The 108,992-nt window shown below is 60.2% G+C and carries 109 protein-coding genes and 1 tRNA gene; 76 read left to right on the top strand and 34 right to left on the bottom strand.

The window, feature by feature from the left end; translation table 11 throughout:
• Positions 1 to 143: 143 nt before the first annotated feature.
• Positions 144 to 596, bottom strand: coding sequence for a helix-turn-helix domain-containing protein (locus JQM66_RS06950; protein WP_235229160.1), 453 nt, complete (start codon positions 594 to 596; stop codon positions 144 to 146).
• Positions 597 to 614: 18 nt separating this feature from the next.
• Entirely contained in the window at positions 615 to 1,148 is a 534-nt protein-coding gene (gene nrdG / locus JQM66_RS06945) for an anaerobic ribonucleoside-triphosphate reductase activating protein (protein ID WP_235229159.1), read from the bottom strand.
• Between the two features lie 286 nt (positions 1,149 to 1,434).
• Here nrdG and JQM66_RS06940 point away from each other — a divergent pair, with 286 nt between their 5' ends.
• The 4 genes from JQM66_RS06940 (at position 1,435) to JQM66_RS06925 (ending at position 6,281) form a co-directional block, all read left to right on the top strand.
• On the top strand, positions 1,435 to 1,917 hold the full coding sequence (locus tag JQM66_RS06940) for an NADH-quinone oxidoreductase subunit NuoE family protein (RefSeq protein WP_235229158.1): 483 nt from the start codon (positions 1,435 to 1,437) through the stop codon (positions 1,915 to 1,917).
• A 14-nt stretch (positions 1,918 to 1,931) separates the two neighbouring features.
• Complete coding sequence (locus JQM66_RS06935; RefSeq protein WP_235229164.1) at positions 1,932 to 3,821, top strand: (2Fe-2S) ferredoxin domain-containing protein; 1,890 nt, start codon at positions 1,932 to 1,934, stop codon at positions 3,819 to 3,821.
• A 3-nt stretch (positions 3,822 to 3,824) separates the two neighbouring features.
• A complete protein-coding gene (locus JQM66_RS06930; protein WP_235229157.1) occupies positions 3,825 to 5,522 on the top strand; it encodes a [FeFe] hydrogenase, group A in 1,698 nt (565 codons plus the stop codon).
• Positions 5,523 to 5,654: 132 nt separating this feature from the next.
• Positions 5,655 to 6,281 carry a peptidylprolyl isomerase gene (locus JQM66_RS06925; RefSeq protein ID WP_235229156.1) on the top strand — a complete coding sequence of 209 codons (627 nt, stop codon included), beginning with the start codon at positions 5,655 to 5,657 and terminating at the stop codon, positions 6,279 to 6,281.
• Between the two features lie 46 nt (positions 6,282 to 6,327).
• On the opposite strand, the gene nrdD is transcribed toward JQM66_RS06925, so the two are convergent.
• The 5 genes from nrdD to JQM66_RS06900 form a co-directional block, all read right to left on the bottom strand.
• The gene (gene nrdD, locus JQM66_RS06920; protein ID WP_235229155.1) at positions 6,328 to 8,526 is read right to left on the bottom strand and encodes an anaerobic ribonucleoside-triphosphate reductase; all 2,199 of its coding nucleotides are present in this window, start codon (positions 8,524 to 8,526) and stop codon (positions 6,328 to 6,330) included.
• A 221-nt stretch (positions 8,527 to 8,747) separates the two neighbouring features.
• The gene (locus tag JQM66_RS06915; protein ID WP_235229154.1) at positions 8,748 to 9,953 is read right to left on the bottom strand and encodes an FprA family A-type flavoprotein; all 1,206 of its coding nucleotides are present in this window, start codon (positions 9,951 to 9,953) and stop codon (positions 8,748 to 8,750) included.
• Positions 9,954 to 9,986: 33 nt separating this feature from the next.
• A complete protein-coding gene (locus tag JQM66_RS06910; protein ID WP_235229153.1) occupies positions 9,987 to 11,894 on the bottom strand; it encodes an acyl-CoA dehydrogenase family protein in 1,908 nt (635 codons plus the stop codon).
• Positions 11,895 to 12,084: 190 nt separating this feature from the next.
• Positions 12,085 to 12,912, bottom strand: coding sequence for an HAD-IIB family hydrolase (locus JQM66_RS06905; protein ID WP_235229152.1), 828 nt, complete (start codon positions 12,910 to 12,912; stop codon positions 12,085 to 12,087).
• Positions 12,913 to 12,924: 12 nt separating this feature from the next.
• On the bottom strand, positions 12,925 to 13,869 hold the full coding sequence (locus JQM66_RS06900; protein ID WP_235229151.1) for a 3'-5' exonuclease: 945 nt from the start codon (positions 13,867 to 13,869) through the stop codon (positions 12,925 to 12,927).
• A gap of 122 nt (positions 13,870 to 13,991) precedes the next feature.
• On the opposite strand from JQM66_RS06900, the gene JQM66_RS06895 reads away from it, so the two are divergent.
• The 3 genes from JQM66_RS06895 (at position 13,992) to JQM66_RS06885 (ending at position 16,088) form a co-directional block, all read left to right on the top strand.
• Positions 13,992 to 15,299 (top strand): M18 family aminopeptidase, encoded by a 1,308-nt coding sequence (locus tag JQM66_RS06895; RefSeq protein WP_235229150.1) that lies wholly within the window; start codon positions 13,992 to 13,994, stop codon positions 15,297 to 15,299.
• 106 nt (positions 15,300 to 15,405) lie between these two features.
• Entirely contained in the window at positions 15,406 to 15,555 is a 150-nt protein-coding gene (locus tag JQM66_RS06890) for a hypothetical protein (protein ID WP_235229149.1), read from the top strand.
• Between the two features lie 62 nt (positions 15,556 to 15,617).
• Positions 15,618 to 16,088 carry an LURP-one-related/scramblase family protein gene (locus JQM66_RS06885; RefSeq protein WP_235229148.1) on the top strand — a complete coding sequence of 157 codons (471 nt, stop codon included), beginning with the start codon at positions 15,618 to 15,620 and terminating at the stop codon, positions 16,086 to 16,088.
• Positions 16,089 to 16,119: 31 nt separating this feature from the next.
• Here JQM66_RS06885 and JQM66_RS06880 read toward each other — a convergent pair whose 3' ends face one another.
• The 7 genes from JQM66_RS06880 to ylxM all read right to left on the bottom strand — a co-directional run bounded on the left by JQM66_RS06880 (position 16,120) and on the right by ylxM (position 20,336).
• Positions 16,120 to 16,671 (bottom strand): hypothetical protein, encoded by a 552-nt coding sequence (locus tag JQM66_RS06880; RefSeq protein ID WP_235229147.1) that lies wholly within the window; start codon positions 16,669 to 16,671, stop codon positions 16,120 to 16,122.
• Position 16,672: 1 nt separating this feature from the next.
• Positions 16,673 to 17,449 carry a tRNA (guanosine(37)-N1)-methyltransferase TrmD gene (gene trmD, locus JQM66_RS06875; RefSeq protein WP_235229146.1) on the bottom strand — a complete coding sequence of 259 codons (777 nt, stop codon included), beginning with the start codon at positions 17,447 to 17,449 and terminating at the stop codon, positions 16,673 to 16,675.
• On the bottom strand, positions 17,439 to 17,945 hold the full coding sequence (gene rimM, locus JQM66_RS06870) for a ribosome maturation factor RimM (RefSeq protein ID WP_235229145.1): 507 nt from the start codon (positions 17,943 to 17,945) through the stop codon (positions 17,439 to 17,441). Before rimM ends, trmD begins: the two co-directional genes overlap by 11 nt.
• Before the next feature lie 108 nt (positions 17,946 to 18,053).
• On the bottom strand, positions 18,054 to 18,284 hold the full coding sequence (locus tag JQM66_RS06865) for a KH domain-containing protein (protein WP_235229144.1): 231 nt from the start codon (positions 18,282 to 18,284) through the stop codon (positions 18,054 to 18,056).
• A 15-nt stretch (positions 18,285 to 18,299) separates the two neighbouring features.
• Complete coding sequence (rpsP, locus tag JQM66_RS06860; protein ID WP_235221068.1) at positions 18,300 to 18,542, bottom strand: 30S ribosomal protein S16; 243 nt, start codon at positions 18,540 to 18,542, stop codon at positions 18,300 to 18,302.
• Between the two features lie 63 nt (positions 18,543 to 18,605).
• A complete protein-coding gene (gene ffh / locus JQM66_RS06855; RefSeq protein WP_235229143.1) occupies positions 18,606 to 19,967 on the bottom strand; it encodes a signal recognition particle protein in 1,362 nt (453 codons plus the stop codon).
• Between the two features lie 3 nt (positions 19,968 to 19,970).
• A complete protein-coding gene (gene ylxM, locus JQM66_RS06850; protein WP_235229142.1) occupies positions 19,971 to 20,336 on the bottom strand; it encodes a YlxM family DNA-binding protein in 366 nt (121 codons plus the stop codon).
• Positions 20,337 to 20,599: 263 nt separating this feature from the next.
• On the opposite strand from ylxM, the gene JQM66_RS06845 reads away from it, so the two are divergent.
• From JQM66_RS06845 to folD, 6 genes are all read left to right on the top strand, one after another.
• Entirely contained in the window at positions 20,600 to 21,841 is a 1,242-nt protein-coding gene (locus JQM66_RS06845; protein WP_235229141.1) for a DUF819 family protein, read from the top strand.
• A 19-nt stretch (positions 21,842 to 21,860) separates the two neighbouring features.
• The gene (locus tag JQM66_RS06840) at positions 21,861 to 22,814 is read left to right on the top strand and encodes a dipeptidase (RefSeq protein ID WP_235229140.1); all 954 of its coding nucleotides are present in this window, start codon (positions 21,861 to 21,863) and stop codon (positions 22,812 to 22,814) included.
• Positions 22,815 to 23,219: 405 nt separating this feature from the next.
• Positions 23,220 to 24,482, top strand: coding sequence for an EF-P 5-aminopentanol modification-associated protein YfmF (yfmF, locus tag JQM66_RS06835; protein WP_235229163.1), 1,263 nt, complete (start codon positions 23,220 to 23,222; stop codon positions 24,480 to 24,482).
• A complete protein-coding gene (gene yfmH, locus JQM66_RS06830; protein WP_235229139.1) occupies positions 24,479 to 25,750 on the top strand; it encodes an EF-P 5-aminopentanol modification-associated protein YfmH in 1,272 nt (423 codons plus the stop codon). The genes yfmF and yfmH overlap by 4 nt, the downstream gene beginning before the upstream one ends.
• Positions 25,751 to 25,775: 25 nt before the next feature.
• Complete coding sequence (gene lgt, locus JQM66_RS06825) at positions 25,776 to 26,798, top strand: prolipoprotein diacylglyceryl transferase (protein ID WP_235229138.1); 1,023 nt, start codon at positions 25,776 to 25,778, stop codon at positions 26,796 to 26,798.
• Entirely contained in the window at positions 26,782 to 27,621 is an 840-nt protein-coding gene (gene folD / locus JQM66_RS06820; protein WP_235229137.1) for a bifunctional methylenetetrahydrofolate dehydrogenase/methenyltetrahydrofolate cyclohydrolase FolD, read from the top strand. The genes lgt and folD overlap by 17 nt, the downstream gene beginning before the upstream one ends.
• 63 nt (positions 27,622 to 27,684) lie before the next feature.
• Here the strand turns inward: folD and JQM66_RS06815 are convergent, their stop codons facing one another.
• The 8 genes from JQM66_RS06815 to JQM66_RS06780 all read right to left on the bottom strand — a co-directional run bounded on the left by JQM66_RS06815 (position 27,685) and on the right by JQM66_RS06780 (position 37,852).
• Positions 27,685 to 28,344, bottom strand: a complete 660-nt coding sequence (locus JQM66_RS06815) for a phosphatase PAP2 family protein (RefSeq protein WP_235229136.1) — start codon at positions 28,342 to 28,344, stop codon at positions 27,685 to 27,687.
• 162 nt (positions 28,345 to 28,506) lie between these two features.
• On the bottom strand, positions 28,507 to 29,496 hold the full coding sequence (locus tag JQM66_RS06810) for an ABC transporter permease (protein ID WP_235229135.1): 990 nt from the start codon (positions 29,494 to 29,496) through the stop codon (positions 28,507 to 28,509).
• Entirely contained in the window at positions 29,493 to 30,602 is a 1,110-nt protein-coding gene (locus tag JQM66_RS06805) for an ABC transporter permease (RefSeq protein ID WP_235229134.1), read from the bottom strand. The genes JQM66_RS06810 and JQM66_RS06805 overlap by 4 nt, the downstream gene beginning before the upstream one ends.
• Positions 30,599 to 32,149, bottom strand: coding sequence for an ABC transporter ATP-binding protein (locus JQM66_RS06800; protein WP_407946009.1), 1,551 nt, complete (start codon positions 32,147 to 32,149; stop codon positions 30,599 to 30,601). The genes JQM66_RS06805 and JQM66_RS06800 overlap by 4 nt, the downstream gene beginning before the upstream one ends.
• A gap of 285 nt (positions 32,150 to 32,434) precedes the next feature.
• Positions 32,435 to 33,691: a BMP family ABC transporter substrate-binding protein gene (locus JQM66_RS06795; RefSeq protein ID WP_268824352.1), complete on the bottom strand. Its 1,257-nt coding sequence runs from the start codon at positions 33,689 to 33,691 to the stop codon at positions 32,435 to 32,437.
• Between the two features lie 243 nt (positions 33,692 to 33,934).
• Complete coding sequence (arcC, locus tag JQM66_RS06790; RefSeq protein ID WP_235229132.1) at positions 33,935 to 34,876, bottom strand: carbamate kinase; 942 nt, start codon at positions 34,874 to 34,876, stop codon at positions 33,935 to 33,937.
• 319 nt (positions 34,877 to 35,195) lie between these two features.
• Positions 35,196 to 36,395, bottom strand: a complete 1,200-nt coding sequence (gene ygeW, locus JQM66_RS06785) for a knotted carbamoyltransferase YgeW (protein WP_235229131.1) — start codon at positions 36,393 to 36,395, stop codon at positions 35,196 to 35,198.
• Between the two features lie 44 nt (positions 36,396 to 36,439).
• Positions 36,440 to 37,852, bottom strand: a complete 1,413-nt coding sequence (locus tag JQM66_RS06780) for a YgeY family selenium metabolism-linked hydrolase (RefSeq protein ID WP_235229130.1) — start codon at positions 37,850 to 37,852, stop codon at positions 36,440 to 36,442.
• Positions 37,853 to 38,073: 221 nt separating this feature from the next.
• Here JQM66_RS06780 and JQM66_RS06775 point away from each other — a divergent pair, with 221 nt between their 5' ends.
• The 5 genes from JQM66_RS06775 to JQM66_RS06755 all read left to right on the top strand — a co-directional run bounded on the left by JQM66_RS06775 (position 38,074) and on the right by JQM66_RS06755 (position 44,325).
• Positions 38,074 to 38,706 carry a helix-turn-helix transcriptional regulator gene (locus JQM66_RS06775; protein WP_235229129.1) on the top strand — a complete coding sequence of 211 codons (633 nt, stop codon included), beginning with the start codon at positions 38,074 to 38,076 and terminating at the stop codon, positions 38,704 to 38,706.
• Complete coding sequence (locus JQM66_RS06770; RefSeq protein ID WP_235229128.1) at positions 38,699 to 40,174, top strand: pyridoxal-phosphate dependent enzyme; 1,476 nt, start codon at positions 38,699 to 38,701, stop codon at positions 40,172 to 40,174. Before JQM66_RS06775 ends, JQM66_RS06770 begins: the two co-directional genes overlap by 8 nt.
• A gap of 70 nt (positions 40,175 to 40,244) precedes the next feature.
• Positions 40,245 to 41,486, top strand: a complete 1,242-nt coding sequence (locus JQM66_RS06765) for a threonine synthase (RefSeq protein WP_235229127.1) — start codon at positions 40,245 to 40,247, stop codon at positions 41,484 to 41,486.
• A 64-nt stretch (positions 41,487 to 41,550) separates the two neighbouring features.
• Positions 41,551 to 43,548, top strand: a complete 1,998-nt coding sequence (locus JQM66_RS06760) for a bifunctional metallophosphatase/5'-nucleotidase (RefSeq protein ID WP_235229126.1) — start codon at positions 41,551 to 41,553, stop codon at positions 43,546 to 43,548.
• A gap of 87 nt (positions 43,549 to 43,635) precedes the next feature.
• Positions 43,636 to 44,325, top strand: a complete 690-nt coding sequence (locus JQM66_RS06755) for a hypothetical protein (RefSeq protein WP_235229125.1) — start codon at positions 43,636 to 43,638, stop codon at positions 44,323 to 44,325.
• A 268-nt stretch (positions 44,326 to 44,593) separates the two neighbouring features.
• Here JQM66_RS06755 and JQM66_RS06750 read toward each other — a convergent pair.
• Positions 44,594 to 44,669, bottom strand: a tRNA-Pro gene (locus JQM66_RS06750).
• 174 nt (positions 44,670 to 44,843) lie between these two features.
• On the opposite strand from JQM66_RS06750, the gene JQM66_RS06745 reads away from it, so the two are divergent.
• From JQM66_RS06745 to yihA, 18 genes are all read left to right on the top strand, one after another.
• The gene (locus JQM66_RS06745; protein ID WP_235229161.1) at positions 44,844 to 45,764 is read left to right on the top strand and encodes a M23 family metallopeptidase; all 921 of its coding nucleotides are present in this window, start codon (positions 44,844 to 44,846) and stop codon (positions 45,762 to 45,764) included.
• Complete coding sequence (locus JQM66_RS06740) at positions 45,748 to 46,329, top strand: zinc metalloprotease (RefSeq protein WP_235229124.1); 582 nt, start codon at positions 45,748 to 45,750, stop codon at positions 46,327 to 46,329. Before JQM66_RS06745 ends, JQM66_RS06740 begins: the two co-directional genes overlap by 17 nt.
• A 150-nt stretch (positions 46,330 to 46,479) precedes the next feature.
• Entirely contained in the window at positions 46,480 to 46,821 is a 342-nt protein-coding gene (gene rplS, locus JQM66_RS06735) for a 50S ribosomal protein L19 (protein WP_235229123.1), read from the top strand.
• Positions 46,822 to 46,955: 134 nt separating this feature from the next.
• Positions 46,956 to 47,540, top strand: a complete 585-nt coding sequence (gene lepB / locus JQM66_RS06730; RefSeq protein WP_235229122.1) for a signal peptidase I — start codon at positions 46,956 to 46,958, stop codon at positions 47,538 to 47,540.
• Between the two features lie 11 nt (positions 47,541 to 47,551).
• On the top strand, positions 47,552 to 48,136 hold the full coding sequence (gene lepB / locus JQM66_RS06725) for a signal peptidase I (protein ID WP_235229121.1): 585 nt from the start codon (positions 47,552 to 47,554) through the stop codon (positions 48,134 to 48,136).
• 137 nt (positions 48,137 to 48,273) lie between these two features.
• Positions 48,274 to 49,146 (top strand): ribosome biogenesis GTPase YlqF, encoded by an 873-nt coding sequence (gene ylqF, locus JQM66_RS06720; protein ID WP_235229120.1) that lies wholly within the window; start codon positions 48,274 to 48,276, stop codon positions 49,144 to 49,146.
• Positions 49,147 to 49,158: 12 nt separating this feature from the next.
• On the top strand, positions 49,159 to 49,401 hold the full coding sequence (locus JQM66_RS06715) for a PF20097 family protein (protein ID WP_235229119.1): 243 nt from the start codon (positions 49,159 to 49,161) through the stop codon (positions 49,399 to 49,401).
• Positions 49,402 to 49,413: 12 nt separating this feature from the next.
• The gene (locus JQM66_RS06710; RefSeq protein WP_235229118.1) at positions 49,414 to 49,953 is read left to right on the top strand and encodes a hypothetical protein; all 540 of its coding nucleotides are present in this window, start codon (positions 49,414 to 49,416) and stop codon (positions 49,951 to 49,953) included.
• The gene (locus tag JQM66_RS06705; RefSeq protein WP_235229117.1) at positions 49,954 to 50,577 is read left to right on the top strand and encodes a ribonuclease HII; all 624 of its coding nucleotides are present in this window, start codon (positions 49,954 to 49,956) and stop codon (positions 50,575 to 50,577) included.
• Positions 50,574 to 50,933: a YraN family protein gene (locus JQM66_RS06700; protein ID WP_235229116.1), complete on the top strand. Its 360-nt coding sequence runs from the start codon at positions 50,574 to 50,576 to the stop codon at positions 50,931 to 50,933. The genes JQM66_RS06705 and JQM66_RS06700 overlap by 4 nt, the downstream gene beginning before the upstream one ends.
• A 58-nt stretch (positions 50,934 to 50,991) precedes the next feature.
• Positions 50,992 to 52,482, top strand: a complete 1,491-nt coding sequence (gene thrC, locus JQM66_RS06695) for a threonine synthase (protein ID WP_235229115.1) — start codon at positions 50,992 to 50,994, stop codon at positions 52,480 to 52,482.
• Positions 52,483 to 52,487: 5 nt separating this feature from the next.
• Positions 52,488 to 52,805: a hypothetical protein gene (locus JQM66_RS06690; RefSeq protein ID WP_235229114.1), complete on the top strand. Its 318-nt coding sequence runs from the start codon at positions 52,488 to 52,490 to the stop codon at positions 52,803 to 52,805.
• 19 nt (positions 52,806 to 52,824) lie between these two features.
• Entirely contained in the window at positions 52,825 to 53,511 is a 687-nt protein-coding gene (locus JQM66_RS06685; protein WP_235229113.1) for a metallophosphoesterase, read from the top strand.
• 90 nt (positions 53,512 to 53,601) lie between these two features.
• Positions 53,602 to 54,981, top strand: a complete 1,380-nt coding sequence (tig, locus tag JQM66_RS06680; RefSeq protein WP_235229112.1) for a trigger factor — start codon at positions 53,602 to 53,604, stop codon at positions 54,979 to 54,981.
• Between the two features lie 132 nt (positions 54,982 to 55,113).
• A complete protein-coding gene (locus tag JQM66_RS06675; RefSeq protein ID WP_235229111.1) occupies positions 55,114 to 55,698 on the top strand; it encodes an ATP-dependent Clp protease proteolytic subunit in 585 nt (194 codons plus the stop codon).
• A gap of 14 nt (positions 55,699 to 55,712) precedes the next feature.
• The gene (clpX, locus tag JQM66_RS06670; protein ID WP_235229110.1) at positions 55,713 to 57,029 is read left to right on the top strand and encodes an ATP-dependent Clp protease ATP-binding subunit ClpX; all 1,317 of its coding nucleotides are present in this window, start codon (positions 55,713 to 55,715) and stop codon (positions 57,027 to 57,029) included.
• A gap of 69 nt (positions 57,030 to 57,098) precedes the next feature.
• On the top strand, positions 57,099 to 59,513 hold the full coding sequence (gene lon / locus JQM66_RS06665; protein WP_235229109.1) for an endopeptidase La: 2,415 nt from the start codon (positions 57,099 to 57,101) through the stop codon (positions 59,511 to 59,513).
• A 13-nt stretch (positions 59,514 to 59,526) separates the two neighbouring features.
• On the top strand, positions 59,527 to 60,123 hold the full coding sequence (gene yihA, locus JQM66_RS06660; protein WP_235229108.1) for a ribosome biogenesis GTP-binding protein YihA/YsxC: 597 nt from the start codon (positions 59,527 to 59,529) through the stop codon (positions 60,121 to 60,123).
• A gap of 47 nt (positions 60,124 to 60,170) precedes the next feature.
• On the opposite strand, the gene JQM66_RS06655 is transcribed toward yihA, so the two are convergent.
• Positions 60,171 to 61,691 (bottom strand): helix-turn-helix domain-containing protein, encoded by a 1,521-nt coding sequence (locus JQM66_RS06655; protein ID WP_235229107.1) that lies wholly within the window; start codon positions 61,689 to 61,691, stop codon positions 60,171 to 60,173.
• Positions 61,692 to 61,937: 246 nt separating this feature from the next.
• Between JQM66_RS06655 and pyrH the strand changes: the two genes are divergently transcribed.
• The 9 genes from pyrH (at position 61,938) to JQM66_RS06610 (ending at position 72,789) form a co-directional block, all read left to right on the top strand.
• Positions 61,938 to 62,657, top strand: coding sequence for a UMP kinase (pyrH, locus tag JQM66_RS06650; RefSeq protein WP_235229106.1), 720 nt, complete (start codon positions 61,938 to 61,940; stop codon positions 62,655 to 62,657).
• Positions 62,658 to 62,715: 58 nt separating this feature from the next.
• Positions 62,716 to 63,273 carry a ribosome recycling factor gene (gene frr / locus JQM66_RS06645; RefSeq protein ID WP_235229105.1) on the top strand — a complete coding sequence of 186 codons (558 nt, stop codon included), beginning with the start codon at positions 62,716 to 62,718 and terminating at the stop codon, positions 63,271 to 63,273.
• Positions 63,273 to 64,025, top strand: coding sequence for an isoprenyl transferase (locus JQM66_RS06640; protein ID WP_235229104.1), 753 nt, complete (start codon positions 63,273 to 63,275; stop codon positions 64,023 to 64,025). The genes frr and JQM66_RS06640 overlap by 1 nt, the downstream gene beginning before the upstream one ends.
• Positions 64,022 to 64,831, top strand: a complete 810-nt coding sequence (locus JQM66_RS06635; RefSeq protein WP_235229103.1) for a phosphatidate cytidylyltransferase — start codon at positions 64,022 to 64,024, stop codon at positions 64,829 to 64,831. The genes JQM66_RS06640 and JQM66_RS06635 overlap by 4 nt, the downstream gene beginning before the upstream one ends.
• A 6-nt stretch (positions 64,832 to 64,837) precedes the next feature.
• Positions 64,838 to 65,977 carry a 1-deoxy-D-xylulose-5-phosphate reductoisomerase gene (locus JQM66_RS06630; protein ID WP_235229102.1) on the top strand — a complete coding sequence of 380 codons (1,140 nt, stop codon included), beginning with the start codon at positions 64,838 to 64,840 and terminating at the stop codon, positions 65,975 to 65,977.
• A 21-nt stretch (positions 65,978 to 65,998) separates the two neighbouring features.
• Positions 65,999 to 67,063, top strand: coding sequence for a M50 family metallopeptidase (locus tag JQM66_RS06625; RefSeq protein WP_235229101.1), 1,065 nt, complete (start codon positions 65,999 to 66,001; stop codon positions 67,061 to 67,063).
• A gap of 10 nt (positions 67,064 to 67,073) precedes the next feature.
• Entirely contained in the window at positions 67,074 to 68,111 is a 1,038-nt protein-coding gene (ispG, locus tag JQM66_RS06620) for a flavodoxin-dependent (E)-4-hydroxy-3-methylbut-2-enyl-diphosphate synthase (RefSeq protein ID WP_235229100.1), read from the top strand.
• A 79-nt stretch (positions 68,112 to 68,190) separates the two neighbouring features.
• Complete coding sequence (locus tag JQM66_RS06615; protein ID WP_235229099.1) at positions 68,191 to 72,174, top strand: PolC-type DNA polymerase III; 3,984 nt, start codon at positions 68,191 to 68,193, stop codon at positions 72,172 to 72,174.
• Between the two features lie 102 nt (positions 72,175 to 72,276).
• Entirely contained in the window at positions 72,277 to 72,789 is a 513-nt protein-coding gene (locus tag JQM66_RS06610) for a ferritin (protein ID WP_235229098.1), read from the top strand.
• 43 nt (positions 72,790 to 72,832) lie between these two features.
• Here the strand turns inward: JQM66_RS06610 and JQM66_RS06605 are convergent, their stop codons facing one another.
• A complete protein-coding gene (locus JQM66_RS06605) occupies positions 72,833 to 73,054 on the bottom strand; it encodes a DUF378 domain-containing protein (RefSeq protein WP_235229097.1) in 222 nt (73 codons plus the stop codon).
• Positions 73,055 to 73,232: 178 nt separating this feature from the next.
• Between JQM66_RS06605 and thrH the strand changes: the two genes are divergently transcribed.
• The 12 genes from thrH (at position 73,233) to JQM66_RS06545 (ending at position 83,855) form a co-directional block, all read left to right on the top strand.
• Positions 73,233 to 73,832, top strand: a complete 600-nt coding sequence (thrH, locus tag JQM66_RS06600) for a bifunctional phosphoserine phosphatase/homoserine phosphotransferase ThrH (protein WP_235229096.1) — start codon at positions 73,233 to 73,235, stop codon at positions 73,830 to 73,832.
• Positions 73,833 to 73,847: 15 nt separating this feature from the next.
• On the top strand, positions 73,848 to 74,006 hold the full coding sequence (locus JQM66_RS06595; RefSeq protein WP_235229095.1) for a hypothetical protein: 159 nt from the start codon (positions 73,848 to 73,850) through the stop codon (positions 74,004 to 74,006).
• A 23-nt stretch (positions 74,007 to 74,029) separates the two neighbouring features.
• Positions 74,030 to 75,310 (top strand): DUF1015 domain-containing protein, encoded by a 1,281-nt coding sequence (locus JQM66_RS06590; protein WP_235229094.1) that lies wholly within the window; start codon positions 74,030 to 74,032, stop codon positions 75,308 to 75,310.
• A 78-nt stretch (positions 75,311 to 75,388) separates the two neighbouring features.
• Entirely contained in the window at positions 75,389 to 76,258 is an 870-nt protein-coding gene (gene ispE / locus JQM66_RS06585; protein WP_235229093.1) for a 4-(cytidine 5'-diphospho)-2-C-methyl-D-erythritol kinase, read from the top strand.
• A 71-nt stretch (positions 76,259 to 76,329) separates the two neighbouring features.
• Entirely contained in the window at positions 76,330 to 76,962 is a 633-nt protein-coding gene (gene spoIIR / locus JQM66_RS06580) for a stage II sporulation protein R (protein WP_235229092.1), read from the top strand.
• Between the two features lie 13 nt (positions 76,963 to 76,975).
• Positions 76,976 to 77,449: a VOC family protein gene (locus JQM66_RS06575; RefSeq protein WP_235229091.1), complete on the top strand. Its 474-nt coding sequence runs from the start codon at positions 76,976 to 76,978 to the stop codon at positions 77,447 to 77,449.
• Between the two features lie 165 nt (positions 77,450 to 77,614).
• Entirely contained in the window at positions 77,615 to 78,022 is a 408-nt protein-coding gene (locus JQM66_RS06570; RefSeq protein WP_235229090.1) for a Mini-ribonuclease 3, read from the top strand.
• Positions 78,022 to 79,773, top strand: coding sequence for an Rqc2 family fibronectin-binding protein (locus tag JQM66_RS06565; protein ID WP_235229089.1), 1,752 nt, complete (start codon positions 78,022 to 78,024; stop codon positions 79,771 to 79,773). The genes JQM66_RS06570 and JQM66_RS06565 overlap by 1 nt, the downstream gene beginning before the upstream one ends.
• A gap of 188 nt (positions 79,774 to 79,961) precedes the next feature.
• A complete protein-coding gene (locus JQM66_RS06560) occupies positions 79,962 to 81,845 on the top strand; it encodes a thiamine pyrophosphate-dependent enzyme (protein WP_235229088.1) in 1,884 nt (627 codons plus the stop codon).
• Positions 81,842 to 82,465: an indolepyruvate oxidoreductase subunit beta gene (locus JQM66_RS06555; RefSeq protein WP_235229087.1), complete on the top strand. Its 624-nt coding sequence runs from the start codon at positions 81,842 to 81,844 to the stop codon at positions 82,463 to 82,465. Before JQM66_RS06560 ends, JQM66_RS06555 begins: the two co-directional genes overlap by 4 nt.
• Positions 82,466 to 82,469: 4 nt before the next feature.
• The gene (locus JQM66_RS06550) at positions 82,470 to 82,724 is read left to right on the top strand and encodes a hypothetical protein (protein WP_235229086.1); all 255 of its coding nucleotides are present in this window, start codon (positions 82,470 to 82,472) and stop codon (positions 82,722 to 82,724) included.
• Between the two features lie 12 nt (positions 82,725 to 82,736).
• A complete protein-coding gene (locus JQM66_RS06545) occupies positions 82,737 to 83,855 on the top strand; it encodes a Coenzyme F420 hydrogenase/dehydrogenase, beta subunit C-terminal domain (RefSeq protein WP_235229085.1) in 1,119 nt (372 codons plus the stop codon).
• Between the two features lie 49 nt (positions 83,856 to 83,904).
• Here the strand turns inward: JQM66_RS06545 and JQM66_RS06540 are convergent, their stop codons facing one another.
• From JQM66_RS06540 to JQM66_RS06510, 7 genes are all read right to left on the bottom strand, one after another.
• Entirely contained in the window at positions 83,905 to 84,300 is a 396-nt protein-coding gene (locus JQM66_RS06540; protein ID WP_235229084.1) for a thioesterase family protein, read from the bottom strand.
• A 92-nt stretch (positions 84,301 to 84,392) separates the two neighbouring features.
• Complete coding sequence (locus JQM66_RS06535) at positions 84,393 to 85,046, bottom strand: hypothetical protein (RefSeq protein WP_235229083.1); 654 nt, start codon at positions 85,044 to 85,046, stop codon at positions 84,393 to 84,395.
• A 141-nt stretch (positions 85,047 to 85,187) separates the two neighbouring features.
• The gene (locus tag JQM66_RS06530; protein ID WP_235229082.1) at positions 85,188 to 86,276 is read right to left on the bottom strand and encodes an ABC transporter substrate-binding protein; all 1,089 of its coding nucleotides are present in this window, start codon (positions 86,274 to 86,276) and stop codon (positions 85,188 to 85,190) included.
• Between the two features lie 63 nt (positions 86,277 to 86,339).
• Complete coding sequence (locus JQM66_RS06525) at positions 86,340 to 87,209, bottom strand: ABC transporter permease (RefSeq protein WP_235229081.1); 870 nt, start codon at positions 87,207 to 87,209, stop codon at positions 86,340 to 86,342.
• Positions 87,206 to 88,060 carry an ABC transporter permease gene (locus JQM66_RS06520; protein ID WP_235229080.1) on the bottom strand — a complete coding sequence of 285 codons (855 nt, stop codon included), beginning with the start codon at positions 88,058 to 88,060 and terminating at the stop codon, positions 87,206 to 87,208. Before JQM66_RS06520 ends, JQM66_RS06525 begins: the two co-directional genes overlap by 4 nt.
• Positions 88,050 to 89,234, bottom strand: coding sequence for an ABC transporter ATP-binding protein (locus JQM66_RS06515; protein ID WP_235229079.1), 1,185 nt, complete (start codon positions 89,232 to 89,234; stop codon positions 88,050 to 88,052). The genes JQM66_RS06520 and JQM66_RS06515 overlap by 11 nt, the downstream gene beginning before the upstream one ends.
• A gap of 128 nt (positions 89,235 to 89,362) precedes the next feature.
• Positions 89,363 to 90,334, bottom strand: a complete 972-nt coding sequence (locus JQM66_RS06510) for an RluA family pseudouridine synthase (protein ID WP_235229078.1) — start codon at positions 90,332 to 90,334, stop codon at positions 89,363 to 89,365.
• 105 nt (positions 90,335 to 90,439) lie between these two features.
• On the opposite strand from JQM66_RS06510, the gene JQM66_RS06505 reads away from it, so the two are divergent.
• The 8 genes from JQM66_RS06505 to JQM66_RS06470 all read left to right on the top strand — a co-directional run bounded on the left by JQM66_RS06505 (position 90,440) and on the right by JQM66_RS06470 (position 96,085).
• Positions 90,440 to 90,727, top strand: a complete 288-nt coding sequence (locus JQM66_RS06505) for a hypothetical protein (RefSeq protein WP_235229077.1) — start codon at positions 90,440 to 90,442, stop codon at positions 90,725 to 90,727.
• Positions 90,714 to 91,184, top strand: a complete 471-nt coding sequence (locus JQM66_RS06500) for a hypothetical protein (RefSeq protein WP_235229076.1) — start codon at positions 90,714 to 90,716, stop codon at positions 91,182 to 91,184. Before JQM66_RS06505 ends, JQM66_RS06500 begins: the two co-directional genes overlap by 14 nt.
• A gap of 85 nt (positions 91,185 to 91,269) precedes the next feature.
• Positions 91,270 to 91,767 (top strand): YceD family protein, encoded by a 498-nt coding sequence (locus tag JQM66_RS06495; RefSeq protein ID WP_235229075.1) that lies wholly within the window; start codon positions 91,270 to 91,272, stop codon positions 91,765 to 91,767.
• A 57-nt stretch (positions 91,768 to 91,824) separates the two neighbouring features.
• On the top strand, positions 91,825 to 92,019 hold the full coding sequence (rpmF, locus tag JQM66_RS06490) for a 50S ribosomal protein L32 (RefSeq protein ID WP_235229074.1): 195 nt from the start codon (positions 91,825 to 91,827) through the stop codon (positions 92,017 to 92,019).
• A gap of 129 nt (positions 92,020 to 92,148) precedes the next feature.
• A complete protein-coding gene (gene der, locus JQM66_RS06485) occupies positions 92,149 to 93,474 on the top strand; it encodes a ribosome biogenesis GTPase Der (protein ID WP_235229073.1) in 1,326 nt (441 codons plus the stop codon).
• 3 nt (positions 93,475 to 93,477) lie between these two features.
• On the top strand, positions 93,478 to 94,179 hold the full coding sequence (locus tag JQM66_RS06480) for a glycerol-3-phosphate acyltransferase (RefSeq protein WP_235229072.1): 702 nt from the start codon (positions 93,478 to 93,480) through the stop codon (positions 94,177 to 94,179).
• A gap of 15 nt (positions 94,180 to 94,194) precedes the next feature.
• Positions 94,195 to 95,199, top strand: coding sequence for an NAD(P)H-dependent glycerol-3-phosphate dehydrogenase (locus JQM66_RS06475; protein WP_235229071.1), 1,005 nt, complete (start codon positions 94,195 to 94,197; stop codon positions 95,197 to 95,199).
• A gap of 16 nt (positions 95,200 to 95,215) precedes the next feature.
• A complete protein-coding gene (locus tag JQM66_RS06470) occupies positions 95,216 to 96,085 on the top strand; it encodes a hypothetical protein (RefSeq protein ID WP_235229070.1) in 870 nt (289 codons plus the stop codon).
• A gap of 108 nt (positions 96,086 to 96,193) precedes the next feature.
• On the opposite strand, the gene rpmB is transcribed toward JQM66_RS06470, so the two are convergent.
• Positions 96,194 to 96,382 (bottom strand): 50S ribosomal protein L28, encoded by a 189-nt coding sequence (gene rpmB / locus JQM66_RS06465; protein WP_091130221.1) that lies wholly within the window; start codon positions 96,380 to 96,382, stop codon positions 96,194 to 96,196.
• 300 nt (positions 96,383 to 96,682) lie between these two features.
• On the opposite strand from rpmB, the gene hprK reads away from it, so the two are divergent.
• The 8 genes from hprK to JQM66_RS06425 are packed head-to-tail and all read left to right on the top strand — an operon-like array spanning position 96,683 to position 106,407.
• Positions 96,683 to 97,624: an HPr(Ser) kinase/phosphatase gene (gene hprK, locus JQM66_RS06460; protein WP_235229069.1), complete on the top strand. Its 942-nt coding sequence runs from the start codon at positions 96,683 to 96,685 to the stop codon at positions 97,622 to 97,624.
• A gap of 33 nt (positions 97,625 to 97,657) precedes the next feature.
• Positions 97,658 to 98,596: an ROK family protein gene (locus tag JQM66_RS06455; RefSeq protein ID WP_235229068.1), complete on the top strand. Its 939-nt coding sequence runs from the start codon at positions 97,658 to 97,660 to the stop codon at positions 98,594 to 98,596.
• 16 nt (positions 98,597 to 98,612) lie between these two features.
• The gene (gene murB / locus JQM66_RS06450) at positions 98,613 to 99,533 is read left to right on the top strand and encodes a UDP-N-acetylmuramate dehydrogenase (RefSeq protein ID WP_235229067.1); all 921 of its coding nucleotides are present in this window, start codon (positions 98,613 to 98,615) and stop codon (positions 99,531 to 99,533) included.
• 16 nt (positions 99,534 to 99,549) lie between these two features.
• Entirely contained in the window at positions 99,550 to 100,410 is an 861-nt protein-coding gene (rapZ, locus tag JQM66_RS06445; RefSeq protein WP_235229066.1) for an RNase adapter RapZ, read from the top strand.
• 16 nt (positions 100,411 to 100,426) lie between these two features.
• On the top strand, positions 100,427 to 101,482 hold the full coding sequence (locus JQM66_RS06440; RefSeq protein ID WP_235229065.1) for a gluconeogenesis factor YvcK family protein: 1,056 nt from the start codon (positions 100,427 to 100,429) through the stop codon (positions 101,480 to 101,482).
• Between the two features lie 9 nt (positions 101,483 to 101,491).
• Complete coding sequence (whiA, locus tag JQM66_RS06435) at positions 101,492 to 102,391, top strand: DNA-binding protein WhiA (RefSeq protein WP_235229064.1); 900 nt, start codon at positions 101,492 to 101,494, stop codon at positions 102,389 to 102,391.
• A gap of 30 nt (positions 102,392 to 102,421) precedes the next feature.
• Positions 102,422 to 102,862 (top strand): C-GCAxxG-C-C family protein, encoded by a 441-nt coding sequence (locus JQM66_RS06430; RefSeq protein ID WP_235229063.1) that lies wholly within the window; start codon positions 102,422 to 102,424, stop codon positions 102,860 to 102,862.
• Between the two features lie 50 nt (positions 102,863 to 102,912).
• Positions 102,913 to 106,407 (top strand): DNA polymerase III subunit alpha, encoded by a 3,495-nt coding sequence (locus JQM66_RS06425; RefSeq protein WP_235229062.1) that lies wholly within the window; start codon positions 102,913 to 102,915, stop codon positions 106,405 to 106,407.
• 95 nt (positions 106,408 to 106,502) lie between these two features.
• Here JQM66_RS06425 and JQM66_RS06420 read toward each other — a convergent pair whose 3' ends face one another.
• A complete protein-coding gene (locus JQM66_RS06420; protein ID WP_235229061.1) occupies positions 106,503 to 107,051 on the bottom strand; it encodes a DUF4364 family protein in 549 nt (182 codons plus the stop codon).
• A 160-nt stretch (positions 107,052 to 107,211) separates the two neighbouring features.
• On the opposite strand from JQM66_RS06420, the gene JQM66_RS06415 reads away from it, so the two are divergent.
• From JQM66_RS06415 to JQM66_RS12790, 3 genes are all read left to right on the top strand, one after another.
• On the top strand, positions 107,212 to 108,315 hold the full coding sequence (locus tag JQM66_RS06415) for a DUF3048 domain-containing protein (protein WP_235229060.1): 1,104 nt from the start codon (positions 107,212 to 107,214) through the stop codon (positions 108,313 to 108,315).
• 93 nt (positions 108,316 to 108,408) lie between these two features.
• Positions 108,409 to 108,759, top strand: coding sequence for a helix-turn-helix domain-containing protein (locus JQM66_RS06410; RefSeq protein ID WP_235229059.1), 351 nt, complete (start codon positions 108,409 to 108,411; stop codon positions 108,757 to 108,759).
• A gap of 89 nt (positions 108,760 to 108,848) precedes the next feature.
• Positions 108,849 to 108,992, top strand: a 144-nt coding sequence (locus JQM66_RS12790) for an IS3 family transposase (RefSeq protein ID WP_407946010.1), incomplete at its 3' end; no start/stop codon positions are given.

Below are 108,992 nucleotides of genomic sequence, written 5' to 3'. Positions count from 1 at the left end.
TTCTCCATGGGCCAGGACATCGCCTTTACCTTCGGCGGCAACGTGGTCCATGTGTTCAGCAAGGAAAACGGCAAGAATCTGGAAGCCTGAATTGGATAATAAGAAGAACCACCCGCGACGCTGCGGGTGGTTCTTTTCGTGTATCAGCGGTTCAGCTCCTTGTGAATGGCCTTTGCCAGCAGCTCCTGGCCCTCCTTGGAGCGGAGGACTTCCAGCACCGTATCCCGGACCATGGTCTGGAAGGATTTGCTTTTCAGCAGGGCGCTGAATACAGCACCGTCCTCGCTGCCGCCGGAGGACTGGACTACTACGGGCCGTGTCACAGGCCGGGGCGGGGGAGGGGGATCGTCGTCGGGGACCGCACCGTTGAGCCAGGAATCCATGGTGGTGGGGTCATCGGTCTCACCCTTCAGATAGGCCAGGGAGACGCCGAAGTAGGTGGCCAGCTTTTGCTGCTGGTCCTGGGTGGGTGTCTGGCGGCCGGTTTCGAATTTTTCAACCGCCATCCGGGGAAGCCCAAGAGTGGCGGAGAGAGCGGGGCGACTGAGCCCCTTTTGGGTACGAAGCGCTTCAATGCGCTGGGCAATGGTGACCATGGTTCTATTCCTCCTGTGTCAGGTTTGCTGCCGGTCCGGCAGGAAGCAGAGCTGTCCTGTCTGACGGCTGGCGTTCAGGTCGATCAGACGCTGGTTGCGGCTTCCACGGAACCTCAGGGAGATGTCCTTCAATTCCTCCACAAAGCGGCCGTCCACCAGAACATCCAGCAGGGACAGTATCTCCTCCGTGGCCTCGCATTGGCAGTGGGTGCCGGAGGTGGTCAGCTCCTCGTAGGTGAAGCCGCTGAAAGCCCAGATGTTTTTCTCCGGATAGGATGCCCGGACCCGGCGGAGGAAGGGGAGAAGGGCCTTTTGGTTCTCAGGCTCGAAGGGCTCGCCTCCCAGGAGCGTCAGGCCGTTGATATAGGAAGGGGCCAGCATGTCCAGAATGAGGTCCTCCGTCTCCCGGGTGAAAGGCTGGCCGTAGGTAAAGTCCCAGGTCTGGGGCTGGAAGCAGTTTTTGCAGTGGTTGGTGCAGCCGGAGACGAACAGTGTCACCCGGACGCCCTCGCCGTTGGCAATGTCGCAGTTCTTCAGTTCTCCGTAGTACATGGCAGATTCCTTTCCGCCGGAGGTGCCGGCTGGGTGGGCTTTGTCCACTCTTATTATAGCATGCTGCCGCCCGGATGCAAGAGCCGTTGAAAGAGTGATTGTATGGGCCTATAACGAACGATATAAAAATGGGGGTTTGTGTAAAAAAATTAAAAAAATGGTTGCAATAGCAAACAGTTTGTTCTATTATTAACAATGGAATTGACCTCCACTACGGTGCTTCGCCTGCATCGCAATGGGGGCCTTGTTTGTGGAAGAATTCATACGACAAAAGGGAGAAGTGCCAATGAACAATGATCTGACGCGGGCGGAAGAGATCATCGAAAGCTACGGGTGCGACCAGTCGAATCTCATCGCCATTATGCAGGAGATCCAGGGGGAGTACAAGTATCTCAGTGAAGAGGCGTTGACTCTGGTGGCGGAGAAGCTGGGAATCAGTACGGCCAAGGTGTACAGTGTGGCTACCTTCTATGAGAATTTCTCTTTGGAGGCCAAGGGCAAGTACATCATCAAGGTGTGCGCCGGAACAGCCTGTCATGTGCGGAAATCCGGCCCCATCTATGACGCGATCCGTGATTACCTGGGCCTGACGGGAAAGAAGAAGACCTCCGCCGACGGCCTGTTTACATTGGAGACCGTGGCCTGCCTGGGCGCCTGCGGATTGGCGCCGGTTATGACCATCGACGGTGAGGTCCATGCCAAGATGACCCCTGAGGCGGCCCTGGCACTGCTGGAAGACATCCGGAAAAAGGAGGAGGCTGCCGTATGAGAAACAGAGCAAAAATGACACGTGACAGCTTTCATGTGTTTCAGGCTAATGCCAGGAACGCCCTGAAGCAGAGTGAGCAGGTCACCTCCGTCCTGATCTGCGCCGGTACCGGCTGCATTGCCGGCGGCGCCATGAAGATTTACGATAACATCAAGTCTGAGTGTGAGAAGCGGGGATTGCCGGTATATGTGGGTCTGAAGCATGACACCGACGAGGAGAAGAGCCTCCACGTGAAGATGAGCGGCTGCCACGGCTTCTGCGAGATGGGCCCTCTGGTCCACATCGAGCCCATGGGCGTCATGTACATCCACGTGAAGCCCGAGGACTGCCACGAGATCATTGAAAAGACCGTTCTGGGCGGCGAGATCATCGACCGCCTGGTGTACCACCTGGACGGCGTGGCCTACCCCCGCCAGGAGGATATTCCTTTCTATAAGCGGCAGCACCGGGTGGTGCTGGAGAACTGCGGCCGCAGTGACGCCGAGGATATCGAGGAGTACATCGCCAAGGGCGGCTATTCCGGTTTTGAAAAGGCCCTGTTCGAGATGACCGGCGAGGAGATCTGCAAGACCATCACTGACTCCGGCCTCCGGGGCCGCGGTGGCGGCGGTTTCCCCGCGGGCCGCAAGTGGGAAGGAGCCCGGAAGCAGAAGTCTCCCAAGAAGTACATCGTCTGCAACGGTGACGAGGGCGACCCCGGCGCCTTTATGGACCGCTCCATCATGGAGGGCAACCCCCACAGCGTGCTGGAGGGCATGATGATTGCCGGCCTGGCCGTGGGCAGCGACGAGGGCTATATCTACGTCCGCGCCGAGTATCCCCTGGCCGTCAGCCGCCTGAAGGCTGCCATCGCCAAGGCGGAGGAATACGGCCTGCTGGGCGACCATATCATGGGCAGCGATTTCAGCTTCCGCATTCATGTGAACCGGGGCGCCGGCGCCTTCGTCTGCGGCGAGGGCAGCGCTCTGACCGCCTCCATCGAGGGCAACCGGGGCATGCCCCGTGTCAAGCCGCCCCGCACCATTGAGCACGGCCTCTGGGCGGAGCCCACGGTGCTGAACAACGTGGAGACCTTCGCCAATGTGCCCCTGATCATCCGCAACGGCGTGGACTGGTATCACTCCATCGGCACCAAGACCAGCCCCGGCACCAAGGCGTTTGCCCTGACCGGCAACGTGGTGAACACGGGCCTCATCGAGGTCCCCATGGGCACCACCATCCGGGAAGTGGTGTTTGACATCGGTGGCGGTATCCGCAACGGCAAGAAGTTCAAGGCCGTCCAGATCGGCGGTCCCTCCGGCGGCGCCACCACTGCCAGCAAGGAGCACCTGGACCTGCCCCTGGACTTCGACTCCCTCAAGGGTATCGGCGCCATGATCGGCTCCGGCGGCCTGGTGGTCATGGACGAGGACACCTGCATGGTGGAGACCGCCCGGTTCTTTATGGAGTTCACCCAAAAGGAGTCCTGCGGCAAGTGCGTTCCCTGCCGGGAGGGCACCAAGCGGATGCTGGAGATCCTGAACCGCATCATCGACAACAAGGGCACAATGGAAGACCTGGACCTGCTGGAGGAGTTGGCGGACACCATCAGCTCCACCGCCCTGTGCGGTCTGGGCCAGAGCGCCTGCAAGCCTGTCCAGAGCACCCTGAAATACTTCCGCAATGAGTATCTGGCCCATGTGGTGGACCATCACTGCCCCATCTGCAACAAGGAAAAGCCCCACCCCACCATTGTGGCGGACAAGTGCAAGGGCTGCGGCAAGTGCCGGAAGAACTGCCCCATGGAGGCAATCGATGGCGCTGTGAAGAAGGTCCATACCATCGACCCGGAGAAGTGCATCAACTGCGGCGCCTGTGTGAGCAACTGCCCCTTCGGCGCCATCGAAGCGGCAAAGGAGGGCTGACCTATGGCAAAGGGAATCATGTATATCGACGGCCAGCGGGTGCCTTTCGACGGGGAGAAAAACGTTCTGGCGGTCATTCGCAAAGCGGGCATCGACATGCCCACCTTCTGTTACTATTCGGAGCTGTCCACCTTCGGCGCCTGCCGGATGTGCGTGGTGGAGGACGAAAAGGGCAAGATCGACGCCTCTTGCGCCATGGAGCCCCGGGATGGCATGAAGATCCGCACCAATACGACACGGCTGCTGAAGCACCGGCGGATGATCCTGGAGCTGATGCTGGCTTCCCACTGCCGGGACTGTACCGTCTGCGAGAAGAACGGCGTCTGCCGCCTGCAGGAGCTGGCACTGCGTTTCGGCGTCCGAAAGGTTCGCTTCCCGGATACCCGGCCCCACTACGAGCTGGACGATTCTTCACCCGCCGTGGTCCGGGACCCCAACAAGTGCATCCTCTGCGGCGACTGTATCCGGGTCTGCGACGAGATGCAGGGCATGGGCATCCTGAACTTTGCCCACCGGGGAAGTGACCTGGTGGTGAGTCCTGCCTTTGACCGGAAACTCAGCGACACCAACTGCATCAGCTGTGGCCAGTGTGCGGCCGCCTGTCCCACCGGTGCTATTACGATTTACAACGAGATCGGCCGCGCCTGGCGAGCGCTCCACAACCCGGACAAGCGGGTGGTGGTCCAGATCGCTCCCGCTGTCCGTGTGGCCGTGGGCGAGGCCTTCGGCCTGGCTCCCGGCGTCAACGCCATTGACAAGCTGGTGACGGCGCTGAAGATGATGGGTGCGGAAGAAGTATACGACACCAACTTCGGCGCGGACCTGACGGTCATGGAGGAGTCCGCTGAATTCCTGGAGCGGCTGAAGAAGGGCGGACCTTTCCCCATGTTCACCAGCTGCTGTCCGGCCTGGATCAAGTATCTGGAGAAGGAGAATCCCAAATACCTGAAAAACGTCTCCACCTGCAAGTCTCCCATGCAGATGTTCGCCGCCGTCCTGAAGGATCAATATGCCAAGAAGGACGCAGAGGACGGCATGACCACCTTCCATATCGCTATCATGCCCTGCACCGCAAAGAAGATGGAGGCACAGCGGGAGGAGTTCCAGCGGGACGGCAAGCCTGATGTGGACCTGGTGCTGACCACCCAGGAGATCATCAATATGATCAAGGAGTCCGGCATCCGCTTTGCGGAGCTGGAGGGAGAGGCCCCTGATCTTCCCTTCGGCATGGGTACCGGCGCCGCTACCATCTTTGGTACTACCGGCGGTGTGGCGGAGGCTGTGGCCCGCCGGGTGGTGGAGGACAAGTCCAAGAACACCCTCCAGGCCATCCAGTTCTCCGGCCTCCGGGGCAGCGACGTGATCCGTGAGGTGTCCCTGCCTGTGGGCGACCGGGTCCTGCAGATCGCCGTGGTCCACGGCCTGGTGAATGCCAAGAAGCTGCTCAAGGACATCGAGGAGGGCACCGCCTATTACGACCTGGTGGAGGTCATGACCTGTAAGACCGGCTGTGTGGGCGGCGCAGGTCAGCCCTACGGCCTGATCCCTGTGAAGCAGCAGCGGGCTGAGGGTCTGTACGAAGCCGACCGGGCGGCGCTCATCAAGCGCTCCGAGCGGAACCCCATCGTCACCGAGCTGCTGCATGAAATGGGCGAACAGCGGGCCCACGAGCTGCTGCACGTCCACTACAAGCAGAAATAAACACATCCCCAGCATATTTGCTGAAAAAGCCCCGGGCTATTGCCCGGGGCTTTTTGCTGGCTTTTGGTTGTTTCGGCAGAGCGGGTGTGGTACAATACAGACTTGCAAATCTACAACAGAAGGAGTATCAGCATGAAATTGAAGAAGAGCGCACTGCTGGCAGCTGTCATGGCCCTGTGCCTGCTGTGTGGCTGTGGGCAGAAGCAGGAGGCGGAGGCTACCAAGGAGACGGAACCTGAGACCGCCGACGCAGAGCAGAAGGTGACCGCCTATGCGGATATTGCCGTCCGGGACTATGGGACCATCACCGTGGCACTGTGCGGCGAAGCGGCTCCGGAGACGGTGGAGAATTTTATTACGCTGGCAAAGGACGGTTTTTATGACGGCCTGACCTTCCACCGCATCATGGAAGGCTTCATGATGCAGGGCGGCGATCCCAACGGCAACGGCACCGGCGGCAGTGACCGGACCATTACCGGCGAGTTTTCCGCCAACGGCATCGGGAATCCCCTGTCCCACACCAGGGGCGCCATCTCCATGGCCCGGGCGCAGCCTTTCGACAGCGCCAGCTCCCAGTTCTTCATCGTCCATGAGGACAGCACCTTTCTGGACGGCCAGTATGCCGCCTTTGGCTATGTGACCGAGGGCATGGATGTGGTGGATCAGGTCTGCAAAGAGGCAAAACCTGTGGACAATAACGGCACCATTCCGGCGGAGGCCCAGCCGGTGATCGACTCCATTACCATCCGGGAAGCATAAAATAAAAATGAGGTCATCCCTTGGGATGACCTCATTTTTATACTGTTTACAGGTGCAGGACCCGGTCGCGGATCTCCTGGGTACGGCCCTGGTTCCAGAACTGGGTGCCGATGTAGCCGCAGGTACGGCGGGCCACATTCATCTTGCTCTGATCGGTGTTGCCGCACTTGGGACATTTCCAGACCAGCTTGCCGTTTTCCTCAGAAATCTGGATCTCGCCGTCCCAGCCGCAGACCTGACAGTAATCGCTCTTGGTGTTCAGCTCGGCGTAGATGATGTTGTCGTAGATGAACTTCATCACCTGCAGGACCGCGGGGATGTTGTTCTGCATATCGGGCACTTCCACGTAGCTGATAGCACCGCCGGGGGAGAGGTGCTGGAACTGGGCTTCGAACTTCAGCTTGGTGAAGGCGTCGATCTCCTCCGTGACGTGGACGTGGTAGCTGTTGGTGATATAGCCCTTGTCGGTGATGCCGGGGATGATGCCGAAGCGTTTCTGCAGGCACTTGGCAAACTTGTAGGTGGTGGACTCCAACGGGGTGCCGTACAGGGAGTAGTCGATGTTCTCCGCCGTCTTCCACTCCTTGCACTTGTCGTTCATCTTCTGCATGATGCTCAGGGCGAAGGGAGTGGCCTCCGGGTCGGTGTGGCTCTTGCCGGTCATGTACTTCACGCACTCATAGAGACCGGCGTAGCCCAGGGAGATGGTGGAGTAGCCGTCGTAGAGCAGCTTGTCGATGACCTCACCCTTCTCCAGACGGGCCAGAGCGCCGTACTGCCACAGGATGGGGGCCACGTCGGAGACGGTGCCTTTCAGGCGCTCATGGCGGCAGCGCAGGGCCCGGTGGCACAGCTCCAGCCGTTCTTCAAAGATGCTCCAGAACTTCTCTGTGTTGCCGCCGGAGGAGAGCGCTACATCCGGCAGGTTGATGGTGACCACGCCCTGGTTGAAGCGGCCGTAGTACTTGTGCTTGCCCGGCTCGTAGTTGCCGGCGTTGGCGATGTTGCCGATGCCGGCGTCGGTGAAGCGGTCGGGGGTCAGGAAGGAGCGGCAGCCCATGCAGGTGTACACGTCGCCCTTCAGCTCCAGCATCTTCTTCTCGGAGATGTAGTCAGGCACCATGCGGCGGGCGGTGCACTTGGCGGCCAGCTCCGTCAGATACCAGTAGGGGGCGCCCTCGTGGATGTTGTCCTCCTCCAGCACATAGATGAGCTTGGGGAAGGCGGGAGTGATCCACACGCCGTCCTCGTTCTTGACGCCCTGGTAGCGCTGCTCCAGCGTCTCCTCGATGATGAGGGCCAAGTCCTTCTTCTCCTGCTCGTTCTTGGCCTCGCCCAGATACATGAACACAGTCACGAAGGGGGCCTGTCCGTTGGTGGTCAGCAGGGTCAGCACCTGATACTGGATGGTCTGGACGCCACGGCGGACCTCGTCCCGCAGACGGGCCTCCACCAGCTCGGAGAGCTTCTCCTCGCCGGGGTCGATACCGATGGCAGCCATCTCCTGCTCCACAACTCTCCGCAGCTTCTTCCGGCTCACGTCCACAAAGGGAGCCAGATGGGCCAGAGAGATTGACTGGCCGCCGTACTGGTTGGAGGCCACCTGGGCGATGATCTGGGTGGCGATGTTGCAGGCGGTGGAGAAGCTGTGGGGGCGCTCAATGAGCGTGCCGGTGATGACAGTGCCGTTCTGGAGCATGTCCTCCAGATTCACCAGGTCGCAGTTGTGCATGTGCTGAGCATAGTAGTCGGAGTCGTGGAAATGGATGATACCCTCCCGGTGGGCCTCCACGATGTCGGGAGGCAGCAGCAGGCGCTCACTGAGGTCACGGGAGACCTCACCGGCCATATAGTCCCGCTGGGTGGAGTTGACGATGGGGTTCTTGTTGGAGTTCTCCTGCTTGGCCTCCTCGTTGCAGCACTCAATCAGGCTCAGGATCTTCTCGTCAGTGGTGTTGCTCTTGCGGACCAGGGAGCGGGTATAGCGGTAGGTGACATAATTCTTGGCCACCTCATAGGCACCATGGGCCATGATCTGATACTCCACCAGGTCCTGAATCTCCTCCACAGAGGGAGCGCGGTTCATTTTCAGGCAGCTCAGCTCCACGAATTCCGCGATGCGCTGCAGCTGCAGGGGGGTCATGCGGGCCTTCTCATCCACGCTGGCGTTGGCCTTGCTGATGGCTGCCACGATCTTTTCAATATCAAAAACGACCTCGGTCCCGTTTCTCTTGATGACGTTCATGCTGCTTCCTCCATATCGTGTTCGGGCGGCCGGGCCGCACCATATCTATTGCAGTGAGCTCATTATACTACACAATATATGGATATACGAGTGGCAAATGCGACTAAATATAGAAAAATTTTTGTGGGTTCCATCAATAGACAGATAAAAGGATACCGGCGCGGGAGAGGCTCCCGCGCCGGTATCCTTTGGAAAGGGGATGGAAAAAACAGGGGATGTCATCAGCCGTTGACAGAGGCGGCGATGGCGTCGGCGATGGCGTCCAGATCGGGAAGGTTCTGGCCGTGGAGGGCGGAGGACAGAGTCAGACCTTCGTCCAGGATGGTCATGTTCTTCATACCCTCCAGGCACTCCCGCATGAGACCGCCGGAGCGGGGAGCCCAGGAGCCATTCTCCAGAATGGCACAGGTGCGCTTCTGCAGGTTCAGGGCCTTCATGTCCGCCAGGAAGTTGTGCATGGGCGGAAAGATGCCCAGGTTGTAAGTGACAGAGGCCAGAACCAGATGGCTGTATTTGAAGAGATCGGAGATCAGGTAGCTGACATGGGTGCTGGAAACATCATACAGCCGGGTGTTGGTGACGCCCCGGTCCGCCAGCTTGGAGGCCAGCACTTCGGCGGCGGTCTCCGTGTTGCCGTACATGGAGGCGTAGACGATCATGACGCCCTTTTCCTCCGGCTCGTAGGTGCTCCAGTGGACGTATTTGTCGATGATGTAGCCAAGGTCCTTCCGCCACACGGGACCGTGGAGGGGGCAGATGTACTGAATATCCAGATTGGAGGCCTTCTTCAGCAGGGCCTGCACCTGGGGACCGTATTTGCCCACGATGTTGGTGTAGTAGCGGCGGGCGTCATCCAGCCACTCCCGGTCAAAGTCAAACTCGTCGGCAAAGAGCTTGCCGTCCAGAGCCCGGAAGGAGCCGAAGGCGTCGGCGGAGAAGAGGACGCCGTTGGTGGTGTCGAAGGACACCATGGCCTCGGGCCAGTGGACCATGGGGGCCATGGCGAAGACGACGGTGTGCTTGCCGAAGCAGCGGCTGTCGCCCTCCCGGACTTCCTCCACCTGATCAGCTTCCAGGGGGTAGCCGAACTGGCGCAGCAAAATGACCGCCTTGGGGGTGGTGATGATCTTCACTTGGGGCCAGCGCAGCAGGATCTCCTCAATGGAGGAGGCGTGGTCCGGCTCCACATGGTTGATGACCAGATAGTCCAGGGGACGGCCGTCCAGGACCGCTTTCACGTTTTCAATGAACTGACGGCCCACAGCCCAGTCGGCGGTGTCAAACAGGACGGTTTTTTCGTCCAGAAGCAGATAGGAGTTGTAGCTGACGCCGTGGTAGAGGGGATGGATATTCTCAAACAGGGACAGACGATGGTCATTGGCACCTACCCAATACAGGTCGTCAGTGACTTTACGGACATTGTACATGGTGAAACCTCCTTGTATATTCAGGCGGATGCCTTAAACTTGGATTTCGATGAACTGGCCGGGCTCCTCGCCGCAGTGGGGGCAGACCCAGCCTTCCGGCAGGTCCTTGAAGGAGGTGCCGGGCTTGACGTCGTTTTCGGGATCGCCCTTGAGCACATCGTACTCGTAGCCGCAGCCGTTGCAGACATACAGGGCCCTGGGCTGAGAGACCTTCTTGGGCGTAGCCCGCTTCATCTTCTTCATGGGGGGCGCCGGCTGTTTTTCACCGGTGTCCAGCGCCGCTGTCAGCAGAGGCAGGATTTCATTCACATCACCCACGATGCCGTAGTCGCAGTTCTTGAAAATACGGGCGCCCGGGTCGATGTTGATAGCCACAATGGTGGAGGCATCCTTGATGCCCTTCAAATGCTGACCGGCACCGGAGATGCCGCAGGCAATGTACAGGTTGCCCTTGAACTTCTGGCCAGACATGCCCACATAGCGGTCAAGGGGGACGTAATGAAGGGTCTCGGCCACGGGACGGCTGGAGCCAATGGCGGCGCCGGCGGCCTTGGCCAGGTCTTCAATGAGCTTCATGTTCTCTCTTTCACCGATGCCCTTGCCGGCGCTGACTACCCGCTCCGCCTGAGAGATGGGGGTGTCCATGGGGATGCCCACGGTGAAGTCGTGGCCGTCCTTCTTCAACGCTGCCACCAGAGCATCCACACGCTCCTGGGCGGTGCCGTCCTTCAGGATCTGCTTCTTGCGCTCGCCGGTCTCGGGGCCGCGCTTCTGAGCGGGGGCGGGGTCCGCCTTGCCGGCCTTGCCCAGGATGTGGGAGGCGATGACCACCCGCTGGATCTCATTGGTGCCCTCGTAAATGGTGGTGATCTTGGCGTCGCGGTAGAACCGCTCTACCTCCATGCCCTTCAGATAGCCGGTGCCGCCGAAGATCTGGAGAGCGTCATTGGTGACCTCCAGGGCGATGTCAGAGGCGTACTGCTTGGCCATGGCGGACTCCATGCCGTAGGGAGCATGCTCCTGCTTCAGGTCCGCAGCGCTGTACACCAGCAGGCGGGCGCAGCGGAGCTTGGTGGCCATGTCAGCGATCTTGAAGGCGATGACCTGCTGCTGGCAGATGGGACGGCCAAACTGGACGCGCTCCTTGGAATATTCCACCGCCGCCTCGAAGGCGCCCTGGGCGATGCCCAGCGCCTGAGCCGCGATACCGATGCGGCCGCCGTCCAGCGTACTCATGGCAATCTTGAAGCCCTGGCCCTCCTTGCCCAGCAGGTTCTCCTTGGGAATCTTCACATTGTTGAAGTTCAGCTGGCAGGTGGCGGAGGACCGGATACCCATTTTATCGTAATGGGGCTCAAAGGTGAAGCCCTCCCAGCCCTTTTCCACAATGAAAGCGGAGATACCCCGGGTGCCGATATCGGGCGTGGTGACGGCAAAGACCACATAGGTGTCCGCCTCGCCGCCGTTGGTGATGAAGATTTTCTCACCGTTCAGCAGCCAGTGGTCGCCCATGTCCACGGCGGTGGTCTCGGTGCCGCCGGCATCGGAACCGGCGTTGGGCTCCGTCAGGCCGAAAGCGCCCACCTTGCGGCCGGAGCACAGGTCGGGCAGATACTTCATCTTCTGCTCCTCGGTGCCGAAGGCGTAGATGGGATAGGTGCCCAGGGAGGTGTGGGCAGAGAGAATGACGCCGGTGCCGCCGTCCACCCGGGAGAGTTCCTCCACGGCGATGGCATAGCTGAGGGCGTCCAGTCCGGCGCCGCCGTACTTGGCCTCATAGGGGATGCCCATCAGTCCAAGCTCGCCCATCTTTTTCACAGCTTCTGTGGGGAAGCGGTTCTCCTGGTCCAGCAGGAAGGCGATGGGCTTCACTTCCGCCTCTGCAAAGGCACGTACCTTTGCCCGCAGTTCTTCATGTGCCTGTGTGGTCTGATACATCATCGTAGAGTTCCTCCTTTTCAGATTCCGGGCTGCACTGCGTCCCCCGGGAAGGTATTTACAATTTCAGTATAAAATGGTATGCAGTCATGTAAAGTGATATTTGCAACATACGGATTGCTTTTGGAGAACACCATAATCACACAGGAAAATATTTGGATATTTTGCCGAAAACAAGAAGCGAATTTTGCATTCAAATGTGCAGAATATCATAAATTCCGCGGGCAACACCGTTCTGATCGTGGCGGGCTGTCACGTACCGGGCGGCGGAGCGGCAGGCGGGCGTGGCGTTTTCCACGGCGATGCCGCAGCCCACATAGGTGAGCATGTCCGCATCGTTGTCCCCGTCGCCGAAGGCGGCCACCTGGGCAGGGGAGAGCCCCAGCAGCTCCGCCACAAAGCGGACGCCGCTGTGCTTTCCGGCGTTCCGGTGGGAAATTTCAATGAGCTGGGGCACAGAGGAGGTGACGTAGATGTCCGGTACGGTCCTGCGCAGCAGGTCCTCCGTCCGGGCCTTCAGCTCCGGGGCCCCGGTGATCAGATCCAGGCTGTCCAGCTGGTCGCAGTGGCCCAGGATGAAGCCCCGGATGTCAGCCTCCGGATGCCGGGTGGTCTGGATATAGCGGATGGCCCGGGGAGCGGCCCCGTGGGCCACCGGGTCCTGCACATATCCGGCGTCGGCGTAGGCCACACCGTCGAGAAAGGCCTCGTAGGTCAGGGGCAGGTCCGCCGTGCGGGCCATGATCTCCCGGACAGAATGGGGCTCCAGCATATATCCGATCATGCGGCACCCGGTGGGAATGTGGTAGACAGCGGCGCCGTTGGAGGTGATGGCGTATTCGATACCCGGGACTGCCAGAACATCGGCAGGAAGAGAGTCGAAGGACCGACCACTGGCAATCATGATGTGGACACCTTTGCCAATGGCATACTCCAGGGCCTGTCGGTTTTCCTCTGACAGGCGGCCCTCCCGGTCCAGGGTGGTCATGTCCAGGTCCAGAGCAATACATTTGATGTCCATGGGCGGTCCTCCTTATGCGCCGGGAGTTGTTTTGCGGCGTGTGTACCGCCGGCGGAAGTCCTTGCGGGGCTTGGAAGCCTTGCAGGGAATGGACTTGGCGCGGATGGCGCTGTCGAATTCCCGCAGCAGGGCGGGAGTCACCTCCGGTACCGCCAGACGTCCCTGCCACTGGCCGCTCTCTGTGGGGGACAGGCTCAGGCGGCAGAGAAAGCTGCCGTGGGCCTTGCAGCGAAAGTCCGAAAGGTAGGTGTCCGGCTGTTCCGAGTACCAGCGCCGGACCCACACCGCCTCGCCGCACAGGGGACAGTGGGGCCGGCGGCAGCCCCGGCCGTTGAGAGCAGCCTGGAGAGAGCCGTAGGGCCCTGCCTGCAGATCCGGCTGAGGCGGAAAGGCAGGTGTGTTCTGCAGACGGCGGATCTCCTTGGGCAGGGCCAGCAGCATCATGGCTTCGCTGTCGATCCAGGCGCTGACTATGGCGGTGTAAACGGCGTCGTTTAAGGCGTTGTGGAAGGTGAAGGAATCGGGAATCCCGCAGTATTCCGCCGCCCGGTACAGCGCCAGGCCCTGACTGGTCCCCAGCCGCAGGGAGAAGGCCATTTGCAGGTCGATGAGCTGGGAGGGGGTGGGGGCCGGGACCTTCCAGAAGTCACAGTTCTGCCGCAGGACCTCAAAGTCGTCACCGCCCCAGTCGGCAAACACAGTGTCCTCGTCGCACCAGTCCGTAAAGGCCCGCAGGGCGGTGGGAAAGTCGTAGGGGGAATGCAGAGCGGAGTCCAGCTCCGGCAGGAGCTTGGCCGTCCGGTTCAGCTTTTTATGGACGCAGGGGTGGACAAAGACGCTGAAGGTATCCTGGATCATTCCGCCCAGCCTGTCCAGCCGCACGGCGCCGATCTGCAAAATCTCTTCCAGCGGCGTCTTGTCGTAGCCGCGGTTCCATTCCAGGTCTAATATGATCATGTACGGTACCAAATCTCTTTCTGATCTTAATTTTTACAACAGGGCTATTTTAGCACGGTTGAAGAAGCCTTGCAATGTGTGATACTATATTACATGAAATGGAAAAAGACGAGAGGTGCTTTATGATGGATCAGAATATTTCCCGGCAGCTGCTGACCTTTCTGGACGCCAGCCCCAGCTGCTATCACGCGGCAGCCAATGCGGCGGCGGAACTGCTGGCGGCGGGCTATACCCGACTCTATGAAGGGGAGCCCTGGCATCTGGCGGAGGGCGGCCGGTATTTTACCCTGCGGGGGGATTCCAGCCTGATCGCTTTTCGCATCCCCTGCCGGGACTTCCGGGGCTTTATGATCGCCGCCGGACACAGCGATTCCCCCACCTTCAAGGTGCGGGAGACGGCGGAGGTCTCCTCTGCCGGAAACTGTCTGCGGCTCAGCGTGGAGCCCTACGGCGGCATGGTGATGCGCTCCTGGCTGGACCGGCCCCTGTCGGTGGCGGGCCGGGTCATGGTGCGGGAGAAGGGCAAAGTGGTCTCCCGACTGGTGAATGTGGACCGGGACCTGCTGGTGATCCCCGGCATGGCCATCCACATGGACCGGGAGGTCAACAAGGGCACGGCCCTGAAGGCCAACGTGGATCTGCTGCCTCTGTTCGCCTGTGGAAAGGAGCCGGGGGCCTTCCGCCGCCTGATCGTCGAGGAAGCAGGAGTGGAGGAAGCAGACCTGCTGACCACGGACCTGTTCCTGTATCCCCGGACCAGGGGCACCCTGACAGGAGTCCATGAGGAATTCGTGGCCTCCGCCCGGCTGGATGACCTGCAATGTGTGTTCGGCTGCCTCCGGGGCTTTTTGGCGGCGGAGGACAGCAGCAGCGTGCCGGTGCTGGCAGTCTTCAACAACGAGGAGGTGGGCAGCGGCACCCGGCAGGGGGCTGATTCTACTTTCCTGACGGATGTGCTGCGGCGCGTCAATGGCGCTATGGGCCGGGGAGAGGAGGACTGGATGATAGCAGTGGCCAACAGCTTCCTGGTGTCGGCAGACAATGCCCACGCGGTCCATCCCGCCCATCCGGAGTACGCGGACCCCAGTGAGGCCCCGGTGCTGAACGGCGGCATTGTCCTGAAGTACAACGCCAGCCAGCGCTATACCACGGACGCCCTGTCCGCGGCGGTGTTCAGTCAGATTTGCCATGAGACCGGAGTGCCGGTCCAGCGGTACAGCAACCGTGCGGACCTGCCGGGAGGGTCCACCCTGGGCAACATCAGCACCGCCCATCTGTCCATTCCCAGCGTGGACATCGGCCTGCCCCAGCTGGCCATGCACAGCGCGTACGAGGTGGCGGGCACCAAGGATACGGAGTATCTGGTGCGGGCCATGACGACCTATTTTGGCAGGAGCTTCCGCGTGGGACCGGAGGGCATCCAAATTTAAGATAAGATTTACAAAAGCCGGCAAAACTGCCGGCTTTTGTCATTGATTTGTTACACACTGCAAGAGCGGTGCGTGATATGATGGTGCTAGAAAAAAGGAGGCGCCTATGAGAGACTACCAGCGGGAACTGGATACGCTGCGGGAGCTGGAGTTGGGGACTCTGCGGACAGAGCGTGACGAGCTGGTGCGGAAGGCGCGAGAAGGGAGAGTCCTAGCTGCAAGAACAGCTGGGGCAGCGCTCCTTCAACTGGTATAGCTTTGGTGGATGACGAAGTTGTTCAGGAAAAATATCCATTGTGAATGAGTAGGTGTAAAGGTATGAGACTTTATTTCAAACAACGTTTTTTCAGCTGGTTCGACAGCTATGATATCTACGATGAGGCGGGAAATGTGGTCTACACGGTGGAGGGAAAGCTCTCCTGGGGACACTGTTTGCACATCCTGGATGCCTCCGGAAATCATATCGGCACGGTGCAGGAGCGGGTGCTGACATTCCTGCCCAAGTTTGAGATGTACATGGGGGAGCAGTACGTGGGCTGCATCCAGAAGGCCTTTACCTTCTTCACGCCCCGGTTTGATATCGACTGCAACGGCTGGCAGGTGCAGGGCAGCTTTATGGAGTGGGACTACGAGGTGACGGAGCCCTGCGGCGCCCTGGTGGCCCGTATCACCAAGGAACTATTCAACTGGACGGACACCTATGTCATCGACGTGGCGAACCCCATGGATGCCCTGGCGGTGCTGATGCTGGTGCTGGCCATTGACGCGGAGAAGTGTTCCAGAAATTAAAAAAATCAGGCGCGGTAAGCGCCTGATTTTTTTATCTTGGGAAAAGGGCTTCCAGGGAGGTACCTTTTGCCAGCTCCGATGCCAGAGTCAGAGCGACGGTACGGTCGGGAGGACCGCTGACAAGAAAACGGCCGGTTTCCGGGTCGAAGCTGCCTGTGACGGTGCCGTCGTTGTGCTCAGTGGATTCCAGAATCAGTCCGACGAAGCGGGTCCAGTCCCGGTCTGCCAACATGGAAAAGGTATTCCGGGTGATTGCCTGGCCGCTGGGATCGTTGAAATTCATATTGAAATAACTGTCGGAACGGATGGGGAATTGGACGTAAGCCGACCAGCCTTCCTGGGCGGTCTCCCAGTCGCTGACGGCAAAGGTGCCTTCGAAGGTTCCACGGCCCAGAAGATTGCGGGTATCGTAGCCCCGGATGGTGATGGTATGCTCTACGGCATAGTCCGGCTCATTGAAGCGGTACTCTGTGGCGATCAGAGTCGTGTCGATTTTCCGGCTGCCCGGAAAGCACAGGGTCAGCACGGCCAAAAGCAGCAGAACGGCACAGGTGATCAGGATGACGTGGAATCGCCTTTTCATATCATACCTCGTTTTCTCCGGAATCCTCCTGGGCCAACTCGTCTTTGGCCTGCTGGAGGACCTTTTTCTCCGCCTTTGTCTTTAGCTGAGACTCGTCAAATTTGGCGAACATGTCCGGGCGGCGGCGCATGGTGCGCTTGTAGCTCTCCTTCTTTCGCCAGGCCGCCACCTTGCCGTGGTCGCCGGAGAGGAGAATTTCGGGCACCTGCCGTCCGTGCCACTCGGCGGGGCGGGAGTACTGGGGATACTCCAGTAGGCCGTTCCAGTGGGATTCCTCCTCGAAGCACTCCGCGTCGGGGAGCACGCCGGGCACCATGCGGCACACCGCGTCCGCCACCGCCATAGCGGGGATCTCGCCGCCGGTGAGGACAAAGTCGCCCATGCTGATCTCCTCATCCACGCACTCGTCAATGAACCGCTGGTCGATACCCTCATAGTGGCCGCAGACCAAAATGAGATGGTCGTAGTGCTCCTTCAACTCCCGGGCCACGTCCTGGTTGAAGGTCCGGCCGCAGGGGGACATGAAGATGGTGCGCCCGGGGCCGTAGGTCTCCACGATGTGGGCCCAGCAACGGTACAGAGGGTCCGCCTGCATGACAGCGCCCCGGCCGCCGCCGTAGGGATAGTCGTCCACCTGCATCTGCTTGTTGGTGGTGTACTCCCGGATCTGGTGGCTGCGGATGGCAATATAGCCCCGCTCAATGGCCCGGCCCAAGATGCTGACGTGCAGCATGGCGTCCACGGAGTCGGGGAACAGGGTCATGATGTCAATGTTCATCGGTGGCCAGTCCCTCCCACAGATGGATCTCCATGCGGTTCTTGTCCAGGTCCACGGAGCGGATGAAGGCGTCCTTCACCGCCGGGACCAGGTACTCCTTTTCGCCCTTCACCGTATAGACCTTGCTGGCGGGGTAGGTCTCCACCTGCTTGATCTCCCCCAGCAGGGCGCCGGTGGCCTCGTCGTAGACTTCTACGCCCAGCAGCTCGTCGTCGAAGTACTCGCCCTCGGGCAGATGGGCGTCCTCCCGGCGGATGTAAAGGACTTTATCTTTCAAGGTAAGAGCGGCGTTCATGTCATCCACACCGGGAAATTTCATCAGCACCAGGCTCTTGTGGACATGGTTGGCGGTGGGGGTCACGGGCTTGCCGTCGATATAGAAGGTCTTGAATTCCGTCAGAAAATAGGGGTCGCCGTCCCGGGGCTGGACCCGGACCTCGCCACGGATGCCGTGGGCGTTGACGATGCGGCCCACATTGATGGTTTCCAGTTTCATGGAGAATTCTCCTTTTTGTTGATGGAATTAGTATAGCCTGTTTTGGCGGAAAGAGCAAGGGACAGGAACGAAAAGAGGAGGAGTGAAAACTCCTCCTCTTTAGACGAATTAGTCTACAATATCCACGGAAACCTTCACGCCGGTGCGCTGGGCGTAGGAGCGGATCACCGTCCGGATCTCCTTGGCGATACGGCCCTGACGGCCGATCACTTTGCCCATGTCGTCTGGGGCGACGCGCAGCTCCAACGTCAGTTCCTGATCCCCCTGGATCTCCGTGACGGAGACGGCCTCAGGGTCATCTACAAGGTTTCTGGCGATGTAGAGCAGCAAGTCTTTCATGATCCGCCCTCCGGATCAGAGGACTTCCACTTTTTTCAGCAGAGCTCTGACAGTGTCGGTGGGCTGGGCGCCGGACTTGATCCAGGCCTGAGCGCGCTCAGTGTCGATCTTGATCTCGGCGGGAGCCACGCAGGGATTGTAAGTGCCGATCTCCTCAATGAAGCGGCCGTCGCGGGGGAAACGGGAGTCGGCCACCACAACGCGGTAGAAAGGAGCCTTCTTGGCGCCCATGCGGCGCAGTCTGATCTTAACCATGATTTGTACCTCCAAAAATGTTATATAGTTTGATGATTTATCTATAAATGCGGGTGCATCTATATCTTAGTTAAAACGTTTCTTGCGGCCAAAGCCGTGCATCCGGCCACCTATGCCGCCCATACCGGGCATCCGGCCCTTGCTCATCTGCTTGACCATCTGCTGCATCATGTCGAACTGCTTCAGCAGCCGGTTCACATCCACCACTTCCAGACCGCAGCCCGCGGCAATGCGCTTCTTGCGGCTGGCGTTCAGGATCTGGGGATGCTCCCGCTCCAGGGGGGTCATGGAGAGGATGATGGCCTCGGTGTGGGCCATGACCTTTTCGTCAATGGTGGCGCCCTGCATCTGGCGGCCCAAGTTGCCGGGCATCATGCCCGCCAGCTGGCTCAGGTCGCCCATGCCCCGCAGCTGCTGGAGCTGGTCGTAATAGTCCTGGAGGGTGAAGCGATTTTTTCGCAGCTTTTCCTCCAGCTTGGCGGCCTGCTTTTCGTCGTAGGCCGCCTCGGCCTTTTCGATGAAAGACAGCACGTCGCCCATGCCCAGGATCCGGGACGCCATGCGGTCCGGGTGGAAGGGTTCGATCATATCCAGCTTCTCGCCGGTACCCACGAATTTGATGGGCTTTCCGGTAGTGGCCCGGATGGAGAGGGCGGCACCGCCGCGGGCGTCACCGTCCAGCTTGGTGAGGATGACGCCGTCGATGCCAAGGGCTTCGTCGAATGCACCCGCCGCGTTGACCGCGTCCTGGCCGGTCATAGCGTCCACCACCAGCAGGATCTCGTTGGGGTGGACCGTGGCCTTCATCCGCTTCAGCTCGTCCATGAGGGTTTCGTCCACATGGAGGCGTCCGGCGGTATCCAGGAACACCAGGTCATTGCCGTGGTCCCTGGCGTGGCGAAGGGCGTTCTGCGCGATCTCAACAGGGTCGCCCTGGCCCTGCTCAAACACAGGGATATTCAGCTGTTCGCCCACGACCTTCAACTGCTCGATGGCAGCGGGACGATACACGTCGCAGGCTGCCAGCAGGGGACGGTTGCTGTACTGGCGGCGCATGAGACCGGCCAGCTTGGCGGTGGTGGTGGTCTTACCGGCGCCCTGAAGGCCCACCATCATGACCACCGTGGGGCCGTTATTGGCCCGGGTCAGCTTGGAATTGGTGCCGCCCATCAGATTCGTCAGCTCTTCGTTGACGATCTTGACCACCTGCTGGGCGGGAGTCAGGCTGTCCAGCACATCGGTGCCGATGGCCCGCTCCGTGACGGTGGCCACGAATTCCTTGACCACCTTGTAGCTGACGTCGGCTTCCAAAAGGGCAAGGCGGACCTCCCGCATGGCCTCCCGGACGTCGTTTTCCGTCAGGCGGCCCTTGCCGCGAAGACGCTTGAACGTCGCATTCAGTTTTTCAGAAAGTCCTTCAAATGCCATGATTTAATCCTTCAGAGCCGCCAGCTGGGTGTTGATCTGCTGGACCAGCTCGGCCAGCCGGGGGTTTTCGTACTGCCGGTAGTTGATGGTTTCCACTTCCGCGGCAGCGGCTTCAATGGCGTCCAGGTGAGGCCGCTGGGCCTCGAAACGCTTGATGATGCCGGTCTTGTCCTCAATCTCCTGCATGGCGGCCTCCGCCCGGACGATGACATCCCGGACGCCCTGACGGGAGATGCCCGCGTTTTCCGCGATCTCCGCCAGAGAGAGGTCCTCATTGTAATAGAGGTCAAAGAATTCCTTCTGCCGTTCCGTGAGGAGTTCTCCGTAAAAATCGAAGAGCATGGTCATGCGATACGTCTGATTTTTCATGGGTCGCTCCTTCCTGTAAAGTCCTATACCTTTACAACGACAATTAGTTTACAGGAATTTGGGCAAAAAGTCAAGGGGAAAAACAGAAGAAATCTGCGGAAAACTCAAAAAAATTCAGCCTCTTTACAGCGCAACAGCATCTGGAAGTATTTGGGCAGTTTTTCAACGGATTTGAAGGCCGCTCTTGCGCGAAGGGACGGGGTGGGCTATACTGGAAAAAACGCCGCCGGGGGCGGCATGTGTGAAAACAGGAGGAAACAAGTATGTTTGCCGATTTCTTTTTGGCACGTCTGGGGCGGGAGAGTCTCATCGCTGCCGATGACACCTGGGCGCTGCTGGCACTGCTGATGGTGTCCGTGGCCCTGGCCATCTGGCTGGAGCAGAAGTACATGTGGGCTTCCAAGATCTCCGGCGCCATCATCGCCCTGCTGATCGCCCTGGCGGCTTCCAACTTCAGCATCATCCCCACCAGCTGTGTGCTGTATGACGACATCGTCTGGGGCTATGCGGTGCCTCTGGGTATCCCCCTGCTGCTCCTGCAGTGCAACATGAAGAAGATCTGGAAAGAGACCGGGCGGATGATGGTGATCTTCCTGATCGGCGCCGTGGGCACCGTGGTGGGTGCGTTCGCCGCCTACGGGCTGCTGCATCCCTTTATTCCCGGCCTGGAGGGCGTGGCTGCCATGATGACCGGGTCTTACATCGGCGGCGGCGTTAACTTCGCCGCCCTGGCGGCAGAGTTTGAGGTGGGCGAGATCAAGGCCGCCGCCACTGTGGCGGACAACCTGCTGATGGCCCTGTATTTCTTTGCCCTCATTTTTATTGCGGGCATGAAGTTTTTCCGCAGCCATTTCACCCATCCCCACATCGACGCCGTGGCGGAGAACGGTGCGCTGGAGGAATCCCAGACCCAGGCGGCGGCCTACTGGAGCCGGAAGGATATCTCCCTGAAGGACATCGCCATGAACTTCGCCTATTCCGTGGCGGTGGTGTTCGCGGCCAAGCTGATCGCGGCCTTTATCGGCGGACTGATCCCTGATACCGGCGTGGTTCTCCACATGCTGCATACCTTCTTCGGCAGTGAATATGTATGGATCACCACCGTTTCCATGGCCTGCGCAACCTTCGGCGAAAAGCAGGTGGCGAAGCTCAGCGGCTCCCAGGAGATCGGCACATACCTCATCTACCTGTTCCTGTTCGTCATCGGCGTGCCCGCCTCCATCTCCAAGATTATTCAGGAGACGCCCCTGCTGCTAGTCTTCACCGGCATCATGGTGCTGGTGAACATGCTGTTCTGCTTTGTGGGCGGCAAGCTGCTGCGCTTTGATCTGGAGGACATCATCCTGGCCTCCAACGCCAACATCGGCGGTCCCACCACCGCCGCCGGTATGGCCATCTCCCAGGGCTGGAGCGCCCTGGTGGGGCCTGTCATGCTGGTGGGCACCTTCGGCTATGTGATCGGCACCTACCTGGGCATCCTGGTGGGCGGCATTTTGCTGACGTAAGCGCGAAAGGGAGCTTTCCATGATTTTTGACGGACATTCCGACCTGCTGTACGATGTGACCCGCCGGCGGCTGGCGGGGGAGAAGCATGTGCTGGAGCGGCGCCACCTGAGAAATTTAGAGGCGGGCGGTGTGGAGGGTCTGATGCTGGCCCTGTGGGTCAGCGCGGACAGCTTCTGGAAGAAGGTCCCGGAGGCCACAGACCACCGGGCCCGGACGGAGATCATGCTGCTGTGTATGAAAGCCGAGCTGGCGGAGTGTCCCTGGCTGACCATGGTCCGCACCCCGGCGGAGGCGGAGGATACCAAAGCGGCGGGGAAGAAGTACGCCTTCCTGGCCGTGGAGGGGATGGATGCCATGGGGGATGACCTGGGAGCCATCGACCGCTATGGGGACCTGGGAGTCCGCATCGGGATGCTGACCTGGAACGGGGAGAACCTGCTGGCGACTGGCGCCGGGGGAGACCCCTATTCCGGTCTGACGGAGTTGGGGCGGCGAGCTGTCCGCCGGATGGAGGACCGGAACATTCTGGTGGATGTGTCCCACCTCAACGACGGGGGCTTCCGGGATGTGATGAAGATGGCGGAAGGTCCGGTGATCGCCTCCCACTCCAATTGCCGTGCCTTGTGCGATGTGCGGCGGAACCTGACCGACGACCAGCTCCGGGCCATCCGGGACACCGGCGGCATCGTGGGGCTGAATGTCCACCACGCCTTTGTCCACACGGACCGGGAGCGGCAGACGGCGGAGATGCTGGCCCGTCACGCCGCCCACATGGCGGAGGTCATGGGGGTGGAGCACGTGGCCTGCGGCTTCGACTTCTGCGAATACTTTGGCCCTGGGAACGAGGGGGTCGATGGCCTGGAGAACTGCTCCCAGATCGGGAACCTGTTCTACTGGCTGGAAAAGCTGGGAATGAACGAACAGGAACGGAACATGATCGCAAGAGAGAACTTTTTGCGGGTCCTGGCGTAAACAGACCGGGGCGGGAAAAACCTCCCGCCCCGGTTCTTTGGCTTTCAACGGGACTTGTTCACAAAATAGAATTTGAAATATATGGAGAGATATACTATAATAATGTCTACTGAATAAACCGCTTTGCGGTTTATTCGTGCGGCGCCCGCCGCATAATTCTATCAAAGGGGCAGTTTTCAGCCCGTTTGATAGAATTCAGACATTGTTTCAATGTGTATTTCCGTTGGTGCGGTATACCGCACCAACGGAACGTGCAAGTATTTTGTGCGATCCTGCGCAAAATCCTTGCACTTGAACAAAGCTGATTAGCCTTGTAAGCTTTGGCTTTCAAGGCTTACAGCTTTGTTCGGTACGCATTATAATATATCCTGTATTGTCATACACAAAAGGAGTGAGACCTTGGAAGTGACCAGAAAACAACTGGCGGACGGGGTATATCTCACCTGTTTGCCGGCGAGAAAGTTCAAGACCAGCCTGTTGTCGGCCCAGTTTGTGACGCCGCTCCGGAAGGAGACGGCGGCGGGCTGCGCGCTGCTGCCGGCTGTTTTGCGGCGGGGCACCGTGACGTACCCCGACATGGGGAGCCTGGCCGCCCGACTGGACAGGCTGTACGGCGCCCGCATTGACTATACGGTCCGCAAGAAGGGCGAGAACCAGTGCGTGGGCTTTGTGGCCAGCTTCATCGACGACAGCTTTACCCCCGGCGGGGAAAAGCTGCTGGAGCCGGTGGCAGATCTGCTGGGAGAGCTGGTGTGTGACCCGGCTACCCGCCACGGCCGCTTTGTGCCCGCCTATTTTGAAAGTGAAAAGACCAACCTGATCGACGCCATCCGCAGCCTGATCAACGACAAGCGGGACTACGCCGACAGCCGCCTCCTGCGGGAGATGTGCGCCGGGGAGCCCTACGGCGTGCCCAGACTGGGAGATGAGATGGAGGCGGAGCGGCTGCAGCCCAAGAAGCTGTACGCCCTTTATAAAGAACTGATCTCCACGGCCCGGCTGGAGCTGTTTTACAGCGGCAGTGCCGACAGGCGGCGGGTGGAGCAGGCTTTGCTGTCCGCCTTTTCCGCCCTGCCCCGGGATGTGGTCCGGGACATCGCCGTCCCCCGGGACCATGTGGCCCGGCAGGAGGTGCTGCGGATCGAGGAGGCCATGGATGTGACCCAGGGCAAACTGGGTATGGGCTTCTCCTGCGGCAGTGATGACACTGTTGCCCTGCTGATGGGCAACACCCTCTTCGGCGGCAGCAGCAATTCCAAGCTGTTTTTGAACGTGCGGGAGAAGCTGTCCCTGTGCTATTACGCTTCCTCCCTGTACCACCGGCAGAAGGGGCTTATCACCGTCTCCTCCGGCATCGAGTTCGACAAGTTCCAGCAGGCCTATGATGAGATCCTGGCCCAGCTGGAGGCTGTCCGGAAGGGCGACCTGGAGGACTGGGAGCTGGAGGGCGCCAAGAGCACCCTACTGAACGCCTACGCCTCCATGGGAGACTCCCAGGGCAAGCTGGAGAACTTCTATCTGGGCCAGGCGGCCACCGGCCAGAGCGAGACGCCGGAGATGCTGGCCCAACAGGTGCGGGAGGTCACCCCGGAGCGCATTTTTGAAGCCATGGGCACTGTTACCCTGGACACCGTGTACTTCCTGAAGGGAAAGGAGGCGGCGGAATGAAACAGAGCTTTTACAAGCGCATCGGCGAGTCTGTCTACCGGGAGACGCTGCCCAACGGCCTGCAGGTTTGTGTGGTGCCCAAGCCCGGCTACGCAAAAAAGTACGCCTTCTTCGCCACCCGCTACGGCGGCATGGACACCCGCTTCTGCCTGAACGGCAAGTGGCTGGACACCCCGGCGGGCATTGCCCACTATCTGGAGCACAAGATGTTCGACACCAAGGAGGGAAATGCCCTCCAGGAGCTGGCGAAAAACGGCGCGGAGCCCAACGCCTTCACCTCCAACGCCATGACGGGCTACTATTTCGACTCCACGGACCACTTTGAGGAGAATCTGGAAATCCTGCTGTCCTTTGTGTCCATTCCCTATTTCACGGAGGAGAGCGTGGCCAAGGAGCAGGGCATCATCGGCCAGGAGATCCGCATGATCGAGGACAACCCCGACTGGCAGATCTACACCCGGATGCTGGAATGCCTGTACAGCAGCAGCCCCGCCCGCACCAGCATTGCCGGTACGGTGGAAAGCATCTCCCACATTACGGCGGAGACTCTCTACGACTGCCACAAGGCTTTTTACACCCCGTCCAACATGATCCTGACGGTGGTGGGCGATGTGGACCCGGTCCATGTGGTGGACCTGGCCCGCCGCATCCTGCCCCGGGAGGGCGGCCCCGTCATTCCCCGGGACTACGGCGAGGAACCGGAGACCGTGGCCCAGGCGGAGACCAGCCGCACCATGGAGGTCTCCTGCCCTCAGTTCCTGGCGGGCTTCAAATGCCGCCCTGCCGGAGACGGGGAGGACTATATGCGTCTGGCGGTGATCGGCGATATCGCCTGCGATATCCTGCTGGGGGATTCCAGCCCCTTGTATCTGCGGCTGTACGACCAGGGTCTCATCAACACCAGCTTCGGCGGCAGCTTCGAGATGATGCCCGGTATTGCCTACCTGTACGCCGGCGGCGACAGCAAGGACGCCCGGACTGTGGCGGCGGAAATTCAGAAAGAGGCGGACCGCCTGGTGCGGGAGGGCATCGACGAGGCCTTCTACCAGCAGGTGACCCGGGCCGCCTTCGGTTCCAACCTGCGGGGCCTTAACTCCTTCGAGAACATTGCCGTCTCCCTGACGGAGGGCTATTTCCACGGATACGACCCCTTCCGGTTTCCGGAGGTATTCGATTCCATCACCAAGGAGGATGTGACTGCCTTCCTGCGGGACAACATCCGGGCGGAGCGCATGGTCCTCAGTGAGATCGTGCCGCCCCAGGCATAAGCGTATACAGAAAGGAAGACCTGTTTTGACTGCGTTGAAAAATATGCCCATCAGCTTTCCCGGCCTGTTCGGCGACTGGGCGTTCAATCCCGACCCCATCGCCATCCATGTGGGCCATGGCATCTACTGGTACGGGATCATTCTGGCGGCTGCCATGCTGGCGGGCCTGTTCCTGTGTATGAAGCAAGCGAAGCACTACGGCCTGACTGAGGACAATGTGCTGGATTTCGTCCTGTGGGCAGTGCCCAGCTGCATCATCGGCTCCCGCATCTACTATGTGATTTTCTATCTGGACCTCTACCGGAATGCCGACGGCAGCCTGAACTGGGGTCAGATGATTGCCATTTGGGACGGCGGCCTTGCCATTTATGGCACGGTCATCGCCGGCGTGATCGTGGCGGTGGTGTTTACACGGCAGAAAAAGCTGCCCCTGGCCGCCATGACAGACCTGGCGGTGCTGGGCCTGCTGCTGGGCCAGTTGATCGGCCGCTGGGCCAACTTCATCAACCGGGAGGCCTTTGGCGGCCTGACGGACCTGCCATGGCGGATGCGGCTGTGGGTCAGCAGCTATCAGTATATTGAGGTCCATCCCACTTTCCTGTATGAGAGTCTGTGGAATCTGGTGGGCTTGCTGTTGTTGCTGTTCGTGGTGTCCAAGGGCCGCCGGTTCGACGGCGAGAACACTTGGTTCTATTTCCTGTGGTACGGCCTGGGCCGCTTCTGGATCGAGGGACTGCGGACCGACAGCCTGTATCTCTTCGACTGGACCTTTATGGGCCAGCCCATCCGGGTCTCCCAGGCGCTGAGCCTGGTGATGGTGCTCGTGGCGGTCTTTATGCTATTCTACAATCTGAGAATCAAAAAACGCACGGCGGACGGGCTCTGGGTAAATCGGGTGGCCGCGGCAAAGGCTGCGGAGCGGGCCGCCGAGGAGGAAGCTGCTTTCCAGACGGATCCGACCTTGGAAGAAGCGGTACTGGAGGCGGAAGCAGAGAAGGCGGAGACTGCCGAAGAAACGGAGGAAGAACAGCATGGCGATCAGGATTGACGGTAAGGCCCTGGCGGCCAAGGTGAAGGAACAGGTGCGGGCAGAGGTTGCGAAGCTGCAGCGACAGGCCGGCCTGGCGGTGATCCTGGTAGGGGAGAACCCGGCCTCCAAGGTATATGTGGCGGGAAAAGAGAAGGACTGTGCCGAATGCGGCATCCGCAGCTTTCCCCACAAACTCCCGGAGGAGACCACCCAGGAGGAACTGCTGGACCTGATCCGGGCGCTGAATAACGACCCGGATGTGGACGGCATCCTGTGTCAGCTGCCCCTGCCCAGGCATCTGGACGAGGAGGCGGTCATCAACGCCATCCGGCCGGACAAGGACGTGGATTGCTTCCACCCCTTCAACGTAGGTTGCATGGTCATCGGGGAGCCGGTGTTCCTGCCATGCACGCCTGCCGGCGTCATGGAGATGCTGAAGGAATACGAGATTCCCATTCGGGGAAAGCGGTGCGTGGTGCTGGGCCGCAGCAACATCGTGGGCAAGCCCATGAGCATGCTGCTGACCCAGGCGGACGGCACCGTCACCACCTGCCACTCCCGGACGGAGGACCTGGCGTCCATCACCCGGGAGGCGGACATCCTGGTGTCCGCCATCGGCAAGACCTGCTTCGTCACGGTGGACATGGTGAAGGAGGGGGCCGTGGTCATCGACGTGGCCATGAACCGGGACGAGAACGGCAAGCTCTGCGGCGACGTGGATTTTGCCGCTGTGGAGCCCAAGGCGTCCTACATCACCCCGGTCCCCGGCGGCGTGGGCCCCATGACCCGAGCCATGCTGATGAAGAACATCCTGACGGCGGCTCAAAACCACCAGACATAAAGAAAAGATGAACAGCGCCCCATGGAAACATCCATGGGGCCTGTTTTGATATGTGCCGATGGCTCAATCGGTGGCTGTCAAAGGCCGAAAGGCCCGGGCCAGACTGCGGTGATAGACCAGGAGCCCCACCGCCAGGGAGAGCACCAGGCCACTGAGCACATCCAGGCAGGCGTGCTGCTTGATGAACAAGGTGGACAGGCAGATCAGAACGGCCAGAACCGCCACAGCCCAACGGAGAACGCGATGGGGATGCAGGCAGCGGCAGTCCCAGACCGCCCAGGCGGCACCAATGGAACCCACCACATGGACGGAGGGAAACACATTGGTGTTGGTGTCGATGGCGTACAGCCCTGCTACCCAGCGGGTGAGGAAGTTGTCCCGGGGCATGACCAGCGGGCGGAGGTCCTGGCCATTGGGGATCAGAAACCAGATCACCTCACTGAGGAAGAAGGTCAGAGCCAGAAAGACCATATACCGCCGAAAGCCCTCCCGGTTCCGTGCCAGCAGGAAAAGGCCTACGGCAACCAGCAGTGGATACCACAGGCAGTATGGAATCACAAACCATTCGCAAAAGGGAATGGCCTGGTCCCAGGGAGTCTGGGTGGCCCAGTAGCCGGAGATGGGAAGCCGTTCCAGAATGAAAAAAGACAGCAGATACAGGGGCAGCCAGAGAAGGTACTTCATCTCGGCCTGGATGGGATGCCAAAGGTCGGAAAGCCGCATACGCGATCACCTTTTCTTGAAATGATGCGTATACACTACCACAGGCGTGTTGAAGAATCGTGTCTATTTTAGGAATAAAATATGAAGAAATTAAAAACTTTGGAAAGTGCCTGAGGCACAGAAAAAGCGCCGCTGCAAGAGCAGCGGCGCTTCCTGATTTGATCAGCGTTCTTCGCGGAAATACGGCAGGCCCAAGCTGGCGGGGGGCTGGTTTTCGCGCTTTTTGCGGAGGGAGATGGCGATCAGCACCACGATGGTGACCAGGTAGGGCAGCATCTTGAACAGCTCGATATCCTTGCGGCCCAGGCCGGGGATGATGAGGTACACCCAGAACAGCAGACCGAACAGGTAGGAGCCCCAGATGGCGTTGACAGACCGCCAGGTGGCGAAGATGACCAGTGCCACAGCCAGCCAGCCCAGGGACTCGATGGTGCCGTCGTTGGCCCAGGTGCCCTTGATGTAGTCCATGGTGTAGTACAGGCCGCCCATGCCAGAGATGCCGGCGCCGATACAGGTAGCCAGGTACTTGTAGCGGGTGACGTTGATGCCCGCCGCGTCAGCAGTGGCGGGATTCTCGCCCACGGCCCGGAGGTTCAGGCCCGTGCGGGTCCGGTTCAGGAACCAAGCCATGACAATCGCTACCACTATGGCGAGATACACCATGAAGCCGTAGCTGAGAAAGAGCTTGCCCACAACGCCCAGATCCGTCACATTGTTGATGTTGGCCCGGTAGACGGAGCTGGTGGCAGCCACGGAGATCTGACCAACGCCGCCGGCCATGGTGTTCAGGCCGCCGCCGAAGAAGTTGGCTACGCCGCCGCCGAAGATGGTCAGCGTCAGACCGGTGACGTTCTGGTTGGCCCGAAGGGTGATGGTCAGGAAGCTGTACAGCAGGCCGCCCAGGGCGGAGACCAGGAATGCGGCGAGGAAGCTCAGCAGCAGGCACGCCACCTTGTTGGGCGCGGGATTGTTGAGTTCATAGAAGAAGGAAGCCGCCAAGCCGGCAATGCCGCCCAGGTACATGATGCCGGGGACACCCAGGTTCAGGTTGCCGGATTTCTCCGTCAGGATCTCGCCGATGGCGCCGAACATGATGACGGTGCCGAAGCAGACGGCGGATTGCAGCAGCTGGATTACCTGTGCAGTTGTCATTTGGCCTCGCCCTCCTTTTTGCCCCGCAGGATGACACGGTAATTGATGAAGAACTCGCTGCCCAGGATAAAGAACAGGATGATGCCGGTGATAATGTTGGAGGCATAGTCGTTCAGGTTGAACTGGGAGGCGATCTGGATGGCGCCCTTCTGCAGGAATACCAGCAGCAGGGAGATCAGGATCATCACGAAGGTGTTGAACTGGGCCAGCCAGGCCACGATGATGGCGGTGAAGCCGCGGCCGCCGGCGGTGGAGGTGGAGATGGTGTGGCTGGCACCGGCCACGGCGATGAAGCCCGCCAGGCCGCAGATGGCGCCGGAGATGGCCATGGTGCGGACGGTGACCTTCTTCACGCTGATACCGGCGTACCGGGCGGTGTTCTGGGAGTCGCCCACCACGCTGATCTCATAGCCCTGCTTGGAGTATTTCAGGTAGATGAACATACCCACGGTCAGGGCCAGCACCAGGATCACGTTCAGGCCGTAAGTCTGGCCGAACACGGCGGGGAACCAGCCGGCCTTAGTCTGCTGGTTGATGACACCCACGGTGTTGGAGCCGATGGGATTCTCCCACAGGGCCACGCAGTAGCTGGTGATCTGGATAGCCACATAGTTCATCATCAGGGTGAACAGGGTCTCGTTGGTGCCCCACTTGGCTTTGAAGGCGGCGGGGATGACGCCCCAGACGCAGCCAGCCACCAGGCTGACAACAGCCATGATGACCAGCAGGACCGGCGTGGAGATGGAACCGCCGAAGGCCCGCATAAAGCCTGCGGTGACGACGCCGCCGATCAGAACCTGGCCCTCGGCGCCGATGTTCCAGAATTTCATCTTGAAGGCGGGAGCCAGGCCCACGCCGATGCACAGCAGCATCATGGTGTCACGGATGGTGACCCAGCTGCGGCGGGAGGTGCCGAAAGCACCGTCAAAAATGGCTTTGTACACCTCGACAGGATTCAGCTTGGTGACGGCGAAAATGAAGATACCGCTGACCACCAGGGACAGCACCACCGCCACGATACGGATGGCGTAGGCGCTGGGGCGGGAGATACCATCCCGCTTGGCAATGCGGAGCAGGGGCTCCTGAGTGTGGTTGACAGTGCTCATGCAGGTTCGCCCTCCTTCTTAAAGCGGGTCATCAGCAGGCCCACTTCTTCCTTGGTGGTGGTCCGGGCGTCCACGATGCCGGAGACCTGGCCGCCGCACAGCACCAGGATCCGGTCGCACAGCTCCAGCAGCACGTCCAGATCCTCGCCCACGTAGACCACGGCGACGCCCTTCAGCTTCTGCTCCGTCAGCAGGTTGTAGATGGTGTAGGATGTATTGATATCCAGGCCCCGGACGGCATAGGCCGTCATGAGCACGGAAGGCTCCTGGGCGATCTCACGGCCCACCAGCACCTTCTGCACGTTGCCGCCGGAGAGACGGCGGACGGGGAAGTTGACGCCGGGGGTGACTACGTCCAGTTCTGTCAAAACTTCTTCGGCCAGCTTCTTGGGAGACTTTCGGTCTGTGAAAACGCCGTGGCCCTTTCGGTAGCTGCGCAGCAGCATGTTGCCGGTCATGCCCATGGTGCCCACCAGGCCCATGCCCAGCCGGTCCTCCGGCACGAAGGCCAGGGACACGCCGGACTGCTTGATCTGGAGGGGCGTCTTGCCCACCAGCTCGATGCCGTCCTTTTCCTCCGGGTGGCCGATGGGGCGGTACCGGATGGAGGCGCCGGGGGAGATGGGCTGCAGGCCCGCCACGGACTCCAGCAGCTCCTTCTGGCCGGAGCCGGCGATGCCGGCAATACCCAGGATCTCGCCGCCCATGGCGGTAAAGGTCACGTTGTCCAGACGCTTGACGCCCATGGCGTCATAGACCGTCAGGCCGCTGACCTCCAGACGGGGCGTGGGGTCCTTGGGATCGGGGCGGTTGATGTTCAGGGTGACGGCGTGGCCCACCATCATGTCGGTTAGCGCCTGGGGGGAGGTGTCCTTGGTGGCCACATCACCGATGTACTTGCCCTTGCGGAGCACCGCCACCCGGTCGGACACATCCATGACCTCGTGGAGCTTGTGGGTAATGATGATCATGGCCTTGCCGTCGGTCTTCATGTTCCGCATGACGTCGAAGAGACGGTCCGTCTCCTGGGGCGTCAGGACGGCGGTGGGCTCATCCAGGATCAGAATGTCCGCACCGCGGTAGAGGACCTTGACGATCTCCACTGTCTGCTTCTCGGAGACGGACATGTCATAGATCTTCTTGTTGGGGTCGATCTGGAAGCCGTACTTTTCGCAGATGCCTTTGATCTTGGAGGCAGCGGCTTTCAGGTCCAGCTTGCCCTCGTCCTCCAGACCAAGAACAATGTTCTCAGCGGCGGTGAATACGTCTACCAGCTTGAAGTGCTGATGGATCATGCCGATGCCGTAATTAAAAGCATCTTTGGGGGAGGCGATGGTGACGGGCTGGCCATTTACCAGAATCTCACCCTCGTCGGGGAAGTAGATGCCAGCCAGCATGTTCATTAGTGTGGTCTTGCCGCTGCCGTTTTCTCCCAGCAGAGACAAGATCTCACCACGGTTGATATCCAGAGAAACACTGTTGTTGGCAACGACTTTTCCGAACCGTTTTGTGATGTTCCGCAATTGGACTGCTGCAACAGTTTCCACGAAGACCATCCTTCCTGCCGTATTGGCATAAAATGGGGAAGCGCCGGAGAAACCGAAAGCCCGGCGCTTGGGGCAGGGGAGCGGTCCCCCGATGCCCGATGGGATATCATAGGTTGATATCTAAGTATACCATGCCTTTCGGGCAATGTAAATCATAAATGACATAAGAATTGTGAGGGTTGCACAGAAATGTGAGACTTTCACAAGAAAGGTCAACCTATTTTGACGAGAATGGAAAAAAGGAGGGGACTGCTTCGGCAGTCCCCTCCTTGGAACAAATTGTGATCAGTTGTTATTCAGCTCGGTGATGCCGTCGATGCGCAGAGCGAAGTAAGGAGCGGAGCGCAGGACAGACTCCTGGAAGGCGCCGTCCACGATGGCCTCGCCGGTATCGTTGACCCAGTCGCCGTCGGTATCCAGGCCGAAGGCGGTGGTGACGGTCTCGCCGCCCACGGTGAAGGTGGAGGTATCGAAGACCTTCAGGCTGCCGTCCTTGATGGCGGCCCAGGCAGCGTCAACAGCTTCCTGCGTGCCGGCGGCGCAGCTCTCGCCCAGGGCGGAGATCATGACAGCGCCGTCCTTGGCGCCGGTGGCGAAGTCGGTGGGGATATCCTGGCCGGCAACGAACTTCTCCAGAGTGGCCTTGTACAGGACAGACCAGTTGTTCTGGGCGGAGGTCAGAGCAGCGGTGGGAGCCACAGACAGCATGTCGATGTTGTAGCCGACAGAGTAGACTTCCTTGCCGGAGTCCTTCACAGCCTGAACGGCGGAGGGAGCGCCGGTGGAGTCAGCGTGCTGGCCGATGATGACGCAGCCCTTGCTCATCAGAGCATTGGCGACCTCGCCCTCAGCCACGGGATCATACCAGGAGTTGGTGTACTGAACGTCCATGTGAGCCTCGGGAACGATGGACTGGATACCCAGCAGGAAAGCGGTGTAGCCGCAAACCACCTCGGCATAGGGGAAGGCACCGACATAGCCGACGTAGGGATCGGAGACCTTACCGGCATCCATCAGTTCCTTGAGCTTCATGCCGGCCACGATACCGGAGACATAGCGGGACTCAAACGTATAGGGGAACATGTTCTTGAAGTTGGCCAGGCCGGAGTTGGCGGCGGTATCGCCGGTGCAGGCGACGAAGGTGACATCCTCATACTCGCCGGCGGCTTCCTGCATGTACAGCTGATGGCCGTAGGAGTCAGAGAAGATGATGCCGCAGCCCTGCTCCGCCAGGTCGACGGCGGTATCATAGCAGGTCTCGTCCTCGGGGATGTTGTACTTCATGATGATCTGGGAATCAGCAATGCCCAGATCAGCGCAGGCGGTCTTCAGACCCTCAATATGGGCAGCATCGTAACCGGAGTTCTCGTCATGAACGCAGATCAGGCCGACCTTGATCTCGGCGGCGGGATCGGCTGCGGGCTCCTGGGTCTCAGCGGGCTTCTCGGGCTCGGCGGGCTTTTCTTCCGTTTTGCCGCCGCCGCAGGCGACCAGGCTCAGGGACATGACCAGAGCGAGAAGCAGTGCAAGGAACTTCTTCATTCTAATTTCCTCCTTCAAAAAATAAAATTAGGTCACAAATGACCCTCTTCTATTGTCATCATACAAGGTCGGCCTTAAAAATTCAACTGAATTTTTGCAATTTTAAGAGAAATCCGGCTGGTTTTTTAAAAAAATTTTTTACCGGTTTTATGAAATGATACGAAAATGAAAAAAATCAAACAAAAAAGGGAAGTGGTAATTCCACTTCCCTTTGGTAAAAATATACAGGCCGACCAATTTCCCTTACTGAACGATCACAGTGCCGGTCTTGCCGGCAATGCCGTCCCGCGCCTTTTCCAGCAGGGTGATGAGGGCAGAGCGGCCGGGCTTGCTCTCGGCGAACTGGACGGCGGCCTGGACCTTGGGCAGCATGGAGCCGGGGGCAAACTGGCCCTCGTCCATGTAGACCCGGGCCTGGTCGGGCGTCAGGGAATCCAGCCAGCTCTGGTCGGGCTTGCCGAAGTTGACGGCCACCTTCTCCACGGCAGTGAGGATCACCAGGCAGTCGGCGTCCAGCTGCTGAGCCAGCACGCAGGAGGCGAAGTCCTTGTCTACCACGGCTGCGGCGCCCTTCAGGTGATGGCCCTCGGTGGTGAAGACGGGAATGCCGCCGCCGCCGCAGGCGATGACCACCAGACCGGCGTCCACCATGTCACGGATAGACTCGATCTCCACGATGGACTGGGGACGGGGAGAGGCCACCACACGGCGATAGCCGCGGCCAGCGTCCTCCATGACCTGATAGCCCCGCTCAGCCACCATCTTGTCGGCCTCCTCCTTGGTCATGAAGGAGCCGATGGGCTTGGTGGGATTCTGGAAGGCGGGATCGGCGGGGTCCACCTCCACCTGAGTCAGCACAGTGGAAACGCCCTTGCGGATGCCGCGGTCCAGCAGCTCCTCCCGCAGGGAGTTCTGCAGGTCGTAGCCGATATAGCCCTGGCTCATGGCCACGCAGACGGACAGGGGGCAGGGAATGTACTTTTCGGGATTGGAGCGGGTCAGCTCTGTCATAGCGGCCTGGATCATGCCCACCTGGGGGCCGTTGCCGTGGGCGATGACGACCTCATGGCCCTCTTCGATCAGGTCGGCGATGGCTTTGGCGGTCTGCTTGACGGCCACCATCTGCTCGGGGAGATTGTTGCCCAGGGCATTGCCGCCCAGGGCGATGACGATACGTTTACCCATGATGAAATACCTCACAGATCAGTAATAATCGTGGAAAAAAGTGCGGCAATGCCGTCGCGCCGGATGGCGCGTACAAGCGTTTTGCCGGAAGGCAAAACCTTGGCGAAGGCGGAATTCACTTCCGCCGGAGCAAAATAAAATCAGAGGGGTCCCCATGGGACGCACAGCGTGCCATGGGGAAATTGCCGCCCAGGGCGATGACGATACGTTTACCCATGATAGATACTCCTTTTGGATATAGCAAGCCCGCCTGAGACGCGGAATACACATATCAGGCGGGCCGGCCGTTCAGTTGGTTGATGTCGTCAGGGAGCGCTGATTATTCGGCAAACTCACGCTTGGTGGCGCGCGCCTCCAGAGCCTTCAGAGTGGCCTGGGGATCCTTGCACTTGGCCAGGAAGATCATAGCGGCGATGATATAGGGCTTGAAGGAGGCCTCCTTGTACAGGGGAGTGCGGTAACGGTCGAACACGGAGGCGTCCACCTCACCGGTCTCGCAGGAGACGCCGGTGATGTCGGCGGGCAGGCAGTGCAGGTACAGAGCCTTGCCGTCCTTGGTCTTGGCCATCATTTCCTCGGTGCAGGCCCAGTCCTTGTGCTCGGCGTTCTGAGCCAGCAGCTCCTTCTCCAGAGCCTTGATGCCGTCGGTGTCGCCCTCGGCGTACAGGTTGGTGCGCTTCTCCATGGCGGCGAAGGGAGCCCAGCTCTTGGGATACACGATGTCGGCGTCCTGGAAGGCCTCTTCCATGGAGTGGGTCTTGGTGAAGGAACCGCCGGTAGCGGCAGCGTTCTTGCGGGCGACCTCCTCGACCTCGGGCATAACCTCATAGCCCTCGGGATGGGCCAGGACCACGTCCATGCCGAAGCGGGTCATCAGGCCGATGACGCCCTGGGGAACGGACAGGGGCTTGCCATAGGAGGGAGAATAGGCCCAGGTCATGGCGATCTTCTTGCCCTTCAGGTTCTCCACGCCGCCGAACTCATGGATGATGTGCAGCATATCGGCCATGCACTGGGTGGGATGGTCAATGTCGCACTGCAGGTTCACCAGAGTGGGCTTCTGCTCCAGCACGCCGTCCTTGTTGCCCTCGGTCACGGCGTCCACGACCTCGTGCATGTACTTGTTGCCCTTGCCGATGTACATATCGTCACGGATGCCGATGACGTCGGCCATGAAGGAGATCATGTTGGCAGTCTCGCGGACGGTCTCGCCGTGAGCGATCTGGCTCTTGCCCTCATCCAGGTCCTGAACCTCCAGGCCCAGCAGGTTGCAGGCGGAGGCGAAGGAGAAACGGGTGCGGGTGGAGTTGTCGCGGAACAGGGAGATGCCCAGGCCGGACTCGAAGATCTTGGTGGAGATGTTGTTCTCACGCATGTAGCGCAGAGCGTCGGCCACGGTGAAGACGGCCTCGATCTCGTCGTCGGTCTTCTCCCAGGTCAGGAAGAAGTCGCCGTTGTACATATCCTTGAAGTTCAGGGCATTCAGCTTGTCGATATACATCTGCAAAGTCTTATCCATGTTCAGTTCTCCTTTAATATTCTCTATATAAAAGTTGGGTCAGATTACTGGATGTCGTTGTTGGTCAGGCTCTGACGGAACTCGGTGACGTCGTCGGTCTTGTTCTCGGGTTTGTACAGGCCGGGGACGGCGGCGTACAGAGCGGCGCAGGTGACCAGGTCCTGCTTCCAGGTGATCTCGTTGGGGGCGTGAGCCTGGGACTCGGCACCGGGGCCGAAACCAACGCAGGGGATGCCGTAACGGCCCTGGATGGACACACAGTTGGTGGAGAAGGTCCACTTGTCGGTCAGGGGACGGCCGTCACGCAGGTGCATAGCGTCCTTCTTGGGGTCGGCGTCGGCGTGGCCGATGCGCTTGTCGCCCCACAGAGCGTGGTGGGCATCGATCAGAGCCTGGACATGAGCGGCGCTCTCCTTGTTGATCCAGGTGGGGAAGAAGCACTCGGTCTCATAGACGGTGCCGGTCCAGGCGGGACGGTCATACATGTACATGCTGACCTTCACATCGTCCTTGTACTTCTGGACGGAGGGCAGGTCCTCGATTTCCTTCAGGCAGGAGTCCCAGGTCTCGCCGGCGGTCATGCGGCGGTCAATGGAGATGGAGCAGCTGTCCGCCACAGCGCAGCGGGAGGGAGAGGTGTAGAAGATCTGAGAGGTGGTGCAGGTGCCGCGGCCCAGGAACTGGGCGTCCTCGTAATGCTCGGGGTTGAACTCGGGGTTCAGCATCTTGACCAGGCCCTTGACGGTGTTGGAGGGGCCGTCGCCGTTCTCGTTCAGAGCGCGGACGTCCTGCAGAATGTCGGCCATCTTGTAGATGGCGTTGTCGCCGCGCTCGGGAGCGGAGCCGTGGCAGGAGATGCCCTTCACGTCCACGCGGATCTCCATACGGCCGCGGTGACCGCGGTAGATGCCGCCGTCGGTGGGCTCGGTGGAGATGACGAACTCGATCTTGCTGCGGGCGTCCTCGGGACCGTTGAAGTACTTGTTGACGATGTACTGCCAGCACATGCCGTCGCAGTCCTCTTCCTGGACGGAGCCGACCACCATGATTTTGTAGCCCTCGGGGATCAGGCCCATGTCCTTCATGATCTTGGCACCGTACACGGCGGAAGCCATGCCGCCCTCCTGGTCGGAGCCGCCGCGGCCGAAGATGATGTCCTCGGTCTCATAGCCCTGGTAGGGGTCGGCTTCCCAGTTGTTGATGTTGCCGATGCCCACGGTGTCGATGTGGGAGTCGATGGCAATGATCTTGTCGCCCTCGCCCATCCAGCCGATGACGTTGCCCAGGCCGTCGATCTCAACCTTGTCGTAGCCCAGCTTCTCCATCTCGGCCTTGATGCACATGACGACTTCCTTTTCCTCACAGCTTTCGCTGGGGTGGGAGATCATATCCCGCAGGAACCGGGACATGTCCGCCTTGTAGCCTTCTGCTGCTTTCTTGATCGCTTCGAAATCCATAACGCCGTCCTCCATATTATTTGTATTGATCAGGTCGTTTTTGCTCTATCTGCCCTTATCATAACACAAGAATCCTGTTTGTCAAACAAAAAATTTGAAAACCAAAAAAATTTTTTTGAAAAAAGGTTGATTTCTATAAAAATTGTGATATGATGGTGATGGTAGATTAGAACGTTTCGATAAAAAAGGGGGAGATGTATACGGAAAGCGGAAGATTTGAGATGCTGAAACAGATTGCGTCGGGTATTGCCGCGCAGTTCGGCAGCAATTGCGAAGTGGTGATCCACGATGTCAGCGGAAAAAAAATGGACCACTCCATCGTCTACATTGAAAATGGCCATGTCAGCGGCCGGAAGGTGGGAGACGGCGGTTCCCACGTGGTGGTGGAGCAGATGCTCCAGGAGGACGCCCAGCCCCAGGACTATCTGGGCTATCTGACCAAGAGCGCCAACGGAAAGGTGCTCAAGTCCTCCACCATGTATATCCGCAACAGCCGGGGCAAGGTCGTGGCCCTGCTGTCCATCAACTTTGATATTTCTGCGCTCTCTATGATGGATTCTGCCGTGCGGGATCTGATCATGCCCAGGGATACGGCACAGGCCGAGCCGGAGAAGATCGTCAATGTCAATGACCTGCTGGAGGAGCTGATCCAGCAGTCCGTGGCGCTGGTGGGCAAACCGGTGGCCATGATGAACAAGGATGACAAGGTGAAGGCCATCCAGTTCCTGAACCAGAACGGCGCGTTCCTGGTGACCAAGTCCGGTGACAAGATCGCCAAATATTTCGGGATCTCCAAGTATACCTTATATTCTTATATCGACACAAAACAACAGGAGGGTAAAGCACATGATTGATCTGTCCATCAACAAGCAGGGCCTGGAGCACAATATTAAGAAGGCCAGGGAAAACGGTATCATCATCCCCACCATTGCCCAGATGCAGCATCCGGAGACCATCCCCGGGAAGGTTCAGGACAAGCTGAAGGACGTGGGCCTGTGGGACGTGAATCCCCTGAACCTGTTCCGCATCACCTGGAAGAACCAGCCCAAGGAGTCCGGCGGACTGTTCCAGGAGGTCCCCAACTACATTGAACTGCCCTCTGCGCTCACCGGCGTGCCCTGCCGTATCGTGGCCATGGTGGGCAAGTGGTTCCCCACCGGTTGCCATAAGGTGGGCGCCTCCTTCGGCTGCCTGGCTCCCCGCCTGGTGACCGGCCAGTTCGACGTTGACAAGCACAAGGCCGTGTGGCCCTCCACCGGCAACTACTGCCGCGGCGGCGCCTTCAACTCCCGGCTGCTGGGCGCCCAGGGCGTGGCCATCCTGCCCGCCGAGATGAGCCAGGAGCGGTTCGATTGGCTCCATGAGATCGGTGCGGAAGTGATCGCCACTCCCGGCTGCGAGTCCAATGTCAAGGAGATCTTCGACAAGACCAACGAGCTGAAGCAGAACCCCCTGTACATGATCTTCAACCAGTTTGAGGAGATGGGTAACCCCCTGTGGCACTACAATGTCACCGGCAACGCCCTGGCGGACGTGTTCGAGGCCATCAAGCGCCCCGGCGACCACTTTGCCGGCGCCTGCTTCACCTCCGGCTCCGCCGGCACCATGTCCACCGGCGACCGCCTGAAGGAGCTGTATCCCAAGCTGAAGCTGGGCGTGGGCGAGGCCCTGCAGTGCCCCACCATCCTGAACAACGGCTTCGGCGGCCACCGCATCGAGGGCATCGGCGACAAGCACATCCCCTGGATCCACAACGTCAAGAACACTGACATGGCCATCGCCATCGACGACGAGGACTCCCAGCGGCTGTTGCGGTTGTTCAATACCCCCGAGGGCCAGGATTACCTGCTGAACACCCTGAAGTTGGACCCTGTTCTGGTGGAGAAGCTGACCTGGCTGGGCATCTCCGGCATCGCCAACGTGCTGTGCTGCATCAAGATGGCAAAGTACTACGAGTTCACCGAGCACGATGTGGTGGGCACCGTTCTGACCGACTCTGCCGTGATGTACGGCAGCCGTATCGCCGAGCTGAACGAGATGCACGGCGCTTACAATGCCACCGAGGCTGTTCTGGACCACAACCTGCACATGCTGGGCCTGAAGACCGACAACCTTATCGAACTGACCTATGCCGACCGCAAGCGGGTGCACAACCTGAAGTACTACACCTGGGTGGAGCAGCAGGGCAAGACCAGCGAGGAACTGAACGCCCTGTGGTACGACACCGAGGGCACCTGGGACGCCGTCCACGCCCAGGCCAAGGACCTGGATGAGCTGATCAACGCCTTCAACGAGGAGAGCGGCGTTTTGAAGAACCTGTAAGGGAGAATGACATGACAGATGCAAGGGGCGGGCGGCTCGCCCGCCCCTTGTGCCTTTGGGAGGAAACAGTATGAAAAACGTCTTATACGGCAAGTGCGTCAAGTGCGGAAAGACCTATGAGGCCACCCCGGACCTGACCAACTGCGAATGCGGCGGCATTCTGGAGATCACATATGACTACGACTACATCAAGACCCAGCTGACCAAGGAGAAACTGGCAGCCCGGACGGACCGTACCATGTGGCGCTACCGGGAACTGCTGCCCATCGAGGAGACCACGGAGCCCACGCCCCTGCGGGTGGGCTGGTCCCCCTTGTATGAGGAGCCCCGCCTGGCGGAACAGCTGGGCTTGAAAAAACTGTGGGTGAAAGACGATGGTCAGAACCCCACCGCATCTCTGAAGGACCGCGCTTCCGCTATGGCCGTCGCCAAGGCCCGGGAGGCGGGGGCCAAGGTGATCGCCTGTTCCTCCACCGGCAACGCCGCATCCTCTCTGGCGGGCAACGCCGCTGCGGCGGGCCTCAAGACCTATATCTTCGTCCCCAGCCGCGCACCCAAGGGAAAGGTGGCCCAGCTGATGACCTTCGGCGCCAACGTCATCTCCGTCCAGGGCAGCTATGAGGATACCTTTGAGCTGAGTAAGGCAGCCATCGACAAATGGGGCTGGTACAACCGCAACGCAGCCATCAACCCCTACCTGTCCGAGGGCAAAAAGACCGTCTCCCTGGAGATTATGGAGCAGTTGAACTGGGAGGTTCCCGACTACATCGCCATCTCCGTGGGCGACGGCTGCACCATCGCGGGCCTGTGGAAGGGCCTGAAGGACCTGTACGCCATCGGCTTTATCGACAAGCTGCCCCGGCTGATCTCCGCCCAGGCGGAGGGCTGCTGCCCCCTGAACCGGGCCATCGCCACAGGTGAGGACTGGTATCCCATGGAGGAGAACACCCTGGCGGACTCCATCGCCGTGGGCGTACCACGGAACGCCGACAAGGCGCTGGTGGCTATCCGGGAATCCAACGGCCTGGTGGTCAACGTCTCCGATGAGGAAATCATGGCCGCCCAGAAGCTGCTGGGAATGACCTGCGGCGTGTTCGGTGAGCCTGCCGGCGTCACCGGTACGGCGGGCGTGAAGAAGCTGTGTGAGCAGGGCGTCATCGGCAAAGACGACACCGTGGTTTCCGTGGTGACGGGCAACGGCTTGAAGGATGTTGCCAATGCCATCAAGGCCTGCGGCGAGCCCATCTCCATTCCCAGCGACATGGACCTGCTGGTAAAGGCTTTTGCAGAAAAAGGCATTGTAGTGGATTGACCAAATGTGCTAAAATGGACTGGGTAAACTTTGCCCAGTCCATTTTTTGAAAAGGATGAAGAAGATGAAACGACGTTTTTCCGCGCTGCTTCTGGCGCTGGTGCTGATATGTTCCCTCAGCGTGATCCCGGCGGATGCCGCGCCTCCCGCAAATACAGCCACGATTCTGTTTACCCACGACCTCCACTCCCACTTTCTGCCCCAGCCGACAGAGGACGGCGGAGAGAGCGGCGGCTACGCCCGCCTGAAAACCGCCATTGACCGAGAGAGGGAAAAGAACCCCGACGCCCTGCTGCTGGACGGCGGTGACTTTTCCATCGGGTCGCTGATCCAGACCCTCTACACCACCCAGGCTGCTGAGCTGCGTACCATGGGCGCTCTGGGCTATGATGCCACTACCATCGGCAACCACGAGTTCGACCACACCGGCACGGGCTTTGCGGAGATGCTGAATGCGGCCAAGGAGGCACAGGCGGCATCCATTAACGTACTGGCAAGCTCCCAGTATCCGCCGCCCATGGAGGACTACCGGGAACAATATGGCCCTCTGACAGTTGCCCTGCCCGCTTTGCTGGAGGCCAACTACCGGCCCGCTGACAGCAATCCGGACAAAGACATGATCCAGAAAGCTATGGATCATTATGGTGTACAGGAGACCATGCTCCTGGAGCGGGGCGGTGTCACCTATGGCATCTTCGGCCTCATGGGCGTGGACGCCGACGAGTGCGCACCCACCTCCGGCTTTGTCCGGGAGGACGCGGTCCAGGCGGCCAAGCGGTGCGTGGCATCCCTGAAAGAACAGGGTGCCCAGTTGATCATCTGCCTGTCCCACTCCGGAACAGGGGAGAAGTTGGAGACCTCTGAAGACGAGGAACTGGCCAAGGCTGTGGATGGTATTGATGTCATCCTATCCGGCCACACGCATTCGACCTTGACAGAGCCCCTTGTGGTGAACGATACCTATATCGTCTCCGCCGGTCCTTACTGCGAGAACCTGGGCAGCTTGACCCTTATTTGGGGCGGTAATGACAAAAAACGCTTGCGGGACTACCACCTGGTCCCCATCGACGAGACCCTGGCGGAGGACCCGGATACGGCCGCCATGGTGGAGACCTGGAAAACAAAAGTGGGGGAGACGTATCTTTCGCGCTACGATCTGACCTACGACCAGGTGCTGACAATCACGGATTTTGACCTGAATACTCCGGTTTCCGGCATCCAGGAGGGAAACAACCTGGGCGAGCTGGTGGCGGATGCTTTCCTCTGGGCTACGGAAAACCTGGAAGTGAACGCGCCGGATGTAAACACCGTGTCCGTCACGGCGGACGGCGTTCTGCGGGCGCCCCTGCGGACCGGGGAGCTGACAGCCACCCAGGCCTTTGATGTGCTGTCCATGGGCGTAGGAGCTGACGGCACCTCCGGCTTTCCTCTGGTGGCGGTGTATCTCAGCGGAAAGGAATTGAAAGCTGCGGCGGAGGTGGACGCCTCCGTGACGCCCATCATGCCGGCGGCCCAGCTGTATATGGGCGGCATGGCGTACAGCTTCAATACCAACCGCATGTTCTTCAACCGGGTGACATCCGCCGGGCTGTATGATTGGTCCGATGCAGATGGAGCCTCCACTGCGACGGAACTCAAGGATGACCAGCTCTACCGAGTGGTCACCGGCATGTACTCCGCCCAGATGCTGGGCACGGTGAAGTCGAAGTCCATGGGCCTGCTGTCCCTGGAGCCCAAACTGGCCGACGGCTCTCCCGTGACGGATTTCAACGACTGCATCCTCTATGACAAGGATGGAAACGAGATCAAGGAGTGGTACGCTCTGGCGGCTTATCTGGAGTCCTTTGGGAAGGACGGCATACCGGAGCGGTACACATCGGCCCGGGGAGACGGACGCAAGACCGTCAGCCATAGCTGGAATCCCGCGCAGCTGCTGAGAAACTGGAACTGGATCACCTGGGTGGTGGTGCTGGTGGTTTTTGCTGTTATCCTGCTGGTGGTTCTGTTGGTCCGGCTGGCGTTCCGCAGGGTGCGGCGGCGAAAGAGCCAAAAGCGCAAATAAACGGATTAACGAAAAAAGCAAGCGTCGAAAGACGCTTGCTTTTTTTGCCAGAAAGCGTAAAATGGGGAAAAACAGGGAGGTGAGGATGTGAAGAAGAGAAAAGCGGCTGCTGCGGCAGCGGTCACCGTGGCAGCGGTGGCAGGCGTAGTGACTGGAACCGCCTTTGATTCGCCTGTGGACCTGGTACCGGAGATCGCCGTGACGGCGGAGCAGCAGGCAGATGATGACGGTGCTGCCGTCACCGAACAGCGGAAGGGACCCGCTGCGCGGGTACGCCAGTGGGTGCAGGGACTGCCGGCGGCGGTCCGGATGCTGGTGGCGGTGCCCCTGTGGTGCTTCGGCTGGATTCTGATGTCTGCGGCCTCCCTGCTGTGGGCAGGTGCCACTCCCTGGCTGGCGCGTCTCTTGAGCTGGGGGTGCCTGGCATTACTTTTGATGGCTGTGTTTGCCTGCTCTGTCAAGGCGGCTTTCCCGGAGGTGCCCCTTCGAAAGATCCTGCGGCCGGGAAATGTGCTGTTCCTGCTGCTGGCCAGCGCGGTGCTGTGCGCGGCGGATCTGGCACTGCCCACCATGTGGAAGGATTACAATGCAGTCTCCCGCACCGTCTGGCGGATTGGGGCGGCGGCGCTGCTGGCGTTTCTCTGCTGTACGGAACTGAAGCACCAGGCAAAGCGGACGGTCAGAAAGCAGCAGACGGCGCCGGTATCGAAGCGGTCTGCCGTGGAGCTGGAGGCCATGCGCCTGGCGGATACCGTCTGCGGAACAAGAAATCCATGAAAAAACGCCCGGCATAGCCCTAATCTCATTAAGATAAGCAACAGACCAGACTGTACGCAAGGCAGTCTGGTCTGTGTTTGCAAATAATTGGAAAAAGACACAAAAAACACTTGACAAAACAGAAAAAATCGGCGGCTACGCCTTGAGAGTAATTTCAAGGAGATTAGCATTGAGCTACGCCCCGGCAGAGGTTGCAGTATGAGAGTGGAAATAAAAAAATGCGGAGCGTCCATTACAGGATACTCAGATCCTATAAGGACACTCCGCCTGGTCCGAGTGGCGGGAGTCGAACCCACGGCCTCATGGACCCGAACCATGCGCGCTACCAACTGCGCTACACCCGGATATAGCTTGATTATTATACGGAATTTTTTCGAGCCTGTCAAGGTTATATTATCGGAAATGCTCACATAGATTCCAGAAGAAGAGAAGTGTGGGGAGGGAGCCAGATGACTTCACGGCAAACGGGCAGGCGGATCGCCTCTATTTCCGCGGAGCGGCGGAGACGGAAAAGCGGGATGCGGAGTGTGTCAAGGCCGGCGGCCGGGCGGCGGGAAGATCATCCGCGCCCCGGGGAGCGGCGGCAGCTGCTGCAGCTGGTGATCTGCAGCGGGATCTTTGTGCTGCTGGTGGCGGCCAAGCTGGTGCTGCCGGAGCCCATGGTCCGGGTGAACGCCAGACTGTACCGTGCTATGGAGCAGAACATGGATGTACAGGCCGTATTCTCGGCACTAGGGCGTGCGATTTCCGGAGAGAACGGCCTGGACCAGACCGCGGATGAGGTCTATCAGGCGGTTTTCCATCCTCAGGAGAATGATGAAGCGGTCCAGACCGCTGCACAGATCACCGCCGCCCAGGCGGAAGGAGCCATACAGCTGTTACAGGAATATCGGCGTGACACATCTCTTCCTCAGGAGCAGGCAGGTCAGGAGCAGCAGGCAGCCGATACTGCCGAGCCGCAGGCAACAGAGGTTTCCACGCTGGCTTATGTGCTGTATTCCAACCAGAATCTTCCGGAGGGTGTCAGTCTGGAGCAGGCGATCCTAGACTTTGATTACTGCACACCGGTGTCCGGAGCACTGAGCTCAGGTTTCGGTTACCGGGACCATCCCATCGAGGGGGAAGAGCGGTTCCACTACGGCGTGGACCTGGCGGCCGACACCGGGACAGAGGTGGATTGCTTTGCTGACGGGACTGTCACGGCGGTAGGGGAGAGCAGCAGTTACGGAAGATACTGCATGGTGGCCCATGAGGGCGGATATTCCACCCTGTACGCCCATTGCAGCCGGATCACGGCTTCCTCCGGCAGTGCGGTGCGGCGGGGAGAGAAGATCGCCGAGGTGGGGGAGACGGGCATTGCCACGGGACCTCATCTCCATTTTGAACTGCAGAAGGACGGCGTGTACTTAAACCCCATCTACTATGTCTCTGTGCTGTGAGGAGACGTTCCGGATCTCTCCCGGCTTCTGTCTGCTGACCGCCTGGTTCGCCGCGGTGAACGGCTGGTGTCTGACCGTCGTAGTCCTGGGGGCGGCAGCGGTCCATGAGCTGGGCCACTGGGCTGTTCTGAAAGCGTTGGGAGCAAGGACCCTGGGATTGCGGATCGGCGTTCTGGGGGCGGTGCTGGCGGTGGACAGCCGGGGACTGTCCTATGGACAGGAGCTGGCGGCTGTCCTGGCGGGCCCGGCGGCCAATCTGCTGAGCGCGGCGGTGCTGGCAGGAGTGGGTATGGAGACTGCGGCAGGGGCACATATCGTCCTTGGTATCTTCAACCTGCTGCCCATCCGGCCCTTGGACGGAGGACGGGCACTGTATCTGGGGACATCGTGGCTGCTGGGCCCTGCGGCGGGAGAGGCGACGGCCCGGTGGACCGGGGCGGTGACGGCGGTGGTCCTGGCGGCTGGGTTGGGTTGGCTGATGATCCGAAGCGGCGGCAGTCTGTGGCTTCTTCCGGCGGCGGTGGGTGCACTGGCCGCAGCGGGCCGGGAATGTTTCGAAAAATGAACTTTTTTGCAAAATAATGCTTGCAATGCGGGACGATCTGTGGTATCCTATTCAAGCTAAAAGGGTGGTCCTCTGTCGTGCACCGGCCAAAAGTTGCCGAAAGTGCGTGAATAGCGGCATGAACGCCTATACAATAGGAGGAAAATATCCATGGATCTCATCAAGGAACTCAACAAGGAAACCCTGCAGAACGAGGTAACCAACGTCAAGATCGGTGACACCGTCCGTGTCCACGTGAAGGTCAAGGAAGGCTCCCGTGAGCGTATCCAGGTCTTCGAGGGCACCGTCATTGCCAAGAAGCACGGCGGCATCGAGGAGACCATCACCGTCCGTCGTATCTCCTACGGCGTCGGCGTGGAGAAAGTGTTCCCCGTTCATTCTCCCTCCATCGACCACATTGAGGTCGTCCGCAACGGTAAGGTCCGTCGTGCCAAGCTGTACTATCTGCGCGGCCGCGTCGGCAAGGGCGCCAAGGTCAAGGAGAAGCTCTAAGAGAGACAAAAAGAGAGGCGCAAGCCTCTCTTTTTTGTTGCAGAAAATTCCCCTGTGCCCTTGTGGTCCGGGGATTTTTTTGTTATACTACTTTAGATTATAGTGGAAACCTATTGGCTGTGGAGGGATCGGCGATGACGGCAGAAAAGCGAGCGGAGCAGCGCGGGCGCGGGGCCTATGAATGGGTCCAGACCCTGGTCTGTTCTGTTTTGGCCGTGGTGCTGGTATTTACTTTCGCGGTCCGTGGATTCTGGGTAGACGGCCAGTCCATGCGGGAGACTCTGCAGAACGGCGACTTGCTCCTGATCCTGAATGACCACCTCTGCGGGGGCTATCAGCCGGGGGACATCGTGGTTCTGCGAAAGGCCAGCTTCCGGGACGGCAAGCCCCTTGTGAAGCGGGTCATCGCCCTGGAAGGCCAGACAGTGGACATCGACTTTGATGCCGGCATCGTCTATGTGGACGGAGAAGCGCTGGAGGAGGATTACATCCGGGAGCCCACCTGGACATCCGAGGGTTTGGATTTTCCCATTACCGTCCCGGAGGGACACATTTTTGTGCTGGGTGACAACCGCAACAACAGCAGTGACAGCCGCCATAAGGATCTGGGTCCCATCGACATCCGCATGGTCACGGGAAAGGCCGTTTTTCTGTTGGTTCCCGGTGTGACGGCGGACCAGGTCGCACGGGAGTGGAGCCGCGTGGGCTCTCTGCAATAAAGGAGAACAAGATGGAAGAGAACGAGAAAAAACAGCGGGAAAACGGGAAAGACTTCTATGAGTGGGTCCAGGCACTGGTCTGCTCCGTGCTGGCCGTGGTGGTGTTGTTCACCTTTGTGATCCGCCTCATTGGCGTGGACGGTCACTCCATGGTGCCCACCCTCCAGGATGGGGACCGCCTGCTGGTGCTGAATTCCATGCTGTATGATGATTACAAATACGGCGATATCGTGGTTCTGCGGAAAAATGCCTTTTTGGAGGAGCCCATTGTGAAGCGGGTCATCGCCACCGAGGGGCAGACCGTGGACATCGACTTTTCCTCCGGCAGCGTCTATGTGGATGGCCTGCTGCTGAAGGAGGACTATATCAATGAACTGACCTTGCTGGAGGAGGGGACCGAGTTTCCGCTGACGGTGCCCGAGGGCAGCATCTTTGTCATGGGCGACAACCGGAACCACTCCAGTGACAGCCGGGATTCCCGGCTGGGCACGGTGGACTGCCGCTATGTCATCGGCAAGGCGGTGTTCCTGGCCTTCCCCGGTCCGGACGCCTATACCGGGGAGCGCAGCTTCAAACGGATTGGAGTGATCGTGTGAAGCATCATACGATCATTCAGATCGCCCATCGCCTCGCCCTGACGGGCAACCGGCGATGATGGCGGAATCCCCCATTTCGCCGGGGGAACAATTCATCTTTACATGTGCTGCGCATCGCGGCGCAATGGGGGATTGGTATGAATATTCAATGGTATCCCGGTCATATGACCAAAACCCGGCGGATGATCGCCGATCAAATCAAGAATGTGGACGCCGTGTGTGAGATCCTGGACGCCCGCATCCCGGTGTCCAGCCGGAACCCGGACGTGGACGAGCTGACGGCGGGGAAGCCCCGGCTGGTGGTGCTGAACCGGGTGGACCAGGCGGACCCGGAGGCCACGAAGCAGTGGGCGGCGTATTTCCGGGCCAAGGGCTATGCCGTGCTGGAATCTGACGCCAAGGGCGGACAGGGAACGGCAAAGTTTGCCGGAGCCGTCCGGGAGCTGCTGGCGGACAAGCTGAAGGCCTACGCTGAAAAAGGTATGGCGGGCCGGGTGGTCCGGGTGATGATTTTAGGAATCCCAAATGTGGGCAAGTCCACCTTTATCAATAAGGTGGCGGGCCGCAAGACCGCCAAGACCGAGGACCGCCCCGGCGTCACCCGCTCCAAGCAGTGGGTGCCCATTGACCGCGGCCTGGAACTGCTGGACACCCCTGGCATCCTGTGGCCCAAGTTCGAGGACCAGAGCGTTGGTCTGAACCTGGCCTATACCGGCGCGGTGAAGGACGATATCCTGGACACCGAGACCCTGGGCTGCCACTTGATGGCCTACCTGGGAGAACAGTACCCGGACGCTCTGAAAACAGGCTATAAACTGGCTGCCCTGCCGGAGCGGGAGACGGAAGAAAATGATGTCGCCTACGGTTACCGCCTCTTGGAGGCAGCGGGCTGGAAGCGGGGATTCCTGATTTCCGGCGGGGATGTGGACACGGAGCGCATGGCGAAGATCCTGCTGGACGAGTTTCGGGCTGGCAAGCTGGGACGCTTTACACTGGAGCTGCCGGAGTAAGGAGAGATATTTATGAACTGCCCTGTCTGCGGAAAAGAGATGAAAGCTGGGAAAATCGCATATGCGCCGCAGGCCGGTATTCATTTCCTGCCGCCCGGCGTTCAGCATCTGCCCCGCGTGGTGACAAAACGGGGAATTGAAAAGCAGGGTGGGATCGTTTTGGACGGCCCCAATAACCTGGGCCTTTTGGAAAGTGACGGAACGCTCTCGGCTTATATTTGCAGAGAGTGCCGGAAAATTGTGGTGGAATATTAAAGGAGGCGGCTCATGGGTCCTGGTATCCTGACGCGGTATTCCAAGCAGGTGCTTGGAGGTATCCTGGCTGTCTTTGCCATCATGGCGGCGGTGCTGCTGTATTTCCGGTTCCGCAGTCCGGTAGGCGGTGTATCACCCCATGAGATGGTGAATGATCTTTATGAATGGGAGTATATGACGTTTACAGCGGAGCAGGAGGTGTATTCCACAGATGTGAATACCATTCTCCTGTATTTCCGCAATGACGCGCCGGACGGTGTAGTGTGGCTGTCCTCACGACAGTCAAGTTTTGCTTACGAACTTGAGTATTGGAAGGATGGAGCCTGGCATCGAATGCGCCCTGTGGTGAAAAGCCCCCAGTGGAGCGACACCGGTGGTACTCCGAAAACCGACATCGTGAACTGGAACGGCGGTGAGATCACGCTGCATTGTGACATTGCTCACGATTATCCAACGCCTCTGCGGGCGGGGCGGTATCGGATCGTCATACCGGACTGCGAGCATATGAAGGGTGCTCTTGCGGATCTGACTGTGGAATTTGAGGTAAGATAAATGGACCTTTGGACATACGAGCGGGAACAATGGAACAGCGGCGTTCAGACTATTTGCGGCGTGGACGAGGCGGGGGCGGGGCCCTTGGCGGGGCCGGTGTATGCCGCTGCTGTCATCCTGCCACGGGAACTGGACATCCCCGGCCTCAACGACTCCAAGAAACTGACGGAGAAGAAGCGGGAGGCCCTGTTCGACATCATCACCGCCCAGGCGGTGGCGTACAGCATCGCCCGGGTGGAAGCAACGGAGATCGATGAAATGGATATCCTCAACGCCCGGATGCTGGCCATGCAGCGGGCTATTGACGGCCTGACGGTCAAACCGGACCTGGCTCTCATCGACGGCAACCGGGACCACGGCAGCATCCATGTCGTCACGACGCCCCACGTTACCATCGTGGGCGGCGACGGGAAAAGCGCCTCCATCGCGGCGGCGTCTATTTTGGCGAAGGTCAGCCGGGACCGATATGTGTCCACGGAGCTGGACGCCCTGTATCCTCAGTATCAATTCGCCAAACACAAGGGCTACGGCACCAAATTACATTACGAAATGCTGGACCAATATGGTCCCTGCCCGGCCCACCGGGTCACCTTCCTGAAAAAGTGGGAGGCACGGCGGCCATGAGTACCACCAGAAGTACTGGAAACCGGGGTGAGGCGGAGGTGGCCCGCTATTTGCGGAAGAAGGGCTATACCCTCCTTGCCAGTCAGTGGCGCTGCCGGTTCGGAGAGCTGGACCTGGTGGCACGGGACAGGCGGGGCACCGTCTGCTTTGTGGAGGTCAAGCTGCGGAGCACCGGGGCCATCGGGTTACCCCGGGAGTTCGTGGATGCCCGGAAGCAGGAACGGCTGCGGACTGCCGCCGCCGCTTATCTTAGCTCCCATGACATCGATGCCCCCGCCCGGTTCGATGTGGCGGAGGTCTACGCGGAAAACGACGGCGCCCTCCGGATGGAATACCTGGAGAACGCCTTTGAATAACAGAAGTGGACGGCGTGCCCGGTGGTCACGCCCTACATAGGAAAGCGAGGAAATAACAATGAAGTATTACAGCACACGGGACAAGGCCGTCCGCATGGAATCCGCGGAGGCTATCAAGATGGGTCTGAGCCGGGACGGCGGCCTGCTGACGCCGGAGACCATCCCCCAGATCGACGAGGCCTTTCTGACAGAACTGGTGAACGCCCGCTATCAGGAGCGGGCCGCCAGGGTCATGGGCCTGTACCTGACCGATTACACCTATGAGGAGCTGCTGGGCTTCGCGGAAAACGCCTACGGCCCCGACAAGTTTGATACCGACGCCGTGGCGCCCGTCCGCAAGGTGGATGATGCCACCCACTGCCTGGAGCTGTGGCACGGCCCCACCAGCGCTTTCAAGGATATGGCGCTGCAGATGCTGCCCCAGCTGCTGTCCGCCGCCCTCCGCAAGACCGGGGAGGACAAGACCGTCTGCATCCTGGTGGCCACCTCCGGCGACACCGGCAAGGCCGCCATGGAGGGCTTTGCCGACGTGCCCCAGACCCGTATTATGGTGTTCTATCCCAAGGACGGCGTGTCCAAGGTCCAGGAGACCCAGATGGTCACCCAGGACGGTGCCAACGTGGGTGTCTGTGCCGTGGTGGGCAACTTCGACGACGCCCAGGCCGGCGTGAAGCGCATTTTCTCCGACGAGCAGATGCGGGCCACCCTGGCGGACCGGGGCTTCTTCCTGTCCTCCGCCAACTCCATCAACTGGGGCCGCATTCTGCCTCAGGTGGTGTACTACATCTCCGCCTACTGCGACCTGGTCCGGGACGGCGGGATCAAGATGGGCGACAAGGTGAACTTCTGTGTCCCCACCGGCAACTTCGGCGACATCCTGGCGGCCTATTATGCAAAGCGTATGGGCCTGCCCGTGGGCAAGCTCATCTGCGCCAGCAACCGCAACGACGTGCTGACGGACTTCCTGCGCACCGGCGTCTATGACCGGAACCGGCCCTTCCACACCACCATGAGCCCCTCCATGGACATTTTGGTGTCCAGCAACCTGGAGCGGCTGCTGTTCGACCTCTCCGGCGAGAATGACGAAGAGGTGAAGGGCTACATGGCGGCTCTCAGCAAGGACGGAAAGTATGAGGTCTCCGACGCCATTAAGACGGCGGTGAAGGAGCAGTACTGGGGCGGCTTCTGCGACGAGGCCGGCACCGCCGCCACCATCGCGGACTACTACAAGAACAAGGGCTACCTGATCGACACCCACACCGCTGTGGCGGCCAACGTTATGGAGCAGTACCGCAAGGCCACCGGCGACGAGACCGTGACGGTGTTCGTGTCCACTGCCTCTCCCTATAAGTTCTGCAACCATGTGCTGACTGCCATCGGGGAGACCCCGGTAGGCGACGGCGTGGAGCTGCTGGACCAGCTGAACGCGGTGTCCGGCGTCACCGTGCCCCGCCGTCTGGCCGCTCTGAAGGGCAAGGCGCAGCGGTTCGACATGACCGCCGAGAAGCAGAACATGGACAACGTGGTGCTGGACTTCCTGAAAAAATAGTGGTCATGAAAACGCTGAAGAGGAAATGGGCCAGAGCGGTGACGATCCTGATGGTCATATCTATTGCGTTTGCTGCGCTGCCTGTATTGATGTATGATGTGTTGGATACGGGTTCCCCTGTCTGGGGTATCCTGGGAGTGACTGGCGCAACGGTGGGACTGATTGCTATGCTCGTCGTGCGGTGTGTCTTTTTGAAGTGTCCATGTTGTGGCAAGGGCCTGGCGCGGCCCTACTGGAAAGCCAGTGAGATCCACGAACAATTCTGCGTCAAATGCGGCAAGCCTTTCGTTTTTGATGACGAAGAGGACGCATACAAAGAATAAATAGAAGGGAGGGGCGTTTATGGCCCTCTATGCCATCGGGGACCTGCACCTCTCCCTGTCGGTGAACAAATCCATGGAGGTGTTCGGCCCCGCCTGGGAGAACTACCACGCCCGCATCGAGGAGGCCCTGGAGGTCCTAACGGAGGACGATACCCTGATTCTGGCAGGAGACACCTCCTGGGGCATGAACCTGGCGGAGGCGGAGGCGGACTTCCGCTTCCTAGACCGGTTCCCCGGGAAAAAGTATCTCCTCAAGGGCAACCACGACTACTGGTGGACCACCGCCGCCAAGTTTCGGCGGTTCTGTGAGGAAAAGGACCTCCGCAGCCTGGACCTGCTCCACAACAACTGCGCCTTTTACGGGGACTATGCCCTCTGCGGCACCCGGGGCTGGTTTTTGGAGGAGGAGCAGAAGCCCCACAACGCCAAGGTGTTGGCCCGGGAGATCGGGCGGCTGGAGACCAGCCTGCAGGCGGCGGGGGAGAAGCCCATCCTGTGCTTCCTCCACTATCCGCCTATCTACCAGGGCTATCAGTGCCCGGAGATTTTGACGGTTTTGGCGAAATACCATGTGGAGCAGTGCTGCTACGGCCACCTCCACGGCCCCACCATCCGCCGCAGGCTGGAGGGAAAGCGGGGAGAAACGGAATTTTCCCTGATTTCCGCCGACTATCTGGGATTTGTCCCAAAAAAAATTTGCGAATAACAGAAAAAAGACTGGATTTTTCAAGATTTTTCTGTTAAAATATCTATTCGCATCGGCGTGTAGCCAATGATGAACGGAGGAATAAACAAAATGAGTTTGAAAAGCTGCGAAAAAATTGAAAAGAGCCAGGTCGTTCTGACCATCGAGGTCGGTTCTGCCGAGTTTGAGGCTGCCATCGAAAAGGCATATCAGAAGATGCGCAAGAAGATCAATGTCCCGGGCTTCCGTCCCGGCAAGGCCCCCCGCAAGGTCATCGAGGGCATGTACGGCGCAGAGGTGTTTTTCGAGGAGGCCATCAATATTGCATTCCCCGAGGCCTATGAGGCCGCTGTGAAGGAGAAGGAGCTGCAGGTCGTGGGCTATCCCGCCGTTGAGATGGTGGGCGAGTGCACCAAGGAAGGCTTCACCTTCACCGCCACCACCCCCGTGTATCCCGAGGTCACCCTGGGCGAGTACAAGGGCCTGACTGCTGAGAAGGACGAGGTGAAGGTGGGCGCTGCTGACGTCAACGAGCGTCTGAAACTGCTGCAGGACCGCAACACCCGTCTGGTGTCCGTGGACCGCGAGGCCAAGGAGGGCGACACCGCTGTCATCGATTTCGAGGGCTTCCTGAACGGTGTGCCTTTCGACGGCGGCAAGGGCGAGGGACACAATCTGGAGCTGGGCTCCCACAGCTTCGTTCCCGGCTTTGAGGAGCAGGTGGTCGGCATGAAGGCCGGCGAGGAGAAGGACCTGGACATCACCTTCCCCGAGGATTACCACGCCGACCTGGCCGGCAAGGCTGTCGTGTTCAAGGTCAAGGTCAACGAGGTCAAGGCCAAGGAAGTCCCCGAGCTGGACGATGAGTTCGCCAAGGACGTGTCTGAGTTCGACACCCTGAAGGACCTGAAGGCCGACCTGAAGAAGCAGATCACCGAGGAGCGCCAGAAGGACGCCGACCGCGCCTTCGAGGACGCCGTCATGGAGCAGGCTGCCGCCAACATCACCGCCGAGATTCCCGACGCCATGGTGGAGACCCAGTGCCGTCAGTTCCTGGACAACTTCAAGATGCAGATCGCCCAGCAGGGCATCCCCTATGAGCAGTACATGCAGATCACCGGCATGGACGAGGCCAAGCTGCTGGAGGACGCCAAGGAGCCCGCTCTGCGTCAGGTGAAGATGGACCTGACTGTGGCCGCCATCATCAAGGCTGAGAATCTGGATGCCACCGACGAGGAAGTCGAGGCTGAGTACAAGAAGCTGGCTGAGCAGTACAACATGGACATCGAGATGGTCAAGAAGTATCTGCCCGCCGAGCAGATCAAGGACCAGTTGGTGAGCCAGAAGGCCGTGGCTGTTGTGGTGGACAGCGCCAATGTGGTGGTGAAGAAGGCTCCCGCCAAGAAGACCACCAAGAAGACCACGAAGAAGGCCGACGCCGAGGCCGAGGTGGAGACCACCGAGACTGAGGCAGAGAAGGACGCCGAATAAGCACGAATCTTTCCCGCAGTACATTTTACAGATTCGACACATTCTCTCATGGTGCCTGTGGTATCATGAGAGAATGGTTTATTAGGCATCTCTCGAGGCATCGGAGAGCACAAAAGATCGGAGGTTTTCCAAATGAGTTTAGTCCCTTACGTTGTGGAGCAGACCAGCCGCGGCGAGCGTTCCTATGACATTTTCTCCCGCCTGCTGAATGACCGCATCATCTTCCTGGGCGAGGAGGTCAACGCCACCACCGCCAGCCTGGTGGTGGCCCAGCTGCTGTACCTGGAGGCCCAGGACCCCGACAAGGATATCCAGCTGTATATCAACAGCCCCGGCGGCTCCGTTACCGATGGCATGGCCATCTATGACACCATGCAGTATGTCAAGTGCGACGTGTCCACCATCTGCGTGGGCATGGCTGCCAGCATGGGCGCCTTCCTGCTGTCCGCCGGCGCCAAGGGCAAGCGCATCGCTCTGCCCAACGCCGAGATCATGATCCACCAGCCCTCCGCCGGCACCCAGGGCAAGGTGACGGACATGGAGATCGACGTGGAGCACTTCCTGCGGATCAAGAAGAAGCTGAATGCGATCATGGCGGAGAACACCGGCAAGACCGCCGAGGAGATCAAGGAAGCCTCCGAGCGGGATCACTGGATGACGGCCCAGGAGGCCAAGGACTTCGGCCTGGTGGACCAGATCATCACTGCTAAGAAATAAGAAGAGGTAAGACCATGAGCGACGACAGCAAAAAGTCCCTGCGGTGTTCCTTCTGCGGCAAGCATGAGAACCAGGTGCACCGCATGATCCAGGGACCCGGCGTGCGCATCTGCGACGAGTGTGTCCAGCTGTGCATGAGCATTTTGAGCGACGGCTTTGACGACGAGGACGTGGAGCCTCTGGAGGATATGCCGGACGAGCTGCCCACTCCCCGGGAGATCAAGGACGTGCTGGACCAGTATGTCATCGGTCAGGACGAGGCCAAGGTGGCCCTGTCCGTGGCTGTTTACAACCACTATAAGCGCATTTTCTTCGGCGGAGACGAGGATGTGGAGCTGCAGAAGAGCAACATTCTGATGCTGGGACCCACCGGCTCCGGCAAGACTCTGTTCGCCCAGACCCTGGCCCGTATTCTGAAGGTGCCCTTTGCCATCGCCGACGCCACCACCCTCACCGAGGCTGGCTACGTGGGCGACGATGTGGAGAACATTCTGCTGCGTCTCCTGCAGGCCGCCGACTTCGATGTGGAGCGGGCCGAGCGGGGTATCATCTACGTGGATGAGATCGACAAGATCGCCCGCAAGAGCGAGAACACCTCCATCACCCGGGATGTATCCGGCGAGGGCGTGCAGCAGGCCCTGCTGAAGATCGTGGAGGGCACGGTTGCCAACGTGCCGCCCCAGGGCGGCCGGAAGCACCCCCATCAGGAGTTCATCCAGATCAACACCAAGAACATCCTCTTCATCTGCGGCGGCGCCTTCGACGGTCTGGAAAAGATCATCGAAAAGCGCCTGGACCAGAAGAGCATCGGCTTCGGCGCCAATGTCCAGGGCAAGAAGGACAAGGACATGGATAAGATCCTCCATGAGGTCCAGCCCCACGACATTCTGAAATTTGGCCTGATCCCCGAGCTGGTGGGCCGCCTGCCCATGATTGCCCCCCTGAACGCATTGAAGCGGGAGGACCTGGTGCGCATCCTGCAGGAGCCCAAGAACGCCTTGGTGAAGCAGTACCAGAAGCTGCTGGAATACGATGATGTGGACCTGGAATTTGAGACGGAGGCCCTGAACGCCATCGCCGACAAGGCCATTGCCCGCAACATCGGCGCCCGCGGCCTGCGGGCCGTCATGGAGGGCATCCTGACGCCCCTCATGTACGACATTCCCTCCGACCCCACCATCGTCAAGGTGGTCATCACCCGGGACTGCGTGGAGGGAACGGGTGAGCCCGTGCTGACCCGGGACCCCAACAAGGTCAGCTATTCCGTGAAACTGAACACCGGCAAGGGCGAGAAGCCGGTTCCCGGCTCCAACCCCAGATCGGCGTCTTAAGCGAAACACAAGGACGGGACGCCAATGCGTTCCGTCCTTTTTCTCATTCCAAGAAAGGAAACACCCCCTATGGAAGCAATGAATCTGAATATTCCCGTCCTGGCCCTGCGGGGTCTGACGGTTTTCCCCCATATGACCATGACCTTCGACGTGGAGCGCCGCATCTCCATCCGGGCCTTAGAGCGGGCCATGGAGGAGGACCAGGAAATTTTCCTGGTGACTCAGCGGGAGATCGGCACGGAAACGCCGGGAGAAAAGGACCTGTACGCGGTGGGCACCATTTCCCACATCACCCAGATTCTGCGGCTGTCCAAGAACTCCATCCGGGTGATGGTGGAGGGCCGCCGCCGCGCCCGCCTGCGCCGCCTGTGGCAGACGGAGCCCTTCCTCCAGGCCAACGTGGAGGAGCTGGAGGAGCCCGCCCAGTCCGAGGCCTTCCAGCGCAGCCCCCGGACCGAGGCCCTGCTGCGGCAGACCTGGAACCTGTTCAGCGAGTATGCGGAGCTGGCCGGCAGCATCCCGGAGGAAGTGGTCACCACGGTGATGGATGGCCGGGACGTGGGGTATCTGGCGGACTTCATCGCCCAGAACATTGCCCTGCGGTTTGACGACAAGCAGGAGATTCTGGAAGAGCTGGCGCCCTTCATCCGCCTGCGGAAGCTGAACGGCTTCCTGGCCCGGGAGTGCAACGTGCTGGGCTTTGAGCATGAGATGGAGGGCAAGGTCCGGGACCAGCTGGCCCGCACCCAGCGGGACCAGATCCTGCGGACTCAGATCCGGGTGCTCCAGAACGAGCTGGGGGAAGGTGAGGACGGCGACGATGAGCTGGACACCTACCGCCAGAAGATCCAGGCCCTGGAGCTGGACGAGGACACCACCAAGCACCTGCTGAAGGAGGTCACCAAGCTCTCCAAGCAGCCCTTCGGCAGCGCTGAGGGCGCCGTGATCCGGGGCTATCTGGACGTGTGCCTGGAGATGCCTTGGAACACCTATACGAAAGAACGGGTCAGCGTGGACGCGGCCCGGAAGGTGCTGGAAAAGGACCACTACGGCCTGGAAAAGGTGAAGGAGCGGATTCTGGAGACCATTGCCGTCCGCCAGATGAACCCCGAGGGCAAGGGACAGATCATCTGTCTGGTGGGCCCTCCCGGCGTGGGCAAGACCTCCATCGCCATCTCCGTTGCCAAGGCCCTGAACCGGAAGCTGGCCCGGCTGAGCTTGGGCGGCGTCCGGGACGAGGCGGATATCCGGGGCCACCGCAAGACCTACATAGGCTCCATGCCTGGCCGCATCATTGAGGCCATCAGCCGCAGTGGCTCCATGAATCCGCTGCTGTTGCTGGATGAGATCGACAAAATGGGGAATGACTACCGCGGCGACCCCGCTGCGGCACTGCTGGAGGTGCTGGACAGCGAGCAGAACCACAGCTTCCGGGACCATTTCCTGGAGATTCCCGTGGACCTGAGCAAGGTCATGTTCATCACCACCGCCAACACCATCGAGACCATTCCCCGTCCTCTGTTGGACCGCATGGAGCTGATCCAGCTATCCAGCTACACCGACGAGGAAAAGGTGCAGATCGCCCGCCGCCACCTGCTGCCCAAGCAGATGGAGGAGCACGGCCTGAAGAAGGGAAGCGTCCGCGTCAGCGACGACGTGCTGCGTGCCGTCATTCGGGACTATACCCGGGAGTCCGGCGTCCGCCTGCTGGAGCGGCGGCTGGCCGCCATCTGCCGGAAAGCCGATATGCGCATGCTGTCAGATGGTGTAAAGCGAATTACCGTTACAGAAAACGACCTGCCTAAACTGCTGGACTGCCAGCCTTATCCCCCCGCCCTCCACACGGAGAAGGAGGAGATCGGCGTGGTCAACGGCCTGGCCTGGACGGAAGCCGGCGGCGAGATTCTGGAAGTGGAAGTCAACGTCATGGAGGGCACCGGCAAGCTGGAGCTCACCGGCAATCTGGGTGACGTGATGAAGGAATCTGCCCAGGCGGCTCTTTCCTGCCTGCGTAGCCGGGCGGCGGTGCTGGGCATCCCGGCCGACTTCTATAAGACCAGGGACATCCATGTGCATTTCCCCGAGGGGGCCGTGCCCAAGGACGGGCCCTCCGCCGGTATCGCCATGGCGACCGCCATGCTGTCCGCTCTGACGGACCGGAAAATCAAGGCGGGCGTTGCTATGACAGGTGAAATTACTTTACGGGGAAGAGTGCTGCCCATCGGCGGTTTGAGGGAAAAAACCATGGCTGCCAGACGCAACGGCATCGGCACGGTCCTCATTCCCAAGGACAATGTCCGGGATTTGGAGGACATTGACCAGACCGTCCGGGCTGCCTTGCGGTTCATCCCGGTGGCCACGGTGGACGAGGTGTTTGCCGCCGCCCTGTGCCCGGAGAGCGTGCAGGAGGAGGGCACCGGCTGCGTGGCCGCCTTTGCGCCCCTTCCCCGGGAAAAGAGCGGCGACGCCGCCCTGCGCCAGTGAGAGGAGAGACGACATGGCATTGAATTTCGGAAAGGTGGAGTTTGTCCGCTCCGCGGCCAACCGGTCCGGCTTCCTGCGGGACGGTCTGCCCCAGTTTGCCTTTGCCGGCCGCTCCAATGTGGGCAAATCCTCCGTCATCAACCGTCTGGCCGGGCGAAAGAACCTGGCCTACGTGGGTGCCTCCCCGGGAAAGACCACCCAGATCAACTATTTCATGGTGGATAAGGGCGCCTATCTGGTGGACCTGCCGGGCTACGGCTATGCCAAGGTTTCCAAGGCGGAGAAGGAGCGCTGGGGCAAGCTGATGGAGAACTACTTCCAGGACGAGGGCGGTCTCATCACCGTGGGTGTCCTGATCGTGGATATCCGCCACAAGCCCACGGAGAACGACCTGACCATGCACCGCTGGTTCCGGGAGAGCGGCTGCCCGGAGATCGTGGTGGCAAACAAGCTGGATAAGCTGAAAAAGAGCCAGGTGGAGCCTGCCGTTCAGCTGATCCGGGAGACCCTGGAACTGACGGAGGAGGACATCCTGGTGCCCTTCTCCGCAGAAAAGGGCACCGGCAAGGAGGAACTGATCTCCCTGCTGAACCAGGCCTGCGAGCGATAACGGAAAAGGAACGGCGTGAGCCGTTCCTTTTTTGCGCCTATTGCATGTCAGAGGGGGGTCCGGGGCAGCTCGTTCCGGTCATCAATGGGGGTGACGAGATACAGACGCAGCAGCTTGGCCCAATCTGCTTCTGCCGCGGTGAATCCGCCGCTTTCGATAGCGGCGTCCAGTGTATCCAGTGCGGCTTCCAGCTCCGCCGGGTACAGCTCCGCACTGTAAGCGGTGTGCATCATCACTTCCCGCATGGTGTCCTCCAGACCGGGATACGCCAGCCCCCTGGCAAAGACGGCGGGATTTCCGAAGAAGGCGGTGGAGAGCAGGGAAGAATAGGATTCGCTGAGCCAGCCGTCCAGGTTGGACTGGACACCCAGCTGGAGCCGGAAGGTCTCCGGCTCTGAATAAGGTGCCTGGTCCTGCAGCCAGGATAGGAAAGCCTCGATAGTTTGTTCAGGGTACTCTGTGGTGCCCAATCGGCCGAATTCCTGCCAGTCCAGAAGGGAAAGACCGCTGAAGACGGTCCAGCGATCGGTGTAGGCCTCCTCAGCCGAAAGGCTGCTGTTGGTCACCAGCTCGTTCCAGGCGATATAGACCTTGCGGGTCTCGCTGACGGGCTCTGCATAGAGGTCCTGCCGGTTGGAGTAATCCGGATCACCATTCCTTTGAATGGGGAAGATGGAGATGTTGTTCACGGCATAGGCGTCATTTCCCAGGTCCGCCATATTTTCCACCCGGATGCCCCGGACCATGCCGTCCTTCATCAAGAAGCAGATGCTGTTGGAATAGGCGTCCTTTGGCTGATAGGCGTAAAAATAGTCATGCTCCGTCAGGATATCGCCGCCTCCTTCCTTCATGCAGTAGACCAGGTCGCTGCCGTAGGTGCCGATGACCTCCGCTTTGCTGCTGCCCACGTGGATGCTGCGGGGAGTGGAAACCTCCTTAGTCATCGTGGTCTCCAGAAGGGTGATGATGTTCCGGGGCGGCTGATCTTTCTCTTCGATATGACTGTATCGGAGCCGGATGCCTCCGGATTGCAGGCAGTCGATCGTGTGGACGGTGCTGCCGTCGTCAGCGGTCACTGTGGTTTCCTGGCTGTCCAGCCACAGGGATGTGCCGAATGGATAGGCTCCTTGCTGTTCACCCAACTCCAGGAACTCGCCGGTCTCTGTCCAATCCAGAATCAGGGCGAAGTCCGAGGCAGGAGAGGGGGTGGGGAGTGTGTTCTCCGTGTCGGAGACCGGCGGGCTGGGAGGCGGTGCGGATACGTCATTCCGCTGTTCCCGGCTGTATAGGCAGATTGCCAGGCCCGCCAGTGCTGCCAGCACCAGCGCCAGGGAAATGTATTGCAGCCACTTTGGAGCGGCTTTTTTCGCCTCCGACGTCTCCGTCAGCTCCGCCACCGACACGCCGAACTCTCTGGCAAGAGCCAGTAAATTTTCCATATCCGGCGACGCGGCGTCGGTTTCCCATTTGCTGACCGCCTGCCGGCTGACGCCCAGCCGGGCGCCCAGTTCCTCCTGGGAGATCCCCAGGCGTTTGCGATACATGCTGATGCGCTGCCCCAGGGTCATGGGCGGAACACCTCCTTTTCATGCTCACAGGATACCACAGATGTAAGGAACTGGCTACCACCCGGGTGTCAAATATCGGTTGCGGCGGCAAAAAAGAGAGAAAATCCGCCTGTTTTACCTCTGGCAGACCAGAAATCTGCACTGGCCGAATTTTTGGGAAAATCTCCGTTACCCCCTATGCAAACCCGGAAAAATACGCTACAATATAAACGTTAAAATCTGCGAAAAACAACGGAGGTTTTTGAAATGGCAAAACCTGTTTATAAGCGGGTCCTGCTGAAGATCAGCGGCGAGGCCCTGGCCGGCGGAAAGGGAAGCGGCCTGGATTTTGAAATGATCGGCAGCGTCTGCGATGTCATCAAGGAGTGCCTGGACATGGGGGTCCAGGTGGGCCTGGTGGTGGGCGGCGGCAACTTCTGGCGCGGCGCCAAGAACAGCGGCGGCGGCAAGATGGAGCGCACCCGGGCCGACCACATCGGCATGCTGGCCACCGTCATGAACTGCCTGGCTGTGGCCGATGTGTGCGAGCAGAAGGGCATCCCTGTTCGGATCCAGACCGCTATCGAGATGCGGGCCATCGCCGAACCCTACATCCGGGGCCGGGCCATCCGCCATCTGGAGGAGGGCCGCGTGGTGATCTTCGGCGCCGGTACCGGCAACCCCTTCTTCTCCACGGATACGGCGGCGGTGCTGCGGGCGGCGGAGATCAACGCCGACGTGATCCTGCTGGCCAAGAATGTGGACGGCGTGTACAATGCCGACCCCGCCAAGGACCCCAATGCCGTGAAGTACGACACCATCAGCTACGACGACGTGCTGGCCCAGCACCTGATGGTGATGGACACCACCGCCACATCCCTCTCCATGGACAACCACATCCCCGTGCTGCTGTTTGCCCTGAAGGACCCCCGGAACATCATCCGGGCCCTATGCGGCGAGAACGTGGGCACCATCGTCAAGGAATAAGAACCGCGCGTCAGCGCCTCCCCATAACAGATGAAAATGTGAAAGGAAGGAACAAGTCATGTTGAAGGACGAATACAAAGTTTACGAGGAGAAAATGAAGAAGAGCATCGACTCCGTGGCTGCGGACTTTGCTTCCGTGCGTGCGGGCCGTGCCAACGCCGGCGTGTTGGACCGCATTATGGTGGACTACTACGGCAGCCCCACTCCCATCCAGCAGATCGCCGCCATTTCCTCTCCCGATCCCCGGGCTCTGGTCATTTCCCCCTGGGACAGCAAGGCCCTGAAGAGCATTGAAAAGGCCATCCAGAACTCCGAACTGGGCATCAATCCCCAGAACGACGGCCGCTGCATCCGCCTGACCTTCCCCCAGCTGACGGAGGAACGCCGTAAGGAGCTGGTGAAGCAGATCCACAAGTACGCCGAGGCTGGTAAGGTGGCCGTCCGCAACATCCGCCGTGACGCCATGGAGAACTTCAAGAAGCAGGAGAAGAAGTCCGAGATCACCGAGGACGAGATGAAGCAGGTGGAGAAGGACCTGCAGAAGCTGACCGACGACAGCTGCAAGAAGCTGGACGAGCTGCTGGCCAAGAAGGAAAAGGAATTGATGGCGGTCTGATGGCAAACGTATCAAAAACTACCGATATGGCGGGGCAGACGAAATGTCTGCCTCGTCATATTGCGATTATTATGGACGGCAACGGCCGCTGGGCCACCAGACGGGGCCTGCCCCGGACTGCCGGCCACAAGGCGGGGGCGGAGACCTTCCGCCGCATCGCCACCTATTGCAAGGATATCGGCGTCCAGTACCTGACGGTGTACGCCTTCTCCACGGAGAACTGGAAGCGCTCCGCCGACGAGGTGGGGGCCATCATGGGCCTGCTGAAAAAGTACCTGCTGGAAGCCGTGGATACCATGGAAAAGGACCACATCCGGCTCCACTTCTTCGGGGACATGACGCCCATCGACCCGGAGCTGCGGGCCCTGGCCCGGGAGACGGACGAGATCACGGAGCATCTCAGCAAGGACGATTTCCAGGCCAATGTGTGCCTGAACTACGGTGGCCGGGACGAGATTTTGCGGGCGGTGCGGCAGTTTGCCGCCGACTGTGCGGCGGGGGAGAAGAAGCCGGAGGACCTGGATGATGCCCTGTTCTCCTCCTATCTGGATTCCCGGGGCATCCCGGACCCGGAGCTGATCATCCGGCCCAGCGGAGAGCTGCGGCTGAGCAACTTCCTGCTGTGGCAGTGCGCCTATTCCGAGTTTTATTTTACCGATGTGCTGTGGCCGGACTTTGACGAGGCGGAGCTGGATAAGGCCATCGCGGCTTACCAGCAGAGAGACAGACGGTTTGGGGGCGTGAAGAAATGAGCTCTTTACAGTCCAGAGTGCTGGTGGCTGTTATCGGCGTGCCGGTGCTGGTGTGGGTGGTGCTGTGGGCACCGTCCCTTGTGATGATGGCAGCGCTGGCGCTTCTCGCGGGTATCGGCGCCATGGAGCTGCAAAAGTGCGTCAGCGGCGGTTTGAAGCGCAGCGAACTGGTGGGCTTTAGCGCAATCTGCGCTGTGTTCACCGTGGAGTGGTACTACGACCGTCCGGCGCATATGGCGCTCCTTTTTGTCCTGGAAGCACTGATCTTCTTCGGCTATGCTATTTATAAAGCCGGAGAGGTGAAGTTTGCCCAGGTCATGGCAGGGCTGTTCGGCAGCATCGCCATCGGCTATTCCTTTGCGGCGTTCCTCCGTATGGAAGCCTCCGGCATCCACCGGGCTTATCTGCTGCTGCCCTTCATCCTCAGTTTTGCCTGTGACACCTTTGCCTACTTCGCGGGCATGGCCTTCGGCAAGCACAAGCTGGCCCCCAAGGTCAGCCCGAAAAAGACCATCGAGGGCTCTATCGGCGGCATGGCGGGCAATGTGGTCTGCGGCCTGATCTTCGCTTTCGTCATGGACCGATGGTTCGGCGGCAGCATCGGCTACGGCGCCATGGCGTTGCTGGCCCTGCTGTGCGGCATCGTGGCCCAGGTGGGCGACCTGAGCTTCTCCCTCATCAAGCGGGAGTTCGGCATCAAGGACTACGGCCATCTGTTCCTGGAGCACGGCGGTGTGCTGGACCGGTTTGACAGCGTGCTGTTCGTGACCCCGGTGGTGGAAATCATTTTGAACCTGGTGAAGTAATAGACTATGAGTAAAACAATTTCCATTTTGGGCTCCACCGGCTCCATCGGCCGCCAGACGTTGGACGTGGCGGAGCAGATGGGACTGCGGGTGGCGGCGCTGACCGCCCATGCCAGCGTGGAGCGCATGGAGGAGCAGGTGCGGCAGTTCAAGCCGCGTATTGCCGTACTGACCGACGAGGCGGCGGCAAAGGACCTGGCCGTCCGTCTGGCGGACACGGATACCAAGGTGCTGGGCGGCTTTGACGCTCTTGTGGAGGCTGCCACAGTCCCGGAGGCCGACACCGTGGTCACTGCCGTGGTGGGTATGGTGGGATTAAAGCCCACCCTGGCAGCCATTAAAGAAAAGAAGCGCATCGCCCTGGCCAACAAGGAGACCCTGGTCTGCGCGGGAGAACTGGTGATGGACGCGGCGGACGCTGCCGGGGCGGAGATCGTTCCGGTGGACTCCGAGCACTCCGCCATCTTCCAGTGCGTTCAGGGCTGTGCGGACCGCAGGGAGATCAAACGGCTGATTTTGACCTGCTCCGGCGGGCCGTTCTACGGCATGACTTATGACGAAGTGGGCAAAATGACAAAGGCGGACGCTCTGCGGCATCCCAACTGGAAGATGGGCCCCAAGATCACCGTGGACTGCGCCACGTTGATGAACAAGGGCCTGGAGGTCATTGAGGCCATGCGGCTTTACCGCCTGACCTTGGAGCAGGTGAGTGTGGTCATCCACCGCCAGTCCATCGTCCACTCCCTGGTGGAATACCGGGACGGTGCGGTGCTGGCCCAGCTGGGGACACCGGATATGCGCCTGCCCATCCGGTACGCCATGACATACCCGGAGCGGGGTGTGAACCCGGCGGAGCCCCTGGACCTGTTGACCTGCCCGCCCCTGACCTTTGCGGCCCCGGACCGGGAGGCATTCCCGTGCCTGCGTCTGGCGGAGGAAGCCGCCACCGAGGGCGGCACCGCCTGCGCCATTCTGAACGGCGCCAATGAGGAGGCCGTCCGGCTGTTCCTGGCGGACAAAATCGGCTTCCATGACATTCCCCGCCTGGTGGCCCGGGCCCGGGCAACTGTGCCTGTGGTGCAGAGTCCTGCTCTGGAGGATATTCTGGAGGCGGACCGGGCGGCACGGGAAAGCGTGCTGCGGTAAGCATTTTTTAGGAGTTTTTGCATGAAGATCGTGTATATCCTGGCGGCCATTTTGATTTTCGGCCTGCTGATCGCCGTCCATGAGTTTGGCCATTTTATCACGGCGAAGCTCTGCGGCGTGAAGGTCAACGAATTTTCCATCGGCATGGGTCCTCTGATTTTGCAGAAGCAGAAGGGGGAGACGGAGTATTCCCTGCGGCTGCTGCCCATCGGCGGCTACTGCGCCATGGAGGGGGAGGACGAGGACACTGGCGACAGCAGGTCCTTTGTCCGGCAGCCTTTGTGGAAGAAATTCGTCATCCTGGTGGCGGGGACTGTCATGAATTTCCTGACGGGCCTTGTCATCGTACTAGTGCTGTTTGCGGGCGCCGGCGGCTTTTACGTGGACCAGCTGGCGGGCTTTGCCGAGGGCTTCCCCCTGGAAGGGGAGGACGGCCTGATGGTTGGAGACATCATCTACAAGGTGGACGGGTACCGGACCTATCTCCGGGGTGACACCAGCATGTTCCTGAGCTATAACGACGGCCAGGGCGTTGATCTGGAGGTCATCCGGGACGGAGAACACATCGTTCTGGAGGATTTCCCCATGTACCGCCGGGATTATGACGGCACCGGACAGGAGCGATTCGGCATCAGCATCGGTGCGGCAGTGGTGCCCGGGAATTTTGTAACCCGGCTGCAATACAGCTGGTATCAGGCCCTGGACTATGTCCAGCTGGTGTGGTTCAGCCTGGTGCAGCTGGTGACCGGCAACGTGGGCGTGCAGGAGCTGGGCGGTCCGGTGATGATCATGGATACCATCGCCGAGGTGGGGGCGGCCTCGGAGACCGCCGCTCTGGCGGTGCGGAACATCGCCTCCATCGCGGCGATGATCGCTGTGAACCTGGCGGTGATGAACCTGCTGCCCATCCCCGGCCTGGACGGCGGCCGCATTTTGTTCCTGGCGGTGGACGGGGTGTCCCTGCTGCTGTTCAAGCGGAAGGTGCCGGAAAAGTATCAGGCCGCCATCAATATGGTGGGCATGGTAGTGCTGCTGGGCTTCATGCTGCTGATCACGGTAAAAGACGTATTCCAGGTGTTCCGATAGGGAGGACGTTATGACAAAGCAATTGATGGTGGGGAAGGTCCCCGTGGGCGGCGGCGCCCCGGTGTCCATCCAGTCCATGTGCAATACCAAGACCGACGATGTGGTCGCCACCGTGGCCCAGATCAAGGCCCTGGAGGCCGCCGGATGCGAGATCATCCGGGTGGCCATCCCGGACCAGGCCGCGGCGGAGGCTGTTGATAAGATCAAGGAGCAGATCAACATTCCCCTGATCGCCGACATCCATTTCAACTATAAGTATGCCCTGGAGTGCGCGGAACGGGGCATCGACGCCATTCGCATCAACCCCGGCAACATCGGTGCCGAGGAGAACGTGAAGGCCGTGGCGGATATGTGCAATCGGAAGCACATTCCCATCCGCATCGGCGTCAACGGCGGCTCTCTGGAAAAGGAACTGCGGGCCAAGTACGGCGGCGTCACCGCCGAGGCCCTGGTGGAGAGTGCCATAGGCCATGTGCAGTTGTTGAACAAGTTCGATTTTGACGATATCTGCATTTCTGTCAAATGTTCTGACGTACCTTTGACCATGAAGGCCTATACGCTGTTGAGCCAGCAGACGGACTACCCGCTGCATCTGGGCGTCACCGAGGCGGGCACGCCCTCCATGGGCATGGTGAAATCCGCCATGGGCATCGGCGGATTGCTGTGCATGGGCATCGGCGATACCATCCGGGTGACGCTGACGGCGGACCCGGTGGAGGAGATCTACGCCGCTCACAAGATCCTGAAGGCGGCTGGCCTGCGGAAAGAGGGCGTCAACCTGATCGCCTGCCCCACCTGCGGCCGCACCCGCATCGACCTGATCCCCATTGCCGAGGAAGTGGAGCGGAGATTAGCGAACTGCCATAAAAACATCACCGTGGCGGTGATGGGCTGCGCCGTCAACGGCCCCGGAGAGGCCGCCGCCGCCGATATCGGCATTGCCGGCGGCAAGGGCGAGGGCCTGCTATTCCGGAAAGGGGAAATCCTTTACAAGGTTCCCCAGGAGCAGCTTGTGGACGCCTTGATGGCGGAGATCGAGAAGCTGTAACGAAGAAATAACGCAGGGTGCGCCGGATAGCCGCACCCTGCGTCCTGTACAAAACCAAGCAAGGCGGAGAGAGGAAAGCATGTCCAGAGACATTCCCTTTTTTGAAATGTTCACAGAGCTGCAGCTCTCCGGAGAGCTGCGGCTGAAGCTGGCGGGCGCGGTCCTGACGGGAGCCTGCATTGACCAGGCCACCATGTCCATGACCCTGCGGCTGACGGTGAAGAACCAGCTGTCGGAGGAGGACCTCCAGGGCATCCGGGATTGCCTGATGCGGGTCTACGGCTTTTCCAGCGTGGACATCCAGGTGACCTGCAAGGCTCCGGAGGTGCCCCGGCCTGTGCCCCAGGCGGCTCCCGCGTCCGGCGGAGGCAAGCCGGTGGTGGGCAAGGTCCTGATGGGGAATCCCATCAAGAACAAGCCCATCCCCATGAAGATGCTGGACCTGAAGCTGGGCAACGTCACGGTCAGCGGCAAGGTGTTTGCCTTCGAGTGCAAGGAGACCCGCCGCCCCGGCATGTGGCGGCTGACCATCGACATGACGGACTACACCAACTCCGTCACCGTTCAGAAGAACCTGACCACCAAGGAGGCCCAGCAGTTGGAGAGCGCCGTGAAGCCCGGCATGTGGCTGTGCGTCCAGGGCAAGATGGAGCCTACCTGGGACGGCAAGGACATTCAGCTCAATCCCTACCACATCAACGTGACGGAGCACGAGGAGCGGAAGGACAACGCTCCGGTGAAGCGGGTGGAACTGCATTTACATACCAAGATGAGCAACACGGACGCCCTGACCGATACGAAGGAGGTCATCCAGGAGGCTATCCGCTGGGGGCATCCCGCCATTGCCATCACGGACCACGGCTGCGCCCAGTCCTTCCCGGACGCCTGGCATGCCGCAGGGGATAAGATCAAAGTCCTTTACGGTGTGGAGGGCTATTTCGTCAACAACCTGGATGACCGGGTGGTGGTCCACGGCAAACAGGACCAGTCCCTGGACGACGAGTTCGTCTGCTTCGACATTGAGACCACCGGATTGAAGGTGGACCGGGAGGCCATCACGGAGATCGGTGCCGTGGTGGTGAAGAACGGCGAGATCACGGAGCGGTTCCAGACCTTTGTGAACCCCAACCGCCGTCTGACCCCGGAGATCATCGGACTCACCGGCATTACCGACAGTATGCTGAAGGACGCCCCCCAGCTGAAGGAGGCCCTGACGGAGTTCCTGAAGTTCGTGAACGGCCGCCCTCTGGCGGCCCACAACGCAGAGTTCGACATCGGCTTCATCCGGGCGGGCTGCAAAAAAGTGGGGCTGCCCTTTGAGCCTACTTACGTGGACTCCCTGATCCTGGCCCAGAATCTGCTGCCGGACCTGGGGAAGTACAAGCTGGATATCGTGGCGGAGCACCTGGACCTGCCCGCCTTCAACCACCACCGGGCCAGCGATGACGCGGCTACGGTGGGCTATATGCTGATTCCCTTTTGGAAGATGCTCCACGACCGGGACATCCACACCCTGCAGGCTGTCAACAAGGAGATGGAGAAGCTGCGGCCCCTGGGCAGCAAGACCAACCGGTTCCCCAAGCACATCATCCTGCTGGCAAGGAACAAGGTGGGATTGAAAAACCTCTATCAGATGATCTCGGCCTCCAACCTGAAATACTTCAAGCGGGTGGCCACCATCCCCAAGAGTCTGCTGAACGAGCACCGGGAGGGCATCATCGTGGGCTCCGCCTGTGAGGCGGGCGAGCTGTTCCAGGCGGTGGCGGCCCACAAGGACTGGGACGAGCTGAAGCGCATCGCCGACTACTACGATTTTCTGGAGATCCAGCCCCTGTGCAATAATCAGTTCATGCTCCGCAAGGGCGATGTTCAGTCGGAGGAGGACCTGCGGGAATTCAACCGCACCATCGTCCGCCTGGGTGAGGAGCTGGGCAAGCCCGTCTGCGCCACCGGCGATGTCCACTTCCGGGAGCCGGAGGACGAGATCTACCGCCACATCCTGCTGGCCTCCAAGAAGTTCGCCGACGCCAACGAGCCCCTGCCCATCTATTTCAAGACCACCGAGGAAATGCTGGAGGAATTCAGCTACCTGGGAGAGGAGAAGGCCTATGAGGTGGTGGTGGAGAACACCCGGCTGGTGGCCGACCAGATCGAGACCTTTGAGCTGTTGCCCAGCGAGCTGTTCCCGCCGCGCCTGGAAAATTCCGAGGAGGACCTGAACCGCCTGGTGTGGGAGAAGGTCCACCGGCTCTACGGTGAGGACCCGCCCCAGCTGATCGTGGACCGCCTGAACGTGGAGCTGGGCGGTATCTTAGGCAAGTACGACGTGGTGTACATGTCCGCCCAGAAGCTGGTGCAGCGTTCTCTGGAAAACGGCTATCTGGTTGGCTCCCGTGGTTCCGTGGGTTCGTCCCTGGTGGCCTATATGTCCGGCATCACGGAGGTCAACTCCCTGCCGCCCCATTACCGCTGCCCCAACTGCAAGCACAACGAATTCATCCTGGACGGCTCCTACGGCTGCGGCGCCGACATGCCGGACAAGGTGTGCCCCGTCTGTGGCACCAAGTACGTCAAGGACGGCTTTGACATCCCCTTTGAGACCTTCCTGGGCTTCGGCGGCGGTAAGGTGCCGGATATCGACCTGAACTTCTCCGGCGAGTACCAGGCCCGGGCCCACCGTCACGCCATCGAGATGTTCGGCGAGACCCAGGTGTTCCGTGCCGGTACCATCGGCACTCTGGCGGACAAGACCGCCTTCGGCTTCGTGCTGAAATACCTGGAGGAGAACGGCATGGAGGCCTGCGCCGCGGAGAAGAAGCGGCTGGCCATGGGCTGCGTAGGCGCCCGCCGCACCACCGGCCAGCACCCCGGCGGCCTGGTGGTGGTTCCCGATGACAAGGATGTGGAGGATTTCTGCCCCGTCCAGCACCCGGCGGACGACAGCGACTCCGACACCATCACCACCCATTTTGAATATCATTCCATGGAGGCCAACCTGCTGAAGCTGGACATGCTGGGACACGATGATCCCACCATGGTCCGCATGATGCAGGATCTGACCGGTGTGGACCCCCATGACATCCCCCTGGATGACCCGGACACCATGTCCATCTTCACCTCCAGCAAGGTGCTGGGCTATGAGAACGACGAAATTCTGGGTCCCACCGGTGCTGTGGCCATCCCGGAGTTCAACACCCGCTTCACCCGCCAGATGCTGATCGACACCCAGCCCAAGGATTTTAATACCCTCGTTCGTTTGTCTGGCTTTTCTCACGGCACCGATGTGTGGATCGGCAATGCCCGGGACCTGATCGTCAGCGGCACCGCCTCCGTTCTGGAGACCGTGGGCTGCCGTGACGACATCATGCTGTACCTGATCTCCAAGGGTCTGGACCCCAAAATGAGCTTCAAGATCATGGAGAAGGTCCGAAAGGGCAAGGTGAAGAAGGGAGGCTTCGACGAGGGATGGGTGGAGGCCATGCGGGACCATGAGGTGCCGGAGTGGTACATCGAGTCCCTGGCCAAGATCGGCTACCTGTTCCCCAAGGCCCATGCCGTGGCCTACGTGATGATGGCCTTCCGCATTGCCTGGTACAAGGTCCATGAGCCCCTGGCCTTCTACGCCACCTATTTCTCCGTCCGGGCCAAGGCCTTTGACGCCGAGTTCTGCTGCGCGGGGAAGGAGGCCGTCAAGCGGAAGATCCGGGAGATCGAGAACAACAAGGACGCCACCGCCGTGGAAAAGGACATGCTGACCACTCTGGAGGTCTGCTATGAGTTCTATCTCCGGGGCTTCCACTTCGATACCATCGACATTTACAGGTCCGACGCCACCAAATTCATCGTGACGGAGAACGGTTTGCTGCCCCCCTTCACCACAGTCCACGGCCTGGGTGAATCCGCCGCCATCGACACTGTGGAAAAGCGGAAGGGGAAGCAGTTCATCTCCATTGAGGAATTCTCCATGTGCTGCAACAAGCTGTCCAAGACCCATATCGAGCAGCTGAAGGCCCTGGGCGCCTTTGCCGGCATGGCGGAGACTAGCCAGATGACGCTGTTCTGAAAGAGCGATGTTGTTTTCATTGATTTTTTGAAAAATCATGGTATGATATTGGATGAAAAAACGGTCGAAGAACCACATATTATGAAATGGAGGAACATCAACATGCTGAACGCAAAAGTCAAGGAGCTGCTGAACCAGCAGGTTAACAAGGAGTTCTATTCCGCCTATCTGTATCTGGACTTCTCCAACTACTATGAGGCCCGGGGTCTGGACGGCTTCGCCAACTGGTACAAGATCCAGGCAATGGAGGAGCGGGATCATGCCCTGCTGTTCTATCAGTATCTGCACAACAACAACGAGACCGTGACCCTGGAGGCCATCGACAAGCCCGACAAGGTGTTCACCTGCGATATGGACCCCCTGAAGGCCGGCCTGGAGCATGAGGAGTATGTGACCAGCCTCATCAACGGCATCTATGCCGCCGCCTATGAGGTGAAGGACTTCCGCACCATGCAGTTCCTGGACTGGTTCGTGAAGGAGCAGGGCGAGGAGGAGACCAACGCCAACGACCTGATCTCCAAGATGGAGCTGTTCGGCTCCGATCCCAAGAGCCTGTACATGCTCAACAGCGAGCTGGCTGCCCGGGTGTACAACGCCCCCTCTCTGGTGCTGTAAATGCCATAAAAAAGTACCGTGTCGAAAGGACACGGTACTTTTTTCATGCGGTGTGGGGCGCGTGGCCCGTTTCTTCCTCGCCGCGGAACAGCAGGCTGATGCACCACAGGCCAGCCAGGCCCACCAGGGTGAAAATGATGCGGGCGAGGATGGACAGCTGACCGCCGCAGAAGAACGCTACCAGGTCGAAGCCGAACAGGCCGATGCTGCCCCAGTTCAGGGCGCCGATGATGACCAGGATCAATGCGATCTTGTCAAGGATCATGGTTAGACCTCCGTTCTGATCAAGGTTTCAGAGGTAGAATGCCCGTATGCTGTAAGGATTATGCAAAAAAGCCGGAGCAACCTCGCGGAAAATAGATTGAAAGGAACTGGTATCTATTGTATAATAAATACAATAATGATGTGCGGCTGTGCAAATTACAGTGATAAGGGGAGATACCATGAATATTGTATGTTTGGATATGGAGGGCGTTCTGGTGCCCGAGATCTGGATCGCCTTCGCGGAGGCCAGCGGCATCCCGGAGCTGAAGCGCACCACCCGGGATGAGCCGGATTATGATAAGCTGATGCGCTGGCGGCTGGGTATCCTGAAGGAGCATGGCCTGGGCCTGAAGGAGATCCAGGCCACCATCGCCAGGATCGACCCGCTGCCCGGCGCCAAGGAGTTCCTGGACGAGCTGCGGTCTATGACCCAGGTCATCATCCTCAGCGATACCTTTGAGGAGTTTGCCAAGCCCCTGATGGAGAAGCTGGGCTGGCCCACCATTTTCTGTAACTCCCTGGAGGTGGCGGAGAGCGGCGAGATCACCGGCTTCAACATGCGCTGTGCCCAGTCCAAGCTGACCACGGTGAAGGCCCTCCAGTCCATCGGCTATGAGACCATCGCCAGCGGCGACAGCTATAACGACCTGGGTATGATCCAGGCCAGCAAGGCCGGCTTCCTCTTCAAGAGCACGGAGAAGATCAAGGCCGACCATCCGGAACTGCCTGCCTACGAGGAGTTCAGCGACCTGCTGGCCGCCATAAAAGCGGCGCTGTAACACGGGGAGGGACAAATGGAACAGTTGACGGGCGACCTGAATCTTTTGGCGGGCTTCTTCATGGAGTCCTTGGGTGGTCTGCTCGGCGGAGCGTTCCTTTTGCCCGCTATTGCCGCACTGGCGGCCGGCCTTGTGATCCTGACAGTTATGATCATTCGGGAACTTAAAAAATAGCAAATAAGAAAGGGAGATGCCGTATGAACGAGAAATTCAACAAGCTGGGCTTCTATCCCGCGGACATCCTGCTGCCCAAGGACGCGGACATGACCAAGTGGGCCGTGGTGGCCTGCGACCAGTTCACCTCCCAGCCGGAATACTGGCAGGCGGTGGAGGAGACGGTGGGGGACGCTCCCTCCACGCTGCGTCTGATCCTGCCGGAGGCCAAGCTCAACGGCCCTGACGTGGACAGCGATATCGCCGCCATCAACGCTTCCATGAAGCAATACCTGGACGGGGATGTGTTCAAGACTCTGCCCGGCTCCCTCATTTACATCGAGCGCACCCAGTCCGACGGCAAGGTGCGCCACGGCCTCATCGGCATGGTGGACCTGGACCAGTATGACTTCACCCCCGGCTCCGGCGCCCTGATCCGGGCCACGGAGGGGACGGTCCTCTCCCGCATCCCGCCCCGGGTGAAGGTGCGCCAGGACGCCCCCATTGAGCTGCCCCACGTCATGCTGCTGATCGACGACCCGGACAAGACCGTCATCGAGCCCCTCACCGCCGCCAGCGGCGATATGGAGAAGCTGTATGATTTCGACCTGCAGCAGGGCGGCGGTCATCTGAAGGGCTGGAAGCTGACGGAGGGCCAGATGGACGGCGTGGCGGAGGCTCTGACGGGCCTGTGCGCCGACAGCGAGATGCAGAAAAAGTACGGTATGAGCGGCGTAGCGCCCCTGCTGTTCGCTGTGGGCGACGGCAACCACTCCCTGGCCACCGCCAAGCAGTGCTATGAGAATCTGAAAAAGGTCACGCCGGAGAGCGAGTGGGCCAGCCTGCCTGCTCGGTACGCCCTGGTGGAGGTGGTGAACAACCACGACGATGCCCTGGGCTTTGAGCCCATCCACCGTGTCCTGTTCAATGTGGACCATGAGGACTTCATGGCCGCTTTCAAGGCTGCCTATCCCAATGCCTACGAGGGCAGGGGCGAGGGCCATGTCATCGAGGTGGTGTGGAAAGGCCACGATGAATGTATCACCGTTCCCGACCCCAAGGTCCAGCTTGCTGTTGGTACGCTGCAGGGCGTCATTGACGAATACCTGAAATCTCACAGCGGCGAGGTGGACTATATCCACGGCGACGAGGTGACGAAGGAGCTGGGCAGCAAGCCCGGCAACATGGGCTTCCTGCTGCCTGCCATGGGCAAGGAACAGCTGTTCAAGACCGTCATGGCCGACGGCGTGCTGCCGAGAAAAACCTTCTCCATGGGCCACGCCCAGGATAAGCGCTACTATGTGGAGGCCCGGAAGATCAAATAAGATTGCATGACCTTGCAGAACATGCTAAACTGTCCCCGTGGAAATTCCACGGGGACAGTTTTATGAGGAGAAACAGCGATGAAAACAAGAAATGCACCGGCAAAGGTAAATTTGGCGCTGGATATTCTGGGCACCCGGCCTGACGGATACCATGATATGCGGATGGTCATGCAGACCATTTCGCTCTGCGACACGGTGACGCTTGAAGAAAGGACTGCGGGCTTTGAGCTGCACACCGGAGGGAGTTTCATCCTGGCGGGGAAGAAGACCCTGGAGCAGCAGGCGGCGGAGGCGTTTTTTGAGGCCATTGGTCAACCCATGCCGGGCCTGCGGGTGACGCTGGAAAAGGTGACCCCCGCCTATGCGGGCCTGGGCGGCGGCAGCGCCGACGTGGCGGCCCTGCTGCGCATTCTGCGGGATACCTACGCACTGGACATGCCGACCGCAGAGCTGGAGCGCATCGGCTTTACTGTGGGCAGCGATATGCCCTTCTGCATCCATGGCGGTACCTGCCTAGCGGAGGGCCGGGGCGAGGTGCTGACGGACCTGCCGCCGTTGCCGGACTGCTGGCTGGTGCTCTGCAAACCGGACTTCGGCATCCCCACGCCCGCCCTGTTCGCCCGGGTGGATGGGGGAGAGCTGACCTGCCGTCCGGATATTGACGGGATGATGACGGCGCTGCAAGCCGGGGACCTGGAGGGCGTAGCAAAGCGCCTGGGCAACGTGTTCGAGGAGGTCCTGCCAGAGGAGTACCAGGAGGTGTTCGCCATTAAGGCCCGGCTTCTGGAGCTGGGTGCCCTGAACGCCGCCATGAGCGGAAGCGGCCCCACGGTGTTCGGCCTCTTCCGGGAGGAGGAAACGGCCCGGCAGGCGGCGGAGGTCCTGAAAACCACCTATGCCCAGACCTATCTGGCGCAGCCGGTAAAAAAGTTCGATTTTTCGGAATAAAAACGCAAAAAGCTGTCCATGCTTTCCTGAAAGGCCGCAAGAGGCCTACATAGGAAAGGATGGAGACCTGGATGAAAACGACAGAAAAAGCCGGAAACCGGCTGAAAATATGGGAGATCGCCCTGCTGCTGGGCGTGGCGGTGTGCCTGCTCTCTGGGGCCAAGGCCCTGCATACGCAGGATGAACTGGCCGACAAGGTGGTGCGGCTCCACGTGCTGGCAAATTCGGATTCGGAAGAGGATCAGGCACTGAAGCTGCAGGTGCGGGACGCCGTGCTGGACCGGGCGGAGGATCTGCTGGCCCAGTCTTCCAGCCGGGCGGAGGCAGAGGCAAAGCTCCGGGGCCAGCTGCTGGAGTTCGAGCGGCTGGCGGAAGCAGTGGTCCGGGAGGCGGGATATGACTATGAAGTCACCGCGGAGCTGACCGATACCGAATTCCCCACCCGGGAGTACGAGGGCTTTACCCTGCCCGCCGGGGAGTATCTGGCCCTTCGCATCCTCATCGGTGAGGCGGCGGGGCGGAACTGGTGGTGCGTGGTATTTCCGCCCCTGTGTACCGCCGCAACGGCGGACGTTCCCGCGTCGGCCATGGCGGCGGGCTTCACGGAGGATGAGGTCCGGCTCATCACGGAGGAGGACCGGGGCTATGTGCTGAAGTTCAAGGCCGTGGAGTTTTGGGAGACGCTGAGAGAGAAATGGAATTAAGGGAGAGGGCAATATGGGATTGAAGGCGGGCGGTCCGCTGTTCGCGGTGCGGGATATGAAAGCGTCCCTGCGCTTTTATCAGGATGTACTGGGGCTGGCGGTGGTCCAGGACTTCGGCGCCAATGTGGTGTTGACCGGAGGGCTGTCCCTGCAAACTCTGGAGACCTGGGGGCAGTTTTTGCAGAAGGCTCCCAACGACATCCGCTTCGGGGGAAACGACGCTGAGATGTACTATGTGGCTGAGGATTTCGATGCCTTTCTGACGGATCTGAAAGGCCATCCGGAAGTGGAGCTGGTGCATCCGACCGTGGAGCACCGCTGGGGCCAGCGGGCCGTGCGGCTGTATGACCCGGACCGCCACATCATCGAGGTGGCAGAGAGCCTGTCCAAGGTAGCCAAGCGCTTCCGGGACAGCGGCCTGAACGAGGAGGGCGTGGCCCGGAGAATGGACATCAGCCTGGAATATGCCCGGGAACTGCTGAAATGAGTTTTGGAAATGGACATGCCGGTATGCCTTCTGCGGAAGGGGTACCGGCATGTTTGTCATGTGCCGCGGGAACTTTTTCGGGGGGCTTTTGTTCCTTGGGGTGACAAACGGGGGAATCTATGATATAATCCTCACCGAATCGTGAAAAATCCGAGGGAGGACCCTATGGAAAACTATTTCGACATCACCATGACCGACGATCAGCTGCGTGCCGTCAGCTCCATCGGCCTGGCCCATGTGGGGGACGCGGTCTTCGAGATTCTGGTGCGCACCTGGCTGTGCGCCCACGGCAAGGCCACCGGAAAGGGGCTCCACCAGGCTACGATCCGGTTGGTGTGTGCCGAGAGCCAGTCGGAAAAGGCCAAGCGCATCCTGCCCCTGCTGACGGAAGAGGAGCAGGCGGCCTTTAAGCGAGGCCGCAACGCCCAGGTCCACACGGTCCCTGTCCACGCCAGCCGCGCCCAGTACGGCGAGGCCACGGCTCTGGAGGCATTGCTTGGCTGGCTGTGGCTGAAAGGTCGGAAGGATCGGGTCAATGAGCTGTTCTGTGCCATGATGGAGGAGGCGGTCTGATGCCATTGGATGCCATTTGCCTGCAGGCCGTGGTGGAGGAGCTGCGGCCTCAGCTGCTGAATCTGCGGATCGACAAGGTCCAGCAGCCTGCCCGGGACCAGGTGATCCTGCTGCTGCGGGGCAATAAGCGTCTGCTGCTGAATGCCGGGGCCAACGCCCCCCGCATCCAGCTAACGGAGGTGCCACGGGACAATCCGGCGGAGCCGCCTATGTTCTGCATGCTGTTGCGAAAGCACCTGGTGGGCGCCCGGGTGGCGGATATTATCCAACCGCCCCTGGAGCGGCTGGTTCGGATGGAGCTGGACATCACCGACGACTTCGGCCAGCCGGGAAAGCGGACGCTGGTGCTGGAGGCTATGGGCCGCCGGTCCAACCTGATCCTGCTGGACGGGGAGGGCCGTATCATCGACTGTATGCGCCGGGTGGACGCGGATATGTCCGCTGCCCGGCAAGTGCTGCCGGGGCTGTATTATGAGCCTCCTGCCGCCGTGGGCCGCCTGCCGGTGACGGAGGAGACCGAAGTAGGCTTCGGGGAAAAGCTGGCCGCCGCCAACCCGGAGCGGCAGATCGACGCCTTTCTGCTGGACAACTACTTTGGCATTTCGCCCCTGATGGCCCGGGAGCTGGCCTTCCGGACGACGGGGGAGACAGACAGCCGTCTCTTTGGCCTGGACCGGGCCGGGGAAGACCGGTTGTGGGAGGAATTATCTGGTTTTATCAGTGCTGTACAGGAGAACCGCTTCACACCAATTTGCCTGAAAAAAGAGGGACGGCCCTTTGAATTTTCCTGCCTGCCCATCCGCCAGTACGGCGGCGCGGCGGAGCAGGAGACCTACGAGAGCTTCTCCGCCCTGCTGGACGCCTTTTACGAGGCCCGGGAGCGGCAGGAGCGGGTGCGCCAGCGGGGCGCGGACCTGATCCGCACTGCCGCCACCGCCCGGGACCGGCTGCGGCGGAAGCTGGCCATGCAGGAGAAGGACTACGAAGCCACCCAGGACCGGGACCGGCTCCGGGTCTGCGGGGACCTGATCACCTCCAACCTCTACCGCATGGAGCGTGGCCAGAGCAAGCTGGTCTGCGAGAATTTCTACGACGAGAACTGCGCGGAGACCACCATTCAGCTGGACCCCCTACTGACGCCCCAGCAGAACGCCGCCAAATACTACAAGCGGTACACCAAAGCCAAGACCGCCGAAAAGTACCTGCGGGAGCAGATGGAGATCGCCCGCCGGGACCTGGAGTATCTGGAGAGCGTGCTGGAGGAGATCCAGCACGCCGAGACGGAGCAGGATTTCATGGAGATCCGCAACGAGCTGCGGGACGCAGGGTTCCTGCGGAAGCAGGGGAAGGGCAAAAAGGAGCCCAAGCGGACGGCCAGACCCTGGGAGTTCCGCACCACCAGCGGCTTCCGTGTGCTGGTGGGCCGCAACAACCGCCAGAACGATCAGCTGACCTGCAAGGAGGCGGACCACAGGGATATCTGGCTCCACACCCAGAAGATCCATGGCGCCCACGTGATCCTCTGCACCGGAGGGCAGGCAGTGGACGACGACACCATCGTGGAGGCCGCCAAGCTGGCAGCCTGGTATTCCCAGGCCCGGGAGAGCGGCAACGTGCCGGTGGATTACACCCAGGTGAAAAACGTGAAAAAGCCCGCCGGCGCCCGACCGGGCATGGTGATCTACAACACCTGCCGGACGGTGAACGTGACGCCCAACGAGGACCTGGTGAAGGCCTTGCGGGTGAAATGAACAGTGAGCACGGCCCTCTCCGGCTAACTGCCGGAGAGGGCCGTGCTTTTTTTGCACCATGAGAGAAAAAGCATGACAATTTCTTGCATTTTTCGACGAACGTGCTACAATAAAAAATTAGATTGGTAAGAAAATCACAAGCCGCCTTTGCGGCGGCAAAAATCTGAAAAAGAGGGTGACTCAGAGCAATGGAATGGACGATGACAGCCAACGCGCCCGGTCAGGTCTGTCTGATGCAGGGCAATGAAGCCATCGTGCGCGGCGCATTGGAGGCTGGGATCAACTTCGCGGCTTCCTATCCCGGTTCCCCGTCGTCTCAGGTGCTGGGAATGCTGGGCAAGGTCGCGAGAGAGCGGAATTTCTACGCGGAGTGGTCCACCAACGAGACCTGTGCCATGGAGGCCTGTATCGGCGCCTCTCTGGCTAACGCACGCTCTCTGTGCATCGTGAAGCAGAACGGCCTGCTGTTCGCGGCGGATGCGATCCACTGCGGCGCGCAGCACGGTGTAAAGGGCGGCATGGTGATCGTCACCTCCGACGACCCCAGCGCCCACTCCAGTACCAACGAATTTGACTCCCGGTATCAGGCCATGTCCGCCAACATCCCCATGCTGGAACCCACTAGCATGCAGGAGACCAAGGACATGGTGCCCTATGCCTTCGAGCTGTCCGAACGGACCCACCAGATGGTCATTATCCGCCTCACCACCCGCGTCTGCCACGGCCGCGGCAATGTGGTGCTGGGCGAGCTGCCGGAGAAGCCCCACCAGATGAAGCAGGTGGGGGAGTGGGACCGCATGGTCTGCGTGTCCTACCTGCGCAGCGCCATGCTCCAGAAGATGGACATGCTGCGGCAGGAGTTTGAAAACTGCCCCTATAACCACTATGCGGGTCCCGATCATCCCAAGGAGCTGATCGTGGCGGGCGGCACCGGCCGCCTGTACGGCCAGGAGGCCATCCGCCGCCTGGGCGTGGGAGACCGGGTGGGCCTGTTGAGCCTGGGCACCATCTGGCCCCTGCCGGAAGCGTACATCCTGCGCCACCTGGAGGGCGTGGAGAAGGTGCTGACCCTGGAGGAAGTGGACCCCGTTCTGGAGCGCAACCTGCAGGCCATCGCCGGCAGCCACCAGATGCAGATCACCTTCTCCGGCCGGGAGGACGGCGCTCTGCCCAAGATCGGCGAGCTGGACCCCGATAACGTGGCCCAGGCCATCTCTCTGCTGACCGGCGCCAAGCTGCCTGAGAAGAAGATCGCCTCTCAGGAGCCTCTGATCGAGCGGGAACTGACCTTCTGCGCCGGCTGCCCCCACCGTGCCACCTTCCACATCCTGAAGAAGGTCCTGCGGCAGGAGAAGCACCCCGGCGCCGTCATCGGCGACATCGGCTGCTACATCATGTCCGGTCAGGCCGCCGGCCAGTATGCCTTCCAGGCCTGCAACTGCATGGGCTCCGGCATCAACCTGGCGGAGGCTCTGGGCCAGCTGACCCACTATGGCCTGGACCAGAAGGTGGTCACCGTCTGCGGCGACTCCACCTTCTTCCACACCATCCTGCCCGGCCTGGTGAACGCCACCTATCACAACGCCAACATGCTGCTCATGGTGCTGGACAACTCCGCCACCGCCATGACCGGCTTCCAGCCCCATCCCGCCACCGGCATCACCGCCATGGGCGACCAGGTACCTCCCATGGACATCCAGAAGGTGGTGGAGGGCATCGGCTGCAAGGCCGAGGTGGCCGATCCCTTCGATGTGAAGGAAACGGAAAAGACCATCCGCCGCCTGCTGAACACCCCGGGCATGAACGTGCTGATCATGCGCCAGCCCTGCGCCACGCTGATGACCAAGAAGAAAAAACGCCCGGTGAAGGTGTATGTGGACCAGAACATGTGCCTGGGCGACGGCTGCGGCTGCGACAAGTATTGCAGCCGTGTCTGGGGATGCCCCGGCAACACCTGGGACTTCAAGAACAACAAGGCTTACATCGACCCCGTGACCTGCGTGGGCTGCGGTGTCTGCGCCAAGCTGTGCCCCAGCGGCGCCATCAAGGTGGAAGGCGGTGAGGAAGCATGAAAAAGCTGAAATTCGACCCTCTGAATATCGTCATCTGCGGCATCGGCGGCCAGGGCAACGTGCTGGCCTCCGAGGTCGTGGGCAGCGCCATGACCGACCGGGGCTACCGGGTCGCCATCGGCGAGACTTACGGCGCCTCCCAGCGCGGCGGCTCCGTCATGAGCCACGTCCGCGTGTCCGAGGACCAGGAGCTCAGCGTGCTGATCCCCTCCGGCGAGGCCCATATCATCATCGGCTTCGAGCCTCTGGAGACCCTGCGCATGACCCGCAAGTATGCTGGTCCCAATACCACCATCGTCTATGACCCCCGTCCCGTGTACCCCCTGGGCGTGCTGCAGGGCATCCAGCAGTATCCCGACCAGGAGGCCCTGATGGCGGAGATCGCGGAGCTGTCCGCGGCGGCCTATCCCGTCCCCGCGGCGGATATCGCTATGGAAGTGGGCGATTCCCGCGCCGCCAACATCGCGCTGCTGGGCGCCTTTACCCAGCTGCCCGACGCCCCTCTGAGCCGGGAGGACCTGGAGAAGATTTTAACGCAGCGCTTCAAGGGCGCCGTGCTGGAGCTGAACCAGAAGGCCTTTGCCAAGGGCTGCGCGGCAGTCAGCGAAAAGGAGGGTTAAGGCGATGATCACTGTAACACTGCTCCATCCCACCATGGAGGACCGAAAGCTGACCCTGGAGCTGCCCCGGGAGACCAAGTTCTCCCAGCTGACCGACATGCTGTATGAGCGGGATTTCGTGCAGCCCCAGAAGCCCGGCTACCGCTATCTGTATCAGGACCATCTCTGCGGCATGGCCCACGAGCTGGGCGATTACATCCCGGAGACCGCGTCCGAGATCGAGCTGAAGGTCTTTGACATTCCGGTCATCATGGTGTGAGGAGGAAGAACGATGTTAAGTACGATTGCATTGGATACCCAGGTCATCAAGCCGGGCCTGTGCACCGGCTGCGGTGCCTGCCAGGGTATGTGCCCCTACTGGGATTCCGTGGAGGGCCGTACCCTCTGCTACTTTGACTGCGAGCGGAAGTCCGGCCGCTGCCAGAGTTTTTGCCCCCGGATGCCTATGGACCTGGATGCCCTGCGGAAGAAGTTCTTCCCCGAGGACACCATCATTCCGGAGATCGGCCCCTTCCGCGGCCTGTACCTGACCCGGGCTGCCGATCCCGCCATCCGGGCCAAGGCCCAGCACGGCGGCACCATGACCGCTCTGGTGGAGCTGGCCATCCAGGAGGGATTCATCGACGCCGCCGTCATGACCCGCTCTCAGGGCGGCCTGGAGCCTGAAGGCGTCCTGGCCACCACGGCGGAGGAGGTCCGCGCCTGCTCCGGCAGCAGCTTCCAGGTGCCGCCCACTCTGGCGGTGCTGAACAAGGCGCTGAAGGAGGACCGCTACCACAGCATCGGCGTGGTGGGAACCCCCTGCAAGACCCTGGCGGTCTATAAGATGAAGTCCAAGCCCCTGGCGGAGAACGACAACCACGCCGACAACATCGGCATGGTCTTCGGACTCTTCTGCGGCTGGGGCCTGGACTGGGAGGGCATCCGGGACCTGACGGCCCGGCACGCCGACCCGGAGAAGGTGTCCCACATGGACATTCCCCCCAGCAAGTACCACTCCCTGGAGCTGCGGGAGAACGGCGAGACCGTCTCCGTCAACCTGGACGAGGTGACCCCGCTGGTGCGGTCCGGCTGCCGCTACTGCACCGATATGACTGCCGAGTTTGCCGACCTGTCCGTGGGCGGTGCCCGAAGCGCCGACGGCTGGGACGTGGACAAGGGCTGGAACCAAGTGATCGTCCGCTCCGAGAAGGGCATGCAGCTGCTGGAGCTGGCCCGGGAGAAGGGCATCCTGGAGTTCAAGGATACCCCCGAGACCGGCCTGGACAAGCTGAAGGGCGCCTCCATGGGAAAAAAGCGCACCGGCGTCAAGAACCTGCGCCAGTTGACCGGAAGCGAGGACGATCTGGGCTATCTGAATCCCAGCGCCGAGCTGTTCAAGGACCTGTAAATGTACATAAAAATCCCGGAGTTCTTCGGAACTCCGGGATTTTTGCGTCTTACTTGTCCAGCTTGGCGTTGCACTTGCTGAGGAAGCGCTCGTTGTTGATGATGGCGCGGGTGTGGGTGCCCTGGCCGATGGGGCCCTTTTCGTCCCAGGCCTTCACTTGGAAGTCCACCATCTTGCCGTTTTCGGAGACGGAGACGATCTCGGCCTCCACAAAGACCTTCATGCCCACGGGGGTGGGGGCGGTGTGCTGGATGTCCAGGTGGGTGCCCACGCTGCCCTGGCCCTCCTCCAGGAAGTTCTGCAGGGCTGTCTGGGCGGCGTTTTCCATCAGGCCGATCATGTAGGGAGTGCCGAAGACGTTCAGCAGGCCGGAGCCCACGGCAGCGGCGGTCAGGTCTTCCGTGACGGTCTGCTCCAGCTGGCATTTGGTTCCGATCAGGATCATAGGGAAGTCCTCCTTTTGTGTTGAATGATATCGGAGATAGTGTACTCGTTTTTTTCACCTTTGGCAAGAGCGGGAAACCGAACTACCAATGGTCAACATCTCAGAAAATGCAGAATTGTATATTGTACCGCAATACACAAAAAAGGAAAAACAGTCCCTGGAAAGCCTTTGTAGTTTTCCCGCCGGGACAACTTCATAATGATCGCATAATGGATACAGCTCCCCAGAAGGATCGTGCACACTGCCAACAGGTACGCATAAATTGAATTTGAAATCGTGTGAATTCCCGATATCCACATCGAATAATAAAAGTAATCTCCAATCCCACAGGTGGGCACCAGGACATCATTCTTCTCTTTTCCGTAAACAATCAATTTCGACATGAAATGAATGTTTGACATAGCCTTTGCATTTGTAGTGTGTTTCCCATGTTTTGTAAAGCTAAGAATATCAATGATCGAAATTGCAGCACCAAGCGCAAGAACATCCTGAAATTTCAGCTGCTTCCCGATTAGAATGCCAAGGCATAAGACAGCGAACGCTGAGAGCAATCCATTTACAAACAGTCGTTCTCTTTTGTATCTGATAAAAAATGCATTGATTAGGATATAGACTCCGCCTATCAGCCCACATCCTATCAGGAACTCCACTGGAAACAAAAAATTACCAACAACGCTTAATACGCCGTACACAATCAAATAAAAGACTGACCATAAAATTCCATGTATCAGTTTATCCTTTTCCAAAACAATCCTCCGCAGATTTCGATTTATGAAGTTTATCATACGATACCGATGTACAGCAAAGCATATCTGATCAGTGACGTTCCTTGCCGACCAAAAGGGTAAAGAAGAGCGGCACCTTGCGGTGCCGCTCTCGGCAGGTCATCAGATACCCAGCTCCGTCCAGAGGTCGTTGTACAGTGTCAGGGTCTCGGCGGGCAGGTTTTCATACAGAGTGCAGCGATCCAGCACGTCGGCGGGAGCGGCCATGATCCCAAAGGTCTCCTGGTCCAGTTCTTCGCCGTAGGTCTCCTCATAGTAGGCGGGATACTGCTCCAGAGCCTCGGCGTTGGGGGAGGCGTACCAGATATAGTCCATGTTGGCCAGGTTGGCGTCAGTACCTGCGATGAAGTTGATCCAGGCCTCGGCCTCTTCCTTGTGCTGGGCGTTCTTCAGCACACACATAGCGTCCACGAACCAGTTGGAGCCCTCCTCGGGCACCACGTAGGCCAGGTCCTCGTTGTTCTCCAGCATGGTCAGATAGTCGCCGGCGTAGTACATGGCGATAGCGGCATTGCCGCCCTCCATCTTGCCGAAGATCTCGTCCATGACGAAGGACTGATACACGCCCTTGCTCTTGGCGTCGGCCAGCAGTTCATAGGCCTCGCGGATCTGGGCCTCGTCGGTGGTGTTGATGTCATAGCCCAGGTCCAGCAGGGCGGCGGCCAGGGCGTCCCGGGAATTGCGGATCATCAGGACCTGTCCAGCGTACTTCTCGTCGAACATAGCATCCCAGCTGGTGATCTCCTCGTCCACCATGGTGGTATTGTAGATGATGCCCAGGGTGCCCCAGGTGTAGGGGACGGTGTACTTGTTGTCGGGGTCATAGCTGAGCCCCTTGTAGCGGGCGTCGATCAGAGCATAGTTGGGGATGTTGTCGTAGTTCAGCTCCGCCAGCATGCCTTCGGCAATCAGACGGCCGATCATATAGTCAGAGGGAACGATGACATCGTAGTCACCAGCGCCGGTTTTCAGCAGGGAGTAGAGGGCTTCGTTGCTTTCGGCGGTCTGGTAGTTGACCTTGATGCCGGTTTCGTCCTCGAATTGATAGATCAAATCTTCATCAATGTATTCACCCCAGCTGCACACGTTGACGACCCGGTCTTTGCTTTCGCTACCGCTGCTGCTTCCGCCGCAGGCGGTGAGGGTCAGGATGGTCACCATCATCATGGCAAGGGCAAGTATCTTTTTCAATTGATCATTCCTCCAGTGTTACTGTGATTTTTATTTCAAGGCACAGGGCCGTGAAACCGTGGTTCAGCGCCGGCGCAGCTCCGCGGCGCGCTTCCGCTCCTGCCGGGCCTCCCGGATGTTGATGACAGCCAGCAGTACCAGCACCGTCACAAACAGCAGCGTGGAGACGGCGTTGATCTCCGGCGTGACCCGCTTCTTGGTCATGCCGTAGATGGTCATGGCCAGAGTGGAGGCGGAGGAGCCGGCGGTGAAGTAGCTGATGACGAAGTCGTCAATACTCATGGTGAAGGCCGTCAGGGCGCCGGAGATGATACCGGGCTTGATCTCCGGCAGGATGACCTTCCAGAAGGCCTGCATCCAGGTGCAGCCCAGGTCCATGGCGGCATCCACCAGGTTCTTGTCCATCTGCCGCAGCTTGGGGCCCACGGACAGGATCACATAGGGAATGTTGAAGGTGATGTGGGCGATCAGCAGGGTGCCGAAGCCCATGGTCAGACGGGTAGGAAGACGGAACAGTCCCAGGGAGTTGAACCAGGTGGCAAAACTGCCCCAGCCGTTGAAGAAGGCCACGAACAGCAGGCACAGAGAAACGCCGGTGACGATATCGGCATTCATCATGGGGATGCTGTTAACAGTCATCAGGGGTTCCCGGGCCTTGCGGCGCATGGCGTAGAAGCCAATGGCGGCGAAGGTACCGGCGAAGGTGGCGATCACGGTGGCCAGCAGGGAAACCAGCAGGGTGGTGTACACGCTCTGCATGATGAGTCGGTTGTGGAACAGCTTGGCGTACCAGTCCAGGGAGAAGCCCTTCCAGACGGTATTGCTGTTACCGGCGTTGAAGGAGAAGATGATCAGCAGGAAAATAGGCGCGTACAGGAATACAAACACCAGAACCATAAACAGGCGGTTCAGCGGGGAATTGTTCTTCTTCACATCATCACCGCCTGTTCTTCGCCCTCGCCGAAGCGGTTCATGATCCACATGCAGACCACCACAATGACCATCATCACCAGGGAGATGGCCGCGCCCAGCTGGGGATTGTAGGCGCCGCCCAGGAACTGCTGCTCGATCAGGTCGCCCAGCAGCATCTCCGTGCCGCCGCCCAGCATCTTGCTGATGGCAAAGGTGGAGACGGAGGGGACGAACACCATGGTGATGCCGGACAGCACACCGGGCAGGGACAGGGGCAGGATCACCCGGCGGAACACGTTGAACGTGCTGGCGCCCAGGTCCCGGGCCGCCTCGATCAGGCTGTCGTCCAGCTTCACGATGACGGAGTAGATGGGCAGGATCATAAAGGGCAGGTAGTTGTACACCATGCCCAGCACCACGGCCCCCTGGGTGTTGATCATGCGGAAAAAGGCGAGGTCCGTGCCGAAGACGTTGTTGTACAGAGTGATCAGTCCGATTTTCTGGAACAGTTGGTTCAGCAGGCCGTTGTTCTCCAGAATGGACATCCAGGAGTAGGTCCGCAGCAGGAAGTTCATCCACATGGGCAGCATGATGAGCACCATGGCGATGCGCTGGAACCGGGGGCCCTCCTTGCTCATCATATAGGACACGGGATAGCCGATCAGAAGACAGATGACGGTGGCGATGAGGGCCAGCTTGAAGGACCGGGTGAACACCACGGTATAGGTGCCCATGCGGGCAAAGTTTGCCAGGGTAAAGCCGCCTGCGGCGGAGGAGAAGGCGTAAATGACCACCATGATGATGGGGGCCACCACGAACAGCGCCATCCAGACCACATAGGGGACGGACAGCAAGGGCAGCTTATTCCTCATCCCCGCTCTCCTCCTCGTCCAGCGCCAGGCTGGCGTCGTCCAGTTCGTCATACTCCTCGGAGAAGGAGGAGTAGTCGCCGAACATACCGGAGTACTTGCTCTTTTTCATGACATGGATGCCGTCGGGATCGATCTTGATGCCGATGCGGGAACCCTCGGGGCAGTGGTCCGTGGTCTGGATGAGCCATTTGAAGCCCTTGAAGTCCACGATGATGTCGTACTGCATACCCTTGAAGGTCACGCTGGTGACGACGCCGGTCAGCTGGCCCTGCTCCACGGGGACGATGTCGATGTCCTCGGGGCGGATGACCACGTCTACCGGTTCGTTCTCGGCAAAGCCGCCGTCCAGGCAGGGGAACTGCTTGCCGTACATCTGCACCAGGTTGTCCTGGAGCATGACGCCGTCGATGATGTTGGACTCGCCGATAAAGTCCGCCACGAAGGCGTTTTTCGGCTCGTTATAGATGTCCTCGGGAGTGCCGATCTGCTGGATGGTGCCCTTGTCCATGACCACGATGGTATCGGACATGGTGAGGGCCTCCTCCTGGTCGTGGGTGACGTAGATGAAGGTGATGCCCACCTGCTGCTGGATACGCTTCAGCTCAATCTGCATATCCTTGCGCAGCTTCAGGTCCAGGGCCGCCAGAGGTTCGTCCAGCAGCAGGACCTTGGGCTTGTTCACCAGAGCCCGGGCGATGGCCACACGCTGCTGCTGGCCGCCGGAGAGGGCGTCGGGCTTGCGGTGCTCGAAGCCCTTGAGGCTGACAACCTCCAGCATCTCCATGACCCGCTCACGGATCTCCGCTTCGGGGATCTTCACCATTTTTTTCCCGGAGGGGTCCTTGGGGTCGGGGCGCTTCTGCATCCGCAGGCCGAAGGCGATGTTTTCAAACACGTTCAGATGCGGGAAGAGCGCGTACTTCTGAAAAACCGTATTGATCTGCCGCTGATAGGGCGGAACGTCATTAATCCTCACACCGTCAAAGAGGACGTCTCCGGACGTAGGTGTCACGAAGCCGCCAATAATCCGCAGCGTGGTGGTTTTGCCGCACCCGCTGGGCCCTAGCAGTGTGAGGAATTCTTTGTCATTAAAATACAGATTTAAGTGATCGAGAACCAGCTCGTCGTCGAAGGCCATGCAGACATCCCGCAGGCGAATCAACTCTTTGGACATGTATCCTCCCCCATTTCATGTATATTTCTATAAAATGATGCGCCTCTTTTCTCTGTCAAGGGGGGACCTTTCTCGTCGAAATTCAGCAATTTTGACTATATAGGAAGTACCCCCAAATGTCAAGGGAATTACCCTTTTTTCTCATGGGAAAAATATTTCTCCTGGAAGGGGACATCCTCCACGGTGAAAGTCTTGCCCCGCAGGTAGTTCAGCATCCCTGCGTCCGTGGGAAAATCGAAGTGCAGCTTGTAGGAATAGAGGGCCTGGCGGGTCTCGTGATACCGCTTGTTCACATCGCCCCGGCCATACTTGCCGTCCCCCAGCAGGGGACAGCCGATCTCCGCCATGGAGACGCGGATCTGGTGGGTCCGGCCGGTGAGCAAACGGCACTCCACCAGAGATAATTCTCCCCGGTTTTCCAGAGTTTTATAGAGGGTGACAGCGGTCTTGCCGCCGGGGATAGGCTTGTGGTAGAAGGATACCAGCTTTTTGGCCTCGTCCTTCAACAAAAAACCCTCGATTTTTCCCTCCGCGGGCCGGGGATGGCCCACGGTGACGCAGAGATAGGACTTTTCCAGTTCATGCGCCTTGATCTTCTCATTGATGATGCGCAGGGTCTCGGCGTTTTTGGCGGCGATGACGATGCCGCCGGTGTTCCGGTCAATGCGGTTGCACAGGGCGGGGGCGAAGGCGTTCTCCCACTTGGGGTTCCACTCCTTCTTCTGGTACAGATAGGCCTGGATGTGGTTGATGAGGGTGTTGACCTTCTCCGTCTCGTCGGCGTGGACCACCAGACCGGGGCGCTTGTCCACCAGCAGCAGGTTCTCGTCCTCATAGACGATGGTCAGCTGGGGTTTGAACACGGTGAGGAAGAGATTTTCCTCATTGGGCTTGTCAAAGAACTCGTCGTTGATATATAATTGTAAAATATCGCCGGTATTGAGGCGTGCGTCCCGCTTGGAGCCCTTGCCGTTGACCTTGATGCGCTTGAGGCGGATGTATTTCTGCAGCAGGGCAGGGGGCAGCAGGGGCAGATTCTTGGACACGAAGCGGTCCAGCCGCTGCCCGGCGTCGTTTTTCCCAATGGTGAATTCTCGCATGATGACCCTCCTGCGGTAAGTTCCGATTTGGCATTATCATACCCGTTTGGCACCTTTTTGTAAAGGGCGGCGGGAATATTTTGAGTTGGTAAGGAGACGCTTTTTATGAGCAGCAATAAGAAGACCGGCAAGGTCAATTACGTCTGGGTACTGGCGGGCGGCTACCTGCTGTATCTGGCGGCCCAGCTGTTGTTCAATGTGATCCGGGGAACCTCCGACTCTCCGGCCGTCGGCATCGGCGGCGGCGTGGCCTTTGCCGCCATCGGCGGCTGGCTGCTGTGGCGGGAGTGGAGTGCCTATCAGTACGGCGCCAAGCACAAGGACGATCCCAGCACCTGGTCCGACGAGGAGCCGGAGGAGGACAGCGGGGAGGAGCGTCATGAAGGTCAATGACCTGTGCGCCGCCGTCTGGGAGGCCAGGGATTGGCTGCCCAGGTTCCGGCGGAACGAATACGCCAAGGCTCTCCGGGAGTATCAGGAGCGCTTCGGCCCGCTGTATGTCCGTGCGGTGGCAGAGACGGAGGGAGACCTGACGGCTCTGGAGGCGCTGGCGAATGACATTCTGGACGCCCTGGAGGCGGCCTGGAAGCGCCGGGCTTTCTGGAACCGCGGCGCCGTCCGGGTGGAGGAGAAGCAGGTCATTGTCAGCTTCCTTTCTCCCATGCTGCTGGACCAGCCGGACCCTCTGTGCGGGCGGCTGGCGGGGATGCTCCGCCAGGGCTGGGCGGAGCGCTGGCCCAAGGACAGCTATCAGATCACCACGGCCGAAGTTCTGCAGAAGGGCTTCCGAAACACCATCCTGGGCATCGACCTGGAGGGGAAGCATTTGGACCGGGAGAGGGACCGGTGAAAAAACTGGCGGAAATTTGAAAAAAATGTTTGACAACGGGGCCGCCAGCCTTTATAATACTAACCGTGTCATTGCGAGGTATGTTATGCTGATCGACGTAAGACCCATCCTGCGGACCCCGGGCAAGGCCCTGAATTTTCACTTTGAACTGGACCTGTCCGACGTGGAGTTTGCTGGCCGGTATCCTATCAGCCGCCCTGTGGCGGTGAGGGGAGAGATCCGGAACACCGCGGACGTTCTGTGGCTGGAGCTGACCGCCAGTTCTGTGCTGGACGCGGTCTGTGACCGCTGTGGAAAAGAGTTTTCGCAGGAAAAGGAAGTCCCCTTCCGCTGCATGCTGGCGGAGGAGCTCCAGAACGAGGACAACGACGAGATCGTCCTGCTGGAGGAAGGGAAAGTGGATGCGGGCGACCTGGCCCGCACGGCGTTCATCCTGGAGATGGACACAAAAACACTGTGTTCGGAAGATTGCAAGGGACTGTGTCCCCGGTGCGGTGCCGACCTGAATCTGGGGCCATGCTCCTGCAAGAAGGAAGTGGACCCCCGGCTCGCAGCCCTGGCAAAGCTTTTGGAGAACAAATAAAGTACAATAAGGACGGGCCACACTCCCGCGCCTTTGAAAGATCAAGGAGGTGTCACAATGGCAGTACCTAAGGGAAAAGTATCCAAAGCAAGACGCGACAAGCGCCGTAGCTCCGTTTGGAAGCTGGCGGCTCCCGGTCTCGTTGCATGCCCGAAATGCGGTGCGCTGCACCTGCCTCACAGAATGTGCCAGGAGTGCGGTAACTACAACGGCCGCGAGGTCAAGGTTGTCAAGTCCGTCGTCGCGAAATAAGGATTTGCATGCTTGCTTTAGGAGGGAAGAGGATTCTTCCCTCCTTGCTTTTTGTCTTGCTATCCCGCCCATTGGCGGGTATAATATACACTGGACTTTTATGAAACAACAGAAAGGAAGTGAGAGCCGATGAAACCCATCGTTGCCATCGTTGGACGGCCCAATGTGGGCAAGTCCATGCTGTTCAACAAGCTGATCGGCAGACGGCTTTCCATCGTGGAGGATACCCCCGGCGTCACCCGGGACCGCATTTACGGAGAGACAGAGTGGAACGGCCGGAAGTTTACCCTGATCGACACCGGCGGCATCGAGCCCCGCACCGACAATATGATCCTGGAGTTCATGCGGGACCAGGCCCAGATCGCCATCGACAACGCCAACGTCATCGTGTTCCTGACGGATATCCGCACAGGCCTCACCGCCTCCGACCAGGAGGTGGCCAACATGCTGCTGCGCAGCGGCAAGCCCATCGTGCTGGCCGTCAACAAGATGGACTCAACCGGCACTGTGAACCCGGACTTCTACGAGTTCTATAACCTGGGCCTGGGCGACCCCATCGCCGTCTCCGCCGTCCACGGCCACGGCACCGGCGACCTGCTGGACGCCTGTGTCCAGTATTTCCCCCCGGAGGACGAGGAGGAAGAGGAGGATGACGCCATCAAGGTGGCGGTCATCGGCAAGCCCAACGCCGGTAAATCCTCCCTGGTGAACAAGATCCTGGGGGAGGAGCGGGTGATCGTCTCCAATGTGGCGGGCACCACCCGGGATGCCATCGACTCCCGCTTTACCAACGACAAGGGCAGCTTCGTGTTCATCGACACCGCCGGTATCCGCAAGAAGTCCAAGGTGGAGGAGGACATCGAGAAGTACAGCGTCCTGCGGGCCACCATGGCCATTGAGCGCAGCGACGTGTGCCTCATCATGATCGACGCCACCGAGGGTGTCACCGAGCAGGATACCAAGGTGGCTGGTCTGGCCCATGAGGCGGGAAAGGCCTGCATCATCGTGGTGAACAAGTGGGACCTGATCGAAAAGGACGGCAAGACCATGGACCGCATGCGGGAGGAGGTCCGTCAGGGCCTGGCCTACATGCCCTATGCCCCCATCCTCTTCATCTCCGCCAAGACCGGCCAGCGGGTGGACAAGCTGTTCGAGCTGATCGACTACGTGTCCAACCAGGCCAGTGTCCGCATCACCACCGGCATGCTGAACAACGTGCTGGCGGACGCGCAGACCCGGGTGCAGCCTCCCACGGACAAGGGCCGCCGTCTGAAGATCTACTATATGACCCAGGTGGGCATCCGCCCGCCCCATTTCGTGATCTTCTGCAACGATGCCCGGCTGTTCCACTTCTCCTATCAGCGGTATATCGAGAACTGCATCCGCAATACCTTCGGCCTGGAGGGCACGCCTATCGTCCTCTCTATCCGCCAGAAGGGCGATAAGGAGGAGTGAGAGGTGCTGAATTCTTTCTATCTGGATCCCTATGCTGTCACAGGGGCGGGCTGGGAGAGTCTTCTTGTGCTGGCGGTGGTGGCTTATTTCTGTGGCTGCTTTAATGGAGCGGTCATTGTCTCCAAGTATATTTTGCGGGATGATGTGAGGAACCATGGCAGCGGCAATGCAGGACTGACCAACTTCTACCGGACATTTGGAGGCCCTTTGACTGCCGTAGTCATTCTGACGGACGTACTGAAGGCAGTAGTGGCCGTGCGATTCGGCAGTTGGTATCTGGGTTATTTCTGTGGGCGATGGGGCTATGCGGCCAACCTTTATATCAGCGGAATGTGGAGCCTTTTCGGCAAATACTGGGCGGGCCTGTTCTGCCTGCTGGGCCACATGTTCCCCTGCATGTTCCACTTCAAGGGCGGCAAGGGCATCCTCTCCGGCGGCACCATTGCCATTATGATCGACTGGCGCATCGCCCTGGTGGTCTGGGGCGGGTTCCTGATTTTGACCGTCCTGACCCGGTACGTATCCCTGGGCTCCCTGTGGGCCGGAGCCAGCTTTCCCTTTGTCACCTGGTACTGCTATCCCGATCCAGTCATCGTGGCCCTGGGCTTCGCCTGCGGCGGACTGGTGGTGTGGCAGCACCGGGCCAATATTAAGCGGCTTCTGAGCGGCACGGAGAACAAGTTCAGCTTCCACCGCAAATCATAAAAGGGAGGAGACCCTATGAAAGCAGTTGTGCTTGGCAGCGGCGGCTGGGGCACGGCCCTAAGCCTGGTCCTCTGCGACAACGGTCATGAGACCTGGCTGTGGTCCCATAACCCCGCCAAGGCGGCGGAGATGGCGGAGACCCGGCGGAATCCTCTTTTGAAGGGCGTGGGTCTGCCGGACAGCCTGCATATTACCGGCGACCTCTCCTGCCTGGAGGGGGCGGACATGGTAGTCTGTGCAAGCCCCTCCTTCGCCGTCCGGGAGACCGGTAAAAAGATGGCGCCTTGGCTGCGGCCGGAGACCATCCTGGTGACGGTCTCCAAGGGCATCGAGCGGGACACCAACCTGCGCATGAGCCAGGTATTGCAGGAAGTGACGGGAAATATCTGTAAAGTGGTTGCCCTTTCCGGCCCTTCTCACGCGGAGGAAGTGGGCATCCGGATGCCCACCGGCTGCGTGTCCGCCTGTCCGGACCGGGCGGCGGCCCGGTTCGTCCAGGATGCCTTTATGAATGACTACTTCCGCGTCTACACCAGCTATGACATCATCGGCGTGGAGCTGGCGGCGGCGCTGAAAAACGTGGTGGCTCTCAGCTGCGGCATCTGCACCGGCCTGGGCTTCCAGGATAACACCAAGGCCCTGCTGATGACCCGGGCCATGGCGGAACTGACCCGCCTGGGCGAGCAGCTGGGCGGCACCCGCCGCACCTTCGGCGGTCTGGCCGGTATGGGCGATCTGATCGTCACCTGCACATCCCTGCACTCCCGCAACAACCGGGCGGGCATCCTCATCGGCCAGGGCAAGACCGTCCGGAAGGCCATGGAGGAGGTCGGTGCCGTGGTGGAGGGCTACTATGCCGCCGAGAGCATCCACCAGCTGGCGGAGCGGGAGGGTGTGGAAATGCCCATCTGCCGCTGTGCCTACGAGGTGCTGTACCATGGCAAGCAGGTCCGGGACGTGGTGACGGAGCTGATGACCCGCGCCAAGAAGGACGAACTGCTGGAAACCACCTGGATGTGAGAAAGAAGGGTTAATTGTGCGGGTTTCCGAATATGATGCCTTTGGTCCCTGGATCTATGAGATCGACGAGGACCATCCTCTGCCGCCTCTGTTTGTGCCCTATGTGGAGCATCCGGAGACATACCGGATGCTGTTCAAGTTGCCCCGGGATATCGAGCGGCGGAAAGCCACGCCGGACATGGACCTGTATGACTATGTGGTGGGCGCGGACGAGAGCGGCATCCGCATCTGGAGCCGTCGGGAGAAGGCGGTGGACAGTACCGGCATCTCCTTTGGGGAGACCGGCGGTGTACGGCTGTACCAACGGCTGCTGAAGGGCGTCTGCACCCTGTATGGCCGGGAGGGGGCGGTGACGCTGCCCTATAACACGGTCTCCAGCGACACCGTCTGGAAGCTGCTGGAACTGGTACGCCAGTCCTGGCCTGCGGAGAGCACCTGCCCGGAGGGGCTGGTCCCGGACCCGGCTTTGACGGAGGAGAAAGTGGATATCTGGCTGTTCAACCAGCTGCGGGACCTGCGGACCCGGGGCGTGGCCTTTGAACTGGACGCCTACCAGCCCTGCTGGAGCGATTTCCGGGCGGGACGGCGGTTCCCCTGGACCAAGCCGGAGGAGTTTGCCGGGACGCTGTACCTCCACAATGACCGGGAGCTTCTGCTGCTGCGCAGCGGCAAGCCGGAGAAGAAGGGGGAGCAGAAGTACAGCACGGAGTTCACCGCCATCCCCTGGACGTCCCTGAAAGGCGTGACCCTGACCCGGAGCGATGACTACGCCGGGACCCTGGCAGCGGAATTCCACCTGCCGGGCAGCGTTCTGCGGACGGAGGTGGAGCCCGCCAACAGCGGCGCGGTCCACTTCCTGGAGTCCCTGGCGGAAAACGGCCCCTGACTGTATAAGCAACGCCCCGGAAGCAGCCGCTTCCGGGGCGTTTTTGATACTCGGCATTGCAAAAAAGAAATCCCGGACCGAAGTCCGGGATCTTTGTTTGTCCAACTGTTAGATCGCTCTGGTGACCTTACCGGAACGCATACACCGGGTACAAACATACACATGGCGGGGGGAACCGTTGACGATCGCCTTCACACGCTTCACATTGGGCTTCCAGGGACGATTGGAACGCCGGTGAGAGTGGGAAACCTGAATGCCGAAGGTAACGCCCTTGTCGCAGAACTCGCACTTTGCCATCCGTTGCACCTCCTTGCTGTTGCGTACTTCCATGCCGACTTTCATAGGCACGTTTGATATAATAACAGAATTATTTCGCAAATGCAAGCAAAATTTTCAAAAAAATTAAAGTTTTTTTGCGGGCCGCCGCTCCTATTTTTCCGGGCCGGAGAGGGGAGAAGGTGTTGCGGAAACAGAGAAATTCATATATAATAAAACCAGATGTGCGCCTGCAAATTTTTTGACCGCTCAGCCGGGTGTTCGCACGGCTGGCAGGAATGGCCCGGTTCCGGTCACGGGCGGAAAGACGAGGAAGACAGTATGCATGAAAACGGAGTGAAGATCACCCAGTTTATCAAGGAATCCGGCCTGGAGGTCCTGAACCGGGGCAGCGATTTTGAGTCGGCCCTGCTGACCATCACGGATGTGAACCGTCCCGGCCTGCAGTTCCATGATTTTTATGATTATTTTGACCCCCGCCGCATCCAGGTGATCGGCAAGGCGGAGTATATGTATCTGAAGGGCCTTCCCGCGGAGAGCCGCCGCAAGTGCTTCGATGACCTGTTTCTCTATGACATTCCGGCCCTGGTTATCAGCCGGGAGCTGGAGTGCTTCCCAGAGTGCCTGGAGAGCGCCAGGGAACACGAAAAGACCCTGCTGCGCAGCAAGGAGACCACGGTGGATTTCACCAGCCACACCATTGAGTATCTCAACCGGGCCCTGGCCCCCTGCGTCACCCGCCACGGCGTCCTGCTGGATATCTACGGCGAGGGCGTCATGATCACCGGCGACTCCGGTGTGGGCAAGAGCGAGGCCGCCATTGAGCTGATCATGCGCGGTCACCGCCTGGTGGCGGACGACGCCGTGGAGCTGCGGCGCATCTCCAACCAGTTGATCGGCACGGCACCGGAGGTCATCCGCCACTATATCGAGCTGCGGGGCATCGGCGTCATCGACGTGCGGCAGCTGTTCGGTATGCGGGCCATCAAGGTGGAGTCCCAGCTGGACCTGGTGGTCCATTTCGAGCCCTGGGACCAGACCAAATTCTATGACCGCCTGGGCATCGAGGACCACTTCACCGACATTCTGGACGTTCAGGTGCCCATTGTCACCATCCCCGTGCGGCCCGGCCGGAACCTGGCCAGCATCGTGGAGGTGGCGGCCATGAACAACCGGCACAGGAAATTCGGCTACAATGCCGCCCAGGAGCTGGCCCGGCGGGTGGACCTGCGGGCCGACATGGGCAGCGGCAAAAACGGATAAGCGGGGATAGAGAGAACACAGGGAGGGAACAACATGTATATCGGTATCGACGTGGGCGGCACCAACCTGAAGGCCGGCCTTGTAAATGAAGAAGGGACCATCGTGGACGTGGAGCGGACGCCCCTGGACTTCCGGGGACCGGAGCCCTTCGCGGAGACTTTGTCCCAGCTGGCCGCCGCCGTCATGGAGCGGGGCGGTGTGGAAGCGAAGGACGTGGCATACGTGGGCATGGGCATCCCCGGCGCCGTGAAGGGCGGGGACATTCTGTACACCGCCAACATCCCCATGAAGAACGTGCCCCTGGAGGCCCTGTTCCGGAAGCATCTGGATCTGCCGGTGCTGCTGGGCAACGACGCGGACTGCGCCGCTGTGGGCGAGTGGAGCTGCGGCGCGGGCCGGGGTACGAAGCACTTTGTGGTCATTACCCTGGGCACCGGCGTGGGCGGCGGCATGATCCTGAACGGCAAGCTGTACAGCGGCTGCGGCGCCGGCGGCGAGGTGGGCCACATCGTCATCAAACAGGACGGCGTCCCCTGCAACTGCGGCCGCCGGGGCTGCTGGGAGGCCTATGCCTCCGCCACCGGCCTGATCCGGGAGACGAAGGAGGCCATGGAGCGGCATCCCGAAAGCGCCCTGCATGCCATTGCCGCCGCCAATGGCGGCGTGGAGGGCCGGACGGCCTTCCAGGCGGCGGAGCAGGGAGACGAGACAGCCCTGGCCGTCTGCCGCGCCTACGCGGAGTATCTGGCGGCGGGCCTGACCAATTTGGTGAACATTCTGCACCCGGAGGCCGTGGCCCTGGGCGGCGGTGTGGCTGCCGCGCCGGAGCATCTGCTGCTGGAGCCGGTGCGGGAAATCGTGGCACGGGAGTGCTATGCCCGCCATGTGGACCAGGTTCCCCGCATCATCCGGGCGGAGCTGGGCAACGACGCCGGCATCATCGGCGCGGCCATGCTGGGCCGCGCTATATGAGCAAGGAGGTCCTTTTATGGACTGGTATACACAGCTTGACAAACAGATCGCCGATTATCTCCCGGACCTGCGGGTGGAGCGTGACGAGCCCATGAGCCGCCACACCTCCTTCCGCATCGGCGGCCCCGCCCGGCGCATGGCCTTCCCGGAGCGGGGAGAGCAGCTGGTGCTGCTGCTGGGCTTCGCGGAGGACTGCGGCGCCCGGCCTTTGGTCATCGGCAACGGCACCAACCTGCTGGCACCTGACGGGGGTCTGGACCGGCTGGTGGTCAACACCTACGCCATGTCCCGGGTGGAGTTGGGCCCCGAGCCCTGCACCATCAAAGCAGAGGCCGGTGTGTCCCTGGCCCGGCTGGCGGATTTTGCCTGTAAGCAAGGCCTGACGGGCCTGGAATTCGCACACGGCATCCCCGGCACCCTGGGGGGCGCCGTGTGCATGAACGCCGGGGCCTACGACGGGGAGATGAAGCAGGTGGTCCGGAGCGTCACCCTGCTGTTCCCGGAGGAAGGGGTCAAGACCCTTTCCTGTGAGGAGATGGACTTCGGCTACCGCCACAGCTTGCTGACGGACTGCCCGGACGGGGTGGTGCTGTCCGCCGTGCTGCGGCTGGCGGAGGGGAATGAGGCGGAGATCCGGGAGAAAATGCGCTCCCTCATGGCCCGCCGCAAGGCCAGCCAGCCCCTGGAATACCCCAGCGCCGGCAGCACCTTCAAGCGGCCCACCGGCTATTTCGCCGGGACCCTGATTGACCAGTGTGGATTAAAGGGCCTGACCGTGGGCGGGGCCCAGGTCAGCGAAAAGCACGCGGGCTTCGTCATCAACCTGGGCGGCGCCACCTGCGCCGACGTGACGGAGCTGATCCGCCAGGTGCAGGACCGGGTCCTGGCGGAAAAGGGCGTCCGGCTGGAGCCGGAGGTCAAGATCATCGAAGCCTGAGAAAGCGGGAAGCAATATGGAGATCCTGATCATTTCCGGCCTCTCCGGGGCCGGCAAGAGCAAGGCCGCGTCCTTCCTGGAGGACATGGGCTTTTACATTGTGGATAACATGCCGGCGGCCATGATTTTGAAATTCGCGGAGTTCTGCGCTGGCGGCAGCGGCCGGTATGACCGGGTGGCCCTGGTCTACGATGTGCGCACCGCCAGCTCCTTCGACGAGCTGTTCGACGTGCTGGATAAGCTGAAGGCCATGGACGGCGTCTGCCGCATGCTGTTTCTGGAGGCCTCTCCGGAGACCATCATCAAGCGGTACAAGGAGACCCGGCGGCGTCATCCCCTGGCGGACCGGACGGACTCTTTGGAGGAGGCCGTGGAGCAGGAGCGGGCGCTGATGGAGCCGGTGCGCCAGCGGGCGGATTTCATCGTGGATACCTCCCGCACCAGCACGGCCCAGCTCCGGGCCCAGTTGCTGCACCATTTCGGCACGGAGACGGAGCAGGGGAGCATGGCGGTCAGCGTCACCTCCTTTGGCTTCAAGTACGGCCTGCCCCTGGACGCGGACCTGGTGTTCGACGTGCGCTTCATGCCCAATCCCTTCTACATCGAGGAGCTGCGGCCACAGACCGGCCTTGACAAGCCGGTGGCCGATTACGTCATGGGCTTCCGTCAGACCACGGACTACCTGAAACGGCTGGAGGACCTGTTGGCCTTCTCCCTGCCGCTGTATGCGGAGGAGGGCAAGACCGGGCTGGTCATCGCCGTGGGCTGCACCGGCGGCCACCACCGCTCCGTGGCGGTGGCCCACGCTTTGGCGGAGTTCATCCGTGGGCAGGGGTATCAGGTATCGGAGTCCCACCGGGACATGAGCCGCGGCTGAGCGGGGGAGGGTTCCCATGAGCAATCAGCGTACATCCTACCGCGTCCCCAGAGCCCACGGCCCCCGTGTGGTCGCCATCGGCGGCGGCCACGGGCTGTCCAACATGCTGCGGGGACTGAAAGCCTATACGGAAAACCTCTCCGCCATCGTAACGGTGGCGGATGACGGCGGCGGCAGCGGCATGCTGCGGCAGGACCTGGGCATGCCGCCGCCGGGAGACATCCGCAATTGCCTGGAGGCCCTGGCCAACACGGAGCCCCTTATGCGGGAGCTGATGCACTATCGCTTTACAGATGGCTCTCTGGCAGGGCAGAGCTTTGGCAACCTGTTTCTGGCGGCCCTCAACGGCATTTCCCCCACCTTCGACGCCGCTGTGGAGCGCATGAGCCAGGTCCTGGCCATTACCGGCCGGGTGCTGCCGGTCACCACGGCAGACGTGCAGCTGGAGGCGGAGTTTGAAAACGGCGCCTCCGTGGTGGGGGAGTCCAAAATTTTCTACTGCAAGAAAAAAGAGGACTGCCGCATCACCCGGGTCCGCCTGCTGCCGGAGCACCCGAGGGCGCTGCCTGCGGCCCTGGCGGCTATCCGGGAGGCGGATATGCTGGTGCTGGGCCCCGGCAGCCTCTATACCAGCATCATCCCAAATCTGCTGGTGGACGGTATCGTGGATGCCATCCGGCAGTCCGACGCGCTGAAAGTTTACGTGGCCAACGTCATGACCCAGGAGGGGGAGACGGAGGGCTACACCGCCGCCGACCACATCCAGGCCATCTTCCAGCACTCGGCGGAGGGCCTGTTTCAGCTGTGTCTGGCCAATTCCTCCCCCATTCCCAAGGGCGTGGCCGCCCGGTACGCGGAGGAGGGGGCGGAGCTGCTGCAATGCGACCAGGACCGCTGCGCCGCCTTGGGTGTGGAGCTGGTGCGCCGCCCCGTGGCCACGGTGGAAAACGGCTACGTCCGTCACCATCCCGGCCATCTGGCCCGGGAACTGATCCTGCTGCACGCGGAGCGCAGCGTGCGCATCGCCGGCAGTACCTTTGATTACCGGGATGACACCTACCGGGTAGAATAAGGAGACCCTATGTCTTTTTCCTACGACACGAAAAATGAATTGTGCAAACTGCCGGTGCAGCGGCTGTGCTGCGCCCGGGCGGAGGCCTACGGCATTCTGCTGTACTGCAATACCTTCAACTCCACGGAGGTCCGCATCATTACGGAGAATCCAAACTTCGCCGCACGGCTCCCCAAGCTGTTCCAGCGGGCCTTCGGTATGCGGTTCGACCGCCAGCCGGAACCGGAGCAGGAGGGAAAGCGCATCTTCCAGATCACGGACCCAAAAAAGCTGGACCACATCATCAACGTGCTGGGCTACGACCCCCGTCAGAATCTGGTGCTCCACATCAACTTCGGTATGCTGGAGGAGGAGTGCTGCCGGGCGTCCTTCCTGAGGGGGGCCTTCTTCGCGGGGGGCAGCAGCACGGACCCCCTGAAGCGGTATCACCTGGAGTTGACTACCTCCCATCTGCAGGCCAGTCGGGAGCTGGAGGTGCTGCTGCGGGAGTGCGGCTATCCCCCCAAGAGCCTGAGCCGCAGCGGCAGCTTCATTACATACTTCAAGCAGAGCGACCAGATCGAGGATTTTCTCACCCTTATCGGCGCTCCGGTGGCGGCCATGAAGATCATGTCCGCCAAGCTGGAAAAGGACCTGCGCAATAGCGTGAACCGCCGCCTGAACTGTGACAGCGCCAACCTGGACAAGGCGGTGTCGGCGGCCCAGGAGCAGATCGAGGCCATCCGCCGCCTGGAAAAGGCGGGCACCCTGGAGACTCTGCCCCAGAAATTGCAGCAGACGGCGGCGTTGCGGATGGCCCGGCCGGAGCTGACCCTCAGCGAATTAGCGGAGGAGTTTGACCCGCCGTTGACGAAATCCTGCCTGAACCACCGGCTGCGCAAGCTCATGGACCTGGCAGGGAAGGCCTGATAGAATTTGACCAGACAAAGGAGAAACATCATGGAACGGGTAGAATTGGCACACGAATATCACAAAAACGGCTATAACTGCTGCCAGAGCGTGCTGGCGGCCTTTTCGGATATCACCGGTCTCAGTGAGCAGGCCAGCATGGACATCGGCGGCGGCTTCGGCGGCGGCGCGGGCACGGGCGAGCTGTGCGGTGCCCTCTCCGGCGCCATCATGACCCTGGGCCTGATGACCCCAGTGGATGAAAACGACCCCGTGGGCAGCAAAAAGCGGACGGTGGCCCTGTCCCGGGAGGTCCAGAAGCGGTTTTCCCAGAAGTTCGGCGCCTTGCGGTGCCAGGACCTGCTGAAAAACAAGGCTGGCGCCAGCGACGCCACTCCCGCCGCCCAGCGCTTGGGCCTGACGGGCCACTGCGATGTGATGGTGGTCACCGCCGTGGAAATCGTGGAAGAGCTGCTGGCAGAGCGGGACTGAGAGAGCCAAAGGAAAAAATTCAGCCAAGAATACTTGAAAGGAAGGCGCCTATGTCCTTCGTCCATTTACATGTGCATACGGAATACAGCCTGCTGGACGGCGCCTGCCGCATCAAGGACCTGCCCAAGGTGGTGAAGGACATGGGCCAGACCGCCTGCGCCATCACGGACCACGGCGTCATGTACGGCGTCATCGACTTCTACCGGGCCTGCAAGGCGGAGGGCGTCAAGCCCATCATCGGCTGCGAGGTCTACGTGACGCCCAAGGGCCGCTCCCGGTTCGAGAAGGTCCACGAGTTCGACGCTGAGAGCCGCCATCTGGTGCTGCTGTGTGAGAACGAGGAGGGCTACCGGAACCTCTCCTATATGGTTTCCATGGCCTGGACGGAAGGTTTTTACATCAAGCCCCGCATCGACCTGGCCCTTTTGAAGGAACACAGCAAAGGCCTCATCGCCCTGTCTGCCTGCCTTGCCGGAGAAATTCCCCGGATGCTGCGGAACGGGGAGTACGAAAACGCCAAAAACTACGCCCTGCAAATGCAACACATCTTCGGTCCGGACCACTTTTACCTGGAGCTCCAGGACCACGGCATCCGGGAGCAGGCCATCGTGAACCGGCACCTGCTGCGGCTCCATGAGGAGACGGGCATCCCTATGGTGTGCACCAATGACGCACACTATCTCCGCAAGGAGGACGCCGAGGCCCACGATGTGCTGCTGTGCATCCAGACCGGCAAGACCATCGATGACGAGAACCGGATGCGCTACGAGCCCCGGAACTTCTATCTCCGCAGCGAGGCGGAGATGGCGGACCTGTTCGGGGACTACGAGGGCGCTATCGAAAACACGGCGAAGATTGCCGACATGTGCGACCTGGAATTCACCTTCGGCAAGTACCACCTGCCGGAATTCCAGCTGCCACCGGGGTATGACAGCTTTTCCTATCTGAAAAAGCTCTGTGACGAGGGTTACCGGGAGCGCTACGGCCAGGACGACCAGTACCGGGGCCAGCTGCAATACGAGCAGGACATGATCGAGAAGATGGGCTTCACGGACTACTTCCTCATCGTCTCCGACTTCGTCCGCTACGCCAAGAGCGTGGGCATCCCCGTGGGCCCGGGACGCGGCTCTGCCGCCGGGTCCATGGTCTCTTATTGTCTCCACATCACGGACATCGATCCCATGCAGTACAGTTTGTACTTCGAGCGGTTCCTGAACCCGGAGCGGGTCAGCATGCCCGATATCGACATGGACTTCGGCGACACCCGCCGGGGCGAGGTGGTGGACTACGTCCGCCGCAAGTACGGCGACGACCATGTGGCACAGATCGTGACCTTTGGCACCATGGCCGCCCGGGGCGTTATCCGGGACGTGGGCCGGGTCATGAACATCCCCTACGCCGAGGTGGACCAGATCGCCAAGCAGGTGCCCAACACCCTGCATATCACGTTGGACGACGCCCTGCGGCTTTCCAAACCGCTTTCTGACCTGTACGACACGGACCCACGGGTGAAAAAGCTCATCGACACTGCCCGGGCCCTGGAGGGGATGCCCCGCCACGCCTCCACCCATGCTGCCGGTGTGGTCATCACCAAGAAGCCGGTGTACGAGTACGTCCCCCTGGCCCGCAACGACGAGGCAGTGGTCTGCCAGTACGTCATGACCACCCTGGAGGAGCTGGGCTTGCTGAAAATGGACTTCTTAGGGCTCCGGAACCTGACAGTGCTGGACGACGCGGTGAAGATGGTCCAGGAGCACCGGCCGGACTTCCGGCTGGAGGACATCCCCGAGGACGACAGGGAGACCTTTGAGATGATCTCCCGGGGTCAGACCAGCGGCGTGTTCCAGATGGAGTCCTCCGGAATGACCGGCGTGTGCGTGGGTTTGAAGCCCCAGAACATTGAGGACATCACCGCCATCATCGCCCTGTATCGCCCCGGTCCCATGGACTCCATCCCCCGGTTCATTGCCTGCAAGCAGGACCCAAAGCTCATCAAGTACAAGCACCCCTCTCTGGAGCCTATCCTGTCCATCACCTACGGCTGCATCGTCTACCAGGAGCAGGTCATACAGATTTTCCAGCAGCTGGGCGGCTATTCCCTGGGCCAGGCGGACATGGTGCGCCGTGCCATCTCCAAAAAGAAGGCCGCCCAGATCCAGAAAGAAAAGGACGCCTTTATCCACGGTGACAAGGAGCGAGGCATTACAGGCTGTGTGGCCAATGGGATTCCGGAGGCCACGGCGGAGGCCATCTACCAGGAGATCTATGATTTCGCCAACTACGCCTTCAACAAGGCCCACGCCGTCAGTTACGCGGTGGTGGCCTACCAGACGGCGTATTTCAAGTGCCATTTCCCCCGGGAGTACATGGCGGCGCTGCTGACCAGCGTGCTGGACAACTCCGACAAGGTGGCGGGCTATATCAGCGAGTGCAAGGACTGCGGCATCGCCCTGCTGCCGCCGGATATCAACCGCTCCGAGGACCGCTTCACCGTGGAGGAGGGGGGCATCCGCTTCGGCCTGGTGGCCATCAAGAACATCGGCCGGGGATTCATTCAGGCGGTGATGCGGGAGCGGGAGAACGGACCCTTTACCTCGCTTCACGACTTCTGCAGCCGCATGGTGGGCAGCGACATGAACAAGCGGGCGGTGGAAAACCTGATCCGGGCCGGTGCCTTTGATTCCACCGGCGCCCGCCGCTCCCAGCTGATCCAGGTCTACGAGACCGTCATGAACGCCGTTGCCGACCAGCAGCGGCAGAATCTGGAGGGCCAGCTGGATTTCTTCACTATGGGAGACGGAAATGCATCCAATGCAGTATCTGTGAAGGAAACTCCCTTGCCGGATATTCCGGAGTACACCGCCCAGGAACTGATGACCATGGAGAAGGAGACCACGGGTTTGTACCTCTCCGGTCATCCCATGGATGCCTACCGGGACACGGTCCGCAGGCTGAACGCACCCTCCATTGGTTCCATTTTGGAGGACTTCGCCCAGGAGGGGGGGCCCACCCGGTTTGCGGATGACCAGCGCATCACCATCGCCGGTGTGGTGACCTCCAGCAAGACCAAGACAACCAAAAATAACAGCCTGATGGCCTATGTGACAGTGGAGGACGACACGGCCTCCATGGAGCTGCTGTGCTTCTCCCGGGTGCTGGACACCTGCGGGGCCTACCTGCGGGAGAATCAGGCGGTGGTCGTCAAGGGTCGGTTGTCGGTCCGGGACGAAAAGGCTCCCCAGATCATGTGCGACTCGGCCTACCCGCTGTCCGCGGCGGAGGGCGGCCTGCCGCCCCAGGCGGCGGAGAAGCCCAAGGGGGAGAAGCTCCTGGAGGGGGACACGTTGTTCCTGAAATTCCCCAGTATCACGGACCCGGCGGTGCGGCACATGAAGCTGGTCTTCAATATGTTCCCCGGCACCACCCGGGTGAAAATGGTCATGGCGGACACCCGCAAAGTCTACGCCACCCAAGTGCTGCTCCACAAAGCCTTGGTGGAGGAGGCAAAAGAGACCCTGGGAGAAGAAAATGTAGTGATCAAATAACGAAAAAATCGTCCCCTGACAGAGTGTCAGGGGACGATTTTCTGCAGATATTGTTTTCCGGGCTGTGGGTCGTTGACTGCCGTCAGTCGGACCGCTCAGCCTTTCGGCTTTCCGCCCTGGCTGTCCTCCAGCAGCAGGTTCATGATCTGGCCGTAGAGCTTCTCCGGGGACTGGCGGAAGCGGTTCGCCAGCAGCTTGGCCATGTCCTCCCGGACGGCCATGAGCTTCAGGTCCATCAGGCTGCCGGCATCATCGTCCAGAGACAGCCGCACGGTGTAGGTGCCGTTGGGCCGCTGCTCCCAGGAGGCCTTCACCTGGCTCTTGCGGCGGAGCTTCCGGTTCCAGACCTCCAGGTTCTTGTCGCACCGCAGCCGCACAGAGTAGGCCAGGCTGCTCTCGCAGATCTTGCTGTTCCGCAGGCCCTTTTCCGTGATGGAATAAAGCCCGTCCTGGGAAAGAGTCAGATGCTCCGTGTCCACCAGGTCCCGCAGGCACTCGGTAAAATCGAAATAGTCCACGGCGTCGTCGCACATGGTCAGGTCCAGCATGGTGTCGAAGGGGATGGGCTCGATGACCCGGGCGGCGATATAGAGAATGAGGAATTTCAGTTCCAGCTTGTCATGGATGAACCCCTGACCGGCCATAAGCAGCACCTCCAGATGTTGTCTGTTATTTATCGATAGTATACCGCATCTGGTGGCGGTTTGTACAGAGCGAAATCGAAAAAGAGTGGAATTTGCCTTGACGCTTCTGGCAGAGACTGGTATGATTAAGGTTACCATAACAAAGAAAGGCGGCGGCCACATGAAGAAGCGAGCGGCAGCGATGTTCCTGGCGGTCTGGATGGTCCTGGCATTGGCAGGGTGCGGCGGAAAAGAGGAGGAACCCGCGAAACCGGCGATGGAGCCTACTCCCATGGAGGAACCGGAGCCTGAACCGGAACCCCAACCCGAGCCGGAACCGGAGCCTGCCGGTCCCGCTGGTACCAACCCGCTGACGGGTCTGCCCATGGAGCCGGAGTATGAGAATGACCGACCGGTGGCCGTCATGTTCAACAACCTGAAGGCGGCCCAGCCCCAGCTGGGTATCTCCCAGGCGGATATCATCTACGAGGTCCCCGCCGAGGGCGGCATCACCCGCATGCTGGGCGTGTTCCAGAGCCTGGAAGGCGTGGGGACCTTGGGCAGTATCCGCTCCGCCCGCCCCTATTACATCGAGCTGGCTCTGGGCCATGATGCCCTGTACGTCCACGCTGGCGGCAGCCCGGAGGCATACCAGGACCTGAAGAGCTGGAAGGTGGACAACATGGACGGCGTCAACGGTGGCTCCGATGCCCGGATCTTCTGGCGGGACGCGGAGCGCCGCAAGACTATGGACTACGAGCACACCCTGGTGACCTCCGGGGAGAAGGTGCAGGAGTACTTGGATGCGGACCACTTCTGCACGGAGCACAAGGAGGGCTATAGTTACACCCAGGCCTTCGCGGAAAACGGCACGCCCACGGGCGGCACAGACGCCCAACATGTGACGCTGAAATTTTCCAGCTACAAGACGGGCCTCTTTGACTATGACGAGGCCAGCGGCAAGTACCTGGTGAGCCAGTACGGTAAGGCCCATACCGATGGCGCTACCCGTGAGCAGGTCTCCGCCGTCAATGTGCTGTTTCTGGAGACGGACATCTCCGTCATTCCCGGGGACACCTACGGCCGCTTGAAGGTGCGGACCTCCGGCAGCGGAGAGGGGACCTTCTTCTGTGGCGGCAAGAGCGTGCACATCCGGTGGAGCAAGGCCGACCGCAACGGCCAGCTGGTCTACACCCTGGCGGACGGCACGCCCCTGACCCTGGGCCGGGGCAACAGCTACGTGTGCGTCATGGACCCCGACACCAGCAGCTTCACGGTTTCCTGAACAGAAACAGAATATGAGACAGCCGCCCGAATTGAACTGCACCCCATTTGTTAGACAGTATGATATACTATCTAACAAGTGGGGTGTTTTGCTATGCCAAAAGGAGTACCAAATAAACGATATACGCCGGAATTTAAAGAGCAGGTAATAAAGACAATGCTGGAAGAAGGACTGGGTTACCGCGAAACCTGCCGTAGATTTGAGGTAAACAGCAGAGACCAGATCAAATCATGGGAACGAATCTATTTGGAAGAGGGAGCGGAAGGATTTCGGGTGGAGCGCCGAGGACGCGGCAGCACCGGCCGGCCAAAGAAGCTGCCGAAAGAGGTAGAAGAAGATCTTCTGGCCGAGGTGCAGAGGCTGCGTGCGGAGAATGAATACCTAAAAAACTTGCAAGCCTTGGTTTTGGAAGACGAGCGGCGCCAGCGCAGAAAACGCAGGTAGTTCAAAAGCTGAGGCAAAGGCATTCTCTGAATATTCTTCTTTCAATCGCTCAACTGCCCCGTGCAACTTTCTACTACCATCTGAAGCGGATGAACCGCACAGACAAATATGGAGCTGCCAAGGCAGAAATCACAGCCATATACCACGAAAACAAAGGCCGATACGGTTACCGCCGCATTACAACAGAACTACGCAGCCGCAATATTCTCTTAAACCACAAGACCGTCCAGAGG

Origin of the sequence: Oscillibacter valericigenes, from assembly GCF_021531915.1 — a bacterium.
Classification (GTDB): Bacteria; Bacillota; Clostridia; order Oscillospirales; family Oscillospiraceae; genus Oscillibacter; species Oscillibacter valericigenes_A.
Note: the sequence above shows the minus strand (reverse complement) of the source record. Positions and strands in the feature narration are given on the sequence as shown.

Excerpts from the sequence above, each read along its gene's own strand:
- JQM66_RS06935 (WP_235229164.1), top strand. The coding sequence starts at position 1,932 with ATGACACGTGACAGCTTTCATGTGTTTCAGGCTAATGCCAGGAACGCC.
- folD (WP_235229137.1), top strand. The coding sequence starts at position 26,782 with ATGGCGATCAGGATTGACGGTAAGGCCCTGGCGGCCAAGGTGAAGGAA.
- JQM66_RS06440 (WP_235229065.1), top strand. The coding sequence starts at position 100,427 with ATGAGCAATCAGCGTACATCCTACCGCGTCCCCAGAGCCCACGGCCCC.
- JQM66_RS06925 (WP_235229156.1), top strand. The coding sequence starts at position 5,655 with ATGAAATTGAAGAAGAGCGCACTGCTGGCAGCTGTCATGGCCCTGTGC.
- nrdD (WP_235229155.1), bottom strand. The coding sequence starts at position 8,526 with ATGAACGTCATCAAGAGAAACGGGACCGAGGTCGTTTTTGATATTGAA.
- JQM66_RS06910 (WP_235229153.1), bottom strand. The coding sequence starts at position 11,894 with ATGATGTATCAGACCACACAGGCACATGAAGAACTGCGGGCAAAGGTA.
- JQM66_RS06510 (WP_235229078.1), bottom strand. The coding sequence starts at position 90,334 with ATGCGAGAATTCACCATTGGGAAAAACGACGCCGGGCAGCGGCTGGAC.
- JQM66_RS06950 (WP_235229160.1), bottom strand. The coding sequence starts at position 596 with ATGGTCACCATTGCCCAGCGCATTGAAGCGCTTCGTACCCAAAAGGGG.
- JQM66_RS06930 (WP_235229157.1), top strand. The coding sequence starts at position 3,825 with ATGGCAAAGGGAATCATGTATATCGACGGCCAGCGGGTGCCTTTCGAC.
- JQM66_RS06770 (WP_235229128.1), top strand. The coding sequence starts at position 38,699 with ATGATTGATCTGTCCATCAACAAGCAGGGCCTGGAGCACAATATTAAG.
- JQM66_RS06740 (WP_235229124.1), top strand. The coding sequence starts at position 45,748 with ATGTCTCTGTGCTGTGAGGAGACGTTCCGGATCTCTCCCGGCTTCTGT.
- JQM66_RS06890 (WP_235229149.1), top strand. The coding sequence starts at position 15,406 with ATGAGAGACTACCAGCGGGAACTGGATACGCTGCGGGAGCTGGAGTTG.
- JQM66_RS06475 (WP_235229071.1), top strand. The coding sequence starts at position 94,195 with ATGAAAGCAGTTGTGCTTGGCAGCGGCGGCTGGGGCACGGCCCTAAGC.
- nrdG (WP_235229159.1), bottom strand. The coding sequence starts at position 1,148 with ATGTACTACGGAGAACTGAAGAACTGCGACATTGCCAACGGCGAGGGC.
- ygeW (WP_235229131.1), bottom strand. The coding sequence starts at position 36,395 with ATGGATAAGACTTTGCAGATGTATATCGACAAGCTGAATGCCCTGAAC.
- JQM66_RS06775 (WP_235229129.1), top strand. The coding sequence starts at position 38,074 with ATGCTGAAACAGATTGCGTCGGGTATTGCCGCGCAGTTCGGCAGCAAT.
- rpmB (WP_091130221.1), bottom strand. The coding sequence starts at position 96,382 with ATGGCAAAGTGCGAGTTCTGCGACAAGGGCGTTACCTTCGGCATTCAG.
- arcC (WP_235229132.1), bottom strand. The coding sequence starts at position 34,876 with ATGGGTAAACGTATCGTCATCGCCCTGGGCGGCAATGCCCTGGGCAAC.
- ispG (WP_235229100.1), top strand. The coding sequence starts at position 67,074 with ATGACAAAGCAATTGATGGTGGGGAAGGTCCCCGTGGGCGGCGGCGCC.
- lepB (WP_235229121.1), top strand. The coding sequence starts at position 47,552 with ATGGAAGAGAACGAGAAAAAACAGCGGGAAAACGGGAAAGACTTCTAT.
- JQM66_RS06625 (WP_235229101.1), top strand. The coding sequence starts at position 65,999 with ATGAAGATCGTGTATATCCTGGCGGCCATTTTGATTTTCGGCCTGCTG.
- frr (WP_235229105.1), top strand. The coding sequence starts at position 62,716 with ATGTTGAAGGACGAATACAAAGTTTACGAGGAGAAAATGAAGAAGAGC.
- JQM66_RS06805 (WP_235229134.1), bottom strand. The coding sequence starts at position 30,602 with ATGAGCACTGTCAACCACACTCAGGAGCCCCTGCTCCGCATTGCCAAG.
- trmD (WP_235229146.1), bottom strand. The coding sequence starts at position 17,449 with ATGAACATTGACATCATGACCCTGTTCCCCGACTCCGTGGACGCCATG.
- der (WP_235229073.1), top strand. The coding sequence starts at position 92,149 with ATGAAACCCATCGTTGCCATCGTTGGACGGCCCAATGTGGGCAAGTCC.
- JQM66_RS06885 (WP_235229148.1), top strand. The coding sequence starts at position 15,618 with ATGAGACTTTATTTCAAACAACGTTTTTTCAGCTGGTTCGACAGCTAT.
- JQM66_RS06655 (WP_235229107.1), bottom strand. The coding sequence starts at position 61,691 with ATGACCCTGGGGCAGCGCATCAGCATGTATCGCAAACGCCTGGGGATC.
- JQM66_RS06915 (WP_235229154.1), bottom strand. The coding sequence starts at position 9,953 with ATGTACAATGTCCGTAAAGTCACTGACGACCTGTATTGGGTAGGTGCC.
- JQM66_RS06495 (WP_235229075.1), top strand. The coding sequence starts at position 91,270 with ATGCTGATCGACGTAAGACCCATCCTGCGGACCCCGGGCAAGGCCCTG.
- JQM66_RS06570 (WP_235229090.1), top strand. The coding sequence starts at position 77,615 with ATGGAAAACTATTTCGACATCACCATGACCGACGATCAGCTGCGTGCC.
- JQM66_RS06540 (WP_235229084.1), bottom strand. The coding sequence starts at position 84,300 with ATGATCCTGATCGGAACCAAATGCCAGCTGGAGCAGACCGTCACGGAA.
- ispE (WP_235229093.1), top strand. The coding sequence starts at position 75,389 with ATGAAAACAAGAAATGCACCGGCAAAGGTAAATTTGGCGCTGGATATT.
- JQM66_RS06605 (WP_235229097.1), bottom strand. The coding sequence starts at position 73,054 with ATGATCCTTGACAAGATCGCATTGATCCTGGTCATCATCGGCGCCCTG.
- JQM66_RS06905 (WP_235229152.1), bottom strand. The coding sequence starts at position 12,912 with ATGGACATCAAATGTATTGCTCTGGACCTGGACATGACCACCCTGGAC.
- JQM66_RS06685 (WP_235229113.1), top strand. The coding sequence starts at position 52,825 with ATGGCCCTCTATGCCATCGGGGACCTGCACCTCTCCCTGTCGGTGAAC.
- JQM66_RS06900 (WP_235229151.1), bottom strand. The coding sequence starts at position 13,869 with ATGATCATATTAGACCTGGAATGGAACCGCGGCTACGACAAGACGCCG.
- JQM66_RS06550 (WP_235229086.1), top strand. The coding sequence starts at position 82,470 with ATGATCACTGTAACACTGCTCCATCCCACCATGGAGGACCGAAAGCTG.
- JQM66_RS06545 (WP_235229085.1), top strand. The coding sequence starts at position 82,737 with ATGTTAAGTACGATTGCATTGGATACCCAGGTCATCAAGCCGGGCCTG.
- JQM66_RS06590 (WP_235229094.1), top strand. The coding sequence starts at position 74,030 with ATGAACGAGAAATTCAACAAGCTGGGCTTCTATCCCGCGGACATCCTG.
- JQM66_RS06715 (WP_235229119.1), top strand. The coding sequence starts at position 49,159 with ATGAACTGCCCTGTCTGCGGAAAAGAGATGAAAGCTGGGAAAATCGCA.
- spoIIR (WP_235229092.1), top strand. The coding sequence starts at position 76,330 with ATGAAAACGACAGAAAAAGCCGGAAACCGGCTGAAAATATGGGAGATC.
- JQM66_RS06630 (WP_235229102.1), top strand. The coding sequence starts at position 64,838 with ATGAGTAAAACAATTTCCATTTTGGGCTCCACCGGCTCCATCGGCCGC.
- JQM66_RS06795 (WP_268824352.1), bottom strand. The coding sequence starts at position 33,691 with ATGAAGAAGTTCCTTGCACTGCTTCTCGCTCTGGTCATGTCCCTGAGC.
- JQM66_RS06640 (WP_235229104.1), top strand. The coding sequence starts at position 63,273 with ATGGCAAACGTATCAAAAACTACCGATATGGCGGGGCAGACGAAATGT.
- tig (WP_235229112.1), top strand. The coding sequence starts at position 53,602 with ATGAGTTTGAAAAGCTGCGAAAAAATTGAAAAGAGCCAGGTCGTTCTG.
- JQM66_RS06415 (WP_235229060.1), top strand. The coding sequence starts at position 107,212 with ATGAAGAAGCGAGCGGCAGCGATGTTCCTGGCGGTCTGGATGGTCCTG.
- JQM66_RS06430 (WP_235229063.1), top strand. The coding sequence starts at position 102,422 with ATGGAACGGGTAGAATTGGCACACGAATATCACAAAAACGGCTATAAC.
- JQM66_RS06410 (WP_235229059.1), top strand. The coding sequence starts at position 108,409 with ATGCCAAAAGGAGTACCAAATAAACGATATACGCCGGAATTTAAAGAG.
- JQM66_RS06690 (WP_235229114.1), top strand. The coding sequence starts at position 52,488 with ATGAAAACGCTGAAGAGGAAATGGGCCAGAGCGGTGACGATCCTGATG.
- JQM66_RS06425 (WP_235229062.1), top strand. The coding sequence starts at position 102,913 with ATGTCCTTCGTCCATTTACATGTGCATACGGAATACAGCCTGCTGGAC.
- JQM66_RS06565 (WP_235229089.1), top strand. The coding sequence starts at position 78,022 with ATGCCATTGGATGCCATTTGCCTGCAGGCCGTGGTGGAGGAGCTGCGG.
- ffh (WP_235229143.1), bottom strand. The coding sequence starts at position 19,967 with ATGGCATTTGAAGGACTTTCTGAAAAACTGAATGCGACGTTCAAGCGT.
- lepB (WP_235229122.1), top strand. The coding sequence starts at position 46,956 with ATGACGGCAGAAAAGCGAGCGGAGCAGCGCGGGCGCGGGGCCTATGAA.
- JQM66_RS06780 (WP_235229130.1), bottom strand. The coding sequence starts at position 37,852 with ATGGATTTCGAAGCGATCAAGAAAGCAGCAGAAGGCTACAAGGCGGAC.
- yihA (WP_235229108.1), top strand. The coding sequence starts at position 59,527 with ATGGCATTGAATTTCGGAAAGGTGGAGTTTGTCCGCTCCGCGGCCAAC.
- JQM66_RS06710 (WP_235229118.1), top strand. The coding sequence starts at position 49,414 with ATGGGTCCTGGTATCCTGACGCGGTATTCCAAGCAGGTGCTTGGAGGT.
- rpmF (WP_235229074.1), top strand. The coding sequence starts at position 91,825 with ATGGCAGTACCTAAGGGAAAAGTATCCAAAGCAAGACGCGACAAGCGC.
- JQM66_RS06455 (WP_235229068.1), top strand. The coding sequence starts at position 97,658 with ATGTATATCGGTATCGACGTGGGCGGCACCAACCTGAAGGCCGGCCTT.
- JQM66_RS06705 (WP_235229117.1), top strand. The coding sequence starts at position 49,954 with ATGGACCTTTGGACATACGAGCGGGAACAATGGAACAGCGGCGTTCAG.
- JQM66_RS06895 (WP_235229150.1), top strand. The coding sequence starts at position 13,992 with ATGATGGATCAGAATATTTCCCGGCAGCTGCTGACCTTTCTGGACGCC.
- JQM66_RS06865 (WP_235229144.1), bottom strand. The coding sequence starts at position 18,284 with ATGAAAGACTTGCTGCTCTACATCGCCAGAAACCTTGTAGATGACCCT.
- thrH (WP_235229096.1), top strand. The coding sequence starts at position 73,233 with ATGAATATTGTATGTTTGGATATGGAGGGCGTTCTGGTGCCCGAGATC.
- JQM66_RS06940 (WP_235229158.1), top strand. The coding sequence starts at position 1,435 with ATGAACAATGATCTGACGCGGGCGGAAGAGATCATCGAAAGCTACGGG.
- JQM66_RS06880 (WP_235229147.1), bottom strand. The coding sequence starts at position 16,671 with ATGAAAAGGCGATTCCACGTCATCCTGATCACCTGTGCCGTTCTGCTG.
- rimM (WP_235229145.1), bottom strand. The coding sequence starts at position 17,945 with ATGAAACTGGAAACCATCAATGTGGGCCGCATCGTCAACGCCCACGGC.
- JQM66_RS06555 (WP_235229087.1), top strand. The coding sequence starts at position 81,842 with ATGAAAAAGCTGAAATTCGACCCTCTGAATATCGTCATCTGCGGCATC.
- JQM66_RS06675 (WP_235229111.1), top strand. The coding sequence starts at position 55,114 with ATGAGTTTAGTCCCTTACGTTGTGGAGCAGACCAGCCGCGGCGAGCGT.
- JQM66_RS06760 (WP_235229126.1), top strand. The coding sequence starts at position 41,551 with ATGAAACGACGTTTTTCCGCGCTGCTTCTGGCGCTGGTGCTGATATGT.
- JQM66_RS06575 (WP_235229091.1), top strand. The coding sequence starts at position 76,976 with ATGGGATTGAAGGCGGGCGGTCCGCTGTTCGCGGTGCGGGATATGAAA.
- hprK (WP_235229069.1), top strand. The coding sequence starts at position 96,683 with ATGCATGAAAACGGAGTGAAGATCACCCAGTTTATCAAGGAATCCGGC.
- JQM66_RS06815 (WP_235229136.1), bottom strand. The coding sequence starts at position 28,344 with ATGCGGCTTTCCGACCTTTGGCATCCCATCCAGGCCGAGATGAAGTAC.
- JQM66_RS06520 (WP_235229080.1), bottom strand. The coding sequence starts at position 88,060 with ATGAGGAATAAGCTGCCCTTGCTGTCCGTCCCCTATGTGGTCTGGATG.
- ylqF (WP_235229120.1), top strand. The coding sequence starts at position 48,274 with ATGAATATTCAATGGTATCCCGGTCATATGACCAAAACCCGGCGGATG.
- JQM66_RS06610 (WP_235229098.1), top strand. The coding sequence starts at position 72,277 with ATGCTGAACGCAAAAGTCAAGGAGCTGCTGAACCAGCAGGTTAACAAG.
- JQM66_RS06615 (WP_235229099.1), top strand. The coding sequence starts at position 68,191 with ATGTCCAGAGACATTCCCTTTTTTGAAATGTTCACAGAGCTGCAGCTC.
- JQM66_RS06845 (WP_235229141.1), top strand. The coding sequence starts at position 20,600 with ATGTTTGCCGATTTCTTTTTGGCACGTCTGGGGCGGGAGAGTCTCATC.
- JQM66_RS06505 (WP_235229077.1), top strand. The coding sequence starts at position 90,440 with ATGAGCAGCAATAAGAAGACCGGCAAGGTCAATTACGTCTGGGTACTG.
- JQM66_RS06595 (WP_235229095.1), top strand. The coding sequence starts at position 73,848 with ATGGAACAGTTGACGGGCGACCTGAATCTTTTGGCGGGCTTCTTCATG.
- thrC (WP_235229115.1), top strand. The coding sequence starts at position 50,992 with ATGAAGTATTACAGCACACGGGACAAGGCCGTCCGCATGGAATCCGCG.
- JQM66_RS06515 (WP_235229079.1), bottom strand. The coding sequence starts at position 89,234 with ATGTCCAAAGAGTTGATTCGCCTGCGGGATGTCTGCATGGCCTTCGAC.
- JQM66_RS06810 (WP_235229135.1), bottom strand. The coding sequence starts at position 29,496 with ATGACAACTGCACAGGTAATCCAGCTGCTGCAATCCGCCGTCTGCTTC.
- JQM66_RS06700 (WP_235229116.1), top strand. The coding sequence starts at position 50,574 with ATGAGTACCACCAGAAGTACTGGAAACCGGGGTGAGGCGGAGGTGGCC.
- JQM66_RS06745 (WP_235229161.1), top strand. The coding sequence starts at position 44,844 with ATGCGGAGTGTGTCAAGGCCGGCGGCCGGGCGGCGGGAAGATCATCCG.
- lon (WP_235229109.1), top strand. The coding sequence starts at position 57,099 with ATGGAAGCAATGAATCTGAATATTCCCGTCCTGGCCCTGCGGGGTCTG.
- JQM66_RS06840 (WP_235229140.1), top strand. The coding sequence starts at position 21,861 with ATGATTTTTGACGGACATTCCGACCTGCTGTACGATGTGACCCGCCGG.
- yfmH (WP_235229139.1), top strand. The coding sequence starts at position 24,479 with ATGAAACAGAGCTTTTACAAGCGCATCGGCGAGTCTGTCTACCGGGAG.
- JQM66_RS06635 (WP_235229103.1), top strand. The coding sequence starts at position 64,022 with ATGAGCTCTTTACAGTCCAGAGTGCTGGTGGCTGTTATCGGCGTGCCG.
- JQM66_RS06420 (WP_235229061.1), bottom strand. The coding sequence starts at position 107,051 with ATGGCCGGTCAGGGGTTCATCCATGACAAGCTGGAACTGAAATTCCTC.
- rplS (WP_235229123.1), top strand. The coding sequence starts at position 46,480 with ATGGATCTCATCAAGGAACTCAACAAGGAAACCCTGCAGAACGAGGTA.
- ylxM (WP_235229142.1), bottom strand. The coding sequence starts at position 20,336 with ATGAAAAATCAGACGTATCGCATGACCATGCTCTTCGATTTTTACGGA.
- JQM66_RS06500 (WP_235229076.1), top strand. The coding sequence starts at position 90,714 with ATGAAGGTCAATGACCTGTGCGCCGCCGTCTGGGAGGCCAGGGATTGG.
- rapZ (WP_235229066.1), top strand. The coding sequence starts at position 99,550 with ATGGAGATCCTGATCATTTCCGGCCTCTCCGGGGCCGGCAAGAGCAAG.
- whiA (WP_235229064.1), top strand. The coding sequence starts at position 101,492 with ATGTCTTTTTCCTACGACACGAAAAATGAATTGTGCAAACTGCCGGTG.
- JQM66_RS06560 (WP_235229088.1), top strand. The coding sequence starts at position 79,962 with ATGGAATGGACGATGACAGCCAACGCGCCCGGTCAGGTCTGTCTGATG.
- pyrH (WP_235229106.1), top strand. The coding sequence starts at position 61,938 with ATGGCAAAACCTGTTTATAAGCGGGTCCTGCTGAAGATCAGCGGCGAG.
- murB (WP_235229067.1), top strand. The coding sequence starts at position 98,613 with ATGGACTGGTATACACAGCTTGACAAACAGATCGCCGATTATCTCCCG.
- clpX (WP_235229110.1), top strand. The coding sequence starts at position 55,713 with ATGAGCGACGACAGCAAAAAGTCCCTGCGGTGTTCCTTCTGCGGCAAG.
- JQM66_RS06765 (WP_235229127.1), top strand. The coding sequence starts at position 40,245 with ATGAAAAACGTCTTATACGGCAAGTGCGTCAAGTGCGGAAAGACCTAT.